Consider the following 114,873-nt stretch of genomic DNA (forward strand, 5'->3'; position numbering starts at 1 on the left):
TTCGCCGTCGCGCAGGGCGACGTGCCGGGTAGGACGGCTCGGAATAATTCCTGCGAAAACTCTTAGGCCGCGGTTCTTCAACCGTGTCCGCGATGTGGGCGGACGGCCCGGATGTTCGGTGGGTGTGTCGTCCTGGGGATCGACGAGCGCGAGAGTGACGTATGATCTGGCTTAGCCATGATCAACTCCTGAGGTTGTTGATGGTTAGCGGGCCAGGGGTGGTGAGACACCCTTGGTCCGCGCTTCTCACAGCATTGCTGCCATGGTTACCCGCGAGGCGTCGAAAACATTCCGCGGGTAACGAGAATCACGCTATCAGAGCAACTGAAAGTTGTCTGTAGGGCGATTCCGATTTGTACTTCATCGATGTAGGTTGGGGTGAGCCAGCGGCGAACCCCAACATCGGCATATCGATGCGCATCGCATGGTTGGGGTTCGCCGTTGGCTCACCCCAACCTACGCCGTTCGGATGGCTCAGTGGCGATACGCGGCCTCGCGCGCCTGCTGCAACTGCTCGCGCAGATACGCGTCGCGGCTCTCGCCGCCAGGGATGACCGGCATCGCCATCACCGCTTCGACAATGCGCCGCTCATCCTGCTTGTAACGCTGAAACTGCGGATCAGAGGCAAGCTGCTGCAGCCAGGCCTGATTCGCCTGCTCAGCGTCCGTATGGAACTGCGCACCCAACGCAGCGAGCGCATCGGCCTGCGCTTGTGGGTCATCCACCGTCACACGCACCAAGGCGATCTGCAGATTCATCGACTCGCCGGCGCTGATCGATCGATCGGCCTCGCGTCGCCGAAGCTCCTCGCGCAAGGCATCGGCCTGGCGTTGGCGGGTGAGCGGGTCCAGCGTTCGTGCGCGCGCGAAGAAATCATGCACGTCCTGGCCGAAACGCTCGCGCTGCTGATAATCGCGAACTGCCGCGCTATCCACCGTCGCCGCAACGCGTGGCACCGCTACGGCGGTCGCGCCGGTGCGCACAGGCACCGGCGCGGGTGGTCTCGGCCAGGCGAGCCAAAGCCCGCCCAGGCCGAGACCGGATGCCGCCAGGATCACCACCGCGCGATTCATTGCGCGCCTCACAGCCCGTTGCTGAGCAACTGGTCGACCAGGATGTACAACGGATTCGCCGGCTTCGCGCGATCCGCCGCATCGCTGGCTTCCGACGCATGGATCACGCGCCCCTGCCCATCCAGCACGTTATTGATGAAGTCGATCAGCTCCAGATGCTGATCCTGGATATCGCCATTGCGCAGATCGACGATGGTGGTGCAGTGGCTTTCATTGAGCGCGCGGTACTGCGGGAAATAACCGCCGAAGTTATTCAGGCCGTCGGTGGTCTGGCGCAGGCGATTGGTGTCGATCGCCCATAGCTGATGGATCAGCCTTTCCTTGGTGGCTTGGTCCGGCGCATTGGCAATCTCCGGATAGAAGCGCTCATACGAATAGCTGGAGTAATTGAGGTCCTGCCAGAAATGCGTATGGCCGAGGCGATCGTTGGGAAACTCCGCGGACAGCGCGGGATAGATGCTGCCCATATCGCTGCGGTCGAAGCCGGGCAGGTAATGCTGCAGTGTGTTCAAGGGGCCGTTCGCTTCATCCAGGCCCCAGGCCTGGCGGATCTGTGCGAACAGCGGCTCGGACGGATAGTCCGCCGGCTTGCCGCCCGTGGGTGCCGAGAAAATCGGCCCGGAATCGTCGAGCAGGAAGGAGCGCGGCGAACCCATGTCCTTACGCCGCGCCGCATAGTTGGTCAGGCTGCCGGTGCCACCGGCACTGCAACCGGTCGACAGCATCTGGCCCGGTCGCGGCAGATGGTCCTTGAGCCACGCCAGCATCGCGCGCTCGTTGCGCAGGCCGTTGTGGTGCCAGATCAGCGGCTCGTGCTGGCCACTGGGGTCGGGATAAACCGCAACGCGATCGCCCGAATAAATATCGCCGGTGCAATACGGCGCATAGACGATATTCCACTGCTGCGTCTTCAACGGCTGCAATTGCGGCAACTCGCCATTGAGCAGATTCACCAGGTCCAGCAGGTTGAGCCGGCCCACGAAGGGGCTGACCAGCAGCGCCCCCGGATTGCTGATGGTCATGTAATTGTCGGGAATGCCATTGGGATTGCGCGCGCCGCGAATACCCGACTGGCCCGTGCAACTGCCGTAATCCCAGCACGCGCCGCCGCCTTCCATATAAACCACCGTGTTGGTGGTCTGCGCACTGCGCAGCAGGAAGAACTTGTACGGCGAGCCATTACCGCAGATCGCGCCGGTTTCCGGGGCGAGCTGGATGGTCTGCCACTGATCGTAGGCGCCGGGTTTGAAACCGTCGGCAAAACCGGCCGGATTGCTCAATAACGGATACGGCCCCAGTCGCTGATCGGGTGTGACCGGATGATCCGCTCGCGGTGGACTGATCAAATTGAGCAGCACCTGCAGCGGTGTGTAATCGCCTTCCTCGGCGTGCAGGACAGGCGCGGCATTGCAAAGCAGAAAGCCGCCCAGCAGGGCAGCCAAGGATGTGCGGCGCAGGGACATGTGGGTTCCTCCGAATCCAATCGGCACGAGATGCGTGGGTCACGATCGCGTAATGCCCGGTGGTTCACCGGTACGGGCCATGCTCCCCTGGCCCGATCGACGGAGCAGACGCCTTGCGGCTGCACGCCACAAGCAAGATTGCGTGAAAATCGAGCAAGTCGGCTGGATTGCCCCCCGCACTTGTCCGGCTTGCCCCCCGCGAAGCTAGTCGCCGGCGTGGCGAGCGTTCTGCGGCGGCATGCCGGTCCAGCGTTTAAACGCGCGCCTGAATTCGCGCGGATCGCTGAAGCCGATTTCGGAGCCGATTTCCGCCACGCTCAGTTGGCCGGCGCGCAGCAATTCCAGCGCGCGTTCGGCGCGCACGCGGTCGTGGATCTCGCGGAAGATGCGGCCGCTCTCGGCCAGCTTGCGGCGCAGCGAGCGCTCGCTGAGGTTGAGCGTGCGCGCCACGTCCAGCAGCCGCGGCTGCTGGCGCAGGCGGCTGCGCAGCAGGCGTTCCACCGCGGCGACGATCTCCTGGTGCGGCTCGCCGCCATCGGGCGTCATCTGCTGCGCGCACAACGCCAGCGCCTGCTTCGCAGTGAGCGGGTTATGCCCAGGCAGCGGGCGCGCCAACCACGGCGTGCCGATCAGCAGGCGGCATTGCGGCGTGCCGAAGCGCACTTCGCATTGGAACAGTTCTTCGTACGCACGCGCATACGACGGACGCGGATAGCCGAATTCCACGCGCACCGGGCGCAGCTCCGGGCCGACCAGTTCGCGCGCGATCATGAAACAGCTGGCGAACAGTTCCTCGCAGAAGAACGGCAGCAGTTCGGTATCGCCGAAGCGCGGCCACGCCACCAGGGCCACTTCGCGTTCGCTCAGCGGCTCCAGGTTGAGTTCCAGCAGGCAGCCGCAGATCTTGTGGTGGGCAACGCCGGCCAGCATGGCCTCGCCGAGCGTGCGCGAGGTCATCATGGCCAGGCCGAGCAGGCCGAAGCCGCCGATGGTGCCTTCGCGGCCGATGCGCAGGCCGGCGTCCGGCACGTCCAGCGCCTGCAAGGCGCGGCGCGCGAACAGGCTGGCCTGGCGATAGGACACGCGCAGCGCGGGGTCGGCGATCTGGGTGCGGCTCAAGGCGAGGCCGGCGAACCAGTTGCGGCTGTCCACGCCCAGCGCGTCGGCCATCTGCGCCAGGTACAGCAGTTTGTTCGGCGGGAACTCGGCAGCCGTATAACGCGGATCGTCCGCCAGCAGCGGATGCGCCGCGGGCGGCGCCAGGCCGGCCAGGGTGGCGGGACGTGCCATCGTGCCTCGTGCTCCCCACGGGTGCCGGCGAGGGCCGGCGCGAAAGGCGTTTCTATAGCACGCACGGCAGGCCGGTGTTTGCGCGATGCACAAACCATTGAGCCGCCTGCCTATTGTGACGAGGCGCGAACGGCAGTGTGATGCGGGTCGGTCCCTGCGGGAGCCGGATGTGCGCCAATCCTGTGCTGGCGAGGCGGGAGGAGCTGGCGGGGTTACGCTCCCCGGGTACGCCGGTGGATAGTGGGCAGCGTGTGGCGGAGCGGGCGCTGGTCGAGCGGGCGCCTTACCAGTCAGGGGGCAGCATGGGCAGAGTCAAAGGGAACGGCCGCGGCAACCAGCTTTCGCCGATGAAGCAGGGTGGGCGGGGCAGCGGATCGACGTCGACGAAAAAGGCCACCGGCGGCGGCCCCCAGCTCTCGCCGATGAAGCCCGCGCCCAAGCGCGCGACCGCGACCAAGATCGCGGATATTCCGGCCGAGAGCACCGGCGGCCGCTACCGCAGCGCGTTTGCGCGCGACGACAAGCGGGCGAGTTCCGGCAAGCTCGGCAAGTCCACGCACAAGTTCGAGAACACGGCGCGCGAGGCGCGCAAGCAGTGGCGGGGTGGCGCCACCACCGGCGTGTCGGTGACGACGCCGTTCGGGCCGGTCAACCTGTCCAAGTTTCCGACCAAGGACCCGGCGCCGAAGATCACCACCGTCAAGAAGGACTACTCGAACGCCTCGGTGGGCCACAAGTACAGCGAGATCACCGATGCCCTGATCAGTCCCCGGCTCACCGGCAGCAAGCGCAAGGAGCGCGAACAGGAAGTAGCGACCGAGCTGTTGAGCTCGATCGAAACCGGCCAGCGGCCGAAGAAGAACCCGCGCATCGCCAGCGGCGAGGAGTCCAACGCCGCCGCCAAGCTGCTGGCGATCAGCCATGTATCGGAACCGGAGCGCGTGCGGGGCTCGAGCAAGGACATGCGCGCGAAACTGCGTGGCATCAAGAAGGGCACCACGTCGTTCAATGACGCGTTCGTGGGCGGGGACAAGGACACTCCGCCGGAATTCCTGATGGCGCGCAATCCGGCGACGGCGCGCCGCGCGCTTGGCAAGGGGAGTTACAAGAACGCGTTTCCGCCGAATAGCTTTCGCAAGAAAGATCCGGATTACTCGGACAGCAGCGATGACGATGGTTGATGCGCCGCGCCCGGCGTAGGTTGGGGTGAGCCATAGGCGAACCCCAACGTTGTGAAGCGCGTGAAGGGTGCGATGTTGGGGTTCGCCTGTGGCTCACCCCAACCTACGCCGGCGTTGTTTACTCGCCGATCGTCAGCAGCGACGCATTGCCACCCGCGGCCGTCGTATTGATGGTGAGCGTGCGCTCGCCCGCAAAGCGGAACAAGTAGTGCGGGCCGCCGGCCTTGGGGCCGGTGCCGGACAGGCCTTCGCCGCCGAACGGCTGCACGCCGACCACCGCGCCGATCTGGTTGCGGTTGACGTAGCAGTTGCCGACGCGGGCGCGGCTCTGGATGAACTCCACGGTGTCGTCGATGCGGCTGTGGATGCCCAGGGTGAGGCCGTAGCCGGTGGCGTTGATCTGCTCGACCACCTTGTCCAGCTCGCTGCCCTTCCAGCGGATCACGTGCAGCACCGGGCCGAAGATCTCGCGGGTCAGCGTGGCCAGGCCGGGGATCTCGTAGGCGCGCGGGGCGAAGAAGGTGCCGTTGCCGGTGGTGGCCGCGTCGAGCACGACTTCGCCGATCTTCTTCGCTTCCTGGTCCATGCGCGCGGCGTGGTCGACCAGGATTTTCTTCGCGTCCTCGTCGATCACCGGGCCCACGTCAGTGGACAGCTGGGCGGGGTCGCCCACCTTCAGCTCGGCCATGGCGCCGGCCAGCATGGCGCAGACCTTGTCGGCGATGTCTTCCTGCACGAACAGCACGCGTGCGGCGGAGCAGCGCTGGCCGGCGGACTGGAAGGCGGAGGAGATGGCGTCCTTGACGATCTGCTCGGGCAGGGCGGAGGAGTCGGCGATCATCGCGTTCTGGCCGCCGGTCTCGGCGATCAGCGCGGCGATCGGCGCGTTGCGCGCGGCCAGCGCGCGGTTGATCGCCCAGGCGGTTTCGGTGGAGCCGGTGAAGGCCACGCCGGCCACGCGCGGGTCGCGGGTGAGCGCGGCGCCGACGGTGGCACCGTCGCCCGGCAGGTACTGCAGCACGTCGGCCGGCACGCCGGCTTCGTGCAGCAGCTGCACGGCGGCATGGCCGATCAGGCTGGTCTGCTCGGCCGGCTTGGCGATCACGCTATTGCCGGCGGCCAGCGCCGCGGCGACCTGGCCCAGGAAGATCGCCAGCGGGAAGTTCCACGGGCTGATGCAGACGAACACGCCGCGGCCGTTCAAGAACAGCTGGTTGCTCTCGCCGGTCGGGCCGGGGAGCTGTTCTGGCTGGCCGAAGTAGCGGCGCGCCATGGTGGCGTAGTAGCGCAGGAAGTCGGCGGCCTCGCGGATCTCGGCGATGGCGTCGGGCAGGCCCTTGCCGGCTTCGCGCACGCACAGGGCGATGAACTCGCCGCGGCGCGCTTCGAGCTGGTCGGCGGCGTGCTCCAGGATGGCGGCGCGGCTGGCGGCCGGCAGGCGGTCCCAGCCGTATTGCGCGGCGACGGCATTGGCCAGGGCCTGCTCGACCGTGGCGCTGTCGGCGCTGACGTAGCTGCCCACCACCTGGCGGCGGTCGGCCGGGTTGGTGACCTGCACGGTGGCGCCGGCGCTGTTCGCGCCCGGCACCAGCGGAGCGGCCGTCCACGGGCCCGACTTGGCGTTGACCGTCTCGGCGAGGGCCTTCAGTTCGTTGTCGTTGGAGAAATTGACGCCCATGGAATTCTTCCTAAATACATGATTTGAATTCTGCGCAAGCGCAGAATTCTCACCGTAAAGATTCACCGGCAGCGGAATGCGCGGGTGAGGAATGGATGCGAACGAGCGCACCGTTTCGCACGGATCGGCGACCAGCTCGCGCACCGGCAGGCTTTCGTCCACCACGCGGTTGACGAAGCTGGTGTTGGCGCCGTTTTCCAGCAGGCGGCGGACCAGGTAGGGCAGCAAGTCCTCGTGGGTGCCGACCGGCGCGTAGACGCGGCAGGGCACGTTGAGGTTCTGTGCGCCGATCACTTCGGCATACAGGTCGGTGCCCATGCCGTGCAGGCGCTGGTATTCGTACGGGCGGCCCTTGGACAGGTGATGTATGGAGGCGATGCTGTGCGCGTTGTGCGTGGCGAACTGCGGGTAGATCAGTTCCACGCCGGCATCGAACAGCTTGCGTGCGCAGGCCAGGTACGAAACATCCGTATTCGGCTTGCGCGTATACACGGGGTAGCCCGGCAAGCCGTTCTCCTGCGCGCGCTTGACCTCGGCGTCCCAGTACGCGCCCTTGACCAGGCGCACGTACCAGCGGCGGCCGGAGCCGCGGGCGGTCTCGATCAGCCAGTCGATCACGAACGGGGTGCGCTTGGCGTAGGCCTGCACCACGATGCCGAGGCCGTTCCAGCCGGCCAGCGAGGGATGCGCGAAGACCTCGCCCAGGATATCCAGCGACAGTTCCAGGCGGTCCGCTTCCTCGGCGTCCACCGACAGCGCGATGCCGTACTTCATGGCCAGCTGCGAGAGTTCCAGCAGCTTGGCGCTCAGCTCGCGGCGGGCCAGCTCGCGCTTGGCCACTTCGTAGCGCGGGTGCAGCGCGGAGAGCTTGACCGAGATCGAGGGCGCGTCGGTGTGGTTGGCAAACGGCCCGCGCGCGCCGATGGCGGCGATGGCGTTGCGGTAGTCCTGCTGGTAGCGCTCGGCGGTCTCGCTGGTGAGCGCCGATTCGCCAAGCATGTCGTAGGAATAGCGGTAGACCGCGTATTCCTTCTGCGCGCAGCGGTCCAGCGCCTCGTTGATGGTGCGGCCCATCACGAACTGGTGGCCCATGACGCGCATGGCCTGGCGCACGGCCAGGCGGATCGCCGGCTCGCCCGCGCGACCGACCAGGCGGCGCAGGGCGCCGGCGAAGTCGTGGCGGGTGTCCTCGGCCAGGTTGACCAGCTTGCCGGTGAGCATCAGGCCCCAGGTGGAGGCGTTGACGAACAGCGATTCGCTCTGGCCCAGGTGCTTCTTCCAGTTGGCGTCGCCGAGCTTGTCGCGGATCAGCTTGTCGGCGGTGACCTTGTCGGGGATGCGCAGCAAGGCCTCGGCCACGCACATCAGCAGCACGCCTTCCTCGCTCGAGAGGTCGTACTGGCGCATGAAGGATTCGACCGCGCTCTGGTCCTTGGCGCGGGCGCGCACGCGGCTCACCAGGTCGGCGGCCAGGTCGATCACCTTTTCGCGCTCGGTGGGCGGCAGGCTGGCCTGCACCAGCAGGTCGTTGACCGCTTCGGTCTCGTCGCGCAGCCAGGCGGCGGTGATGCGCGCGCGGGCCGGTTCGGCGCCGGTGGGGAGTTCGGGGCTGAGGATGGGCTGGGTCACGGGATGTCGATGGCCGGGGAAGCGCAAGGGAATTCTGTGATTGTACGTGTTGAGGGGGAACGGACGCATCCGTATGCCCTCGGGATTCAAGGTGGAGTCCTTCTCCCGCTGGGAGAAGGTGGCGGCAGCCGGATGAGGGTACGGCCGGAGTCGTGCACATCATTCTTGCGCTCCGCCCGAACCCTCACCCCAACCCCTCTCCCGATGGGAGAGGGGCTTCATTTCGGCGCACCGCATCCCGAAGCCCACGTCAAGCCCCTGCGTCATTCTTGCCCGTGCGGACGCCGCGGCCTATGATTCGCGGGTTCCAGGCACGCCGGTTACTCCATGATCGTGCTTCGACCAGCTGTCGCCGGCCTGCCGTGCGCGACGATTTGGCTCAAGCCTAATCGCGCCCTCAGCCGGCGTGATCTGCGTCGATGGATGGGGGTACTGGCGGCTTTGGCGCTGACGACGGCCGGACTGGGCGCGTGGCAGGGCAATGTATTCGCTCCGCTGTTCGCGCTGGTCGAGTCCTCCGCGGTGGTTCTCGCCCTGGGCGTGGCCTGGCGGGCCGGCGACCGCAGCGAGCGCATCACCCTCGACGCCACGTCGCTGGAGGTGCAATCCCTGCCAGGCCGGCGCAGTGCGCGCTTCCAGTCCTACTGGGTGCGCGTGCGGCTGGGGCAAGGTGCGGGACGCCATCGTCTGCTGCTGACGTCGCATGGGCGCGAGTTGGAGATCGGGGCGTTTCTCGCCGACGAGGAACGTGTCGAGCTGTCGAGGAAACTCATGGTGCTGCTGGCGGACCTTCATCCGCAGCCGCGCAGGTAGGTTCAACAAGGGTGCAAGACATGACATCTGGCGGCATCAGGATCAAGGCATGGGTGGCAACGATCTGCGCGCTGTTTGCTGGCGCGGCGTGGTCCAACCCGGAACCCGGTCAGCTGAACATGACGCGCGGCGTGACCGAATGGTCGTCCGAGCCGTACTTCCTCAATAACGTCGCCCTGGGTGTCTGCGTCGTCATCGGCATCGTGGTGTTCGGCGCGATGTTCGTGGCGATGTTCCGCTTCCGCAAATCGCGCGGCGCGGTGGCCGAGAAGTGGTCGCACAACACCACCCTCGAGATCATCTGGACCACCATCCCGGTGATCATCCTGATCGTGCTGGCCTACCTGGCCACCGGCGGCCTGAAGACCTTCGCCGACACCACCGGCTCGCAGATGACGGTGAAGATCACCGGCTTCCAGTGGAAGTGGCGCTACGACTACGTGGAATACCAGGGCAAGCCGGTCGACAAGGTCGGCTTCATCTCCAAGCTGGACCGCGAGAGCGACGAGACCCGCCAGCTGAAGTCCGGCCTGGACCCGAACGCGGTCAAGGTGGACGGCTACAACACCTATCTGATCAATGTCGACGAGCCGCTGGTGGTGCCGGTCGGCACCAAGATCCGCTTCGTGATCACCGCCGGCGACGTCATCCACTCCTGGTGGGTGCCGGCGCTGGGCTGGAAGATCGACGCCATCCCCGGCATCGTCAACGCGGCCTGGACCAACATCAAGGAACCGGGCGTGTACCGCGGCCAGTGCGCCGAGCTGTGCGGCCAGGACCACGGCTTCATGCCGATCGTGGTGAAGGCGGTGCCCAAGGCCGAGTTCGAGCAGTGGCTGGCGCAGAAGCAGCAGGCGGCCCAGCCGCCGGCGCCCGCGCAGCCGGCTGCTCCGGCTCCGGCCGCCAGCGCCGCCGCGCCGAAGACCGCGCAGGCCGCCGCTCCGGCGACCAGCCACCAGGGTTGATCCTTCGGCCACACGCCGTCCCACAGCATTCCGTTTAGGTAGAGGTGCAAGGCCATGGCCCACGCAGCCACCCACGATCACCATGACGACCATCACGGCGCGCCGAAGAATTTCTTCGTGCGCTGGTGCATGTCCACCAACCACAAGGACATCGGTACCCTGTACCTGGTGTTCTCGCTGCTGATGTTCTTCATCGGCGGCAGCTTCGCGATGGTGATCCGCGCCGAGCTGTTCAAGCCCGGCATGCAGCTGGTGCAGCCGTACTTCTTCAATGAAATGACCACGATGCATGCGCTGGTCATGATCTTCGGCGCGGTGATGCCGGCCTTCGTGGGCCTGGGCAACTGGATGATCCCGCTGATGATCGGTGCGCCGGACATGGCGTTGCCGCGCATGAACAACCTGTCGTTCTGGATCCTGCCGTTCGCCTTCGCGCTGCTGCTGTCCACGCTGTTCATGGCGGGCGGTGGCCCGGCCGGCGGCTGGACCATGTACCCGCCGCTGTCGCTGCAGACCGACTCGCTGGCCTACGTGGTGTTCGCGGTCCACCTGATGGGCATCAGCTCGATCATGGGCGCGATCAACATCATCGCGACCATCCTCAACATGCGCGCCCCGGGCATGGACCTGCTGAAAATGCCGGTGTTCGTGTGGAGCTGGCTGATCACGGCGTTCCTGCTGATCGCGGTGATGCCGGTGCTGGCGGGTGCGGTGACCATGCTGCTCACCGACAAGTACTTCGGCACCAGCTTCTTCAATGCGGCCGGCGGCGGCGACCCGGTGCTGTTCCAGCACATCTTCTGGTTCTTCGGGCACCCCGAGGTGTACATCATGATCCTGCCGGCGTTCGGGATCATCTCGGAGATCGTGCCGACCTTCTCGCGCAAGCCGATCTTCGGCTACAAGGCGATGGTGTTCGCGATCGCCTCGATCGCCTTCCTGTCGTTCATCGTGTGGGCCCACCACATGTTCGCGGTCGGCCTGCCGCTGGGCGCCGAGATCTTCTTCATGTACGCGACGATGCTGATCGCGGTGCCGACCGGCGTGAAGGTGTTCAACTGGGTCAGCACCATGTGGGGCGGCTCGATGACCTTCGAGACCCCGATGCTGTTCGCGATCGCCTTCGTGATCCTGTTCACCATCGGCGGCTTCTCCGGCCTGATGCTGGCGCTGGTGCCGGCGGACTTCCAGTACCACGACTCCTACTTCGTGGTGGCCCACTTCCACTATGTGCTGGTGACCGGCGCGATCTTCGCGATCATCGCGGCCGCGTACTACTGGCTGCCGAAGTGGACCGGCCACATGTACAGCGAGTTCTGGGGCAAGGTGCATTTCTGGAACAGCGTGATCTGGGTGAACGTGCTGTTCTTCCCGCAGCACTTCCTGGGCCTGGCCGGCATGCCGCGCCGTATCCCGGACTACAACGTCGCGTTCGCCAACTTCAACATGATCAGCTCGATCGGCGGTTTCCTGTTCGGCGCCTCGCAGCTGATCTTCCTGGGCGTGATCGCGCATGCGGTGTGGTTCTCGAAGAAGAAGGCCACCGACCGCGTGTGGGAAGGCGCCAAGGGCCTGGAATGGACGCTGCCGTCGCCGGCGCCGTACCACACCTTCGAGTTGCCGCCGGTGATCCACGACGACGAGCTCGCCCACGGGCACGTCGAAGACTGAAGATGAAAGGTGCTTGCCGCCGCGAGGCGGCAGGCGCCGGTAGCGCTTACCAGTGAACCAGCAGCAGACAGACATCGAGCAGGCAGGGGCGCGCCGCAAGCGCGCCAGGCGCACCGCCCTGGTGGTGGCGACGATCGCGGTGGCGGTCTTCGTGTTCTCGATCCTGCAGATGCTGTGGATCTCGAAGTAGGCGGCACGGTAAAGCAACACAGGTTTCGCAACCCCGCGCATTCCGGCGGGTGGAAGTAACAAAGAAATCCACGGGAAACTCACCATGGGTCAGCAGCAAGGCGCTTATTTCGTACCCTCCAAGAGCTCGTGGCCGATCGTGGCCGCAGTCGTCATGTTCGTCACCGTGCTCGGTGCCGCGCATTGGCTGAACGCGCAGCCCGGTGAGGCCAGCTTCGGCAAGACGCTGCTGACGATCGGTTTCGTCGGCATCCTGGCCATGTTCTTCGGCTGGTTCCGCTCGGTGATCCGCGAGTCGCTGGCGGGCAACTACAACGCCCAGGTGGACACCTCGTTCCGCATGGGCATGATGTGGTTCATCTTCTCCGAGGTGATGTTCTTCGGCGCCTTCTTCGGCGCGCTGTTCTATGCCCGCATGTTTTCGGTGCCGTGGCTGGGCGGCGATGGCCACGGCGTGCTGACCCACCAGTTCCTGTGGGGCGACTATGCAGCCGCATGGGGCGCCAACGGCGGCGGCGGTCCGGCCCGCATCGGCGGCGACTTCCAGACCGTGGCGGCGTGGGGCCTGCCGCTGCTGAATACGCTGATCCTGCTGACCTCCAGCGTCACCGTCACCATCGCGCACCATGCGTTGAAGGCCGGCCATCGCGGCAAGCTGCTGGTGTTCCTGGCCTTCACCGTGCTGCTGGGTGCGACCTTCCTGTACTTCCAGGCGCACGAGTACATCGAGGCCTACAAGGAGCTCAACCTGACGCTGCAGAGCGGCGTGTACGGCTCCACCTTCTTCATGCTCACCGGCTTCCACGGCATGCACGTGACGCTGGGCACGATCATGCTGGCGGTGATCTGGTTCCGCTGCGCCAAGGGCCACTTCAGCAAGGACCACCACTTCGCTTTCGAAGCCGTGGCCTGGTACTGGCACTTCGTGGACGTGGTGTGGCTGGGGCTGTTCATGTTCGTCTACATCCTCTGATACCCAGGTCTCTGAGGCGCTCGCCGCCCGGAAACGAAAAAGCCCGCCGGAAGGCGGGCTTTTTCTTTGGCTGGCTGGCGTCAGGTCTGGCCCGGCCGGTTCTACACAAGATGGGGGCGGACCGGAATGTCGCGGGAAGCGGCGCGTTTCCCGGCGGACCGCTACAATTGCTCCTTTAAAATCAGCGACCCACGCCGTGCGGATGCAGCCAGCCCATCCAGATGCCCAGCACGACCATCAGGATGAGCAGCACCGAGAGCCCGATGCGGCGCGTCAACGCCCACACCGTGCGCTTGCTGCCGTCCTTGTCGGTCATCATGAAATACAGCGCCTGGCCGAGGTTGAACAGCACCACCAGCAGCAGGATCACCAGCGCATATTTGTAGACGGTTTCCACGTGATTGGCCCGAAGGACGATGACATCCGCAGTATAGCCTCGCCCCGCGGCGGCTCCGTATGAGCCTGCTGCGGCGTCCGCGTTGGTGGGCCGTGCTGCTGACCGTGGCCGGAGTGCTGCTTTTCCTGCGCCTGGGCGAATGGCAGCTGCATCGCGCCGACGAGAAGGAAGCACTTCTGCGGCGCTATGCCGCAGCGGCGCAGCAGCCTGTGCGCGAATTTGCCGCGGTGGCCGCAACGCCGCCCGCCGACGCGTTTCCGCGCGTGCACCTGCGCGGCGAATACCTGCCGGGCCGCGAGTACCTGCTGGACAACCCCAAGCACGACCAGCGCGGCGGCGTGGAGGTGTATGCGCCATTCCGCCCGCAAGGAAAGGACGAGCTGCTGCTGGTGGACCTGGGCTTCCTGCCCGGCAACGGCACCGACCAGGCGCCGCAGCTGCCGCCCTTGCCCAACGGCGCGGTCGAACTGAGCGGTTTCTATCAGCCCCCGCCCGGCGTGGGTTTCGAGATGGGCGGCGATGCGCTGGCGCAGCAGCAGGCCTGGCCGAAGACCACCATTTATCTGGACCTGGGCCAGGTCGCGCAGGACCTGCGCGCCACCGTCTATCCGCGCGTGCTCGCGCTGGAAACGGAGCCGGCCTCGATCTACGTGCGCGAGCACACGCCCGACTTCAGCGCGATGCCGCCGGCGCGTCATCGCGCCTATGCCTTCCAGTGGTTCACCTTCGCCGTGGTGGCGGTGGTGATGTTCCTGTTCCTGCACCGCAAGCGCAAAGCCAAACAAGGGGACTTGCGATGAATCAAGCCGCACCGCCGCCGGCCCAGCGCGCCGGCCGTCTGAAACTCCTGCTGATCATGGCGATCTTCGCCGCGCCGATCATCGCCGCGGGCCTGCTCACCGTCGGCGGCTACCAGCCCAGCGGCAAGGGCAATGGTTTGCCGATCACGCCGCAGCGCAACTTTGCCGAGGAAGCGCTGCGCGTGCAGTTGCCGGACGGCACGCCGTGGGCATGGCGCGCCGCGGAGCCGCAGCTCACCCTGGTGGCGCTGCCCGGCGCGGATTGCGCTGCCGCCTGTGTCGAAACGCTCAACAAGATCGCCGCCGCACGCATCACCTTGAACCGCAACGCGCCGCGCCTGCGCCTGCTGCTGCTTGCCGCGGCACCGGCGGTGGGCAAGGTGGAGCACGGCATCTGGCAGCCGGACGCCAACGCCGATTTCCGCTGGCAGCTGGGCAGCGATGTGGACGGCAAGCTGGCCGGATGGCGCGCCCCCACGCCGGGCGCGGTCGCTGCGCTGCTGGTCGAATCCAACGGCACGGCGCTGGCGCACTATCCGGAAGGCTTCGATCCGACCGGCCTGCGCAAGGATCTGCAGAAGGTGATCCGCTGATGTCCTCGCGTTCCATCAAGCTTCTGCGCGGCCTGGCCTTGCTGGCCGCGGTGTTCGCCTTCGGCGTGGTGATGTTCGGCGCCTTCGTGCGGCTGTCCAACGCCGGCTTGTCTTGCCCGGACTGGCCGACCTGCTACGGCCAGGCCACCTGGCCGGAACACCAGCACGAGATCGCGCAGGCCAACCAGGCCTTCCCCGATCGCCCCTACGAAACGCACAAGGCCTGGCGCGAGCAGGTGCATCGCTTCCTGGCCGGCACGCTCGGCCTGCTGGTGCTGGCGCTGGCGTTGATCGCGAGCTGGCGGCGGCCGTGGGCGCGCTATGCGGTGATCGTGTCGGCGATCCTCGCGGCGGTCGGCGTCACCATGTACATGCGCGGCGAGCACAGCATTTCCTCGATCGTCTCGGCCTTCGCCATCGGCCTGCCGTTGCTCGCCGCGGCAGCGCTCGATCGGCCCGGCGCGTGGCGCATCAGCGTGCTCGCCTTTGGCGTGATCATCTTCCAGGCCATGCTGGGCATGTGGACGGTGACCCTGCTGCTCAAGCCCATCGTGGTGATGGGCCATCTGCTCGGCGGCATCGCCACCTTCGCGCTGCTGGCGTATGCGGCGCTGCGTTTCGCCGGCGTCGGTGCGCGCGACAACAGCTACGGCGCACTGCGCCGGCTGGTGGTGCTGGGCATCGTGCTGCTGCTCGCGCAGATCGCGCTGGGCGGCTGGACGTCCGCCAACTACGCGGCGCTCGCCTGCGGCACGGATTTCCCCAAGTGCCTGGGCCAGTGGACGCCGCCGACCGATTTCGAGCAGGGTTTCGTGCTGTGGCGCGGCGTCGGCGTCAACTACGAGGGCGGCGTGCTGGACATGGCCGCGCGCAGCGCGATCCAGCTCGCTCATCGTCTCGGCGCGCTGGTGGTGTTCTGCTACCTGGCCTGGCTGGCGCTGCGCGCCACCCGCCGCGGCCTGCGCGGGCACGGCCTGGCGATTGCGGTGGTGCTGGTGGCGCAGGTGCTGCTGGGCATCAGCAATGTGCATTTCGGCCTGCCGCTGCCGGTGGCCACGCTGCACAACGGCGTGGCGGCGCTGCTGCTGTTCGTGTTGCTGGCGACACTGGCGCGCACGCAGCGCCGGCATGACGATGGCCTCTTCCAGAGGCTGGGATGAGCCGATGAGTCCGATCCTATGAAGCGTGCCAACGAATATTTGGAACTGACCAAGCCGCGCGTCGTCGCGCTGCTGGTGTTCTGCGCGGTGATCGGCATGTTCCTGGCCGTGCCCGGCGTGCCGCCGTGGCGCGCGCTGGTGTTCGGTACGCTGGGCATCTGGCTGGCGTCGGCATCGGCCGCCGCGTTCAATCACCTGATCGACCAGCGCATCGACAAGCTGATGGCGCGCACCGCGCATCGCCCGCTCGCCACCGGCCAGCTCACCCCGCGCCAGGTGGCGGTGTTCGCGCTGTCGCTGGGCGTGCTGTCGATGCTGGTGCTGGTGCTGCTGGTCAATCCGCTGACGGCGCTGCTCACCTTCGGCGGCCTGATCGGCTATGCGGTGGTCTATACGGCGTACCTCAAGCGCGCCACGCCGCAGAACATCGTGATCGGCGGGCTGGCCGGGGCGATCCCGCCGGTGCTGGGCTGGACCGCGGTCACCGGCGAGCTGCATGCGTTCGCGCTGCAGCTGTGCCTGATCATCTTCGTGTGGACGCCGCCGCATTTCTGGGCGCTGGCGATCTTCCGCCGCGACGACTACTCGCGCGCCCAGGTGCCGATGCTGCCGGTGACGCACGGCGTGGTGTACACGCGCTGGCACGTGCTGTTCTACACGGTGCTGCTGTTCCTGGTGACCCTGCTGCCGTCGCTGACCGGCTACAGCGGGCTGGTCTACCTGGGCGGCGCGGTGGTGCTGGGCGCGGGCTTCCTCTATTACGCGGTCCGGTTGCTCAATCCGCCGGATGAATTGTTCGCGATGAAGGTGTTCAACTACTCCATCGTCTACCTGATGGCGCTGTTCGCCTTCCTGCTGGCCGACCATTGGCTGGTGGAGCCCCTGCTGCAGCAGGGGCAGGGTTTCGTACTTCAACGTGCGGCGTAGCTACGCGCTGGAGACCTGTTGGGGTTCGCTGCGCTCACCCCAACCTGCCCGAGCGCAGCGCGTAAAAACTTTCGCCCCTCGATTCAGCCAATTAAGGTTGACACTTGCGCAGCGCAGCAAGACAATTCGCGCGCCTTCCGGCGCGCTGCGCCCGAAGACATCCCTGTCCGACCAACCAAGGCATATGGACGTTTACCCTAGTCGCAACGTCGACATCCGCGAGCATCGGGTGCCGGCGTCGCATAACAAGCTGATGATCTGCGGCGACCGCCTGCGGTCGGCTGGCGCTTTCCTCGACTAGGGAAGACCAGCCCACTCCTGACGGCCGCCCCAGGCCGTAACGAGGAGATGGGCTATGAAGCTCCTTCGCGATTTTTTCCGTTTGCCCGCCGCGGGCCGTTCCCTGCTGGGCCGCCGCGCCGTTCGCCGTACCTGGATCGTCACCGTGCCTGCGCCGCAGGCCGTCGCCGTGCGTGAACCGGTGACCGTGGCCATGCATCGCAAACCCGAGTCCGCGCTTACCCGTCCGGCTGCGCGCCGCACGGCGTACGCCGCATCGAAAGGACTCGGTCATCTTCAGCTGGTATCTCAGCGCTGAGGGCTTGAGGACATGAAGCGCACCGTGCTCCGCAAAGGCTGGCCTCCGCCAGGCGGCGGGCGCTGGCCGCTGCCGCGGCCCTGGCGCGGGCATTCAGTGCAACGCGGATAGCCATCCGCCGAACTCGCTGATCCGCCCTGATTCCACGTATTTCCCGGAAGCGAGTCATGATCAAGCATTCCACCCAGACCGTCGCCGGCAAGGCGTCCGGCAAGGGCGCCGGCGTGCGCGTCGCCGTCGCGCTCGAAGCGTTCCGCCATAACGAAGCGCTGTTCGCCGCGCTGGATACGAACGCGGCCGGCCTGGACGCCGAGCAGATCGCCGAGCGGCTCGACCGCGACGGCGTCAACGAGGTCTCGCACGAGAAGCCGCCGCACTGGTCGCACCAGCTGCTGCGCGCGTTCAAGAACCCCTTCATCATCGTGCTGCTGGTGCTGGCGGTGGTGCAGCTGGCGACCGACGGCGACGACCTGGCCGGGCCGATCATCATCGCGGTGATGGTGGGCATCAGCGTGCTGCTGAGCTTCACCCAGGAATTCCGCTCGTCCAAGGCGGCCGAGAAGCTGAAGGCAATGGTGCGCAACACCGCCACCGTGACGCGGCGCGCCGAGGACGGCCACAGCGAGCGCATCGAAGTGCCGGTGGGCGAACTGGTCGCCGGCGACATCGTGCACCTGGCCGCGGGCGACATGGTGCCGGCGGACCTGCGCCTGTTCAGCGCGAAAGACCTGTTCATCAGCCAGGCCATCCTTACCGGCGAATCGCTGCCGGTGGAGAAGTCTGCGCCGACTCCGGCGCAGGTTTCCGAAGACGGTACGCATGGCGCGCTGGATAACCCGCTGGACCTGCCCACCGTCTGCTACATGGGCACCAATGTGGTCAGCGGCACCGCCAGCGCGGTGGTGGTGGCGACCGGTTCGCGCACGTATCTGGGTTCGCTCGCACACACCATCGTCGGGCAGCGCGTGCGCACCAGCTTCGATCGCGGCGTGAACAGCGTGAGCTGGCTGCTGATCCGCTTCATGGCGGTGATGGTGCCGATCGTGTTTCTGATCAACGGCCTGGACAAGCACGACTGGCTGCAGGCGTTCCTGTTCGCGCTCTCGGTCGCGGTGGGCCTGACCCCGGAAATGCTGCCGCTGATCGTCACCGCCAACCTGGGCAAGGGCGCGCTGGCGATGTCCAAGCGCAAGGTAGTGGTGAAGCGCCTGAACGCGATCCAGAACTTCGGCGCGATGGACGTGCTGTGCACCGACAAGACCGGCACGCTGACCTTGGACAAGATCGTGCTGGAGCGCCATCTCGATCTGTACGGCGAGGAGTCGGACGAGGCGCTGGAATACGGCTATCTCAACAGCCGCTTCCAGACCGGCCTGAAGAACCTGATGGACAAGGCGGTGCTGGAGCACCGCGACCTGGAGACGGTGGCGCAGCAGTACCGCATCGTCGACGAGATCCCGTTCGACTTCCAGCGCCGCCGCATGTCGGTGGTGGTGCGCCACGGCGAAGGCGACGAGCTGCTGGTGTGCAAGGGCGCGGTGGAGGAGATGCTGTCGATCTGCGCCTACGCCAAGGCGGGCGACGAGATCCTGCCGGTGACCGACGAGATGCGCGCGGACATCAAGGCGATGACCCGCGGCCTCAACGAGGACGGCCTGCGCGTGCTGGTGGTGGCGGTGAAGCACCAGCCGCCGGCGGGCCGCGCCTATGGCGTGGCGGACGAGTCCGGCCTCACCGCGGTGGGCTGCCTGGCCTTCCTCGATCCGCCGAAGGATTCGGCCGCCACCGCCATCGCCGCGCTGCATCACCACGGCGTGGAAGTGAAGGTCATCACGGGCGACAACGAGGCGGTGACGCGCAAGATCTGCCGCGAGGTGGGCCTGGATGTGCAGCACTCGGCGCAGGGCAAGCACATCGAGCCGCTCAACGACGACGAGCTGGACGCGCTGGTCAAGCGCACCACCGTGTTCGCCAAGATGTCGCCGCTGCAGAAGGCGCGCGTGGTGAAGTCGCTGCAGCGCCAGGGCCACACCGTGGGCTTCCTCGGTGACGGCATCAACGACGCGCCGGCGCTGCGCGAAGCGGACGTGGGCATCTCGGTGGATACCGCCACCGATATCGCGAAGGAGTCGGCCGACATCATCCTGCTGGAAAAGAACCTGATGGTGCTGGAGGAGGGCGTGATCGAAGGACGCATCACCTTCGGCAACATCATCAAGTACATCAAGATGACCGCCAGCTCCAACTTCGGCAACATGTTCTCGGTGCTGGTGGCGAGCGCGTTCCTGCCGTTCCTGCCGATGCTGCCGCTGCAGATCCTGGTGCTGAACCTGCTGTACGACATCTCGCAGCTGTCGATCCCGTTCGACCGCATGGACGACGACTACCTGCGCAAGCCGCGCAAGTGGGACGCCAGCGACATCGGCCGCTTCATGGTGTGGATCGGGCCGGTCAGCTCGATCTTCGACATCACCACCTTCCTGCTGCTGTGGTACCTGTTCGGCGCCAACAGCGCGGCACACCAGTCGTTCTTCCAGTCCGGCTGGTTCGTGGAAAGCCTGCTGACGCAGACGCTGATCGTGCACATGATCCGCACCAAGCGCATCCCGTTCCTGCAAAGCGTCGCCGCGGCGCCGGTGCTGGGCCTGACCACGGCGATCATCGCGATCGGCCTGCTGGTGCCGTATAGCAGCCTGGGCCCGAAGATCGGCATGGTGCCGCTGCCGCCGATCTACTTCGCCTGGATCGCGTTGACGGTGCTGACCTACTGCGTGCTGACGCAGCTGGTGAAGCTGCTGTACATCCGGCGCTACGGTCGCTGGCTCTAAAAAAAATCGGGGACAGGGAGCGCGGAACGGGGCGCTTCCCGTTCTCCGCTCGCTGATTCCCGTTCCCTGACGAAGGAGGATCCCGCCATGAAAGGCACCTTCGCACTGCTCGATATCGCCGGCTTCGTCGCCCTGCTGCTGTGGGGCACGCATATGGTTACCAGTGGCGTGTTGCGCGGCTACGGCAGCGCGCTGCGGCGCTGGCTCGGCCGTTATCTCGGCCACCGGCCGACCGCGTTCGCGTTCGGCATCTGCATCACCGCGCTGCTGCAGAGCAGTACCGCGGCCGGCTTGATGGCGACCTCGTTCGCCGCGAACGGCTTCCTCGGCCTGGCGCCGGGGCTGGCGGTAATGCTTGGCGCCAATGTGGGTACGACGCTGATCGTGCAGGTGATGTCGTTCGACATCTCGCTGATCGCGCCGGTGCTGGTATTGGTGGGCTTCACCATCCATCGCCGCAGCGACGATGCGCGCTACGAGAACCTCGGCCGCGTCTGCATCGGCTTAGGTCTCATGCTGCTGTCGCTGCATCTGCTGGTGCTGTCGCTGGCGCCGGTGGAGAACGCGCAGGCGCTGCACGCGGTGCTGCAGAGCCTGTCCAGCGAGCCGGTGCTGGCGGTGCTGGTGGCGGCGCTGATGACCTGGCTGTTCCATTCCAGCGTGGCGATGGTGCTGCTGATCGCTTCGCTGGCCAATGCCGGCGTGGTCGATGCCCCCGGCGCGCTGGCCCTGGTGCTGGGCGCGAACCTGGGCGGCACCTTGCCGGCCCTGCTGGAAGCGCATACGCCGGTGGCGCGCCGCCTGCCGCTGGGCAATCTGCTGGTGCGCGCGTTCGGCTGCCTGGTCTGCCTGCCGCTGCTGCATCCGCTGGCCGCGTGGCTGGCGCCGCTGGGCGAGGCGCCGGCGCGGCTCGCGGTGAACTTCCATACCGCGTTCAATCTCGGCCTGGCGGTGCTGTTCATCCTGCCGGTGGAGCGCCTGGCGCAGTGGCTGGTGCGGCTGCTGCCGGATCCGCCGCGGCCGGACGATCCGGGCGTGCCGCAGTACCTGGACGAAGGCGCGCTGGATTCGGCCAACGTGGCGCTGGCCAATGCGGCGCGTGAATCGATGCGCATGGCCGACATGGTCGAAGGCATGCTCAAGGGCCTGGTCGAAGTGTTCGGCAAGGACGACAACGTGCGCGCCGCCGCGATCAGCCGCATGGACCCGTGGCTGGACCGGCTGGGCGTGGCGATCCGCGAATACCTGGCCGATCTCGGCGGCGAAGCGCTGAACGAGGAAGACGGCGAACGCAGCCAGGAGATCCTCGCCTTCGTCATCAATATCGAGCACATCGGCGACATCACCGCCAACAACCTGATGGAGTTCGCCGCCAAGAAAGCCCAGCGCGGCCAGGACTTCAGCGCCGACGACATCCTGGACCTGGCCGCGATGCACGCGCAGGTGATGGAAAGCCTGCGGCTGGGGCTGGCGGTGTTCATGCGCGGCGACCTGCGCGCGGCGCAGCAGCTGGTGTCGCGCAAGGAAGCGATCTGGCGTTTGGAGAACGAAGCCTCCGAGCGCCACATCCGCGCACTGCGCGAGCGGCGTGATGGTGGCGGCGGTGGCGATGTGTACCTGCGCATCCTGCGCGACCTCAAGCGCATCCATTCGCATCTGGCGGCGCTGGCCTATCTGCCGCTGGAACGCGCCGGGCTGCTGCAGGGCAGGCTGGTGAGCGAGCCCCTGTCGAAAGCGCAAGCGTAGGTTGGGGTGAGCCGCAGGCGAACCCCAACATGATCACCTTCAAACGCGTCGCATGTTGATAGATCAAGCCCCTCTCCCATCGGGAGAGGGGTTGGGGTGAGGGTACGGGCGGAGTGGTGCGCCCCGCTCTGCCCGTACCCTCATCCGGCTGCCGCCACCTTCTCCCGGAAGGAGAAGGATTCGACTTTGGAAACAGACACACACCGGAGACCTCCGCACTTGGACCCAGACCCGTCTAGCCACTTAGCCGCACACCCGCCGCACTGACGCCGTCTCCCGTCCACGCCTGAACGCGTGGCCCGGGCGCGGCGGACGGTGCTCCGATCGCGACCGGGCCACGGCAGCGCCACGCGCTGCCCGTTTCCCGCCGCCAGCTTGTCGTCTTGGTCGCTTCGGCCAGGACGGCGCATGCCCATGCCTCGGGAAAATCCATGTCGTTCCGCATCAAGCACTCTTCCGTCGTTCTGCTGTTCGCGCTCGCCGCCTGTTCGCGCACGGAGCAGGCGCCAGCTCCCGCGCCTGCCGTCGTCAATGACGCCGGCGTCCTGCGCATCCCCGCCAACTCGCCGTTGCGCCAGCGCCTGAAAGTGCGCGCGGTGGAGCAGCGCGCGCTGCCGCATGCGCTGGTAGCGCCGGCGCTGATCGAGGCCGATCCCAGCCATACCGTCAACGTGCTCGCTCCCGTCACCGGTCGGGTGATCGAGTTGCGCGTGAAGCTGGGCGACCGCGTGACGCGCGGCCAGGTGCTGGCGCTGATCGCCTCGGGCGACCACGCGCAGGCGGTGGCCGACCAGCGCAAGGCAGCCGATGCCACGGCCCTGGCGAAGCAGGCGCTGGACCGCGCCGAAGCCGTGCAGCAGGCCGGCGGCTCCGCGCAGAAGGACCTGGAAGCTGCGCGCAGCGGCTACGTGCAGGCGCAGGCCGAAGCAGCCCGCACGCAGGCGCGGCTCGCGGCGATGGGTGCAGCGGGCGAGCGCGATACGCGCGGCGTGGCGGTGCGTTCGCCGGCCGACGGCAGCATCACCGCGCTGTCCGCCGCGGTGGGCGCGTTCGCCAACGATGCCAATGCGCCGCTGATGACGATTACCGATCTCGGCCACGTCTGGGTCACCGCCAACGTGGCGGAGAACGAGGCCGCGCAGGTGGCGCCGGGCGAGTCCGCCGAGGTGGTGCTGCCGGCGTGGCCGGGCCGGCGCTTCGAGGGCGTGGTGCAGTCGGTCAGCGACGTGCTCGATGCCGATTCGCGCCGGGTCAAGGCACGCATCGTGGTGGCCAATGCGGACGGCGCGCTGAAGGCCAACATGTTCGCCACCGCCACCTTCCGCGTGCCGCAGCCCAAGGCGCTGCTGGTGCCGCAGTCGGCGCTGCTGATGAACAACGACAGCGTCACCGTGTTCGTCGAAGTGTCGCCGTGGGCATTCGTGCGCCGCACGCTGGAGCTGGGCCAGGACGAAGGCGACGCCGCGCGCGTGCTCAAGGGCCTCGCGCCCGGCGATCGCGTGGTGGTGGCGGGCGGAGTGCTGATCAATGATTGACAAGATCATCGCCTGGTGCCTGCACAAGCGCGGGCTGGTGTTCGGCATCGCCGTGCTGCTGGCGATCTACGGCCACTACGCCTGGACGCGATTGGCGGTGGAGGCGTATCCGGAACTGAGCGACGTCACCGTGCAGGTGACCACCCAGGTGCCCGGCCTCGCCGCCGAGGAAATCGAACAGCAGATCACCACGCCGCTGGAGCGCGCGCTGGCCGGTACGCCGGGCCTGACCTCGATGCGTTCGAGCAGCACCTTCGGCCTGTCGCTGATCACCCTGGTGTTCCGCGACGGCGCGGAAATCTACTGGTCGCGCCAGCGCGTCACCGAGCGCATGGCCGGCGTGAGCTTGCCGCAGGGTGTGACGCCCGGGCTGGATCCGGTATCCGGGCCGGCCGGCGAAATCTATCGCTACACGCTGGAATCGGACACGCGCAACCTGATGGAGCTGTCGGAGCTGCAGCGCTGGAAGGTGATTCCCGCCTTGCAGCAGGTGCCCGGCGTGGCCAACGTGGACAACTTCGGCGGCTTCACCAAGGAATTCCAGCTCGAAGTGGACCCGCAGCGGCTGCTGCAGTTCGGCGTGGGCATGAACGACGTGATCGCCGCGCTGAGCGCCAACAACACCAATGCCGGTGGCGGCCGCGTCACGCGCGGCGAGCAGTCCTATGTGATCCGCGGCGAAGGCCTGATGCGCTCGCTCAAGGACATGGGCGACATCGTGGTGATCCAGCACGGCGGCAATCCGGTGCGCATCCGCGACCTGGGCAAGCTGCAGTACGGGCACCAGATCCGCGAAGGCATCCTGGGCAAGGACGGCAACCCCGATACCATCGAGGGCATCGTCGACCTGCTGCTGGGCGAGAACCCGTCCAAGGTGCTGCAAGGCATCCACGCAAAGGTCGAGGAGCTCAATCGCCAGCTAGCGCCGATGGACGTGCGCATCGTGCCCTTCCTCGACCGCGACGACCTGGTGCAGGCCACCGTGAGCAAGGTCGGGCATACCGTGCTGGAAGGCGTGGCGCTGGTCTGCGTGGTGCTGATCCTGTTCCTGGGCAGTCCGCGCAGCGCGCTGGTGGCGGCGGTGGCGATTCCGTTCGCGCTGGTGACGACGTTTATCGTGATGCACCTCACCGGCATGCCGGCCAATCTGTTCTCGCTGGGCGCGATCGACTTCGGGGTGATCGTGGACGGCGCGATCGTGGTGACCGAGGCGATCCTGCGCAAGCGCGAGGCACGGCCGGACGCCTACCTGCACGAAGCCGACGTGCTCGGCGCCACCAAGCAGGTGGCGCGGCCGATCTTCTTCGCCACCTTGATCATCATCACCGCCTACGCGCCGCTGCTGGCGTTCGAACGCGCCGAGGGCAAGCTGTTCGCACCGATGGCACACACCGTGGGCTACGCCCTGCTCGGTGCGCTGCTGTGTGCGATCACCGTGGTGCCCGCGCTGGCCTGGCTGGCCTTGCGCAAGCCGCGCAAGATGTTCCACAACCAGCCGCTGGAGCGTTTGCAGAGCGGTTATCGCAGCCTGCTGGAGCGGCTGCTGCGCCGTCCGCGCATCGCCTATGCGATCGCCGGCGCCGCGCTGGTCGCGGTGCTCGCGCTGGGCGCCAGCATCGGGCGCGAATTCCTGCCCGATCTGGACGAAGGCTCGCTGTGGGTGCAGGTGCAGCTGCCCAGCGGCCTGTCGCTGGAGCAGGCCAGCGAGATGGCCAGCGAATACCGCCGCGCGGTGGGCGAGTTTCCGCAGGTCAGCTACGTGGTCACCCAGCTCGGCCGCAACGACACCGGCAGCGATCCGTGGACGCCTTCGCATATCGAATCCGGGGTGGGGCTGAAGCCGTATGCGCAATGGCCGGACGGCGAGACCAAGGCGCAGTTCATCCGCCGCCTCAATGCGCGCCTGCAGCAGATTCCCGGGATCAGCGTGGGCATCAGCCAGCCGATCATCGATGGCGAGAACGATATGGTCGGCGGTGCGCACAGTCCGCTGGTGCTGCGCATCTACGGCGACGACTTCAGGGAGCTGCGCCGCATCGGCGGCGAGATCGTGGACGTGCTCAAAGCGGTGCCCGGCACCGCCGATGCGTCGATCTTCCAGGAGCCACCGATCCCGCAGCTGACGGTGACGGTGGACCGCGATGCCGCGGCGCGCTACGGCATCAACGTGGCCGACATCAATACGCTGATCCAGACCGGCGTCGGCGGCGCGGCGATCACCCAGGCCTATGTGGGCGACCGCGTCTACAACGTCACCGCGCGCGTGCCGCACCAGGTCGCGGCCAGCCCGGCGGCACTCGGCGGGCTGGTGCTGACCGCGCCGTCCGGCGCGCGCGTGCCGCTGGCGATGGTGACCCGCATCGTGCAGCAGACCGGCGAAAGCACCATCGCCCACGAAGGCACCGAGCGCCAGCTCACCGTGCGCATCGACAACCGCGATCGCGCGCTGTCGGACTACCTGGCCGAAGCGCAGGCGCGGATCGGCGACAAGGTGAAATTCGATGCGCAGCACTACCGCCTGGAATGGGCCGGCCAGTTCGAGAACCAGCAGCGTGCGCAGGCGCGCCTGGTGGTCGTGCTGCTGCTGGTGCTGGCGGTGATGGCGGTGCTGCTGTTCGCCGAGTTCGGCAATCTGCGCCAGGCCCTGCTGGTGCTGGCGGTGGTGCCGCTGGCGACGCTGGGCGGCTTGATCTCGCTGCATGTGAAGGGCGAGACCTTGAACATCGCCACCGCGGTGGGCTTTATCGCGCTGTTCGGCGTGGCGGTGCAGAACGGCATCATCATGGTGGCCAACTTCAACCGCATGCGGCGCGAAGGCCACGGCGTGCGCGACGCCGTGCTGCTGGGCGCGACCGAGCGCTTCCGCCCCGTGCTGATGACCGCCACGGTGGCCAGCGTGGGCATGCTGCCGGCCGCACTGGCGACCGGCATCGGCACCGACGTGCAGCGCGGCCTGGCCACGGTGGTGGTCGGCGGCCTGGTCATCGCCACCTTGCTCACCCTGTTCATCCTGCCCGCGTTCTACGACGCGCTCGAACGTTTCGTCGAGCGCCGCCAGCGGCGCGCGCATCCGGCGAAGGAGATCTGACCATGCGGCACTTCATCTTCAAGCACGCGCGCCGCCTGCTCGCGGCAAGCCTCGCCGTGGCGCTGGCCGGCTGCGCGGTCGGGCCCGATTTTCATCGGCCCGACGCGCCCACGGCCACGCGCTATACGCCAGAGACCACGATGGACACCACGCTCGCCACACCGCTGCATGGCGGCGAGGCCCAGCGGCTGGTGGCCTCGATGGATATCCCGGGCCAGTGGTGGACGTTGTTCCACTGCGCGCCGCTGGACGCGCTGATCGCCGATGCGCTGCGCCACAACGCCGACGTGGAAGCCGCGCATGCGGCACTGCAGGCGGCGTGGGAGAACGTCTACGCGCAGCGCGGCGCCTACTTCCCGCAGGCGAATGCCGGCTACAACCCGACCCGGCAGGACATCGCCAAGGTGCTGGCCAGCCCGGCGCAATCGGGCGCCAGCCTGTACAGCCTGACCACGGCGCAGGTCAGCGTGTCCTATGCGCCGGATCTGTGGGGCGGTACGCGGCGGCAGGTCGAGTCGCTGGTGGCGACTGCCGATGCGCAGCGCTTCCAGCTCGAGGCGACCTATCTCACCCTGACTACCAACCTGGTGAATGCGGCGATCACTGAAGCATCGCTGCGTGCGCAGATCCAGGCCATCCGGGAAATCGTCGATGCGCAGTCGAAGATCCTCGCCACGCTGCAGCGCCAGCAGGCGCTCGGCGACGTGTCGGAAGCCGCGGTGGCGGCGCAGCGGGCCACGCTGGAGCAGAGCCGTGCCGGCCTGCCGCCGCTGGAGAAGCAGCTTGCGCAGCAGCGCGACCTGCTGGCGGCGCTGAGCGGGCGGACGCCGGAGCAGGGCATCGACGCGCAGTTCAGCCTGGACAGCCTGCAGCTACCGGCCGAACTGCCGTTGAGCCTGCCGGCGCAACTGGTGGAACAGCGCCCCGACGTGCGTGCGGCGGAGAAGCAGCTGCATGCCGCCAGCGCGAGTGTCGGCGTGGCCATCGCCGCGCGCCTGCCCAATGTGCAGATCAATGCGAGCTTCGGCCGTGCGGCGGGTAAGGCCGGTAGCTTGTTCGATGCCGGCAATGGCTTCTGGAACCTCGGCGCCAGCATCACCGAACCGCTGTTCGACGGCGGTGCGCTCAAGCACAAGCAGCGCGCGGCGCAGGCTGCTTATCGGCAGGCGGCGGCGGAGTATCGCGGCACGGTAATCGCCGCGATGCAGAACGTCGCCGACGTACTGCACGCGGTGGAGGCCGACGCCAGGGCGCTGCAGGCCAGCCAGGGCGCCGAGCAGGCGGCGGCGCGCAGCCTGGCGATCGCACGGCGCCAGCTCGCGCTGGGCGATATCAGCGAAAGCGCCCTGCTCAATGCGCAGCTGGCCTGGCAGCAGGCGCGCATCGCCCTGGTGCAGGCCCAGGCCGGCCGCTATGCGGATACGGTGGCGCTGTTCCAGGCGGTGGGCGGTGGCTGGTGGCATCGCGACGACGTCAAGGAGGAAGTCGGTGCGCGCTGAAGGTCGTGAGTAGCGACGCATCCATATGGACGTCCATACGTCCATATGGGTGATGCTTTCGCCTGGCTTACGCAATAACTTTCGATAGCACGGGCCTTGTTCTGTGCACTGTGTCACTCGCAACCATGCCATCGGTCATACCCTTGTCGCCTGGGACTGGATGATGTCCCGGCAGGGGAATCTCACTAACCAAAGAGGGTGGGTAGACATGGAGTGGAAGAAGTTGCTCACTGGCAGTCTGATGACTGCCGGCATGGTGTTCGCGTTGCCTGTACTGGCCGGCACCCTGCCTGATCACGAGGAATTCGAAACCGGCCTGTATGTGCCCTTCCAGGGGACGGGCGCGCGTACCGCCTTGCTGCATTTCTCTTATCCGGGCGCCGTGCAGGGCACGCCGGTGGCGTGGGCGGTGGACCTGCTCGACGCGCAGGGCCGCGTGCTGCGCAACTGGCAGGGCCAGAGCGCACTGCGCGCCGGTGGCACCCAGGCGAAGCTGAGCTGGGATGGCCTGGGCGCCGCGGGTGCGACGCTGAGCCCGGGTTTCTATACGGTGCGCCTGCGTGCGATCGCGCTGGACAACGACACCGTGCAGCGCATCGGCACCGGCCTGCCGTCCAGCGCGCTGGCCGCGGCCAGCGCCAAGGCGCCGCAGCTGGTCGATGAACAGCGCTACGACGTGCTGGTCGGCAGCGTGGCCAAGCCGCAGATGCCGGCCTTCAACGCGTTGCGCCACATCACGCGCAACAGCACGGCGGCGACGATGTCCGCTGCCACCGTGCAGCCGCAGTCGGTGGGCGCCACCGGCAGCCTGCCGTACACCATCTACTACGGCAATCTGCACAGCCAGACCAACCACAGCGACGGCGGCGGCGACGTCTCCACCTGCGTGGATGCGCAGAATCCGCAGAGCGCACCCTACGGCCCGGCCGATGCCTACCAGTACGCGCTGAACGACGGCCTGGACATCCTGATGACGTCCGAGCACAACCACATGTACGACGGCTCGACCGGCACCAATGCGTCAGCCAGCCCGACCACCGCGCACAACCTGTATCAGTCCGGCCTGCAGGCCGCGAGCACGTTCAATGCGGCGCACAGCAACTTCCTCGCCATCTACGGCCTGGAATGGGGCGTGATCAGCAACGGCGGCCACCTCAACATCTTCAACTCGCCCAGCCTGCTGGAGTGGGAATACAACAGCTCGAACCAGCTGATCGGCGACGTGTTCACCGCCAAGAGCGACTACGCTTCGCTGTACACGCAGATGAAGACCAATGGCTGGGTCGGCCAGTTCAACCATCCGTCCACCAGCGGGCAGTTCAATGCCGGCGGGCAGGACCTGGGCTACACCGCCGACGGCGACCAGGTAATGGTGCTGGCCGAGGTGCTCAACAGCTCGGCGTTCTCGCACAACACCACCGAGACCGAGACCAGCCACACCAGCTACGAGGGCGCGTTCAACATTTTCCTGGAGCGCGGCTACCACGTGGCGCCCAGCTCCGACCAGGACAACCACTGCGCCAACTGGGGCGCCAGCTACACCAACCGTACCGGTGTGCTGATTCCCAATGGCACGGCGCTGAGCCTCAATGCCTTCCTCGACGCGCTCCGCGCGCGCCACGTGTTTGCCACCGAGGACAAGACCGGCCAGATCGTGCTCACCGCGAACGGCCATCTGATGGGCGATCGCTTCAGCAACAGCGGTGCGCTGACGCTGACCGTCAACTACGCCAGCAGCGCCGGCCACACTGTGCAGCGCGTGCAGGTGTTCGAGGGCGTGCCCGGCAGCAACGGCACGGTGGCCACCACCTCCAGCACCGCCACCACCACCATCACGCCTGCCAACGGCGATCACTTCTACTACGCCAAGATCACCCAGGACGACGGCAAGCAGCTGTGGTCGGCGCCGGTATGGGTGACCCAGGGTGCGGGCAGCGGCGACACCACGCCGCCGACGGTGAGTGCCAGCGAGAGCGGCAGCGCAGGCAACATCACGCTGTCGGCCACGGCCAGCGACAACGTGGGTGTGAGCAAGGTGGAGTTCTATGTCGACGGCGCGCTCAAGGCCACCGCCACCGCCACCCCGTACAGCGCCACGGTCGACTCCACCACGCTGAGCAACGGCTCGCACAGCCTGGTGGCGAAGGCGTATGACGCGGCCGGCAATGTCGGCACCAGCAGCACGGTGAGCTTCAGCGTGTCCAACAGCACCGGTGGCGATACCACGCCGCCGACGGTGAGCGCCTCCGAAAGCGGCACCTCGGGCAGCATCACGCTGTCGGCGACCGCCAGCGACAACGTGGGCGTGAGCAAGGTCGAGTTCTATGTCGACGGCACGCTCAAGGCCACGGACACCGCGTCGCCGTACACCGCTTCGCTGGATTCGACCACGCTGGCCAACGGCAGCCACAGCCTGGTGGCGAAGGCCTACGACGCGGCCGGCAACGTCGGCACCAGCAGCACGGTGAGCTTCAGCGTGTCCAACAGCGGCGGCACCGCCACCGAGCTGGTGAAGAACGGCGGCTTCGAGAGCGGCGCCACCTCATGGACGCAGACCAGCGGCGTGATCAACACCACCAGCGGCGAAGCGGCCCACAGCGGCAGCTACAAAGCGTGGCTGGATGGCTATGGCTCCGCACATACCGACTATGTGCGCCAGTCCATTACCATCCCCGCTACCGCCAGCAAGGCCACGCTCGATTTCTTCATGCATATCGACACGGCCGAGACCGGCAGCACCGCCTATGACACGTTGAGCGCGCAGGTGATCACTTCCGCTGGCAAGTACGTGACGCTGGCGACCTGGTCGAACGTGAATGCCGCCACGGGTTACCAGGAACACACGGTGGACCTGTCGGCCTATATCGGCCAGACCATCCAGATCAACTTCTACGGGGTCGAGGACAGCTCGAGCCAGACCTCGTTCGTGATCGACGATGTGAGCGTGAAGTCGCAGTAAGCATTTAGTCCGTCATCCCGGCCTGCGCCGGGATGACGGCTTTGCAGGTCGTGCTAGAGGTGCTGGCCGTACCAGGCCAATTGGCGCTGCAGCACCTGTTCGAAGTGCGTGCCCTCATATGCGTCGTAATGCTGGGCGCCTTCCTGCACGTGCAGCTGCTTAGTGACTGCGCCGACCGCGTCGAACAGCGCGGTGCCCTGCGCGGGCGGATTGACGCCGTCGTCGCCGGCCACCACCACCAGGGTCGGGCAGGCCACGTTCGCCGCGGCCAGCGCCGGCTTGTAGTGGAACATCTCCTTTACCGTCAGCATCGGGATCTTGATGCCCAGGTCGGGGTAGCTGTCCTTGTGCTTCTCGAAGAAAGCCTTGGATTGCGGGTCGCCCAGCACGCGCGTGACCGGCACGAACATTTCCTTGCCGGCCTGCTTGCGATCTTCCATCTTCGCCAGCGTGGCGAGGAAGGCTTCCTTCTCGTCCGGCGACATGGCGCCGGCGATGATCTCTTCGCCATCGGCGAAAGCGAGCTGGCTGACTACGCAGCGCACGTCGCCGTCGCGCGCGGCCGCACCCAGCACATGGCCGCCGCCGAGCGAGGTGCCCCACAGGCCGACGCGCTGCGCGTCCACCTGTTCGTGCTCTTTCAGCCAGGCCAGCACGGCGAGGATGTCGTCGATCTGCATCGACGGCACCAGCCGCCCGCGCTCGCCACCGCTTTCGCCGAAGCCGCGGTAGTCGAAGGTGATGGCGAGATAGCCGGCCCGGGCGAATGCTTCGGCGAAGGCGGGCAACAGCAGTGGCTGGGTGCCGCAGAAGCCGTGGCACAGCAGCACGGCAGCGTGCGGGCCGGCCCGGTCGGGGAAATGCAGGGTGGCGGCGATGGGGGTGTCGCCGATGCGGTGAGTTTGCTTTTGCATAGGGGAGTTCCGTGGGGCGTAGGTTGGGGTGAGCGCAGCGAACCCCAACGTGGCGATCGTGGTGCGAGGTCCGTTGGGGTTCGCTGCGCTCACCCCAACCTACGCTGCGGTTTTTGCGCTGAACAACGCCACCACACCGTGCTGGCGCACGCTCACCTGCGCAAAGTGCTGCTGCAGCGAAGCCTGCAACTGCGCGAGCGTGTCGCCGGCATTGCCGAAGATGCCGCGGCGGTTATACACCTCCATCAGGCGGCGGCCGAGCGGGTTGTGGCCGGCGTCGTCGCCGAGGATGGTGGCGCCGTACAGCACGCCATCGGGGGCGAGATACGGCTTGAGATGCGCGAACACACGCGCCTTCTCGGCCATGCTGCCCGGCAGGCAGTGCAGCAGATAGAACAGCGCGATGGAGTCGAACACCGGCGCATCGGCAAGCGCGAGCGGCTGCATCACGTCGGTGGCGTACAGGCCCTGGTGCGGGCGCCCCATGCGCTGCGCCGCGGTGCGCAGGCTGGTCGGGTTGAGATCGAGCAGCGACACCTGCTGTTCCGCCGCGAAGCCGGCATGGGCGAGGTAGTAACCGGTGCCGACGCCGACATCGAGATGCCGCTGACCCAGATGCTCGCGATAGAACGGCAGCAGCACGCTGCCGGTGGGGCAGCGCCAGGCGCAGCGGTTGGAAAAGCCGAGCACCCAGGCGTCGTAGAGCTTGAGCACGAACGGCGAATACACGGCGGCGCCGGCGTGGGTGTCGAGCGGATCGGTGGCGGACATGCGGGGGAGCTCGCGTTGGCGATCGGGGTAGGTTGCTGTGAGCATAGCGAACCCCGACATCGCGACCGTGCTGTCCGTCCCGTTGGGGTTCGCTGCGCTCACCCCAACCTACGCGACAGGCATGCGCTCAATCGATGCGCGTATCGGCCGACACCGCTTCCCAGGTATCGAGATCGACCAGCAGGCGTTGCGCATGTCCGCGGATCGCATCGACCGCATCGCGGCCGAGCGCGAGGCGCAGCGGGGTTTCGTCGGCTTCCAGTGCCTTGGCGATCGCGGCGGCGGCCTTGAGCGGATCGCCTTCCTGGGTCTGGTGCATGTCGTGCGCGAAGCGGCGCGTGGCGCCGACGGTCTCGGCGTACGCGGGCAGCTCCGGCATATGGCGCATGCCGCCGCCAGCGAGATTGGTGCGGAATTGCCCGGGTTCTACGATCAGCACCTTGATGCCGAACGGCGCGACTTCGGCGGCCAGTGCTTCGGACAAGCCTTCGAGCGCGAACTTGCTGGCCGAGTAGGCGCTGAAGCCGGCGAACGAGAGCTGCCCGCCGAGGCTGGTGATATTGACGATGGCGCCGCTGCGCTGCGCGCGCAGGATCGGCAGCACGGCGCGGATCACGCCGGCGGCGCCGAAGAAATTGGTGTCCAGCAGCGCGCGCAGTTCGGCGTCGGGGGTTTCTTCCACGGCGCCGACCACGCCGTAGCCGGCGTTGTTGATCACGATATCCAGCCGTCCGAAACGCTCCACGCCGGCCATCACCGCGGGCTCGGCTTCGTCGGGCTGGGCCACGTCCAGGCGCTGCGCCAGCACGCGGTCCGGCGCCAGCTTCACCAGCGGGGCCAGCCGCGCGGTATCGCGCGCGGTGGCGACGACGCGGTCGCCGCGGCTCAGCGCGTAGCGCGCGAAGGCATCGCCGAAACCGCTCGATGCGCCGGTGATGAACCAGACCTTGCCTGCCATGGAAGCCCCCGTAATCACGGTAAAAGAACGCACTCCGCGTTCCGGAGCGGCGATGCTAGCGGATCGCCGCGCGGCTTGTCGGGATGCCTTGTGGCACGTGAAGCGCGCGTCAGTGCGACAGCGCGCGCTCGATCGCCTTCTCCGCCAGCGGCGCCATGCGCGCATAGCCGGCGGGCGTGGGATGCACGCCGTCGCTGGCCAGCTCGGCGTCGAGGCCGCCGTCCTGGTTGGCCATGGCGGCGTAGTAGTCGAGATAGACGGCGCCATTGGCGGCGGCGTACTGCTTGATCCACGCATTCAACGCGCGAATCTTGCCGGCCGGCTCCAGGCCGCGGCGCCACGGATAGTCGCTGACCGGCAGGATCGAAGCGAGGATCACGCGGACATGGTGGGCGCGCGCCAGCTCGGCCATCGAGCGCAGGTTGTCTTCGATCATGCTCGGCGTGGCCACGCCGGTATTGCCGGCGATGTCGTTGGTGCCAGCCAGGATCAGCACGGCCGCCGGCTTGAGTTCGAGCACGTCCTGGCGGAAGCGCAGCAGCATCTGCGGCGTGGTCTGGCCGGCGATGCCGCGATTCACATAGGGCTTGCCGGGAAAGAAGCTGGTGTCCTGCTGGCGGCCCCAGTTGTCGGTGATGGAGTCGCCGTAGAACACCACGCGCCGCTCGCCGGCCTTGGGCGCGTCCAGGTGCGCGTTGTCCTCGCGATAGCGCGAGAGCTGCGGCCAGTCGGCGAGGCGCTGCTGCAGCGAGGCGACGTCCTCCGGCGAGAGCGTGGAGGGCGCGGCGGTGTAGAGCGGGTCGATCGCTTCGGGCCTGATGTGATCAGGTGCGGGGTGATCAGGTGCGGTGTGATCAGGTGCGGGTTGATCGGGAGTGGCCTGGTCTTGAGCCGAGGCGAGCGGTGCGATCAGCAGGAGTGCGAGCAGAAGGGTGCGGAGGGCTGGCACGGCGGGGTTCCGTTTGGACGTCCGAACGACGAGGACGTCACTTGTAACCGGTTCACCGCGCCGATGCGAGCCTGAGCGCGGCGCGCTCAAGCTCGTGCCCTCAGGGGCGCGTCTTCAGGGTTCCGGGTTCTGCTCGAACTTGCCCAGCACCTGCCACAGGCTGGCCAGCTCGCGCGCCACGTCGGCACGGTCGCCGTCGCTGATATTGGTGATCAGCACGCGGCCGGTGCCGGTGGTGGGATTGAACGACATCTGCACGGTGACGCCGGCGTCGCCGCCGTTATGGCCCAGCTCGCCGCTGACGGTGCGCTGCCAGAACAGGCCCTGGTCCAGGCCGTCGCCGACGCGCACGCCCTTGGGTTCCTGGCCCTTGGTCCAGGCCGGGGCGAACATGGTCTTGTACGAGGCCGCGCTCAGCAGGCCGGTACGGCCGCCGTAGCCGCTGATCATCTCGGCCAGGAACTTGCCCACGTCGTTGCACGAGGAATACAGGCCGCTGGCCGCGTACGCGGGGAAGCTGTAGGGCGCGAGCGGCTTCTTGTTCTTGTCGTACAGCGTGGCCTGCGGGCCCTGCGTCTCGGACGGCGCCCAGCCGGTGGCGTTCATGCCGAGCTTCTGGAAGATGCGTTCGCGCGTGACCATGCGGTACGGGCTGCCCGCCTTGTACTCCACCGCCAGCGCGACCACGGCCGAGCCGAGGTTGCTGTAGCGGTAGGTGCTGCCGGGGCTGGTCTTGCTGTAGTTGGCCTCGTTGTAGCTGGCGCCCTGCGGTTCCAGGTAGGCCTTGAGCAGGCTGCGCGTATCGAACGAGGAGGGCGCGCCCTTGCCGTAGCTCTGCGTGTAGAACGGCTCGCGATCGACGATGCCGGAACTGTGCGTGGCGAGCTGGCGCAGGGTGATCGCCGACTGCGCGTAATGCGGGTTGTGCACGTCGAACGGCAACTGGCGGCTGACGTCGGTATCCAGCGACAGCGCGCCGATCTGCACCTGCTGCATCAGCGCCACCGCCAGGACGGGCTTGGCGATCGAGGCGACCGGCTGCACCGTGTCCGGCGTATACGGCCGCTTGCTGGCCAGGTCGGCGTAGCCGAAACCCTTGGCGTAGCGCACGCCCGCGCGGTCGACCACCGCCACGCAATAGCCCGGCAGCACCGAACGCGCCTGCAGTTCTTCCAGTGCGCGTCCCAGCGTGGACGGCGTCGTGGCGGCGGCGGTGCGCGGCAAGGCCTGCGCGGGCAGGCCGGCGGCCAGGCTGAGCGCGGCGGCGAGCGCGAATGCAGTAGTGCGGGCCAGCGCCTGGCTTGCGCTGCGACCTGGTGGGGCCGGCGGCATGGTCTGAGCGTGCATGGGTTCCCTGTTCTTCCTGAAGCGAAGGGGCTCCTGGGTCGGCTATTTTAGCCCGGGCGGGCGCCCTGGTGGGGCAAATTTCGTGCGGTGCAGCACGAAAGCAGAGTTGCCGCAGGATGTTGCGGGATGCCGGGTGCTCAGAACAGCTTGCGGTAGACCACGAAGCCGGAATGCTCGGCCACGTCGTCGTATAGGCGCATGGCCGTGGCGTTGGTGTGATGGGTCTGCCAGTACACGCGCGGCGAGCCGGCCTGGCGCGCGGCCTCGTACACCGCCTGGATCAGCGCGCGGCCGACGCCGCGGCCGCGGGCGGCTTCGACGGTGAACAGGTCCTGCAGATAGCAATTCAGGCCGATCGCGGTCGTGCTGCGGTGAAACAGGTAATGCACCAGGCCCAGCAGCTCGCCTGCGCTTTCCGCCACTAAGGCATGCACGGGTTCGTCGGCGTCGAAAAAGCGCGCCCAGGTGGTGCGGGTGATCTCCTCCGGCAGCGCGGTGGGGCCGGAGCGGCCGTAGAACGCGTTATAGCGGTCCCATAGCGGTTTCCACGCGGCCAGGTCGCCGGTGCGGAGGGGGCGGACGATGACGGGCTCGGACATGGGGATCCTTATTCGCTCAGTTCGATCGCGACGCCGCGGGCCGGGCTTGTCAGGACCCGGCGCTCTCGCGCGCTACGCGGCGCCGATGCCGCCACCACAGCACCAGCACCACGGCGAGCAGGATGCCGCCCAGCGCCCACAGGCTGCTCTGGCCGCGGCGGATCCACATCACCAGCCACTCGTGGTTGTTGGCGCCGAAATAGCCCAGGTAGACCCAGATCGGCACGCTGATCAGCGCGGCCAGGCCGTCCAGCATGAAGAAGCGCATGAACGACACGCGATGGGTGGTGCCGGCGGTGATGTACACCGCGGTGCGCATGCCGGGCAGGAAGCGGGCGATGAACATCAGGCGGTTGCCGTAGCGCTCGAATTTCTCCTGCACCTTGGCGTAGCGCTCCGGCGTGAGCACGCGCGCGACCACCCGCCATTGCAGGATGCGCGCGCCGTAGTGGTGGCCGAGCAGGAACATGCCCGCGTCGCCCAGCAGCACGCCGACCATCGACACCGCGAACATGATGTGCACGTTGCCGTAGCCCAGGCCGGTGATGACACCGCCGGCGACCAGGGTGATGTCTTCCGGCAGCGGCGCGCCGGCACCGCACAGCAACAGTGCGATGAAGACGGAGGCGTAGCCGTTCTCGGCGAACAGCATGACAAGTCGTTCAAGCAGGTCCATCGACGTCCTTGCCTGGTCGAGCCCCGGCGGAAAGCGAAGGGCGATGATCCCACAGGCGGGCCAATCCATGGGCGCCGTCCGGCGGGGGCGAAACGGGGGAGGATAACCGCATGTGCGCTCAACCAGCGAAGGATGGGGGCTTGTTGGCCAGCAGGTCGCGCAGCTCGGCTTTCTCCGCGCTATCGAGCGGGCCTTGGCGTTGCTTGGCAAGCAGAAGTTCACGGCGCTGGGCTATGGCTTCCTGCTCCATGCGCTGCAGCGCATCGAAGAACTCCACGCGTTGCAGCTCGGGCTCGCCGACCACCGTGGCGGCCATCAGTTTTTGCAGTGCGGGATACTCCGGACGCTCGGCGAAGTGCTCCACCAGCACCACCGGATTGATGCCGGGCCGTGCGCGCGCCAGGTCGATCAGTTCGGCGAGCAGCTCGATGCCGGGTTTGTCCAGGCGCAGGAAGCCGTAGGGACGTTCCACCTGGTCGGCCATGCCGGGCTGGGTCAGCAGCAGGGCGATCGCGCTGCGCACCAGGCTGCGCTGCACCGCGACCGGACGCTGCGCCGGGCGGCGCGGCGCGGCATCGGGCTGCAGCACGGCGCGGGCGCCGGTGCGGCGTTCCAGCTCCTGCGCCATCAGGTCGCGGAAGGCGCCGTCGGGCAGCCGGGCGATCAGCGGGCGGGCGCGTTCGGCCAGGCGGGCGCGGCCGTCGAGGCTGCCGATGTCCACTTCGTGCGCGAGTTCGCCGAAGAAATATTCCGACAGCGGCGTGGCGTTCTTCAGGCACTGCTCGAAGCCCTGCTTGCCTTCCTTGCGGATCAAGGTGTCCGGGTCCTCGCCGTCGGGCAGGAACAGGAAATACGCCTGGCGGCCATCGCGCAGGCGCGGCAGCGCGGCTTCCAGCGCCTTCCACGCGGCGGCGCGGCCGGCGCGGTCGCCGTCGAAGCAGAACACCACGTCGGGCGCGGCGCGGAACAGCACTTCGGTGTGGTCCGGCGTGGTCGCCGTGCCCAGCGTGGCCACCGCGATCGGCAGGCCGGCCTGGTGCATGGCGATCACGTCCATATAGCCCTCGACCACCACGATGCGCGCGAGGTTGCTGTTGGCCTGCTTCACCTGCCACAGCGCGAACAGCTCGCGGCCCTTGTGGAACAGCGCGGTCTCGGGCGAGTTGAGGTATTTCGGGCCCTGCTCGGACTGCAGCACCCGGCCGCCGAAGGCGATCACGCGGCCGCGGCGGTCGAGGATCGGGAACATCAGGCGTTCGCGGAAACGGTCGTATTTGTTGCCGCGTTCGTTGCTGGCGACCATGCCGGCGTCGTTGAGCAGCTGCATGCGCTTGGCGTCGCTGCCCAGCGCCTTCAGCACGCCGTCGAAGCCGGCCGGCGCCCAGCCGATGCGGAAGCGCGCGATGGTGTCGGCGTCGAGGCCGCGCTTCTTGCAATAGGCCTGTGCCTCGGGGTTGCCCGGCAGCTGGCCTTCGTACCAGCGCGCGGCGCTGTCGAGCAGGCTGTAGAGGTCGGTCTTGTCTTCGCGCGGAGCGTTGTCGCGGCCGCCTTCGAACGGCACTTTCAGGCCGACCGACTGCGCCAGTTCTTCCACCGCGTCGGGGAATTCCAGGCGGTCGTAGTCCATCAGGAACTTGATCGCGCTGCCGTGGGCGCCGCAGCCGAAGCAGTGGAAGAACTGCTTGGCCGGGCTGACGTAGAACGAGGGCGAGCGCTCGTTGTGAAACGGGCAGCAGGCGGTCCATTCGCGCCCGGCCTTCTTCAACGGCACGCGCCGCTCGATCACGTCGACGATGTCGACGCGGGAGAGCAGTTCGTCGATGAAGCTGTCGGGGATACGGCCGCGCATAAGCTCCTTAGTGTACGGGTGCGGTCAAGGGCCGGGGCGGGCTTATGCTTGGAGGTTCATGGTCGGGGGAGGCGGGGCATGGCGGCAAGTGCGCAGGTGCGTTTCAGGCCCGCGGCGGCGGGGGATGTGCTGACGGCGGTACCGTTGATCCATAGCTCCGGGCCGGCGGCGTTCGAATATGTGTTCGCGGTGCCGGGGCGCAGCGATGCGCAGGCGTTCCTGCGCTACGCCTTCGCCGACGGGGCCGGCGAGTTCGGCTGGCGCAACCACTGTGTGGGGGAGCTGGACGGGCGCGTGGTGGCGGTCGGCGCTGGCTATGGGGCTTCGACGCATTGGGCATTCACCCTGGCGGCGGCGCGACAGATTCTGGGTTTCTTCGGCTGGCGGCACGCGGCCGGGGTGATCGCGCGAGGGTTGCGGGTGGAAGGGGTGATCGCGCCGCCGTCCGGCGAGATGCATTACCTGGCGCATCTGGGAGTGGAGCCGGGCTTGCGCGGGCGAGGTATCGGGCAGGCGCTGATCCGGCATCTGGCCGCGCAGGCAAGCGCCTTGGGGCGCGCGCCGCTGGCGCTGGACGTGGCGGCGACCAATCCGCGGGCGCAGGCGCTGTACCAGCGCTGCGGCTTCGCGGTGACCGGGGAGCGGCCCTCCACCCTGGCCGATGCGCGGGGACAGGTGCCCCCGCATCGGCGCATGGAGCGGTGGTCCTAGACGATATGGAACAAGCCGATCGTGGCCAGCACGGCGATCAGGAACAGGATCAGGAAGATGGCGAACAGGACCTTGGCGATGGTGCCGGTGACGCCGGCGACCGAGTAAAAGCCCAGCCAGCCGGTGACCAGCGAAACGATGGCGAAAATGATGGCCCACTTGAGCATGCATCTCTCCTTCTCGTCGGCCGCGATGACGGCGTCCACGAGGGTGGGCGTGCCGGTGTGAAGGAGTTGGCTGGATAATGGCTGGGCGGCGTCATGCTGCGCCGCGGCTTTCACGCTGCGTTGGAAGCGGTTTAGTTCGGAGATACGCCATGTTGACGGCGATGATGATGCGCGCACAGCGCGCGATCGTGCGGCGCTTCGAGGAAGCGGGCGCGACGAGTATGGAATCGGCGCGCGGCGTCGAGGAACTGAAGCTCACCCCGGGCATTGCCTGGTACCAGCTGCTGGAGCGCGGCGTGCTGCGCTGTCCGGGCGAGGGACGCTATTTCGTCGACCTGGCGCGCTGGGAGCAGCTGAGCGGCCAGCGCCGCCACCACACATGGGTGATGGTGGTGGCGGTCGTGGCCCTGGTGCTGCTGCTGTTCTGGCTGCGTACGGCCGGTGGCCTGGGCCACCACGTGCCTTAGGCCAGGCGGGCTTTCACGCGGGCCGAGACCACGGCCATGTCGGCGCGGCCGGCGGCCTGTTCCTTCACCGCGGCGACCACCTTGCCCATGTCGCGCATGGAGCTGGCGCCGGTGGCGGCGATCGCGGCGGCGACCAGTTCGTCGATCTCCGCCTCGCCGAGCTTGGCCGGCAGGTAGGCCTCGATCACGCTGACTTCGGCGCGCTCGACGTCGGCCAGGTCCTGGCGCTGGGCCGCGTCGTACTGGGTGATGGAGTCGCGGCGCTGCTTGAGCATCTTCTCCAGCACTTCCAGGGTCTGCAGGTCGTCCAGCTCGATGCGCTCGTCCACCTCGCGCTGCTTGACCGCGGCCAGCATCAGGCGGATCACCGCCAGGCGCGCCTTGTCGCCGCCGCGCATGGCGGTCTTCATGTCTTCGGTGAGCTGCTGCTTGAGGGACATGTCACTCTCCGGGGGAGGGGCCGTTGGCGTTAAGGAAACGCATAAAGCCGGCGTTGCCTGAGGCAACGCCGGCCGATGCTGGAGCGATAAGGCAGCGGCTGCGGATGCACGCGCCGGCTGCCATGGCCTCGAAGGTCAAGGCGGCGCCGCGGGCGCCTGGCCTGGACCTTCAGCGTCCGCCGGAGGGCGGACGGCAGGCTCAGTACAGGCGCGTACGACGCGAGGTATCGCGCGACAGGCGGCGCAGGTGGCGCTTCACCGCGGCGGCACGCTTGCGCTTGCGCTCCTGGGTCGGCTTTTCATAGAACTCGCGCTTGCGGGTCTCGGCCAGGACGCCGGCCTTCTCACAAGTACGCTTGAAGCGACGCAGGGCAAGCTCGAACGGCTCGTTCTCGCGGACTTTTACGCTGGGCATGGAAACTCCGAGTGGTAAACTTGCCCTTCTGATCGGGCGAGCCGCGAAGTATAGCGTGGACACGAAGCAATTTTCAAAGCCCGTGCTGGGCGTCGAAACCTCCTGCGACGAGACCGGGGTGGCCCTGCTGCGCTGGGAGCCCGCCGCGCCGGGCCGCGGCCTGCTGTCGCACGCCCTGTACAGCCAGATCAAGCTGCATGCCGACTACGGCGGCGTGGTGCCTGAGCTCGCCAGCCGCGACCACGTGCGCAAGCTGCTGCCGCTGGTGCGCGAGGCCCTGGCCGAGGCCGGCCTGACCCCGCAGGACCTGGGCGGGGTGGCCTATACCGCCGGGCCCGGCCTGGTCGGCGCCCTGCTGGTGGGCGCCTCGGCGGCCCGGGCCATGGCCTGGGCGCTCGGTGTCCCGGCCATCGGCGTGCACCACATGGAAGGCCACCTGCTGGCGCCGCTGCTGGAAGAAGACCCGCCGGAGCCGCCGTTCGTGGCCCTGCTGGTCTCCGGCGGGCATTCCATGCTGGTGGAGGTGCAGGGCATCGGCCGCTACAGGATTCTGGGCGACACCCTGGACGACGCCGCCGGCGAGGCCTTCGACAAGACCGCCAAGCTGATGGGCCTGCCATACCCCGGCGGTCCGGCGCTGGCGGCGCTGGCGCAGCAGGGGCGGGCGGGCGTGTTCCGTTTTTCGCGGCCGATGACCGACCGGCCCGGCCTGGATTTCAGCTTTTCGGGGCTGAAGACCCAGGTGCTGCTGGCCTGGCAGCAGTCCGACCGCTCCGAACAGACCCGCGCCGACGTCGCCCGCGCCTTCGAGGAGGCCATCGTCGACACCCTGGCGATCAAATGCCGCCGCGCGCTGCAGGCCACCGGCGCCAGGCGCCTGGTGATCGCCGGCGGCGTGGGCGCGAACAAGCGCCTGCGCACGGAGCTTGCCGAGGCCGGCGCGAAGGAAGGCTTCCGCGTGTATTTCCCGCGGCTGGCGTTCTGCACCGACAACGGCGCGATGATCGCCCTGGCCGGCGCGATCCGCCTGGCCGCCGGGCAGCACCAGGACGCCAGCGTGCAGGTGTTCCCGCGCTGGGACCTGGAAACCCTGCCGGCGGTGTGACGACGCGTTAGGCTTGTCGTCTTTCTCCATTCCGGCACGGCCATGGACATCGTTTTCATCGAAGACCTGCGCATCGACACCGTCATCGGCATCTACGACTGGGAGCGCCGGGTGCGCCAGACGCTGTCGTTCGATCTCGAAATGGCCTTCGACAACACCCGGCCGGCGGCCAGCGACGACATCGCCGACACGCTCAACTACAAGGACGTGTCCAAGCGCCTGATCGAATACGTGCAGGCGTCCAGCTTCGGCCTGGTCGAAACCCTGGCCGAGCGCTGCACGGCGATCGTGCGCGAGGAATTCGGCGTGGCCTGGGTGCGGCTGAAGCTGTCCAAGCCCGGTGCGGTGCGCGGGGCCCGGTCGGTCGGCGTGCGCATCGAGCGCGGCGTGCGGCCCGGCTGAGCGGCGCCATGGCCCGTGTTTACCTGAGCCTCGGCTCCAATCAGCAGCCGCAACAGTATCTGCGCGCCGCGCTGGACGAACTGCGCGCGCGCTTCGGCGCCATCGATATTTCGCCGGCTTACCGCAGCAAGTCGGTGGGCTTCGACGGGCCGGACTTCGTCAACCTGGCGGTGGGCCTGGATACCGAGCTGGCGCCGGAAGCGCTCAACGACTGGCTGCATGCGCTGGAGGACCGCCACGGGCGCCGCCGCGACGTGCCGCGTTATTCCGACCGCACGCTGGACGTGGACATCGTGCTGTACGGCGACCTGGTGCGGCAGGGCGACGGGCATCTGGATATTCCGCGCAAGGAACTGAAACACGCCTTCGTGTTGCGGCCGGTGGCCGATATCGCGCCGGGCTTGCGCCACCCTGTCGACGGCCGAAGCATGGCCGAGCTGTGGGCGGCGTTTCCCGCCGCGAGCGAGCCGCTGACGGTCGAGCCACTGTAAGGACGCACTGTTGTGCTTGCCGCGTAGATGCTAGAAATCGCGGCGCAATAAACAACCAAGGAGCGAGGTAGGGGATATGGCGGGCAAGTTTGCACGTAGCTGGAATCTGATGAAGGCGAGCGCGGCGGTGCTGCGTTCGGACAAGGCATTGATGATGTTCCCGCTGATGTCGGGACTGTGCTGCCTGCTGGTGGCGGCGAGCTTCATCATCCCGATTGCCATCGCGGCGGCGGGGATGGAGCACGTCACTCGCGACAAGCTGCCGCTCGGCTGGTACGTGGCGACGTTCGCGTTCTATCTGGTGCAGTACTTCGTGATCATCTTCTTCAATACGGCGCTGGCGGGTGCGGCGCTGCAGCGGCTGCGCGGTGAGGAGACCAGCCTGTCGGCCGGTTTCGCCATCGCCAGGTCGCGCGTCGGCGCGATCTTCGGCTATGCGTTGATCGCCGCTACCGTGGGCTTGTTCCTGCGCGCCTTGCAGGAGCGGCTGGGTTTCGTCGGCCGCATCGTGGCCGGCCTGCTCGGCCTGGCCTGGACGGTGGCCACCTTCCTGGTGGTGCCGGTGCTGGCCAGCGAGGAGATCGGTCCGATGGAGGCGGTGAAGCGCAGCGTGGAGCTGCTCAAGCGCACCTGGGGCGAGAACCTGATCGGCAATGCCGGTATCGGCGTGGTGTTCGGGCTGCTGACCTTCGTGGCGATCGTGGTCGTGGGCGCGCTGGTGGTGGGTGCGTTGAGCACCGAGTCGCTGCCGCTGATCGTCGCGGCCATCGCGGTGGCGGTGGTGAGCCTCACCCTGCTGGGCCTGATGCAGGCTTCGCTGCAGGGCATCTATTCGGCGGCGCTGTATCAGTACGCCGAAGAGGGCAAGGTCGGCGGCGGTTTCGACCAGGCGCTGCTGGAGCAGGCGTTCCGCACCAAGAACTGATGCGCGGTGCCATGCACGTAAGACAAGGGCGGCAGCGATGCCGCCCTTTTTATTTCAGATCGACAGCGAGCGCCCGCCGTCGATGCGGATGATCTGCCCGGTGACGAACGGCGCGTCGCGCAGCAGCCACAGCACGGCGCCGGCCACGTCCTGCGGCGAGCCGGCGCGCTGCAGCGGCGTGCGCGCGAGCATGGCCTGCTGGTCGTCGTAGGGCTTGCCGTCGCTGGGCCACATCACCGCGCCGGGGGCGATGCCGTTGACGCGGATCGCGGGGCCAAGATCCAGCGCGAGCGAGCGCGTCATCGCCGCCAGTGCGGCTTTCGCCATGCAGTAGATGGGATGGTTGGCGAGCGGGCGTTCGGCGTAGACGTCGACCAGGTTGACGATCGCACCGCGCGTTTCGCGCAGCGCCGGCACCGCCGCTTGCGCAAGGAAGAACGGCGCCTGCGCGTTGGAGGCGAACAGTTCGTTCCATTGCGCGGTGGTCGCGCTGCCGATCGGCGTGGGATAGAAGGCGGAGGCGTTGTTGATCAGGGCGTCGAGGCGGCCGTAGCGCTCCAGCGTCGAGTCGATCATGGCGGGCAGCTTGTCGAGAGAGGCCAGGTCTCCCTGTATCGCCATCGTGCTGCCCGGCCGTTGGTTTTCCAGTTCGGCGGTCAATGCTGCGACAGCGTCGACCGAACTGCGGAAATGCACGGCGAGGTCGTAGCCGGCCGCATGCAGCGTGCGTGCGATCTGCGCGCCCACGCGCTTGGCGCCGCCGGTGATCAAGGCGACCGGACGTTCCTGGCGAGGCGGCATGCGCGGCTCCTGCGGACGAAACAGCCGGCAGCTTGCCGGAAAGCGCGCGGGAGGTCATCCCGCGACGCAGTGCTTTACTTCGTCGGCGGGCGCTTCTCGCTGCGCGAACGCGCCACGCGCGCCATCACGCGTGCGGCGCCGGTGGCGGTTTTTTCCACCACCGCATTGCGTGCGCGCTGCACGGCACCGGGTGGGCGCTCGGTGATCGAGCGGGCGTCGCCGCCGCCTTCGAAATCGAAGTCGCCGCCGAACATGGAAATCGCGGTGCTCGCGACCTGTCCGGTGTCGTAATACGCATAAGCGCCGACGCCGAGCGCGCCGACCACCGGCAGCCAGCGCGACAAACCCTTGCCGACCGTGCGCTGGGTGATCTTCACGCCGACGCGCTTGGCCACGCGCTCAGCCACCGCGTACGACATGCGCCGGAACAGCAGGCGGTCGCCCATGCGGATCACCAGGTCGCGGAACGCCTGCGCGGCGGTGTGGCGGAACAGGCACCACAGCATCTGCTCGCGGCCCAGTTCCGCATGGCGGCCGTAAGCGGAGGCGATGTCGCTGACCATCTGCGCCTGGATCTTCCAGATCATCATCAATTCGGGCAGCACGGTCAGCCAGCCGAGCGGTCCCGGCGGCAGCGCCAGCGAGCCGGCGGTGAGCGCGGCGCGTTGCGCGGCGCGGTTGGCGATGCGGCGCGCCTCGGTCTCCGGCTCGCCGCTGGGGCCGACCTTGCTGCCCGGGATGTCGCTGACGAAATCCAGGATCGCCTTGGTCACGCGGCTGTGGTCTTCCGCGGTGATCACGGCGGGGAGTTGCTTGCGGTCGTCGCTCATGCGGGCCTCGTACCTGGGGTTCGTAAGTCGCGGGTGCCTGGTCGCGGGTGGAGTCTAGGCTTTGTCGATGAAGCCGTTGCGAACGGGCCGGGCGGGGTGTCCGCCGGGGCCCTGCAAGCGATTGTTCTCGCAAAATATTGCGCTGGGAGGCATGACTTTCGGGGCAGGTAAATGAAAGGTGGGAATGGCAACGTTATAACGTATCGAAACACCCGCCCCCACCTCCATCCCGAGTAACCCGATGAAGCACACCTTGCTCGCCATCAGCCTTGCCGCCGCGCTGTTCGCCGCCGGCGCCCAGGCCGCCGACACCGACACCACCAGCAACGGCACGGACACCAATGCCAACGGCGCCACGCGCAACAAGCCGCCGGTCAAGGTGCAGCAGCTCGGTGCGATCGATGTCAGCGCCGCGCTGGATGTCTCGCGCAACGCGCTGTCGCCGGATACCGGCAGCAGCCAGTACGTGATCGACCAGAAGGCCATCGCGCAGTTGCCGCTGGGCGACAGCACGCCGGTGAACCAGGTGCTGTTGCAGGCGCCGGGCGTGGTGCAGGACTCCTATGGCGGCCTGCACGTGCGCGGCGACCACGCCAACCTGCAGTACCGCATCGACGGCGTGATCATCCCGGAATCGATCTCCGGCTTCGGCCAGACCCTCGACACCCGCACCATCAAGAACGTGAAGCTGCTCGACGGCGCGCTGCCGGCGCAATACGGCCTGCGCACCGCCGCGGTGGTCGACATCAGCACCAAGAGCGGCCACGACCTGGGCAACGGCGGCAGCGTCGGCATCACCGGCGGCTCGTTCGGCACGCTCAATCCGAATGCTTCGCTGTGGGGCAGCAACGATCGCTGGAGCTACTTCCTCACCGCGAATTACCTGGAAAGCGACGTCGGCATCGAGAACCCCACCGCCAGCCGCAAGCCGATCCACGACCACACGAACCAGGTGAAGGCATTCGGCGACATCTCCTACCTGATCGACAGCCAGACCCGCCTGAGCTTTTTGTTCGGCATGGCCAACAGCCGCTTCCAGATCCCGAACCGGCCGGGCCAGACGCCGAGCTTCGGCTATCTCGACCAGACTGATTTCGACTCGGCCAAGCTCGACGATCGCCAGCGCGAGAACACCCGCTTCGGCGTGCTCGCCCTGCAGGGCAAGCTCGGCGCCACCGACTACCAGGTGTCGATCGGCCAGCGCTATTCCAGTCTTGCCTACAGCCCGGACTCGATCGGCGACCTGATGTTCAACGGCGTCGCGTCCAGCATCAACCGCAGCAACCGTTCCAGCACGCTGCAGGCCGACTTCGCCACGCCGCTGGGCGATGCGCACACCTTGCGCTACGGCATCTACGGCAGCTTCGAGCGCGCGCCGAGCAGCAACAACTCCTGGGTTTTCCCGGTCGATGCCACCGGTGCGCAGTCCAGCACCACGCCGATCAATATCCTCGACGGCAACCGCATCACCGCCAAGACCTGGTCCGCCTACGTGCAGGACGAATGGAGCATCGGCGACAAGCTGACGGTGAACTACGGCCTGCGCGGCGACGAGTACAAGGCCTTCCGCACCGAAAGCCAGCTCAGCCCGCGCCTGGGCCTGGTCTACCAGGCCAGCGACGACACCACCCTGCACGCCGGCTATTCGCGCTACTTCACGCCGCCGGCCAGCGAGGCGATCACCACCACCAACATCCAGAAGTTCGCCGGCACCACCAATGCGCTGCCGGACAACGGCAGCAACACGCCGCTGGCTGAGCGCAGCGATTATTTCGACGCCGGCATCCAGCAGCGCGTCGGCTCCTCGCTGACCCTGGGCCTGGACGCCTACTACCGCAAGGTGCGCCGCCTGCAGGACGAAGGTCAGTTCGGTACCGCTCTGGTGTATTCCACTTTCAATTACGCCAAGGGCCGCATCCGCGGCGTGGAATTCACCGCGGACTACGACAACGGTCCGTGGTCGGCCTACTTCAACGTCGCCGTGTCGCAGGCGATGGGCGAGCGCGTGATCACCAGCCAGTACAACTTCGCCGCGGACGACCTGGCCTACGTGGCCAACCACTACATCCACCTGGACCACGACCAGAAGATCGCCTCCTCCGGCGGCCTCAGCTACGCGATCGACCCGGCCACCCGCGTCGGCGCCAACTACCTGTTCGGCAGCGGCTTGCGCCGCGACGGCAGCGTGCCGAACGGCGCGTCGATGCCGGCTTACTTCCAGCTCAACCTCAGCCTGTCGCACGACTTCGAGTTCCAGAGCACCGGCAAGCTGCACACCCAGCTGGCGGTGATCAACGCGCTGGACCGCACCTACCAGCTGCGCGACGGCACCGGCATCGGCGTGGGCGCGCCGCAGTTCGGCCCGCGCCGCGGACTGTTCGCCACGGTGCAGAAGGACTTCTAAACCGGCTCGAACCAGGCAACGCCGCGCCCGCATGGGCGCGGCGTTGTCGCGGCTGCCGTGGGCGCTTGGGCTATCCTTGCCCGATGAATCCCAGCTTTTCCCGCCTTCCCGAGCCCGGCGCCGACGAGCGCGCCCATTCCGACCGTCTGCTGGCGCGCCTGCGCGAACACATCGCCGCGCACGGCCCGATCTCGTTCGCCGACTACATGGGCCGCTGCCTGTACGAACCGGGCCTGGGCTACTACAGCGCCGGCGCCACCAAGTTCGGTGCGGCCGGCGACTTCATCACCGCACCGGAACTGGGCGACCTGTTCGCGCGCTGCGTGGCGCAAGTGATCGGGCCGGTGCTGGCGCTGCTTGGCGACGAAGCCGACGTGCTCGAACTCGGCGGCGGCAGCGGCTCCTTCGCCGAATCCGCGCTGCTGGCGCTGCACGCCAACGGACACCTGCCGCGCCGCTACCTGATCCTGGAACCGAGCGCGGACCTGCGCGAACGCCAGCACGAACGCCTGGCCAAGGCGCTGTCGCCCGAACTGTTCGCCCGCGTGCAATGGCTCGACCGCCCGCCGGAACAAGAATGGCGCGGCGCGCTGTTCGCCAACGAAGTGATCGACGCCCTGCCCACCACGCGCTTCACCCTGCGCGCCGGCGAGGTCTACGAGGAATACGTCGCGCTCGACGGCGAAGGCCGCCTGTTGCGCGTCGACCGCCCGGCGGACAGCCTGGTCTCCGGCGCGGTGCGCCATCTCGAACGCGATCTGGAAAACTCCTTCGCCGACGGCTACCGCTCCGAAGTGCTGCCGCAGCTGCCGTACTGGATGCAGGCGATCGCCGGCTCGCTCGCCGCTGGCGTGATGCTGTTCGTCGACTACGGCTATGTGCGCCGCGAGTACTACCAGCCCGGCCGCAGCGACGGCACGCTGATGGCGCACTACCGCCACCATGCGCACGCCGATCCGCTGTTCCTGCCCGGTCTCAACGACCTCACCGCCTCGGTCGACTTCACCGCGCTGGCCGAGGCCGGCAACCAGTCCGGCTTCGGCGTCGCGGCGTATCTGCCGCAGGCGCAGTTCCTGATCGCCGCCGGCCTGCAGCAGGCCTTCGAAGCGGCCTACGCCGACGCGCCGGACGAAGCCGCGCGCTATCGACTCGCGCAGCAGGTGAAGAAGCTCACCTTGCCGGACCAGATGGGCGAGCGCTTCCAGGCGATGCTGCTGGCGCGCGGCATGGATGTGGTGCCGCTGCCCGCCGAGCTGCTCGAAGCCGATCAGGGTGATCGGCTGTAAGGGCACGCATGCCTGCCCATCCGATGACAGGCAAAAGACCGGCGTAGGTTGGGGTGAGCCACAGGCGAACCCCAACATGGCCGTTTCCAAGCGCGGCGCATCGTTGGGGTTCGCCTGTGGCTCACCCCAACCTGCGCGAAGCGGCAGCGCATCAATGCAGGGCGGGCGCCTCGCCCGAGCCCTGCCCGGCCTGCAGCGGTTTGACCGGCGTGTTGTCCTCCGGCCGCTTGCCGAGCTGGCGCTGTTTGTACAGATCCGCCGCCACCTGGTAGTACGCCGTCGCCTCGTCCACCTTGGCGCGATCCACCGGATGCAGGGGCACGCCGTCGCCGGTGTCGTAGTCCGGCCGCATCTGTTCCAGCTTGCGCTGCGGTTCCAGCACGGTCAGCACGTCGTCGCGCAGATAACCCAGCTTCTCGTAAGTGGCGGGGAACGCGCGCTCGCGGCCGGGTTCCAGCTGAAACACGTCGTAGCCGAAGAAGCGGCTGCGGTAGCTGAAATTCAGCATGCCCAGCACGGTGGGCATGATGTCGATCTGCCCCATCAGGCGATGCACGCGCTGCGGCGGGATGTGCTTGGGCGCATAGATCCAAAGCGGAATGTGGTAGCGGTTGATCGGCACGCTGGTGCGGCCGGCGCTGGACGCGCAATGGTCCGCGGTGATCACGAAGATGGTGTCGTCGAAATACGGCTTGCTGGCGGCGCGCTTGAGGAAGTCGGCGATCGACCAGTCCGTATAGGCCACCGCCGCCTCGCGCGTGCCGTTCTTCTCCTTCACGCGGCCGGCCGGCACGGTGAAGGGGCGGTGGTTGGAGGTGGTCATGATGTGCAGGAAGAAGGGCTTGCCTTCGGCATGGATGCTGTCCATCTGGCGCATCGCCAGCGTGTACAGGTCTTCGTCGGCCACGCCCCACACGTTCTCGTGGTGGATCGGGTCATCCTTGGAGATATCGTTGCGGTCCACCGCGCGATAGCCGTTGTGGTTGAAGAAGTAATTCATGTTGTCGAAGTAGCCGTAGCCGCCGTAGACGAAGTCCGACTGATAGCCGCGCGCATTGAACACGTTGGCCACCGAGAACAGGTCTTCGTTGTTGTGCGCCTTGATCAGCGAATCGCCCGGCGTCGGCGGAATGGCCAGCGACAGCGCCTCCAGGCCACGCACGGTACGCGTGCCGTTGGCATAGAGGTTGTCGAAGAACAGGCTCTTGTCGATCAGCGCGTCGAGGTTGGGCGTCATGCCGCGGTCGTCGCCGAAGGTCTGCATGAAATCGGCCGAGAAGCTCTCGATGCTGATCAGCACCACGTTCAGGTGTTTTTCCGGCCCTTCGTGGCGGATCTCGCGGGTGAGGTCGCGCGGATCGTTGCTGACATAGGTCGCCTCGGGCGTCTTCAGCATGGTGCGCACGTCACGGAAGGCCTGGTCTTCCGGCAGCGTGGTGTAGAAGCGCGAGTACTCCAGGTGGCTGCTGCGGAAGGCGGCGAAGAATTCGTAGATGCCGTTGCCGGACAGCTCGTTGACGAAGTTGTTGTCGGTGCGGTCCTTCAGCGTGCCCTTGAACGCGGCCACCGTCACCACGGTCAGCACCAGCCACGCCAGCACCACCTTGGCGCGCTGCCAGAAGCGCGTGCCGCCGTCGCGCGTGCGCAGGCCGCGGCGGCTGATCCATAGCGCGATGAGCACGGTCAGCGCCAGCAGGCTCAGCCAGCGGCCCAGCGGGTACGACTCGCGGATATTGCCGATCACCTCGGTGGTGTAGACCAGGTAATCCACCGCGATGAAGTTGAAGCGCGTGCCGAACTCGTTCCAGAACACCAGCTCCGACGCACCGACGAACATCAGCCAGTACAGCGTCACCGCGGCCAGCAGGTATAGCGCCCACTGGCCGCTGCGCGACACATAGGCGCGGCGCGGCATCAGCCACAGGAACAGCACCAGCGGCCAGGCGATGTAGACGTAGGTGATCAGGTCGTACAGCAAACCCACGCCGAAGGCGTAGGCCCAGTACAGCGGGTTATGCGGCACGCCCTGGCCCGACATCACGAGCAGGGCCACGCGGGTGATCGCGCCGATCGCCACATAGGCGAAGGCCAGCCACCACAGGGGGCGGAAACGCTGGCGCAGGGGCGAGGCGGAGGAATCGGCGGCTGACAAGGGGCGGCTCCAGAAATCGTGTGAAATACCCGTCGTTGCAGGACGGTGACGGGCATCCCTGGCGTTATACAACGGAATCGCTTAGCCGGAGCTTCCACGCAGGGCCGCGATGGCCGCCATACGGGCCTTTTCCATCGCCGCGCCCACCGCCGGACCCTGCAGCCCCTGCGCCACGAAGGCGCCGGCGCCGATGGCGGCGGCAGCGGCGCGTGCGGCGCGCAGATACGCGGCCTGCGGGTAATCGCTGTGTTCCAGGCCCAGGCGGCCGCGCTTGTCGGCCTCGCAGGCGCTGAGGAAGACCTCCAGGCGCTCCGGGCGGCGCAGCGCGTCCAGCGCCACCAGCAGGCGCAGCACGGTCGAGGCCTTCAGCTCGAACGCGCGATGCGCGTTCAGATGCTCGCGGCAGACCTGCTCGGCCAGCGCGGCGTATTCGGTCGGCACGCGCAGGCGCGCGCAGAGCTGGCGCAGCGGCTCCACGCCGGCCAGCTCGTGGCCGAGATGGCGCGGCAGCACGTCGGCCGGCGTCAGTGCCTTGCCCAGGTCGTGGGTGAGCGCGCAGAAGCCGACCAGGTCGTTGCCGGGAGCGATGCGCGCGGCCATGTCCAGCACCAGCTCCAGATGGATGCCGGTATCGATCTCCGGATGGTATTCGGCGCGCTGCGGCACGCCGTACAGCGCATCCAGCTCCGGAAACAGCACGGCCAGCGCACCACTCGCGCGCAACACCTGCAGGAACGCCGACGGACGCGGCTCGCCCAGCGCGCGGCGCGTTTCCTGCCACACGCGCTCGGGCACCAGATGGTCCACCTCGCCCGCACGCACCATGCGCTGCATCAGCTGCATGGTCTCCTCGGCCACGCTGAAGCCCAGCGGCGCGAAGCGCGCGGCAAAGCGCGCCACGCGCAGCAGGCGCACCGGGTCTTCGACGAAGGCGGGCGAGACATGGCGCAGCACGCGCTGCTCGATGTCGCGCACACCGCCGAACGGATCGACCAGGCCGCCGGCCTCGTCCATCGCGATCGCATTGATGGTGAGGTCGCGGCGCTCCAGGTCCTGCTCCAGCGTCACTGCCGGGTCCGCATGCACCGCGAAGCCGTGATAGCCGGGCCCGGTCTTGCGCTCGGTGCGCGCCAGCGCGTATTCCTCGGCGCTGTCCGGATGCAGGAATACCGGGAAATCCTTGCCCACCGGCTTGTAGCCCAGGGCCAGCAGCTCGTCCGGCGTCGCGCCGACCACCACGTGGTCGTGGTCGCTGACGGGACGTTGCAGCAGTCGATCGCGGACGGCGCCGCCGACAAGATAGGTACGCATGGCGCGATTCTGCCACGCGCCGGCGCCGGCCTCAGCGCATGGCGCGGTAACGGTCCAGCCGCCGCTGGCGCAGCGAGCCGTGCAACAGCACCGGCAGCCACGGCGTCAGCGGCTCGGGCCGGATGCCCAGCGCCGCATAGCCGTCCTGCTTGCCGACCGAATCGGTGCGCAGGGTGAGGAAGTTGTCGTACGAGAACGGCCTGCCCGGCAGCAGTTCGGCGCAGCGCGCCTGGATGCGGCCCAGCGCATCGGGCAGCGGCAGGATGCGCGTGCGCAGGCCGAGCGTGTCGCGGATGCCGCGCACGATCTCGCCCAGGCTCAGCACCTGCGGGCCGTACAGCTCGAACGTGCGGTCGAAGCCGAGCTGGTCGTCCGCCACGCAGCGTGCGAACGCCTCGGCCACGTCGCCGGCATAGGTCGGCGCCAGGCGCGAATCCGCGCGCGCCAGCGGCAGCACCGGCAGCAGGCGCAGCAGCGCGGCGAAGCGGGAGAGCAGGCCATCGTTGGCGCCGAACATCACGCTGGGCTGGTAGATGGTCCAGTCCAGCCCGGACTGGCGCACCACCGCCTCGGCTTCGCCGCGCGTCTTCAGATAACGCGACAGGCCCTGGCCGGCCTTCAGTGCGCTCATCAGGTGCAGCCGTCCGACGCCGGCCGCCTGGCAGGCCGCCGTCACGCGGCGCGCCAGTTCGACGTGGATTTCCTGCAGCGTGCGCCCGCCGGCCGGATGCAGCGAGCCGATCATGTGGATCACCGCATCGGCGCCTTCGAACTGCCGGCGCAGCGCGTTGCCGTCGTAGACGTCGGTGCTGCGGATCTCCACCCCGGGCACCACGGACAGCTCGCGGCGCCGCTCGCGGTTGCGCGACAGCAGCACGATGCGGTGCCCGTCCATGGCCAGCCGCGGCACCAGATAACTGCCGACGAAACCGGTACCACCCAGGATGACCAGACGCTTGGCGTTCATGACGGCATGCCTCCGTGAAGCATCACTGCGGCGAACTGTTCGGTGCGTCGCCCGGCGGCGGCGCGGCGACGGTGGCGGCGTCGGCCGGCGTCACCACCGCGGCGGTGGCCGGGCAGGTCACCGGGCGGCGCGGCGTGTTGCGGTCGGGCAATTGATAGGTCTGGCCGATCGCGGTCAGGCGCGTGGCCAACGGCGTGGCGGTGCCGTTGAGGCGCCAGTCGTAGATCACCGCGAAGGACATCACGCGCGCCACGTATTCGCGCGTTTCTTTGAACGGCATACTGGCCACGAACAGATCCGGCGGCAGCGTGCCGCGCGCGGCCAGCCACTGGTCCACGCGGCCGGGGCCGGCGTTGTAGGCAGCGCTGGCCAGCCACGGCGCGCCGTTGAAGCGTTCGGCCATCTGCGCCAGGTAACGCGTGCCGAGCACGATATTGGTGATCGGGTCGTACAGCGATTCCGCACCGCCCCAGTTCAAGCCGTTGCGCCGCGCCACCAGCGCCGCGGTATCGGGCAGCAGCTGCATCAGCCCGCGCGCGTTGGCGCCGGAGCGCGCATCGCTCATCCACGCACTTTCCGCGCGCAGGATCGCGTAGGCCCAGGATGGATCGATGCCGGCCTCCGCCGCCTGCGGCACCAGGCCGTCCTGGCTGGCCAGGGGGAAGCGCTGCTCGTAGTAGCGCAGCGCGTCGCCCTTGTTGAAGGCGTACACCGAGCGGTCGTACCAGCCACGGCGATAGGCCAGGTCCGCGGCGAGTTTCTGCGTGGCCGGGTCGGCGCCATCCAGCGCCTGCACCCACTCGCGCCGCGCCTGTCGCGGCATGCCGACGGCGTACAGCTCGAACGCGCGCTGCAGGCCCGCATTGGCCAGCAGGGCCTGTTCGCGCGGCGGGTCCGGCGGCAGCGTCAGCGGGCAGATCGAGTAGGGCGCGTCGAGCTTGTCGGCGGCCATGAAGCCGAAGAAGGTCGGTTCCGCGGATAGCGAGGTCAGCAGCTTGCGTGTTTCGCCCTCGCGGCCCAGCGCGCCAAGCGCGCGGGCGCGGAACCAGCGCCATTCGCCGTCCTGCTGCTGTTCCGCCGGCATCGCGTCGATCGCGCCGAGCACGGCCTGCCAGTTCTGCTGCGCCAGCGCCACGCGCACCCGCCACTCGCGCGTGGCGTCGGTCTGCGCCTGCAGCGGCAGCGCGGCGAGGCGTTGCAGTGCGTCGTCGTTGAAGTCGGTGGCGTGGAACAGCGCGAGCGCGGAGAGGATGCGTCGCTGCTGTTCCTGGGTGAACTTGAAGTGGCCGCGCAGTTGTTCCCAGCTGCTGTCGGCCACGCCGGACTGCCGCCGCGCCAGCCGTTCCAGCGCCAGCATCGCGGCTTGCCGGTTGCGCGAGGTATCGGGCCAGCTGCCGGCCTTGGCCACTGCGCCGCCCGGATCGCGCAGCGCCAGCGCGATGCGCTGGCCGGTCTGCGCTTCCTCGCCCGGCAGCCACGCGGCGAGCACCGCCACGGTGCCGGGCTGGTTGGCGTCGGCGGCGCGGTCGATGCGGTCCCACAGGCGCTGCGTGGTGAGCAGGCCCTGCTCGCGCGCCGCGGCGATCACCGGATCGCAGGCATTGGGCAGGTTCGGCTTGTTCCACAGCGTGGCGAGGTCGCGCTGGAAATCCAGCGTGGCGCCTGGCGTGGATGCGGCCGGCGTAGGCGACGTCTGCGCCAGCCGTGCCTGCAATGCGTCGCAAGTCAGCGCATCGCCCAGGCCCGGCTGGTACAGCGACTGGAACGTTGCCCAGTCCTTGCGCCGTGCCAGTTCCAGCAGATAGTCGCGGCGCAGGTCGGTGGCGGGAATCAGGTCCGGATAGCGCTTGAGGTAGGCGTCGACCGGCGCGCGGTCGAGCTGGCGCAGGTCGTGGGTGAGCGCGGCGGCTTCCAGGTACGGATACAGCGGATAGCTGGCCAGGTTCTGCGCCTGCGCGTGCCAGCCGTCGCCGCCTTGCTGCGCGGTGGCGTAGGCCTGCCTGAAGGCGGCGCGTTGCGCGTCGGTGGGTTCGGCGCTGTGCGCGATGCCGGCCAGCAGCAAGCTCGCGACGAGGGTGAAGAGCTGCTGAGCGAGACGCCGCGGCGCTGCGTGAAGAGGCATGGAAACTCCTTGTGCTGCGGCCTGGATGCGCTGGCCCATCTCATGGGCACGGCCGTTCGATAACGCAGTGTAGGCCGGACGATTCCTTACTGCGGCGTCCGACTAGCCCGGCAGCATGTCAAAACTCGGCTGAGTCCTACGTTAAAGCCGGCCTTCACGCCGCCGGGCCCGCGCATGCCCCTGTTAGACTTGCCCGCTTCCAAGGCGCCATGGCCGGCGCGATTCCACAGGTAGCGCATGTCGTCCACGCCGTCGCTTTCGTCCCGCGCGCGTCTCTTGCTCTGGCTGGTGCTGGCGTGCTGCGCCGGCGGCGGTGCGTTGTGGTGGTGGCTGCTGGGCCGGCCGGTGGCGCTGCCCGACGCGCCTTCCGCGCGCATCGCCTGCGTGTCCTACGCACCGTTTCGCGAACCGGGCGAAACCCCGTACGACCTCAAGGCCTTCATCAGCCCCGAACGCATCGACGCGGATCTGCGCGCGCTATCGCAGCGCTTCGACTGCGTGCGCACTTATTCGCAGGGCCAGGGCCTGAGCGCGGTGCCGGAGATTGCCGGACGCTACGGCATGAAAGTGATCATGGGCATCTGGCTGGGCCGCGATCCCGTCGCCAATGCAAAGCAGGTCGAGCTGGGCATCGCCGAGGCGAAGGCGCATCCGCAGGTACTGCGCGGCGTGGTGGTCGGCAACGAAGTGCTGCTGCGCGGCGAGCAGTCGCCCAAGGCGCTGGCCGAATACGCGCGGCAGGTGCGCGCGGCGATTCCCGCCTCGGTGCCGGTGACCTATGCGGATGTGTGGGAGTTCTGGCTGCGCTATCCGGAGCTGGCCACGTCGGTGGACTACCTGACCATCCACATCCTGCCGTACTGGGAAGACGACCCGGTGCCGCCGGAGCACGCGGTGCGCCACGTGGCCGAGGTCTACCAGCGCGTGAAGCATGCCTTCCCCGGGCGCGAGGTGATGATCGGCGAGACCGGCTGGCCCAGCGCCGGCAAGCCGCGCCGCGCGGCGCGTGCGAGCGTGGTGAACGAGGCGCGCTATCTGCGCGAGTTCCTCGACTACGCCGGCAGCGTGGCGATGCCGTACAACGTGATCGAAGCTTTCGACCAGCCGTGGAAGCGTGCGCAGGAAGGCACCACGGGCGGCTACTGGGGCATCTACGACGTCCACGCGCGGCCGAAATTCTCGATGCAGGGGCCGGTGATCGAAGAGCCGCGCTGGTGGCTGGGCTGGCTGGCCGGCGCCGCGGGCGCATGGTTGTTCGTGTTCGCCGGCGCGCCGCGCCGCGCCTGGCGCGGCATGGCGGGCTGGGGTGTGCTCCTCCTCGCCGGCTTCGCCACGGGTACTGCGCTGGCATGGCAGTACCGGCAGATGCTGTACGCCTGCCGCGACTTGCTGGAATGGGTGCTGTCGTGGACCGCGTGTATGGGCGGACTGGTCACCGCGATCGTGCTGGCCCGCTGGCTGGCCGCGCGCATCGGCGGCGTGGCGTCCGCGCGATTGCCCGGCGCCTGGTTGCGCTTCGCCTGGCTGTTCCTGCTTGCGCTGGAAGGTTTGCTGCTGGTGTTCGACGGGCGCTACCGCGACTTCCCGCTGGGCCTCGCGCTGCTGCCTTGCGTCGGTTACGCGCTCGCCGGCTGGCTGAGCGGCTGGGCGCAGACCGCGGGCCTGCGCCTGGAAGAACGTTGCCTCGCCGTGCTGGTGCCGCTGCTGGCGGCCGCGGTAGTCGCGCAGGACCTCGGCCTCAACCCGGTGAGCTGGCTATGGCTGGGCCTGAACCTGGCGCTGGCCGTGCCCGTCCTCATCGGCTGGCGCCGCATCGGCCTGCAGCCGGACGAGGCGTAGGCAACCCACCAGCAGCGCGAACGCGCCGGCTTCGAAGCAATACAGCTGCAGCGCCAGCACGCCGGCGGCCGCGGCCAGCCAGGCGCTGGCCGGATGCTTCCACAGCAGCGCCAGCGCGGCGCAGGCCAACGCGGCCCAGCCGTAGCCATAACTGAGAAACCCGAGCACCAGCAGCTGCCGCCCCTGGCACCAGGCCGGCGCGGTGGCGGCGGCTTCGCACAGGTGGCCGACGGCGGCCGGTTCGATCAGGCCGTAGCGGATCCACGCCGCCAGCGCGGCGATCAGGGCCAGCAGCAGCCAGGGCAGGGACAGGCGCAGGAGAGCAGTCATCGGCGGAGTCGGTGGGGTCGCGGCGCGACATGCTGGGGCAGGCGGATTTCCGCCGCAACCGGCAAATGATCCGAAAACGCCTGCGGCAGCGCCCACAGCTTTTCCAGGCGCAGCGCTTCGGAAGTGAGGATATGGTCCAGCGCCTTGCGCGGCCGCCAGCTCGGAAAGGTCGGCGTGGCCTGCGCCGGCGGCACCAGGCTGGACTTGGCGAACAGGTGGCGCATTTCCGCGCTGTTGGCGTCGGTGTTGAGATCGCCCATCAGTACGGCGTGCGGAAAGTCCTGCAGCACCTCGGCGATAAAGCCGAGCTGGCGCGCGCGCGCGGTGGCGCTCAGCGACAGGTGGGCGATCATCACCGCCAGCGCATCCTGGCCCTCGCCGAAGCGCGCCAGCAGCGCGCCGCGGCCGGGGATGCGGCTGGGCAGCTGGTAATCGAGCACGCTGTGCGGTTCCAGCCGGCTGATCAGGCCGTTGGCGGTATGCGCCAGCCGCGCCATCGGGCGGTTCGGCTGGTGGCTCCAGAACGGCATGCCGGAGGTCTCGGCCAGGTAGCGCGTCTGGTTGAGAAAGCCCGAGCGCAGGCTGCCGGCGTCGGCTTCCTGCAGGCCGATCACGTCGAACTGCGGCAGCACCTCGGCGAGGCGGTCGAGATTGTCCAGCTTGCTGCGGCCGGGCAGCACGGCGTTGAGGCTGCGCGTGAAGTATTCGCTGTAGCGCTGCACGCTGGCGCCGGCGAGGATGTTGCAGCTCAGCAGCCGCAGGCGGCGTTCGGCAACAGCGGGGGCGGGCGCGGCGGAAGTCATCGTGACGAAATGGGGACGGCGGATCGGGAAAGCCCGGCAAGCATGGCCGCCCGGACGTGAACGCGGAGCCGCCGGGCGCGGATCGCCTGCATGTAGCTGCGGAGCCGCGGGGCGGCTCCGCGCAAGCCCATCACTTGGCGCCGGACAGCTCGCGCTGGGCCAGCCACTGGGCCAGGGCCGAGAGCTGGTCGAGGGTCTTGATCTCGTTGCTGCGGTACTTGCCGTCGACCACGATGGTCGGGGTACCGTCCACGCCCCACTTCTGCACCAGCTCCAGGTCCTTCTTGATCTGCTGGGTCACCTCGGGCGAGGTGGCGATGGCCAGGAACTTGGCGCGGTCCACGCCCTGGGTGGCGTAGTAGTCGGCCAGCTCGTCCAGGGTGGAGATCGGGTACTGCTGCTCGAACTTCTTCTGGAACAGGTCCAGGTGGGTCTTCTCGACCACGCCCAGCTTCTCCGCCGCGTAGTAGGCGCGGGCGTAGGGCAGCCAGGCGTCGCTGAAGGCGGCCGGCAGCAGCTTGAACTTCACGTTCGGCGGCAGCAGCTTGCGCAACTCCTCGGCCTTCGGCGCGAAATGCGCGCAGTGGACGCAGCCGTAGGAGAACACCTCGACCACTTCCACCTTGCCGTCCGCGCTGTAGCGCTGGGCGGGGCCGGCCAGGGTCACGTATTCCTTGCCCTCGGTGTACGGAGCGGTGCCGCTGGAATTGGACGCCGTGCAGGCCGAGGTCAGGACCAGGCCGGCCAGCAGGGCGGCGACGCGCAGATGGGCAAAACGCTTGAACATGGGTTCTCTCCGCGAAACCGGCGGCCGTGGCCGCCGTGATGAATCGTGATGGCGGGCCTTTGTACCCGACCTTTGTAGCGCGCTTTTGTGACGGGCCTTACTTGCCCGCCGCTTCCTTGGCGACCAGCCACTTGGCCAGTTCGATCGACTGCGCGTAGCCGCCGGCGCTCTGGGCCGTGAAGCGGTACTTGCCGTCGATCACCATGGTCGGCGTGGAATCGACGCCATAAGTGCGCACAAGTTCATCGGCGCGCTTGATCTTGGTGTTGATGCTGAAGGAACTGGCCACCGCGGCGAACTCCTTCGGATCGACGCCGTACTTGGCGTAGACCTTGGCGGCGTCGTCGATGGTCGGCAGCTCGCTGCTCGGACGCAGGCCGCTGCCGCTGGCGTTGTAGGAGGTCAGCTCGCGGGTGTCCCACACCGCGTTGAAGATCGCCTCGTGCGCCTTCTCGGCCACGCCCAGTGCTTCGGCGGCGTAGTAGGCGCGCTGGAACATGGGGAAGTTCTCGGCCGGATTGAACGACACCGGCAGGTAGGCCACCTGGGTGCCGGCCGGCAGTTCCTGCGCCAGCTGCTTCATGGTCGGACGGAACTGGTTGCAGGCGGGGCAACCGTAGGAGAACACCTCGGTCACTTCGATCTTGTCGGTATTGCTGACCTTCGGCTGTGCCGGCTCGATGCGGAAGTACTGCTTGCCTTCCACCCACTTGCCGTCGTCGACGAAGGCCTGGGCTGGGCCCGAGGGCACCGGCGCCGCCGGGGCGGGCGTTTCGGTCTTGGTGCTGTCGCTGGCCGCGGCGGTGCTGGCGGCTGCAGGGGCGGCGGCCGTGGCCGGCGCGGCGGGCGCCGCCGGCTGCGCGGGTGCGCTGGCGGCCGGCGTCGGTGCGGCGGGCTGCTGGGCGGCGCTGCCGTTATCGCTGCCCTGGCTGCAGGCGGCCATCGCCAGCATCGAAACGAACAGGAACGGCAGGCGCTTCAGCATGGGGAAACCTCGAGGTCGGGGCGTAACGGGGAGGGGAAAACAAGAACGCCGGCCAGTGGCCGGCGTTGTCGATCACGTCACGGCGTGGCGGGCTTGCTCGCCGCGCCGTCGGCGGCATGCAGGCCTTCGACGTAGCTGGCCAGTGCGGCGATGTCCTTCTCGTCGAGCTTCTGCGCGATGCTCGGCATGATCTTGGCGTGGGCGTCGTCGCCCCAGCTGGTGCCGTCGTGCATGGCCTTCAGCGTGGCCTGGATGTACTGCGCGTGCTGGCTGGTGAGCTGCGGATACATCGCGCCCGGATTGCCGCGGCCGTCGATGCTGTGGCAAGCCATGCAGGCCGGCACGCCCTTGGCGGCGTCGCCCTGGCGGTAGAGCTGCTCGCCGCGCTGGACCAGGGCCTGGTCGGCCACGCCCGGCAGCGCGCTCTTGCCGGCGAAATAAGCGCCGATGTCGTGCATGTCCTGCTCGGACAGGGCCGCGGCCATGCCCATCATGATCGGGTTCTGGCGCTTGCCGGACTTGAAGTTGCTGAGCTGCTGGGCGATGTACTGCTCGCTCTGGCCGGCCAGCTTGGGGTACTGCGCATCGCTGGAGTTGCCGTCCATGCCATGGCAGGCACCGCAGGCAGCGGCCTTGCCCTGGCCAGCGGTGGCGTCGCCGAGCTTGACCCCGCTATGGGCCGCTTCAGCGGCCGCGGCCGCTGGCTTTTCAGCCGTCGCCGCAGCGGAGGCGGCGGCCGCCGGCTGGGCCGACGTCGCAGCGGCGGGCTTGGCATCCTGTGCCGCAGCGACGCTGGCGGACAGTGCGAAGACGAGGGCTATGGCATATCCGAGTACAGCAGGCCGGGAACCAGCGGGCCGAAAACTCATACACTTGTCTCCAGAAGAACTGCTATGGCTGCACGGCGCGCAAACGATCACGCTCCGTAACTGGCAGAAACCTTGGAATTATCCCTGCCCCACCGGGGGCGGTCAAACCATCAGAATCGCTCATGCCCATCGCCCCCAATCCGCTCCAGGGCGCCAGCTTCGTGCTGGCCGCTCACCGTATCGACCAATTGCCCGCCGACGCCGGTGCCGAGGTCGCCTTTGCCGGCCGCTCCAACGCCGGCAAATCCAGCGCGCTCAACAAGCTCACAGGCCACCATGGCCTGGCGCGCACCTCCAAGACGCCGGGCCGCACCCAGCAGATGGTGTCCTTCTCGCTGCCGCCGCTGGCGCGGGGCGAGGGGCTGGCGCCGCTGGACGCGCGCCTGATCGACCTGCCGGGCTACGGCTACGCCAAGGTGCCCGAGCCGCTGCGCGAGCACTGGAAGCGCGAGATCGACGCTTACCTGCACCAGCGCCGCAGCCTGCGCGGCGTGATCCTGATCGTGGACATCCGCCATCCGCTGAAGGAATTCGACCGGATGATGCTGGCCTTCTGCCAGGACACCGCGCTGCCTTGCCACGTGCTGCTGACCAAGGCCGACAAGCTCTCGCGCAACCAGGCCGCGCAGGCGCTGGCGGCGATGCGCAAGCAGTTCGAGGCCGAAGGGTTGCAGGCCGCCACGGCACAGGTGTTTTCTTCCTCGGAAGGCACCGGCGTGGACGAGGGACGGGCCGCGGTGATGGAGCTGCTGCGCCGCGAGCGCAACAACCCGCTCAGCGCGTAGGCGCTCAACGCGCGGCGCTGTCCACCGCTTCCATGAAGACCGCGCACAGCGCCTCCATGCCGGCGCGGTCGTCGTCGTCGAAGCGCGCGACCAGGGGGCTGTCCACGTCCCACACGCCGAGCAGGCTGCCGTCCTTGCGCACCAGCGGCACCACGATTTCCGAATTCGACGCCGCATCGCAGGCGATATGCCCGGCGAATTCGTGCACGTCGCGCACCAGCTGGGTTTCACGCGTCTGCGCCGCGGTGCCGCACACGCCGCGGCCGATCGCGATGCGGATGCACGCCGGCTTGCCCTGGAACGGACCGACCACCAGCTCGTTGCCGTCGTACAGATAGAAGCCGGCCCAGTTGAAGTCCGGCAGGCTGTGGAAGACCAGCGCGGAGAAATTCGCCGCATTCGCGATCAGGTCCGGTTCGCCGGCCAGCATGCCGCGCATCTGTTCGCACAGTTCCGCATAGTGTTCCTGCTTGCTGGCGTAGGCGGCGGTGGCGACTTCGAACATGGCGGCGGATCCGGCGGCAAAGCCCGTATTATGCGCCCACTTCCTGTGCGGAGCGCCGCCGATGCGCCAGAGCCCTTCCTCGTCGTGCCGGAGCGCGGCATGAGCATGCCCGCCGTGTTTATCGCCGGCACCGACACCGGCATCGGCAAGACCCACGCCGCCTGCGCACTGCTGCATGCGCTGCGCCAGGCGGGCGAATCGGCCTGCGGCATGAAGCCGGTGGCGAGCGGTTGTGTAGATACGCCGGACGGCCGCCGTAACGAAGATGCCCTGGCCCTGCTCGCCGCGGGCAGCGTGCCGCTGCCGTACGAGCTGGTGAATCCGATCGCGCTGCGCGAGCCGCTGTCGCCGCACCTGGCGGCCGCGCACGAAGGCGTCACCATCGCCTTGCCGCCGCTGCGCGAAGCGTTCGAGGCGCTGCAGGCCAGCCACGACCGCGTGGTGGTGGAAGGCGTCGGCGGCTGGCTGGTGCCGCTGGCGCCGGGACTGTTCGCTTCGGATCTGGCCAAGGCCTGGGAGTTGCCGGTGATCCTGGTGGTCGGCCTGCGCCTGGGTTGTCTCAGCCATGCGCTGCTGACCGCGCGCGCGATTGCCGCGGACGGTTGCCGGCTGATCGGCTGGATCGCCAACCGCATCGATCCGGCGATGGAAGCCGCTGACGAAAACCTGGCGACATTGCGCACCCTGCTGCCCGCGCCGTGCCTGGGCGTGCTGCCGCACGGCGAAGTGGAGCCCGCGCTCGCCGCGCGCCACGTGAACGTGAAGTCGATCATTGCTTGACGGGCGCTGGGGCATGCTTGCCCCACTCCGTACAGACAAGTCCCGCACCAGGAGCTCCGCATGGCCAGCCGCAGCCACTTCTATCTTTCCATCGACGATCTCGCGCATGCCCGCGGGCCCGAGCCCAGCCTCAGCTATGCCGGCGCCGGTCCCAACGATTTCGCTGCGGCGCTGCAGCAGGCGCTGCGCGAGCCCGCGCTGTTCGAACGCTGGCGCGCGCTGCAGGAGGAGCCGGACGAAGTCGATGCCGCGCTTGGCAAGACCGACCCCGCGGCGCAAGTTAATGCGCAGGTCGCCGACCTGCATATCGAAGTGGACCTGGTCACCGACCTGCCGATGAGCATCGTGCGGCATCGTCTGAATCTGTTGATCGGTCCGAGCTGGAAGCTGCGCGATATGCGCGCGGCGTAGCTGTCTGATGCGCCGCAGCGCAGCGGCGCCGCTGACTTCCGGCCCTTGGACGCGTGCGCAGGCTGTGGTTACAGTCGAGTTTTTTACGCACCAAGGGAAACCTCATGCCGCCTCTCCGCGCCCTGGCGATCGCCACCTCGCTCGCCCTCGCCGCCTGCTCGCAGTCGTCCAACGAAGCGGCCAAGTCCGCCGAACATCCGGCGGCCGCCGCCAGCGCGCCAGCCACGGCGGAAGCGCAGGCGGCCAATCCGTTCTTCGCCGCCAGCACGCTGCCGTTCCAGGCGCCGCCGTTCGACAAGGTCAAGGAAGGCGATTACCAGCCGGCGATCGAAGAGGGCATCAAGCAGCACCTCGCCGAGATCGAGCAGATCGCTAACAATCCCGAAGCGCCGAGCTTCGACAACACCTATGTGGCGATGGAGAAGGCCGGCGCGCTGCTCACCCGCGTCAACCATGCTTTCGACGCCGTCACCGGCGCCAACACCACCGACGCGCTGCAGAAGGTGCAGGAAGAGGAAGCGCCCAAGCTGGCCGCGCACCAGGACGCGATCTACCTCAACGACAAGCTGTTCAAGCGCGTCGAGGCGGTGTACCAGCAGCGCGAATCGCTCAAGCTCGATGCCGAATCGCTGCGCCTGGTCGAGGTGGTCTACAAGAACTTCGTGCACCACGGCGCCAGGCTGTCCGAAGCGGACAAGGCCAAGCTGAAGGAACTCAATAAAGAAGAGTCCACCCTCAGCACCCAGTTCACCAACAAGCTGCTCGCCGCGACCAAGGCCAGCGCGCTGGTGGTGGACGACAAGGCCAAGCTCGCCGGCCTTTCCGATGGCGACATCGCCGCCGCCGCGCAGGACGCCAAGGAGCGCAAGCTCGACGGCAAGTGGGTGCTGCCGCTGCAGAACACCACGCAGCAGCCGCAGCTGCAGAGCCTGAGCGACCGTGCCACGCGCGAAGCGCTGTTCAAGGCCTCGTGGGACCGCGCCGAACACGGCGACGACAACGACACCCGCGGCCAGATCGAGCGCATCGCGCAACTGCGCGCCGAGCAGGCCAAGCTGCTGGGCTTCCCGAACTACGCCGCGTGGCAGCTCGAAGACCAGATGGCCAAGACGCCGGATGCGGCGCTCAGCTTCATGCACAACCTGGTGCAGCCGGCCACCGCGCGCGCGCAGACGGAAGCCAAGGACATCCAGGCCGTGATCGACCAGCAGAACGGCGGCTTCAAGCTCGAAGCCTGGGACTGGAGCCGTTACGCCGAGCAGGTGCGCAAGGCCAGGTACGACCTCGACGAGAGCCAGATCAAACCGTACTTCGAACTGGACAACGTGCTGCAGAACGGCGTGTTCTACGCCGCCAACCAGCTCTACGGCCTGACCTTCAAGGAGCGCAAGGACATCCCGGTGTACCAGCCGGACGTGCGCGTGTTCGAAGTGTTCGACAAGGACGGCAGCTCGATGGCGCTGTTCTATTGCGATTACTTCAAGCGCGACAACAAGGGCGGCGGCGCCTGGATGAGCAACTTCGTCGACCAGTCCCGGCTGCTCGGCGCCAAGCCGGTGGTCTACAACGTCGCCAACTTCACCAAGCCCGCGCCGGGCCAGCCGGCCCTGCTGTCGTTCGACGACGTCACCACCATGTTCCACGAGTTCGGCCACGCGCTGCACGGCATGTTCGCCGACTCGCAGTACCCGACGCTGTCGGGCGCCAACACCGCGCGCGACTTCGTCGAGTTTCCCTCGCAGTTCAACGAGCACTGGGGCACCGATCCGAAGATCTTCGCCCACTACGCCAAGCACTATCAGACCGGCGAACCGATGCCGCAGGCCCTGGTCGACAAGATCAAGAAGGCCGGCAACTTCAACAAGGGCTACGACATGACCGAGCTGGTGGCCGCGGCCCTGCTCGACATGAACTGGCACAGCCTGGGCGCCGATGCGCCCAGGCAGGACGCCGACAAGTTCGAGGCCGCGGCGCTGAAGAAGGACAAGATCGACCTCAGCTACGTGCCGCCGCGCTACCGCTCCAGCTATTTCCAGCACATCTGGGGCAATGGCTACGCCGCCGGCTACTACGCCTACCTGTGGACGCAGATGCTGGCCGACGACGGCTTCGAATGGTTCAAGGAACACGGCGGCCTGACCCGCGAGAACGGCGACCGCTTCCGCGCCATGATCCTGTCGCGCGGCAATACGGTGGAGCTGGGCAAGCTCTACCGCGACTGGCGCGGCAAGGATCCGAGCGTGGAGCCGATGCTGCTCGATCGCGGCCTGAAGGCCGCGCCGGCTGCGAAGAAATAACCCCGGTGTCGTGGCCTGGCGGTGCATCGGACGATGCGCCGCCAGGCCGGACGGCGTCCTGCCGGAAAGACAGGGCGCGTTGCTGCAATGGTTGTACGGAAAGAACGTTTTTCGCATTCACTTACGGAGAAGGTCATGCAAAAACTGTCGTCCATGCTTGCATCCATCGTTCTGTCGGCCGCCTTCGGCCTGTTCGCCGCCGCGCCTTCGGCGCATGCGCAATCCACCGGCGTGGCGTTGTCGTGCGGCGTCAATGTCTGCGATGCCACTGCGACCAGCCCAGGTTCGCCCACGCCGTTCGTCTACAACTGGTCGTTCACCGGCACCGCGCACCTGTCCGCGCCGTTCCACTGCAACAACAGCGGGCTGCTGGGCCACAAGGCCCAATGCACGTTCCAGTGCCTGCAGCCGTACAACGACCACATCATCATGAAGGTCACGGTGCAGGACGCGACCGGTGCCTATATCGGAGATGCTTCGTCGGGTGCGGTCTGCAACGGCACGGCCGGCGACATCTGAGCCGGCGAAGGTTTTCGATCAGAAAGGGCCGGCCTATGCCGGTCCTTTTTTTCATGCCGCCAGCGCGTCCGCGCGCACCGCGCCCGGACTGATGCCGCTGACCCGCTTGAACAGGCGGCGGAAGGCGGCCTCGCTGGCGTAGCCGAGGCGTTCGGCGATCGAGGCGACGGATAGCTGGCGTTCGCGCAGCAGTTTCTCCGCCACGCTGACGCGCCACTGGGTGACGTACTGCATCGGCGGCATATGCATGAGCTGGGTGAAGCGTTCGGCGAAGGCCGAGCGCGACATGCACGCCAGCGCCGCCATCGATGGCATCGTCCACGGCTCACCGGGTTTTTCGTGCACGGCGTGCAGCACCTTGCAGATGCGCGCATCGGCCAGCGCGGCGAACAGGCCCTGGCGTTCGACGTTGCGGCTGGCGTAGTCGCACACCGCCAGCGCGAACAGCGTGTCGGCCAGCTTGTTGAGCAGCACCTGGCGGCCGGGCTGCCGCGACTGCGAGACCTGCACCATCATGTTGGCGAGCTGGCCGAACATGTCGCCGGCCTCGCTGGAGCGCACCGTGAAGCAGGGCGGCAGGGCATGGCTCAGCGGATGCCGTGCATGCGCCGGAAAGTGCAGTTCGCCGCAGATCAGGCTGGTGGCATCGTCCTCGTGGGTGGTGGCGCGCAGCCGGTGCGGGTCGCCGTGCGGCAGCACGACCAGGTCGCCCGCCGCCAATTCCATGCGCAGCCCGATGGCCTTGCTTTCCACCTGGCAGTTGCCGGTGCCGACCAGATGGAACAGGCCGCAGTGATAGCGCGGCTCCTCCAGGAACCAGGAGCCGCAGTACTGCAGCTCGGCGACGATATCGACGCGCAGGTTCGACTGCAGCAGCAGGGCCTCCAGTGCGGGGGATACCGCACAGGGCTGGCCCGGGATGGAGCTGGGCAGGGCGGACATGGGCGTTCTCCCTCGATGGTTCGCCCTAGGGATTCGGCCGCGGTGGCCTGCGGGTTACCTAGGACGAATCAAGTCAGGATGATCGGGGAGCCGACCCGGCTGGCCGGAGACTATCCGTCCGTGGGGCGCAGCTCCCGGATCAGGCCGGCATCGATCCAGCCGTGCAGCATGGTCGCCAGGCGGGCAAGGGCTTGCTGCGGTGCACGCTGGGTCTGCGCCAGTTCGCACAGCCTGGAGAAGGGTTCGTCGCGCGTGGCCGCCCACAGCAGCTGGCACTCGTCCAGGCCCAGTGGCCGGTAGCGGACGGTGTGCGCCTGGCGCCACACGATCAGCCGCCGCGGCTGCGCGCGCCGGCGCAGGTGCGGGCGCGGCGCGCCGGCGTCCACGGCAGTGCGGAAGGCGTCCACATTGGTGACCAGGGCCAGCCACTGCAGATGCTGTTGCGGCACCAGGTGCAGGCCGGCCCAGTCCTGCGGCGCGATGGCGGCCAGCGCGTCCGCGCCGAGCGCCGGTTCGTCCGCCGCGTCGAAGCAGGTGGAGATCGCCCAGTCCAGTTCGGCCGCCTCGGCGAACGCCGGCCGATCGCGCCAGGGCAGCGCGTAGCGCAGGAAGGCGGCGAGCCCGGCGCCGTGCCAGCGCAGGTTGTAGTGCTCCGACGGGCAGGCGTCGATATAGCGGTCGAGCAAGGCCGTAAAGCGTCGCCCGGCCAGGCTGGCGACGGTGGGGAATTCGTTGGACAGCGCTTCGCGCAGGCGTGCGCGGTAGCCGTGGCGGTAGATCGCCAGCCGGCTCCTGGCGTCGGCGATGCCGTCGCCGACCAGCTCGGGCAGGGGCATCGCGGAAGCGCCCATCACGGCCCGCTGCAGGCGCAGTTGCAGCGCTTGCAGGTCGCTCATGCGGCGGCCCTCGCCAAGGGCTCGGCCAGCCGGCGCGCGTGTTCCAGCTCGGCCAGCAGTTCGCTCAGCGGCGGGATGTGGTCGTCGCGCTCGATCATGGTCGAGACCGCGCCGAAGCGGCGCACCGCCGCCTCGTACAGCGCCCACACCGGCGAAGGCACGGGGGCGTCATGCGTATCCACCAGCAGCGCCGCGCCGTGTTCGTGCCCGGCCAGGTGGAACTGCTGCACGCGCTCGACCGGCACGCCGTCGATGTAGCGCATCGGATCGAAGCCGTGATTGCAGGCGCTGACGTAGATGTTGTTGATGTCCAGCAGGATCAGGCAGTCCGCGCGCCGCGCCACTTCGGCCAGGAATTCCCATTCCTCCAGCTGCGCCTGCGCGAATCGGATATAGCTGGAGACGTTCTCCAGCAGGATGCGCCGCTGCAGCCGGTCCTGCACCTGGCGTACGCGCGCGACGACGTGCTCCAGCGCTTCTTCGGTATACGGCAGCGGCATCAGGTCGTGCAGGTTGACGCCTTGCACGCCGGTCCAGCACAGATGGTCGGACACCCAGGCCGGCTCGATGCGCCGGGCCAGCGCGTCGAGGCGCGCGAGGTAGCCCTCGTCCAGCGGATCGGTGCCGCCGATCGACAGCGAGACCCCGTGCATCGCCAGCGGAAAGCGCGCGCGGAAGCGTTCCAGCCACACCAGCGGCAGGCCGCCGGGGACCAGGTAGTTCTCGGAGATGATTTCCAGCCAGTCGACCCCTTGCGGGTGGTCGAGCAGCGACTGGTAGTGCTCCACGCGCAGGCCGAGGCCGTAGCCGAGGTAGGGCGGGCGATTTTTATCGATAGCGCTCATCGCAAGTCATCTCCTCAGTCCCCAAAGGCGAACCCTTCTCCCTCTGGGAGAAGGTGCCGGCAGGCGGATGAGGGTTCGGGCGGAGTAGTGCGCACCACTCCGCCCGAACCCTCACCCCAACCCCTCTCCCGACGGGAGAGGGGCTCAACCGCATCAGGCCTTGTTCTCGGCCTGCGCCTTATCGCAGTCCGCCTGGTTCTTCTGCATGGTGAAACCCTGGCCCTTGCACGCGTTCTGGCCTTTACAGGCATTGCTCGCCTGCTTGCACGCGCCGTGGCCCTTGCAGGCCGAGGAGTTCATGCACTTGACCGACGCCGTCGCGCCCTGCGCCTTGTCGCCCTTGGCATTGTCGGCCATCGCGGCGGAGGCCGCGGTGATCGCGAACAGGCCGGCGACCATGGCCGCCATCGCACCGCTCTGCAAAGTCTTCTTCATGGCTTTAGTCCCTCTCAAGTGTGGGTGCCGCCCGGGGCGGCGGTTACGTCCAGTCCGTGCGCCGGTGGCGCGGGTCGGTCTCGACGCCGGGCATTCTGCGCGGCCTGGGGGAAGCGCGAATGTGCCCTGGTATCCGTGGTTCATGCCCGATCGTCCGGTAGCGCGAAACTTTCGTGATGCCGGACCGCGGGCAAGAAAGCGTGGACGCCCGGGCATGGCGGCGCCGGCAGGCGGGGCCGAAGATGCCGCCCACTTTCCTCGATGGGATAACTCCGATGCGGACCTTGATTGCCACCCGGGCCTCGCGCCTGCTGGACCTGCTGCATGCCGGCCGCTGGCTGGGGCCGCTGGTCATGCGCCTGGGCTTTGGCTACTTCTGGCTGGAAACGGGCATCGCCAAGGTGCAGCACGTGGCGGGGTTCGCCGAGCGCTTCGCCAGCTGGGGCATTCCGTTTCCGCTGCTCAGCGCCACCGTCTCCGCCTGGACCGACCTGATCGGCGGAGCGCTGCTGATGCTGGGCCTGTTCACCCGCCTGATCAGCGTGCCGATGCTGATCAATATGGTCATCGCGCTGGTGCTGGTGGTGTCGCGCGATATCTCGGGCCTGGACGAGTACGTCGAGAGCTCCGAGCTGACCTACATCCTGATCCTGTTCTGGCTGCTGATCGCCGGCCCCGGCAAGGTCAGCCTGGATACGCTGCTGGCGCGCTGGCTCGGCATCCGCACGCGCGACTGAAACGAACGAGGCGCGGTGGATGCCGCGCCTCGTCGTTGCCGATACGGTGGGCGATGCTCAGTAGGCGAACTCGCCGAACACCGGATCCACGCTGCCGTTCCAGGCCCCGTTGAACAGTTCGAGCTTGCGCTCGGCCGGCGTCTGGTTGGCTTCGACGATTTCCAGCAGCGGCTCCAGGAAGATGCTTTCGTCGGCGCCGTGGTGATTGAGCCGGGCGCGGCGCTTGAGGCCATGCGCGGCGATCTTCAGCGTCTCGGCCGCCAGTTCGCGCACCGAGTGGCCGCGGAACGGCAGCTTCAAGGCATGCTTGGGCACGCCATCACGCAGCGCGTGGCGTTCCGCGCGGCTGAAGTCCTTGACCAGGTCCCAGGCGGCGCTCAGCGCCTCGTCGTCGTACAGCAGGCCGACCCACAGCGCGGGCAGCGCGCACAGCCGGTTCCACGGGCCGCCGTCGGCGCCGCGCATTTCCAGGTACTGCTTCAGGCGCACTTCCGGGAAGGCGGTGGTGAGATGGTCGGCCCAGTCCTTCATGGTGGCGTGCGTGCCGGGCACGGCCGGCAGTTCGCCGCGCATGAAGCGCTTGAAGTCCTGCCCGGCCAGGTCGATGTAGCGGCCGTCCTGGTAGCTGAAGTACATCGGCACGTCGAGGATGTAGTCGACGTAGCGCTCGTAGCCGAAGCCGTCCTCGAACACGAAGTCCAGCATGCCGGTGCGATGCGGGTCGGTATCCGTCCACACTTGCGAGCGGAACGACTGATAGCCGTTCGGACGGCCATCGGTAAACGGCGAATCGGCGAACAGCGCGGTGGCGATCGGCTGCAGCGCGAGGCTGGTGCGGAACTTGCGCACCATGTCCGCTTCGGTTTCGAAGTCCAGGTTGACCTGCACGGTGCAGGTGCGCGTCATCATGTCCAGGCCGAGCGAGCCGACCTTGGGCATGTACTCGCGCATGATCTTGTAGCGGCCCTTGGGCATCCACGGCATTTCGTCGCGGCGCCACTTCGGCTGGAAGCCCATGCCGAGGAAGCCGATGCCGAGGTCGTCGGCGATCGAGCGCACTTCTTTCAAGTGCGTGTTCACTTCGCGGCAGGTCTCGTGGATGTTCTCCAGCGGCGCGCCGGACAGTTCGAGCTGGCCGGCCGGCTCCAGCGTCACCGAGGCCTTGTCGCGCGACAGCGCCACGGGGATGTCGCCTTCGCGGGCGATGTCCCAGCCATAGCGTTCGGCCAGGCGCTCAAGCAGGACGCGGATGCCGCGCTCGCCTTCGAACGGCGGCGGGCGCAGGTCGTCGGTGAGAAAACCGAATTTCTCGTGCTCGGTGCCGATGCGCCAGTCTTCACGGGGCTTCTCGCCGGCGGCGAGGTAGTCGACCAGCTGCTGGCGGTCGCCAATGGGCGTGCTCTTGACGGCACTGGGTATGGACACGATCGGCTCCTTCGCGGGAATCGCAGCACTGTGGGGGTGGTTGGGGGATTTTCAAAGTGCCGCATTACATAAAGCCCCTCGCGCTGGCGAGGAGTTGCACCGCGCAGATCGGGTTCAGCCGCCCGGCGACGGCCGCCCGGCGTCCGGGGCGCGGAGCGGGAAGTCGATGCGCATCCGCACGCCACGGCCGCAGCGGCCGTCCAGGATGCTGAAGCTGGCGCCGTGCGCGCGCGCCGATTCCTCGACGATGGCCAGGCCCAGGCCGCAGCTGTCGCCGTCGCTGTTGAGGCCGCGGTAGAAGCGCTCCTTCACTTTCTCGCGTTCGGCCGGCGGAATGCCGCTGCCGGTGTCGTCCACTTCCAGGAACGGCCGCCTGTCCTGCACGCCACAGCGCAGCGTGACATGGCCGCCGGCCGGCGTGTGGCGGATGGCGTTGTCCACCAGGTTCATCAGCAGCTCGTGCAGCACCCAGTACACGCCGGCCACGCGGGCCGGCTGGCAGTCGGCGCCGAGGTCGATGTCGCGGGCCAGGGCGCGGTCCAGCGAGGAGCTGATCACCTGGGCGATCAGCTTGCTCAGGTCCACCGGCAGGAAGCGGCTGGAACCGTGCGCCGATGGCTCGGCACGAGCCAGCGCCAGCAGCTGGTTGGCGGTGTGCGCCAGGCGGTCGACGCCGCCGTGCAGCAGCGCGATGCGCTCGTGCAGCGCGGTGCCGGCGGTGTCGCGGGCCAGCACTTCGAGTTGGGCCTTGACGCCGGTGAGCGGCGTGCGCAGCTGATGCGCCGCGTTGGCGAGGAAGTGCTGCTGCGACAGCGCGGAATCGCGCACGGTGGCCAGCAGCGTATTGAGCGATTCGACCAGGGGCAGCACTTCGCTGGGCACGTTGTCGGTGGGCAGCGAGGTGAGGTTGTGCGAGGGGCGGTGGGCGAGCTGGTCGCGCAGGCGCTGCAGCGGACGCAGCGCCACGCTGATGCCGAACAGGGCGATGCCGAACACCAGCAGCATCTGGATGCTGTCGTTCACGCCGAACGACACGTCCATGCGCTGCACCGCCAAGTCGCGGCGATGCGGCGTCTCGCCTACGGTGATCACCAGCGGCTCGCCGCCTTCGACCACGCGGTAACTGAGCAGGCGCAGCTGCAGGCCCTGGTAGGTGGCGTCCGCGTAGGCGAACTCGTCGTCCTTCTCCGGCGGCACGATCGGCAAGTCTTCCGAGCCGGCGTAGGTCGAGCCTTGCGCATTGCTGACGCGATAGAAGAAGCGCTCTTCCGGCAGCGCGCGCAGCGGCGGCGGCGGATGGTCGGGCAGCATGATGTCGAACTGCCCGCCGGGCTGGCGATGGATCTGCGCGGCGATCGCCAGCACGGCGCGCGACAGCGAACGATCGAACGAGGCGTAGATCGGCGCGACGATCGAGTGATGGTCGACCACCACCCCGATCACCAGCATCGCCGTCAGCGGGGCCAGCAGATAGCCGAGCAGGCGGCGTCGGACGCTGGGGCGTCGCGGCTTGATTTCAGCCGTCCTCGAGCCGGTAGCCGAGGCCGCGGATGCCGCGGATCGAGGCCGAATCGCCCAGCTTGCTGCGCAGGCGCGACACGTGCACTTCGATGGCGTTGCCCGAGATGTCCTCGCTCCAGCCGGCGATGGCCTGGGTCAGGCGCTCCTTGCTCACCACCTTGCCGCTGTGGTGGGCCAGGCATTCGAGGATCGACCATTCGCGCCGGGTCAGCTCCAGCGCCTCGCCGGCGGCGTTGATCGCGCGGCGGCCGGCCAGGTCGATGCGCAGGCGGCCGACGGTGAGCTCGTTGGCGCTGGCGGCGCTGGCCCGGCGGATCAGGGCGCGGCAGCGCGCGGCCAGCTCCGGCAGGGCGAAGGGCTTGACCAGGTAGTCGTCGGCGCCCAGGTCCAGCGTGCTGACGCGGTCGTCCAGGCCATCGCGGGCGGTGACGATCAGCAGCGGCAGGCCCTGGCCGGAGCGGCGCAGGCGGCGCACCAGGCTCAGGCCGTCCTCGCCGGGCAGGCCTAAGTCGATGATGGCCAGGTCGTAGTGGGCGCTGTCCATCATGCCGGAGACCGGCTCGGCGTTGCCCACGTGGTCGACCACATAGCCCTCGCCGGTAAGGCCACGGACGATGCCATCGGCCACCAGCGGATCGTCTTCGACTAGCAGTATGCGCATAAGAGGCACGGTGAACGGAGTGCCCGGCATGCTAGCAGGCGGATGCCCGGAGGAAATAGCTGGCAAGGCTAAGAAAAAACTAAGGTCGCCGCGCGCCGGCGGGTCGATACGCCGCCATCACGCCCTGGCATTTCCCACCGCGCGCCTTGCGATCGGACAGCGGGATGCGTGCGAGGAAGTACCCGGATAGCGCTGCAGATTCGTACAAATACTGGATCGCGCGGGATGCGCTCTGAATCTCGCGTCCAAACCACGCCCTACCCACGAGGCGTCGGCAAAGATGATCGCCACGGAGACGCCCGCAGCGCGGCCCGGAACGGGCGATCGACCTTTCCGGCATGACGGCTGCAGCTCCGTGTTCACTCCGCTTCGGGACCGAAGCGCCATGGATCATCAATCAGGCGAGGGTTTGCCATGTCATACATTTCGATTGGAAACGAAGATTCCCGCTACGAAACCCTGAAGAAGGGCTTCAACCAGCGCTGGCCGTCCCCCGGCCAGGACGCCGGCGCGATCTATGTCTGCCGCACCGTGGAAGATGCCGAACGCGCCCTGCAGAACGCCGTGAACCAGGGCTTGCGCCCCACCGTCCGCAGCGGCGGGCATTGCTACGAAGGATTCGTATCCAACAATTCCGGCGGCGTCATCATCGATATCGGCCAGCTGACCGAGCTGAGCGTCGACGACAGCACCTACCGCGTCGGCGCCGGTACGCAGAACTGGGACGGCTACGTCAACCTGTTCAAGCTCACCGGCAGCCTGCCTCCGGGCGGCTCGTGCTATTCGGTCGGCGTGGGCGGCCATGTGGTGGCCGGCGGTTACGGATTGATGTCGCGCATGCACGGCCTGACCGTGGACTGGCTGAAGGCGGTCGAGATCCTGACCGTGGGCAAGAACAGCGCGGTGGAGCGCCGGCTCGTCGACGCCAGGAACGATCCGGATCTGTTCAAGCTCTGTCGCGGAGGTGGCGGCGGCAACGTCGGCATCATCACCAGCTATCACTTCGATCCGCTGCCCAAGGCACCCGCCAAGGTGGCGCTGCTGGTGAAGCAGTATCCGTGGGCGCAGTTCGCGAACGACAAGCCGAGGTTCAAGGCTTTCCTGCAGGCCTATGCCAACTACATGAAGCGGGCCGACGGCGATCCCCGCACCTATGGCCTGTTTACCCTGTTCAAGCTGACGCACGTCAGCGCGGGAAACATCGGCCTGGTGGTGCAGTACACGGACCAGAACGGACAGCTGGAAGATACCCAGCCGCTGCTCGACCTGATCAAGGCTATGGATTCGGTCGCGGAAGGCGCGCTGCACACCGCTTATATGCCGGGCACGGGGCCGCTTCCTTTCGCGCGGCATCCCGTCTCGCGTCAGGCCGCCGGCGAGCTGCCGGAAGGCTCCATCGTGTACGACTGGCTGTATGCGACGCAGACGGTCAATGGTTCGGGCAACAACCAGCGCGGCAAGTACAAGTCCTCGTACATGAAGGACGTCTTCACCGACCACGAAATGGACGCGCTCTTCAAGTATCTGGTGCAGGAAGGCGATGGCGACTTCTCGCAATCGCTGGTGCAGGTCGATTCGTATGGCGGCGCCATCAACCGCAAGTCTGCAGGAAATAATGGTTTCGATCCGACCGCGAATCGGACGGCGGTGTTCCAGCGCAATTCGATCATGAAGCTGCAGTACCAGACCTACTGGACGGACAGCGCCAATGACGAGAAGCACATCCAGTGGCTGCGCGATTTCTATTACGACGTGCACCGCTTCGACGGCTATAACGGCACGCCGTATCCGAAGTCGCTGGCGTTGCCGGCGTCCCGCTACGAAGGTTGCTACATCGGTTATCCGGACATCGACATGCTGACCGGCGAGGACTCGTCCAAGCCCTACTACAACTGGGGCGAGCTCTATTACGGGCCTTTGTACAAGGAACTGGTCGCCACCAAGAACAAGTACGATCCAGGTAGGCAATTCCGCTTCTCGATGTCGTTGGGAGCTCCGGCGCCGCCCGCGCATGGCTTCTAAGGATTGAAGCCACGTCGGCATGTGGGTTTGCTTCATGGACGCTTCGAAGCATTCGGTCCGACAGCTGTGGCCTTGAGGCCGATCCGGGAGTCGCCGTACTCCCGGATCACTCAAGCCGTAAATCAGTTCGCTCCCGGTCAATTCGCTTAGCCAACGACCGCGGCCAGGCCCAGGGTAAGCAGTAGAGCGACGACGGAGATCAGCGTCTCCATCACGGTCCAGGTCTTGAGCGTCTGCGTCACCGTCATGTTGAAGTACTGCTTGACGATCCAGAAGCCGCCATCGTTGACGTGGGACAGGATCAGCGAGCCGGCGCCGGTGGCCAGCACCATCAGTTCCGGATGCACCGCCTTGCTCGCCGCCGCGGCGATCGGGGCGACGATGCCGCAGGCCGTGCCCATGGCCACGGTGGCGGAGCCGGTGGCGATGCGCAGCAGGGCGGCGATCAGCCAGCCCAGCAGCAACGGGGAAATCTGCGAAGCCTGGGTGGCCGCGATGATGGCGTGGGACACGCCCGAATCGAGCAGGATCCGACCGAAGCCGCCGCCGGCACCCACCACCAGGATGACGGTCGCCGTCGGCGCGAGGCAGTCGTTGGTGAAGCCCAGAATGGTTTCGCGGCTGAAACCGCGCCGCTTGCCGAAGGTGTAGAAGCTCAGCAGCACCGCGATCAGCAAGGCCGCGACCGGATTGCCGACAAAGCCGAGCACGTCGTTGAGGCGGGTGCCCGGCGTCGACAGCTGGTCGGCCCAGGTGCCGACCAGCATCAGCAGCACCGGCAGCAGCAGGGTGATCAGGGCGATGCCGAAACTGGGCAGCTGGCGCGACCCGTCCATCTCCACGAATTCCTTCTCGAGCGGGTTGTCCCCTTCGACGGTGACGTAGCGCGTGATCCAGCGGGCGAACAGGGGGCCCGCGATGATCGCCGTGGGCAAGCCGACCAGGATCGCGTACAGGATGGTCTTGCCGATATCCGCCTTGTACGCGGTCACCGCCAGCAAGGCTGCAGGGTGTGGTGGCACCAGTCCATGCACCACCGAGAGGCCCGCGGCCATGGACAGGCCGATCAGCAGCAGCGGCATGCCCGCACGCTTGGCGATATGGAAGGCGACCGGGATCAGCAGCACGAAGCCCACGTCGAAGAATACCGGCAGGCCCACGATGAAGGCCACGAACATCATGGCCCAATGCGCGCGCCGCTCGCCGAACGCGGCGATCAGCGTGTGCGCGATGCGTTCGGTGCCGCCGGACTCGGCCATCATCTTGCCGAGCATGGTGCCCAGCGCGATCAGCAGCGCGATATGCCCCAGGGTGCCGCCGGCGCCGGTTTCGAACGCCTTGACGATGCCCTTCATCGGCATGCCGACCGCGGCGCCCAGGCCCAGCGAGACGGCGAGCAGGGCGACGAAGGGATTGAGCTTCAATGCCGCGATCAGATAGATCAGGACGATCACGGCCAAGGTGGCCGCGAGCAGCAAGGCATCGCCTTGCAACAGGAAGTTGGTTTGTATGGGATTCATTGCCTCACCGGTGTGCGATGGATACGGGACACCGGCTCAACATGCCTTACAAAACGCTCATATCAGTTGGCAATCGGCTTTGCGCGACGTGTTTTCAGCAGACTCCTATGGGTGCCCGGCGCCGTGCTACGAAAGCTCCTATCTGGTGGGTCGATTGGCCACGTATCGATGCGTTGAAGCCACACATCGATACCGTCCCGATCAGGCGCGCTACGGCTTTTTGTAAGCCACGCAATCGACCTCCACCTTGCAGTCGACCACCATGCTGGACACCACGCAGGCGCGCGCCGGTGGATGCGCGCCGAAGTACTGCTTGAACACGCGGTTGAAGCTAGGGAAGTCGCGTGCATCGTCCAGCCATACGCCGCAACGCACGACGTGCTCGGCGCCATAGCCGGCCTCGGCCAGGATCGCGATCAGGTTGCGGATGGTCTGGTGCGATTGCTCGATGATGCCGCCGTGGATCACCTCGCCATCGACCATCGGCGTCTGTCCGGAAACGAACAGCCAGCCATCGGCGCCGGCGGCGCGGGCGAACGGCAGATGCTGGCCACCGGTGCCGGAGCCGCCTTCGACGCCGAATCGAACGATGGGATCAGTCATGGAACATTCCTTAAGGTTTGCGGGTGACGAAGCTCAGCCAGCGACGGCGACCACGGACGCCGTCGCATGGCGGGGAAGATAGCGGCCGGCACGCAGCGGCTGCGCACTGCCCAGGTGGTAGGACAGCACGCCATTGACCCACACCGCCGCGATGCCCGCCGCCTGCTGTCGCGGCTGCTCGAACGTGGCGGTGTCGCGCACGGTGTCCGGATCGAACAGCACCAGGTCGGCCCAGTAGCCCTCGCGTACGAAGCCGCGTTCGAGCAGGCCGAAGCGTTCGGCCGACTGGCCGGTCATCTTGCGCACGGCGGTGGCCAGGCTGAACAGGCCGCGCTCGCGGCTGTAATAGCCCAGCACGCGCGGGAACGCGCCCCACAGCCGCGGGTGCGGATGGGTGTCGTGCGGCAGGCCGTCGGAGCCGATGGTGGTCGCCGGGTGGGCCAGGATGCCCGCGACATCGGCATCGGACATGTTGTGATAGACCGCGTTCGCCGGCTGCAGGCGGCGCGCGGCGTCGAGCAGGCCGGTGCCCCAGTGTCCGGCGATCTGCTTGAGCGTGCGCCCGGCCAGCTCGGGATGCGGCGACGAGGCGGTGATATCGATCTCGAACTCGTCGGTGACCTGCTTGAGATCGAGCGTGGACGAGCTGGCGATATAGGGGTAGGCATCGCAACCCACGGCTTGCTCGCCCTGCGCCGTCTCGATCGCGCGCAGCACTTCGCCGGCGCGGCCCCAATTGGCTGAGCCGGCACATTTCAGATGCGAGATCACCACCGGCGCGTGCGCATGCCGGCCGATGCGGCAGGCCTCGTCCATCGCATCGAGAATGCCGGCGAACTCGGTGCGCAGATGCGTCGCGTACATGGCACCCGCCGCGGCCAGCGGTTCGGCCAGCGCCATCACTTCCTCCGTAGTGGCGGCAAAGGCATTGCCGTAGGCCAGTCCGGTGGACAGGCCCAGCGCACCGTGTTCCAGCGCTTCGCGCAACTGCTGGCGCATGGCGTCGATCTCTTCCGCGCTGGCGCAGCGGTCGAGCTGGTCGAGATGGTTTTGGCGCAGCGCCGTATGCCCGACCAGGGCGGCGACGTTCACCGCCGGTTGCGCATCGGCGATGGCCTGGACGTAGGCGGCGAAGGTGGGATACGCAAACGCATCGGCCGGGCCGAGCAGATTCATCGGATCGGGCGGCTCGCCATGCAGCGTGACCGGCGCCGCGCTGATGCCGCAGTTGCCCACCACCACCGTGGTCACGCCCTGCGACAGCTTGGGCAGCATGTCGGGCGCGCGGATCACCTGCAGATCGTCGTGCGTGTGCACGTCGATGAAGCCCGGGGCCAGCGCATGGCCTTCGCCGTCGAACTCGTCGCCGCCCTGCCAGTCACCGCTGCCGGCGCGGACGATCGCGGCGATGCGGCCGTCGTGAAGGGCCACGTCAAAGCGGCTGTCATCGGTTTCCGCGCCGCTGCCATCGATGATGCGAACGCGGCGGATGACGGTGGAGAAATACTGCATGGCGATCCTCGGTTGGAAGGAGCTGAAGCCTGGCGTCCGGCGGCCATCGGGAGCCGTCGCAGTGGAATGATCTGACGGGTAAATCTGAAATTTCGATGCGTGCCATGGAGTCGGCGTTTGCATGCGTTCAAGATCGATGACCGATCGCCTATGATCAAATTTTTCCGTGGCATCCCCTCGCATTTAGGACAATTCCCTATGCTTGATCGAAAGTCGCCGAGTGGCGTGACGCCTTCCTTCGTTCATCCGCTCGACAAGGGCATCGGTGCGCTGGACGCGCCCTGCGTTCCGGAAGACGTCGCCGCGCGTGGCTGGAATCTGTACGACGAAGACCTGAGCCTGCCCACGGCCGTGCTGTCGCAATCGCGGCTCGAGCACAACCTGGCATGGATGCAACGCTTCGCCAGCGAATACGGCGCCAGGCTCGCGCCGCACGGCAAGACCACCATGGCGCCGCGCCTGTTCGCGCGGCAGCTCGAAGCCGGTGCATGGGGCATCACCTTGGCGACGGCGCAGCAGACGCGTGTGGCTTATGCGCATGGCGTGCGGCGCGTGCTGCTGGCCAACCAGCTGGTCGGGCGGCGCAATATGGCCATGGTGGCCGAACTGCTGGCCGATCCCTCGTTCGAGTTCTTCTGCCTGGTCGATGGTGTGGACCAGGTGCGGCAGCTGGCGGCGTTCTTCGGTGCCTTCGGGCAGAGCGTTCAAGTGTTGCTCGAACTGGGTACGCAAGGCGGACGCACCGGCGTGCGCGACGATGCGCAAGCGCAGGCTGTGCTCGATGCGCTGGCGCAGACGCAAGGCGTGGTGCGGCTGGCCGGCGTGGAGGTCTACGAGGGCGTGTTGAAGGACGAGGCGGTGATCCGCGCCTTCCTGCAGCGCGCCGTCCGCACGCTGCAGGCGCTGGCGCAATCCGGTCGTTTGCAGCGCACGCCGGCGGTGCTGAGCGGCGCGGGCTCGGCGTGGTACGACGTCGTGGCGGAGGAGTTCGCCAAGGCCGAGATCGGCATGCTGCTCGAGGTGGTGCTGCGTCCGGGTTGTTATCTCACCCACGACGTCGGCGCGTATCGCGCCGCGCAGGCGCGCATCCGGACCAGCAACCCGATCGCGCAACGCATGCAGTCGAACCTGCTGCCGGCGCTGCAGGTGTGGGCCTACGTGCAATCCGTGCCGGAGCCGGAGCTGGCGATCGTGGCGCTGGGCAAGCGCGATGCCGCGTTCGATGCGGGCTTCCCGACGCCGGCTGCACAGTTCCGCCCCGGCGGGGTCTCGCCTTCGGCGGTGCCGGAGCACTGGGCGATCACCGGCATGATGGACCAGCACGCCTATCTGAAGATCGCCGCCGGCGACGATCTTCGCGTGGGCGACATGCTCGCCTTCGATATCTCGCACCCCTGCCTGACCTTCGACAAGTGGCGGCAGCTTCCGGTGATCGACGATGCCGGGCAGGTGGTCGACATCGTGCAGACCTATTTCTGAGACGGCAGGACTCAAGCACATGGCGCAGATCCTGGCCTTCGGCGAGCCGCTCGCCGAGTTCAACCAGACCCGGCCGGGCAACGCCGAATGGCGGCTCGGCTACGGCGGCGATACTTCCAATTTCTGCATCGCGGCGGCGCGACAAGGCGCGCGTGCCGGCTATATCAGCGCGGTAGGAGAAGACCGCTTCGGCGCGGGCCTGCGCGAGCTGTGGCAGGCGGAGCAGGTCGATCACACCCATGTGCTGAGCGATGCGCAGGCGCCTACCGGCCTGTACTTCGTCTCGCACGATGGGTCCGGACACCACTTCGATTATCTGCGGGCGGGCTCCGCCGCAAGCCGCTATGCCGCGGTGCAACTGCCGCGGCCGGCGATCGCTGCGGCGCACGCCCTGCATCTGTCGGGCATCAGCCTGGCGATCAGCCAGAGCGCCTGCGATGCCGGCCTGGCCGCGATGGAACAGGCGCGCGCGGCCGGCGTGATGGTCTCGTTCGACACCAATCTGCGCTTGCGCCTGTGGCCGCTGGCGCGTGCCCGCGCGGTGATGCGCGAAGCCTTGTCGATGTGCGACTTGTGCCTGCCGAGCTGGGACGACATCACCGCCGTGCTCGATTGCCATGAGCGCGACGCCATCGTCGATACCTTGCTGTCGTGGGGGATCAAGCTGGTCGCACTGAAGATGGGTGCGCGCGGCTGCTATGTCGCCACGCCGGAGCAACGCAGCCTGGTGCCGCCGCACGCCGTCGACGCGGTCGACGCCACCGGCGCGGGGGACTGCTTTGGCGGCGCCTTCGTCGCGCGCCTGGTGGCGGGCGACGATGCGGTGACGGCGGCCCGCTATGCCAATGTGGCCGCGGCGCTGTCGACCACCGGCTACGGCGCCATCGCCTCCATTCCCCATGCCGACGTGGTGCACGCCGAGTTGAGCAGACACGCCTGCGTTTCATGAGTGGTGGAAGGCTCCGATAAGCGGCACGGGTTCCTGGCCGGCGGGATCCACCGGCCGGGAACGTCATGGCTGCCGTTCAATACGCCATATTGAAGGCGGCCCGCGGACTCACGAACGAGCGCGTGTTGTGGCCGGCCACGCTCACCTGGGCCCCGACGATCAGGCCGTACTGGCTGTTGAAGTTGTATTCGATGCCGGGCGTCACGCTGTAGACCGCGCCGTAGTTGTCCGTGCGCCGCATCGCCCACCGCTTGCCTTCCTTGCCGTGCACGTCGCCGTCCAGCCTGGCGCGGCCCTGGCGGCTGGCGCTGACGTCCAGCGCCAGCACCCAGCGCGGGTCCAGGCTGTATTCGGCGCCGACGCTGAGGCTGAGCTGCGCGCCGGGGTGATAGCGCCCGCGAAAGCCGCGCGGCGTGCTGTACACGCTGACGTCGCGCAGGCGTACCGCCGGAGGGCGCGGACTCCAGGAGAGCTGGCCGCGGATGCGCAGCGGCCGCTCGTTGGGCATCCAGAACGTCCGCTGCGCGAGCAGCGACAGCGTAGTGCGCCGCGCGCCGCTGCCCATCGCGTCGAAGGCGTGGTCGCGCAGGGAGTCGTAAGGAGCGGTAAGCAGGTTGTGCTGCACGAACACTGACACGGCCGGCCGGGTGCCGTCCTGGCTCGGTGCCTGCAGCAGGTATTGCAGGCGCACCGAGGCGTCGGTGGCGCGCATGGCGGTGGTGTGCTTGCCGTTCTCCGAGGTGCGGGCGGCGCCCAGGTTCAACTTGCCGGTCAGGCGTGGCGCGATGCCGTAGGCGATCGGCAGCAGTACCTGCCATTGCGAGGAGGAGTGCGGCAGTTTCCTGGATTGTCCCGATGCGTCGTAGCGTTCGTTGGCGTAGATGTAGATCAGATTGGGCGTGAGGATGAGCGCGCCCTGGCGCACGGTGTTCGGATTGGAAGTGACCAGCGTGCCGGTGTAGTTGATTTCGGGAGGTATGCGATCTTCCGCGAACACGGCGGGAGAGCAGGCCAGCAGGAGCAGCGGCAGGTATCGTGCAAGTCCCGGTTGTTTCGTCTTCGTTTGCAGCATGAGCGAACGCCTCTCGCGGTAGGGAGACGCTTCAATACACTCAGCTGGAAAGCCGATGAAATGCGGAAGACTCTGAATTTTGAGTGCGCTTGCCGCGCTGCGCACGCGGCAAGCCGCATGGGATATGGCGTTGTCTCGATGGGTCGGGAAAGAGTCCCAATTTTCGGTTGGCGTGCAGTGCGGCCGCTTTTCATCGATAGCGCGCAGCGCTGGCGCCGAAAAAAATAAGGCCGGCATAAAGCCGGCCTTATCGAGTGAAACGCGGATGCGCTTCAGCGCTTCATGGAGTTGAAGAACTCGTCGTTGGTCTTGGTGTTCTTCATCTTGTCCAGCATGAACTCCATCGCCGCCAGCTCGTCCATCGGATGCAGCAGCTTGCGCAGGATCCAGATCTTGGAAAGCATGTCCGGATCGATCAGCAAGTCCTCGCGGCGGGTGCCGGAGCGGTTGATGTCGATGGCCGGATACACGCGCTTCTCGGAGATGCGGCGGTTCAGGTGCACTTCCATGTTGCCGGTGCCCTTGAACTCCTCGTAGATCACCTCGTCCATCTTGCTGCCGGTGTCGGTCAGCGCGGTGGCGATGATGGTCAGCGAGCCGCCTTCCTCCACGTTGCGCGCGGCGCCGAAGAAGCGCTTGGGCCGCTGCAGCGCGTTGGCGTCCACGCCGCCGGTGAGCACCTTGCCGGAGCTGGGCACCACGGTGTTGTAGGCGCGGGCCAGGCGGGTGATCGAGTCGAGCAGGATCACCACGTCCTTCTTGTGCTCGACCAGGCGCTTGGCGCGCTCGATCACCATCTCGGCGACCTGCACGTGGCGCACGGCGGGCTCGTCGAAGGTGGAGCTGATCACTTCGGCGCGCACGGTGCGGGCGATTTCGGTCACTTCCTCCGGGCGCTCATCGATCAGCAGCATGATGAGGTGGACGTCCGGGTGGTTGTACTGGATGGCCTGCGCGACGTTCTGCAGCATCATCGTCTTACCGGACTTCGGCTGCGACACGATCAGGCCGCGCTGGCCGCGGCCGATCGGCGCCACCAGGTCCAGGATGCGGCCGGTGATGTCTTCGGTGGAGCCGTTGCCGCGCTCGAGATGGAACGCCTTGCGCGGGAACAGCGGCGTCAGGTTCTCGAACAGCATCTTGTTCTTCGACGCTTCCGGCGGGTCGCCGTTGATGTCGTCGACCTTCAGCAGCGCGAAGTAGCGCTCGCCTTCCTTCGGATGGCGCACGCGCCCGGTGATGTAGTCGCCGGTGCGCAGGTTGAAGCGGCGGATCTGGCTGGGCGAGACGTAGATGTCGTCCGGGCCGGCCAGGTAGGACTCGTCGGCCGAGCGCAGGAAGCCGAAGCCGTCCTGCAGGATTTCCAGCACGCCCTCGGCCCAGATGCCGCCGCCGGAGCGGGCGTGGGCCTTGAGGATGTTGAACACCACGTCCTGCTTGCGGGCGCGGGCGACGCCTTCCTGGATGCCCAGCGATTCGGCGAATTCCAGCAGCTGGATCGCGTTCTTGCGCTTGAGCTCGGTCAGGTTGATCAGGCGGTCGTTGCTGCCGGCGTCGGCGTACTCGTCGTCCACCGGCAAGCCATTGTTATTGCGCACATGTTGCTGGCCACCGCCCTGGTTGCCCTGGCCGCCGCCCTGGCCACCCGGGCCACGCTGCTGCTGTTGCGGCGGGTTGCCGTTGCGCTCGTGGCGGCGCCGGCGGCCGCGGTCATTGCGGTCGTTGCGACGGTCGTTGTTCGGGTTCTGGCCGCCCTGCTGCTGCGGCTGGCCACCTTCGCGAGCCTGCTGCGGCGCGCCCTCGCGGGGTGCGGCATCGCCCTGGAAGGCAGGTGCGGAGTCGACCGGCAGGCTAGCCTGCACCGGTATGGGCGGCAGCGGCGGCGGCGGCTCGAATGCGGGCTTTTCCACGCGGGACGCGCTCTCGGCGGCAGCCGCCGCAGCGGCAGCGGCGGATTTGCGTGGCGCGCGGGTACGCGGCGTTTCGGACGCAGTCTTGGATTCGGCGCTCTTGGCGTCGTTCTGGTCTTGGCTTTCGATATCAGACACGGGCAAACCTCACGGGGCGCCGTTAAGTACAGGAGGGAAGGGTGCGCGCGGGGCGCGAAGGGCGCGGGGGGACGGGAGTCCCGACAGGCCCGAGGAATCTAACACCCGCCGCGCGGCGCCGTAAAGCGGGCGGCGGGTGAAGGGGGTGGTTGCTTCAGATCGACTTGTCGATCAACTGCTTCAGCTGGCCCTTGCTGACGGCGCCGATCTGGGTGGCTTCGACCTTGCCGCCCTTGAACACCATCAGGGTGGGGATGCCGCGCACGCCGTAGTCGCGGGGCGTCTTCTGGTTGTGGTCGATATTGATCTTGACGATGCGCAGCTTGCCTTTGTATTCCTCGGCCAGTTCGTTCAGGGCCGGCGCGATCGCCTTGCAGGGGCCGCACCACTCCGCCCAGAAGTCCAGCAGGACGGGGGTATCGGACTCCAGCACTTCCTTCTGGAAGGCGTCGTCGCTTACATGGGTAATCAGGTCGCTCACCGGGGTCTCCGATTGACAGGTAGGGGAAGGTTTGACGACCGCGCGGCCAGCATCGGCTACACTGGGGCGCCCATGAAGCGCGGGTCGGACCGGAAAAAGGAAGTGATGCCGTTGCGGCAGGCCTCCATTCCAGCGTAACTCAGGGCACGATTCAAGCGATTCAAGGGCCGCCTTCGCGGCAGTTCCGGCGATATAGGGAAGCGGGCAGAGCCGCCTGTTTCCCTATGTCGGCGGAACTGCCGGTCGTCAAGGCCCGCCACCTCGGCGCCAGTCGCGAGGCGCACCGCGGTCACCCGCGAGCCCTCGCCGCTGACCGGCCAACCTGTCGCGCTGGCCGGCGCCGCACCCTTAACCCGTCCTCCAGGCTTTCCGACCGCCTCCGGGACAGGGCGAGCCGCTATGCGGCCGCCCCACCGACGACTGACATCCATGTCCCAAACTGTTCTTACCGATACCTTTTTCACCAATTTCGACCTCCATCCGCTGCTGCAGCAAGGCCTCGACGAGGCCGGGTTCACCCGCTGCACGCCGATCCAGGCCCTGACCCTGCCCATGGCGCTCACCGGCCGCGACGTCGCCGGCCAGGCCCAGACCGGCACCGGCAAGACCTGCGCCTTCCTGGTCGCCCTGATGAACCGCCTGCTGAACAGCCCGGCCGTGGCCGAGCGCAAGGACAGCGACCCGCGGGCTCTGATCATCGCGCCGACCCGCGAGCTGGCCATCCAGATCGACAAGGACGCGCGCAGCATCGGCCGCCACACCGGGCTGAAGACCGCGCTGATCTACGGCGGCGTCGACTACGACAAGCAGCGCAAGCAGTTGCAGGACGGCTGCGACATCATCATCGCCACGCCCGGCCGCCTGCTCGACTACTACAAGCAGCACGTGTTCGGCCTCAACGGCGTCGAAGTGATGGTGATCGACGAGGCCGACCGCATGTTCGACCTCGGCTTCATCAAGGACGTGCGCTTCATCTTCCGCCGCCTGCCGGCGCGCGAGCAGCGCCAGGTGCTGCTGTTCTCGGCCACGCTCAGCCACCGCGTGCTGGAGCTGGCCTACGAGCACATGCACAACGCCGAGAAGCTGGTGGTGGAGACCGAGAACGTCACCGCCGACCGCGTGCGCCAGCAGGTCTACTTCCCCTCCAAGGAAGAGAAGATGCCGCTGCTGCTGAACCTGCTCGAGCGCACCAACCCGAGCCGCAGCATCATCTTCGTCAACACCAAGATGGCCGCCGAGCGCATCACCGACCGGGTCAAGCGCCAGGGTTACCGCGTGGGCGCGCTGTCCGGCGACGTGCCGCAGCTCAAGCGCCAGAAGCTGCTGCAGCGCTTCCAGGACGGCCAGCTCGACATGCTGGTGTGCACCGACGTGGCCGCGCGCGGCCTGCACATCCCGGCGGTCAGCCACGTCTTCAACTACGACCTGCCGCAGGACGCCGAGGACTACGTGCACCGCATCGGCCGCACCGCGCGCCTGGGCGCCGAGGGCGACGCGGTCAGCTTCGCCTGCGACCTGTACGCGATGTCGCTGCCGGATATCGAGACCTATATCGGCCAGCGCATCCCGGTCGCGGCGATCGATCCCGAGATGCTGGTGATGCCCAAGCCGCGCGAGATGGACGCGCAGTTCGCCGCCGACGCGGCCGCCGACAGCGCGGCGTTCGGCGACAAGGTCGAGAACCGCGAGAAGGACGGCGGCGGACGCGGTTCACGCCGCGGCGGTCCGGGCGAACGCCGCCCCGGCGAGCGCCGCTCGGGCGAAGGTCGCTCCAGCGAAGGCCGGCCGCCGCGCGAGGCGCGCAAGCCGCGTGAAGCCGACCCGGCCGCAGTTGCTGCTGACGTGGCGCCGCAGGCACCGGTTGCCCGTCCCGAAGCCGGCAACGAAACTGCCGGCGCGGAAGCGCCGAACAAGCGCCGTCGCCGCCGTGGCGGTCGCGGTCGCCGTCGCGAAGACGCGCCGGTGGAGAACGCCGCACCGGCTGCCGCCGACGCCGCACGCGGCAACCGCGACGGGCATCGTCCCGCGCGCGAACGCGGTGGCGCGGACACCGGCCCGCGGCCGTCGCGCCAGGTGACGGCCACCGCCGCGGGGCACGCGGAAGGCGCGCCGAAGAAGCCGGGCTTCTTCCGTCGCCTCGCGCGTTTGTTCACCGGCCGCTGAACTCCTTCGCCGCCGCGCACGCCAATCGCGTCGCGGCGGCCTGCGCGGGGATCGTTTTGCTACGCGCATCCCGTATCCTTGCCGGCAGTGCGGGATCAAGGATCGAGGACACGCGGTGATCCGCTTCGACCAAGTCAGCAAACGCTACGAGGGCGGCCATGAGGCGCTCTCGCAGCTTTCATTTCAGGTGGCGACGGGCGAGATGGCCTTCGTCACCGGCCATTCGGGCGCCGGCAAGAGCACGCTGTTGAAGCTGCTCGGCCTGATCGAGCGCCCGTCGCACGGCAGCATCGCGCTCGATGGGCAGAACCTGGCCAAGATCGGGCGCGGCGGCATTCCCAAGCTGCGCCGGCGCATCGGCATGGTGTTCCAGGACCATCGACTGCTGATGGACCGCACCGTGTTCGCCAACGTGGAACTGCCGCTGGTGATCGGCGGCGTCGCCCCGGCCGAGCGCGGCCGGCGCGTGCGCGCCGCGCTGGAGAAGGTCGGCCTGCTCGCCTACGAGCGCCAGCTGCCGGCCACGCTGTCCACCGGCGAGCAGCAGCGCGTGGGCATTGCCCGCGCGATCGTGGCCAAGCCCACCTTGCTGATCGCCGACGAGCCCACCGGCAACCTCGATCCGCAGCTCGCGGTGGAGATCATGGGCCTGTTCGCCGAATTCCAGCATGTCGGCACCACCGTGCTGGTGGCCAGCCACGACCTGCCGCTGATCAAGCGCATGCGCAAGCGCGTGGTGGTGCTCGACCACGGCCGCCTGGTCGCGGATATCGCCGCGGAGGAGGTGCTGTGAGCGCGCCGCAGGATCTCGATACCCCGATCGTGGCCGAACCGAACCGGGTCGAACGCAGCCGTCCGCGTCCGGTCGCCAGCTGGCGCGACCACCACGCCTGGAGCGCGGGCGCCAGCCTGCGCCGGCTGATGTCGCGCCCGGTCGGCACCTTGCTGACGGTGGCGGTGATGGCGCTGGCGCTGGCGCTGCCGCTGACCTTCTATCTATTGCTGGGCAATGTGCAGCAGCTCGGCGCGGCGCTGGGGCAGAGCCAGGCCGTGTCGGTCTTCATGCAGCCGGGCCAGACCGGGCCGGCGGTGGAGATGATGGCGACCAAGCTGCGCGAGCGCGCGGACGTGGCCTCGGTGGCGGTGAAGAGCCCGCAGCAGGGCATGGACGAACTGGCCAAGATGCAGGGCTTTTCCGGCGCGCTGAACACGCTGGACAGCAACCCGCTGCCGTACGCCCTGGACGTGCTGCCGAAGCCTGGTGCCAATGCCGACGACGTGGCCCGCCTGGTCACCGACCTGCGCGCCATGCAGGGCGTGGACCTGGTGCAGGACAGCGGCACCTGGCGGCAGCGGCTGGATGCGCTGCTCGGGGTGGGCAACCGGGTGGTGCTGATCCTGGCCGGCCTGCTGGCGCTGGCCGTGCTGCTGGTGGTCGGCAATACCGTGCGCGTGGATATCGCCAGCCGCAGCGAGGAGATCGGCGTGCTGATGCTGATCGGCGCCAGCGGCGCCTTCGTGCGCCGTCCTTATCTGTATGCGGGCATCTGGTACGGCCTGTTCAGCGGCGTGCTCGCCGCCGGCATGGCGCTGCTGATCGAGATGGCGCTGGCCGAGCCGGTGACACGCCTCGGTCATGTCTACGAGGGCAAGCTTCAGCTCGGCATGCTGCCGCTGTGGCTGCTGGGCGCGGTGCCGGTGGCCGCGGCGGTGCTCGGCTGGCTGGGCGCACGCCTGGTCAGCGCCTGGCAATTGCGCAAGGCGGCCTAGGTCAACGACGAAAGTGACGCCGGTCGCAGGCAACTGCAGGGCCGGCAGGGCAAGATGCCCGGATGGAAGGACGCAAGGGGGCGTCCATCGATGGTTCGGCAAGGAGGCCGCTGAGCGTGGATGGATCGGTCAATGAGTGAAGGTTTCAGCAACCGCATCGTCAGCGCCGCGCCGCGCGTGCTGGTGGTGGACGGTTCGAAAGTGGTGCGGCAGCTGATCAGCCGCGTGCTCAAGGTGGAGCTGCCGGATGCCGAGGTGGTGGGCTGCGCGAGCGGTGCGGAAGCGCACCAGCTGCTCGAGGGCGGCGTGTTCGACTTCATCACCATCGCCCTGCGCCTGCCGGACATGGACGGCCTGGAGCTGGCGCGCTACGTGCGCGAATCGGCGCCGCAGATCTATGTGCCGATCGTGGTGGTGTCCGGCGACGTCGACGACCGCCTGCATCGCCGCGCGCTGGGCGAGCACGTCACCGATTACTTCGACAAATCCCTGGGCTTCCAGGCGCTGGCCGAATTCATCCGCGGCTATGTGCGCCCGGAAAGCTCGGCCGAGGGCGAGGTGCTCTACGTGGAGGACAGCCGCGTCGTCGCGCTGGCCACCCGCCGCATCCTGGAAAAGTACGGCCTGACCGTGCGCCATGTGATCAGCGCCGAAGACGCCCTGGCCTGGCTGGATACCGCGCGGGCGCAGGGCGAGGTCGGCGCCGACCTGGTGCTGACCGACGTCAGCCTGAAGGGCGAGCTCACCGGCGGCGACCTGCTCGAGCGGATCCGCCGCGACTACGCCTACGGCAAGGGCCGCCTGCCGGTGCTGGTGATGACCGGCGACGAGAACCCCGCCAACCAGGCGGCCCTGCTCCGGGCCGGCGCCAACGACCTGGTCGAGAAACCGATCGAGGAGAAGCTGTTGATCACCAAGGTGCTGTTCCAGCTGCGCGTGGCGCGGCATCTGCGCCAGCGCGACCGGGCCGCATGAACGAGGGCCGGGTCAAGCTGGAGCCGTCCTGGAAGGAGCGCATCGGCGCCTATCTGGAGCGGCCGGAGATGCAGGCGCTGGCGGCCTTCCTGCGTGCGGAGAAGCAGCAGGGCAAGGTGATCTACCCGCCGGGGCCGGAGATCTTCGCTGCTTTCGACCACACCCCGTTCGAGCGGGTCCGGGTGGTGATCCTGGGCCAGGATCCGTACCACGGCCCCGGCCAGGCGCATGGCCTGTGCTTCTCGGTGCGGCCGGGGGTGCCGACGCCGCCGTCGCTGCTGAACATCTTCAAGGAGATCCAGCGCGACCTGGCCATCGCGCCGCCGGACCACGGCTGCCTCACCCCCTGGGCCGACCGCGGCGTGCTGCTGCTCAATGCGGTGCTGACGGTGGAACGCAGCCTGGCCGCCTCCCACCAGGGCAAGGGCTGGGAGGGTTTTACCGACGCCGCCATCGATGCCCTGAACCGGGAGCGCGAGGGGCTGGTGTTCCTGCTGTGGGGTTCCTACGCCCAGCGCAAGGGCCAGTTGATCGACAGCCGCCGGCATTGCGTTCTGCGCTCGGTGCACCCATCCCCCCTCTCGGCCCATCGGGGCTTCCTGGGCTGCGGGCATTTCTCCGCCGCCAACCGCTATCTGGAAGAGCGCGGCCAGCCGCCGATCGACTGGTCGCTGCCGTCCCGGGCCGCGCTGGAAGCCGGCGAGGGCTGAGTCGGCGGGACGCGCTGGACGCGGAATTCAAATTCCTGTACGATTCAGTTCAATAAAGCAGCCGGGGACTCCCGCAGGGAACTTCCCGAGCGCTTTAGCACTCTCACCTAGGGAGTGCTAAGCTGAATTCCATACGAGGAGGATCCACACATGTCTCAAGCTTTGGTGACCGCCAACCTGCCGGTGCCCAGTGTTGTCGGCAGTCTGGATGCTTATATTTCGGCGGTACACCGCATCCCGGTGCTCAGCCAGGAAGAAGAGCAGGCGCTGTCGCGCAGCTATCTGGAAGGCGACGACCTCGCCTCCGCCCGCAAGCTGGTGATGTCCCATCTGCGCTTCGTGGTCCACGTGGCCCGCGGCTACAGCGGCTACGGCCTGCAGATCGGCGACCTGATCCAGGAAGGCAATATCGGCCTGATGAAGGCGGTCAAGCGCTTCGACCCGGACCAGGGCGTGCGCCTGGTCAGCTTCGCGGTGCATTGGATCCGCGCCGAAATGCACGAGTTCATCCTGCGCAACTGGCGCATCGTCAAGGTGGCCACCACCAAGGCGCAGCGCAAGCTGTTCTTCAACCTGCGCAAGAGCAAGAAGCGCCTGGGCTGGATGAACGCCGAGGAAGTGCGCGTGGTGGCGAAGGACCTGGGCGTGCCGGAAGCGACCGTGCGCGAGATGGAAGCCCGCCTGTCCGGCCGCGACATCGGCTTCGAGGCCCCGGCCGACGCCGACGACGATGCCAAGCCCGCACCGGCCGCGTTCCTGGTCGACGAGGGCGCCGACCCGTACGACAACATCGCCGACGCCGACCAGGCCGACAACCAGCTGGAAACGCTGACCGACGCCCTGCGCAAGCTGGACGACCGTTCCCGCGACATCATCCAGCGCCGCTGGCTGAACGAGGAAAAGGCCACCTTGCAGGACCTGGCCGACGAGTACGGCGTCTCGGCCGAGCGCATCCGCCAGGTCGAGGCCAACGCGATGAAGAAGATGCGCGGCCTGTTCGCCGCCTGATTCCCGGATAGCGCGTTACGATCGCCGACGGCCCCACCCGGGGCCGTCGGTTTTTGCGCCACCACCCCCAGACGTCCGGACGTCCACACCATGCCCAGAGTCCTGGTCATCGAAGACGACGAGGTCACCGCCCGCGAGATCGTGGCCGAGCTCAGCGTGCACGGCATGACCGCCGAATGGGTGGCCGACGGCCGCGAAGGCCTGGCCCGCGCCAGCGCCCATGCCTACGACCTGATCACGCTCGACCGCATGCTGCCCGGCATGGAAGGCATCGAGGTGGTGGAAGCGCTGCGCCGGCAGCAGATCGAGACGCCGGTGCTGATGATCAGCGCGCTCAGTGAGGTCGACGACCGCGTGCGCGGCCTGCGCGCCGGCGGCGACGACTACCTCACCAAACCGTTCGCCCCCGACGAGATGGCCGCCCGCGCCGAGGTGCTGCTGCGCCGCCGCCAGCCACAACAGCACGAGACGCGCCTGCGCGTCGGCGAGCTGGAACTGGACCTGGTGCGCCACGTCGCCTACCGCCAGGGCCAGCCGCTGACCCTGCAGCCCACCGAATACCGCCTGCTCGAATACCTGATGCGCCACAGCGGCCAGGTACTGACCCGCACCATGATCTTCGAGGCGGTGTGGGGTTTCCATTTCGACCCCGGCACCAATGTGATCGACGTGCACATCGGCCGGCTTCGGCGCAAGATCGACGGCTCCGGGCAGGCGCCGCTGATCCGCACCGTGCGCGGCACCGGCTACATGATCACCTCGGCTCCCCAGAACGCGGCAGCGCAACCATGAATCGCCCCAACGCCTGGCGCTCCACCACCTCCCGCCTGATCCTGATCTACGGCGCGCTGTTCGCGGTGTGGGGCCTGGTGCTGGTCGGCGTGATCCAGTGGGAGACCACGCGTTATCTCAACACCGTGATCGACCAGATGCTGGTACAGCGCATGCACTATCTGGCGAACACCGAGAACTCGCGCCTCGGCGCCACCGTGGACGCCGCCATCACCATCGATCCGCACGGCGTGATGTCGGTCGGCCTGTTCGACCCCGCCGGCAAGCCGCTGGCCGGCAACATCGCGCGCATGCCGGCCGAGCTGGCGCCGGACAGCAAGGTGCGCCTGCTGGCGCAGGGCCTGCCGCGCCCCGATCGCGACGGCAGCCAGCTGCGCGCCCGCGCGCTGGCCACCCGGCTCGCCGATGGCCGCGTGCTGGTCATCGCCAAGGACAACAGCACGGTCGATGGCCTCGGCGCCGTGGTCTGGCGTGCACTGCTGTGGGCGGTGTCGCTCACCGTGATTCCCGGCCTGCTCGGCGGCTTCCTGCTGCGCCGCGGCCCGGAAAAACGCATCCGCAAGCTGCAGCAGGCCACCGATCCGATCCGCCAGGGCGACCTCACCAAGCGCCTGCCGGTCAGCAGCCGCGGCGACGAAGTCGACGTGCTGGCCGCCATCGTCAACAGCATGCTCGACGAGATCGAGCGCTTGATGAACGAGGTGAAGGGCGTGTGCGACAACATCGCCCACGACTTGCGCACGCCGCTGACCCGCCTGCGCGCACGGCTGTATCGCACGCAGCAGCAGCTCGCCGAGCAGCCGGAAGCCGCGCTGGTCGAAGCGAGCATCGTGGATATCGACCAGGTGCTCGGCCGCTTCCGCGCACTGCTGCGCGTGTCCGAGCTGGAAGACGGGCGGCGCAATGCCTGCTTCGACGAAGTCGATCTCGGCAGCGTGCTGCAGCAGGTGCACGAGTTCTACGCGCCGGTGGCCGAAGACCGCGGCCAGCCGTTCGTGCTCGATATCGAGCCCACCGTGGCGGTGCGCGGCGATGCGCACCTGCTGTTCGAGGCGCTGGCCAACCTGGTCGGCAACGCCATCAAGTTCACGCCCGCCGGCGGAGAAGTGCGCCTGCGCGCGCGCATGGACAGCCGCGGCCCGCGCATCAGCATCCTCGACCAGGGCCCCGGCATCCCCGCCAACGAGCGCGACGCCGTGACGCGGCGCTTCTACCGCGGCGACAACAGCCGCACCATGCCCGGCTCCGGCCTGGGGCTGAGCATCGTCAGCGCGATCGTGCGCCTGCACGGCTTTGCGCTGGATATCGGCGAACCGAAGGAAGGGCCAGGGTCGCGCATCACGCTGTACGGCTATACGGTGAAGCCGGGGGAAGTGCCGGGCACCTGTTTGTCGCGCATGGTGGCGCCGCCGGAAACCGCGAGCGAGCGTATTCCGCCGGTGGCAACTGCTGGTTGACAGCGCCCGATCTGGAACCCTTCTCCCTCCGGGAGCACGCGGGGAGCGCACAGGGATGTGCGCGGCTTTGAGGAGCGAGGAAGGTGGCGGCAGCCGGATGAGGGTACGGGCGAAGCGCAACGCACCACTCCGCCCGTACCCTCACCCCAACCCCTCTCCCGGGGGGAGAGGGGCTAAGGCCTCGCCAGCGTCGGACATTTCAATATGAAAATATCTTCATCCACCTGACCGGCCGCCCGGCCGGGGCTCCGTGTCAAAATTTCGCGACGCAACATTCGCGCACGGAATCCCCCGCATGCTTGGCATCGTCCGGATCGCGCTTTCGCGGCCCTACACCTTTGTCGTCCTCGCCCTGCTGATCATGATCATCGGCCCGTTGTCCGCCATGCGGACGCCGACCGATATCTTCCCGGACATCAAGATCCCGGTGATCAGCGTGGTGTGGCAGTACACCGGCCTGCCGCCGGACCAGATGGCCGGGCGCATCGCCTCGCCGTTCGAGCGCGTGCTCACCACCACGGTGAACGACGTCGAACACATCGAGGCGCAGTCGATCAACGGCTTCGGCGTGATCAAGATCTTCTTCCAGCCGACGGTGGACATCCGCACCGCCAACGCGCAGGTGACCGCGGTGGCGCAGACCCTGCTGCGCCAGTTGCCGCCGGGCATCACGCCGCCGCTGATCCTCAACTACAACGCCTCGACCGTGCCGATCATCCAGCTCGCGCTGTCCGGCAAGGGCCTGAGCGAGCAGAACCTGGGCGATCTCGGCATCAACGCGGTGCGTCCGGTGCTCACCTCGGTGGCGGGCGCGTCGATCCCGTTTCCGTTCGGCGGCAAGTCGCGCCAGGCGCAGATCGACATCGATCCTGCCGCCTTGCAGGCGCGCGGACTCTCGGCACAGGAGGTGGCCAACGCGCTCGCCGCGCAGAATCTGATCGTGCCGGTGGGCACGCAGAAGATCGGCGAGTACGAATACACGCTGCAGCTCAACAACGCGCCGTCGGACATCCGCGCGCTGGGCGACCTGCCGATCAAGACGGTCAACGGCACCACGGTCTATATCCGCGACGTAGCCCAGGCGCGCGACGGCAACCCGCCGCAGAGCAATATCGTGCACGTCGACGGCGGCCGCTCAGTGCTGATGACGGTGATGAAGAACGGCTCGGCCTCGACGCTGGCGATCATCGAAGGCGTCAAGCAGAAGCTGATCGACGCCAAGGACACTTTTCCCGAGACCTTGCAGATCGCGCCGATCGGCGACCAGTCGCTGTTCGTGCGCGCCGCCATCGGCGGCGTGGCGAAGGAAGGCATCATCGCCGCGGCGCTGACCAGCCTGATGATCCTGCTGTTCCTCGGCAGCTGGCGTTCCACCGTGATCATCGCCACCTCGATCCCGCTGGCGATCCTCGGCTCGATCATCGCGCTGTCCGCGGTGGGCGAGACGCTCAACATCATGACCCTGGGCGGCCTGGCGCTGGCAGTGGGCATCCTGGTGGACGACGCCACGGTGACCATCGAGAACATCAACTGGCATCTAGAGCACGGCAAGGACGTGGAGACGTCGATCATGGACGGCGCGCGCCAGATCGTGACGCCGGCCTTCGTCTCGCTGCTGTGCATCTGCATCGTGTTCGTGCCGATGTTCTTCCTGGAAGGCGTGGCGCGCTTCCTGTTCGTGCCGATGGCCGAAGCGGTGATGTTCGCCATGATCTGCTCGTTCATCCTGTCGCGCACGCTGGTGCCGACGATGGCGAAGTACCTGCTCAAGCCCCACGCGGCGCATACCGACGAGCACGGCAGCCTTGCCGCGCTGCCGCCCTCGGGCAACCCGCTGGTGCGTTTCCAGCGCGGCTTCGAGGCGCGCTTCGAGCGCGTGCGCGCGGCCTATCGCGACCTGCTGGCGATGGCGCTGGAGCATCGCCGGGTGTTCGTCGGCGGCTTCCTCGCCTTCGTGGTCGCCTCGTTCGCGCTGGTGCCGTTCCTGGGCCGCAACTTCTTCCCCGCGGTCGATGCCGGCCAGATCCTGATGCACGTGCGCGCGCCGATCGGCACCCGCGTGGAGGAAAGCGCCACCATCTTTGCCAACGTGCAGGCAGCGGTCCGACGCATCGTGCCGCCGGAGGAACTGGGCACGGTGGTGGACAACATCGGCCAGCCGATCAGCGGCATCAACACCGCCTACAACAACACCGGCACCATCGGTTCGTGGGATGGCGACATCCAGATCGCCCTCAACGAAGGCCACCGGCCCACCGCCGGCTACGTGCGCCGCATGCGCGAGGAACTGCCGCACCAGTTCCCGGGCGTGACGTTCTCGTTCCCGCCGGCGGACATCATCAGCCAGATCCTCAACTTCGGTTCGCCCGCGCCGATCGACCTGCAGATCCGCGGCAGCAACCTGCCGCAGAACTTCGTGCTGGCCAACAAGCTGCTGCGCGAGATCCGCCGCGTGCCGGGCGTGGCCGACGCGCGCATCCAGCAGTCGCAGGCCAATCCCACCTTCGCGGTGGACGTGGACCGCACCCGCGCGCAGCTGCTGGGCGTGACCGAGCGGGACGTCACCAACAGCATGGTGGTGAATCTCGCCGGCTCCAGCCAGGTGGCGCCGACTTTCTGGCTGAACCCGCAGAACCAGATCTCCTACCCGATCGTGATGCAGACGCCGCAGTACAAGCTCGACTCGCTGTCGGCGCTGGAAAACATCCCGGTCACCGCCAGCGGCGGCGGCAGCTCGCAACTGCTCGGCGGCCTGGCCACGCTCAAGCGCGGCGCCAGCAATGCGGTGGTCAGCCAGTACAACATCCAGCCGATGGTGGAGATCTTCGCCACCACCCAGGGGCGCGACCTCGGCGCCGTGGCTGCGGATATCCAGAACATCGTCGCCGCGCACGCCAAGGAACTGCCCAAGGGTTCGTCCACCGCGCTGCTCGGCCAGGTGAAGACGATGAACAGCGCCTTCTCCGGCCTGATCTTCGGCCTGCTCGGCGCGGCGGTGTTGATCTATCTGTTGATCGTGGTGAACTTCCAGTCCTGGAGCGATCCGTTCGTGATCATCACCGCGCTGCCCGCCGCGCTGGCCGGCATCGTGTGGATGCTGTTCGCCACCGGTACCACCTTGTCGGTGCCGGCGCTTACCGGCGCGATCATGTGCATGGGCGTAGCGACGGCGAACTCGATCCTGGTGGTGAGCTTCTGCCGCGAGCGCCTGGCCGAGCACGGCGACGCGCACCTGGCGGCAATGGAAGGCGGCTTCGTGCGCTTCCGTCCCGTGCTGATGACCGCGCTGGCCATGATCATCGGCATGGCGCCGATGGCGCTGGGCCTGGGCGAGGGCGGCGAACAGAACGCGCCGCTGGGCCGCGCCGTGATCGGCGGCCTGATCTTCGCCACCATCGCCACGCTGTTCTTCGTCCCCGTCGTATTCCGCATCATTCACGCGCGGCATGGCCGCGCAGCCGACCCGGCTTCGGTTTCCGGAGAGCCCGTCCATGTCGCCTAACGCTCCTCACACCCCTCGTCCCGTGCCGGTGCATCGCCTGCGCCGTGCCGGCATCATCGGCGCCATCGTCGTCGTCGCGGTCGTCGCCACCGGCGTGGTCACCCGCGCCAACGACGCGCGCAAGCTGAAGGACTGGACCGACCAGCAGGCCGTGCCCACGGTCAGCGTGGTGCCAGTCGAGCGCAGCGCCGCCGGTGCTTCGCTCGATCTGCCGGGCCGCCTCGAAGCCTATGCGCGCGCACCGATCTACGCGCGCGTCAGCGGCTATCTGAAGTCCTGGAAGGTCGACATCGGCGCGCCGGTCAAGGCCGGCCAGCTGCTGGCGGAAATCGAAACGCCCGACCTCGACCAGCAATTGCTGCAGGCCAAGGCCGATCTGGCCAGCGCCGAAGCGAACGCCGCGCTGGCCGCCACCACCGCCAAGCGCTGGCAGGCCATGCTCGGTTCCGACTCGGTCTCGCGCCAGGAAGTGGACGAGAAGACCGGCGACTTCACCGCCAAGCAGGCCATCGCCAAGGCAGCCAAGGCGAATGTCGACCGCATCGACGCGCTGAAGGGCTTCACCCGCATCGTCGCGCCGTTCGACGGCATGGTCACCGCGCGCGAGACCGACGTCGGCGCGCTGATCAATGCCGGCAGCGGCAGCGGTCCGGAACTGTTCGTGGTATCCGACGTGCGCAAGCTGCGCGTGTACGTGCGCGTGCCGCAGAACTACGTACCGTCGATCAAGCCGGGCGCGATCGCCACGCTGGCGGTGCCGGAATATCCGGGGCGTACGTTCCAGGCACGCGTCGAGGCTTCGGCCGGCGCGGTGGCCGCGGAATCCGGCACCACCCTGATCCAGCTCGCCGTCGACAATGCCGACGGCAAGCTGATGCCCGGCAGCTTCGCCAGCGTGCGGCTGGACCGCCCCGGCGACGCCACCGCGCTGCGCGTGCCGGCCAGCGCGCTGATCTTCGACGACAAGGGCACGCGCATCGCCACGCTCGCCGCCGACAACAAGATCGCGTTCAAGCAGGTCACCATCCTGCGCGACTACGGCAAGACGGTGGAGATCGGTTCCGGCCTCGGCGCGGACGACCGCGTGATCGAGAGCCCGCCCGACGGCCTGATCGACGGCGACCGCGTGCGCACCGCCGGGAAGGACAGCACCGAGCTGGCCAAGAACCAGGGACGCGTCAATGAAAAGAAGGCCTGAGCGCGTCCTCGCCATCGCCCTGGCGACAGCGCTGGCCGGCTGCTCGCTGGCGCCGGCGTACAAGGCGCCGGAGGTGCCGGTGGCCGAGCAGTTCCAGGAGCACGGCGAGGCCTACGGCAAGAGCTGGGTGGCGGCGCAGCCGTCCGACCAGCTCCCGCGCGACGGCTGGTGGACGCTGTACGGCGATGCGCAGCTGAGCGAGCTGCAGCAGCGCCTGTTGAAGAACAACGCCGATCTCGCCGCCGCGCTGGCGCATTACCAGCAGGCGCAGGCGTTCAGTCAGCAGGCTCGTGCCGGGTTGTTTCCGCAGGTGGGCGTGAATGCGAATGCGCAGCGCGACCGGCAGTCCGATACGCGCCCGCTGCGCGGCGCCACCTCGCCGGCCAACTACGACAGCTACACGCTGGGCGCCGAGGTCGATTACGAAATCGATCTGTGGGGCCGCGTGCGCAATAGCGTCGAAGCCGGCAAGGACGATGCGCTTGCCGCGGCTGCGGATCTGGCTTCCGCACGCCTGAGCCTGCAGGCGCAGCTGGCCGACAATTATCTGGTGCTGCGTGGACTAGATCAGCAGATCCAGTTGCTGAAGGAAAGCATCGCGGCGTACCAGAAGGCATTGGAGCTGACGCAGACGCGGCACCAGGGCGGCATCGCTTCGGGCCTGGACGTGGCGCGCGCGCAGACGCAGCTGTCCTCGACCAAGTCGCAGTGGTCGCAGACGCAGGCGCAGCGTGCGCTGGTTGAACATGCGATCGCGTCGCTGGTGGGCGAGTCGGCATCGAACTTCAAGCTGACCGCCGATGTCACGGCGCTGCCGTTGCCGACGGTGCCGGTCAGCCTGCCGTCCACGCTGTTGCAGCGCCGCCCGGATGTCGCCGCCGCCGAACGCCGCGTCGCCGCGGCGAACGCGCGTATCGGCATCGCGCGCGCGGCGTACTTCCCGTCGCTGGGCTTGAGCGCGCAGGGCGGCTTCCAGAGCGATCGCTACGGTGGCCTGTTCACCGCACCGAATCAGTTCTGGGCGATCGGTCCGACCGCTTTGCTCACCTTGTTCGACGGTGGCCGCCGCAAAGCCGGCGTCGAGGCCGCCAAGGCGGCGACCGAGGAAGCCGGCGCGCGCTATCGCGGCGTGGTGCTCAATGCGTTCCAGCAGGTGGAGGACAACCTCGCCCAGCTCGATCACTACGGTTCGGCACGCAACGACCAGCAGGATGCGGCGGATGCGGCGAAGCGCTCGCTGGATATCGCGATGGACCGGTACCGGCAGGGCGCGGTGGGTTATCTCGACGTGGTGCAGGCGCAGACGGCGGCACTGGATGCGCAGCGTAGCCTGCTGGATCTGGATACGCGGCAGCTGCGCGCGAGCGTGCAGCTGGTGCGGGCGTTGGGCGGTGGTTGGACCGCCGGCGAGCTGGCGTCCGCAAAATAAACGCCCGGCGCAGGTTGGGGTGAGCCACAGGCGAACCCCAACATCGGCACATCGATACGCACCGCGTCGTTGGGGTTCGCCTGTGGCTCACCCCAACCTACGCCGAAGCGTGTCGCTTACAGCCGAGCCGCCAGCATCGCCTCGAGCTTGCGCTGGTCCGCGGCGAACTTGCGGATACCGTCGGCCAGCTTCTCCGTCGCCATCGCATCTTCGTTGTGGCCCCAGCGGAAACCCGCCTCGTCCAGCGCCGGCACGCGCGCCTCGCGCTTGCCGTCGTCCTGCAGCGCACGCGGCAGCGGCTCGCTGGTCGCTTCGAGCTTCTCCAGCAGGTCCGGGCTGATGGTCAGCCGGTCGCAACCGGCCAGCGCCTGGATCTGGCCGATATTGCGGAAGCTCGCGCCCATCACCACGGTGTCGAAGCCGTGCTGCTTGTACCAGCCGTAGATGCGGCGCACCGACTGCACGCCCGGGTCTTCCGCCGGTGCATAGGTCTTGGTCGCGGTGTTGGCCACATACCAATCCATGATGCGGCCCACGAACGGCGAGATCAGATACACGCCGGCTTCCGCGCACGCCACCGCCTGCTCGAACGAGAACAGCAGGGTGAGGTTGCACTGGATGCCGCGGCGCTCCAGCACCTCGGCCGCGCGGATACCTTCCCAGGTGGAGGCGATCTTGATCAGGATGCGCTCCGGCTTCACGCCGGCCGCCGCGTACAGGCCGATCAGGCGCTCGGCCTTGGCGATGGTGGCGTCGGTGTTGAACGACAGGCGCGCATCCACTTCGGTGGAGACGCGGCCCGGCACCAGTTCGGAAATCCTGCGGCCGGCGGCCACCGAAAGGTAATCGCCGGCGTCGATCAGCTGCTGCTCGCGCGATGCGCTCTGGGCCTTGGCCCACTGCACGGCTTCGTCGATCAGCGGGGCATAGGCCGGCAGCTCGGTCGCCTTCAGCAGCAGCGAGGGATTGGTGGTGGCATCCACCGGGCGATAGCGGGCGATCGCCTCGATGTCGCCGGTGTCGGCGACCACGGTGGTGTACTGGCGCAGCTGTTCGAGTTGGTTGGACACGTCGGGATCCGTCAGAGGGAACAAGGTATTGTCGCCGCCCGGCGGCCCCGGGCAAAGCGTGCTCAGCTTTCGTCTGTAGCGTCGGAACGCGCGGGATCCGAGCCGGTGACGATGCGCGCATGGCGCTGGTAGGTCCAGTACGACCAGCCCCAGTCCAGCAGCACCACCAGCCGGTTGCGGAAGCCGATCAGGAAGTACACGTGGGCGATCAGCCACACCCACCAGGCCAGCACGCCGGACAGCTTCACCCGCCCGAACTGCGCCACCGCGGCCATGCGGCCGATGGTGGCGAGGGTGCCGTCGTCGCGGTAGCGGAACGGCGCGGGCGCGGCGCCGCCGCGGATGCGCTGCAGGATCGCGTCCGCCGCGTAGCGGCCCATCTGCTTGGCCGCCGGGGCGATGCCGGGCACCGGCTTGCCGTCGGCCTGGCTCACGCTGGCCAGGTCGCCGGCCACGAATACTTCCGGATGCCCCGGCACGGCCAGCTCCGGCGTCACCAGCACGCGGCCGGCGCGGTCCAGCGGCACGCCGAGGTGCTGGCCCAGCGGGGAGGCGGCCACGCCGGCAGCCCACAGCACGGTGCGCGATGCCAGCGTTTCGTCACCGAGCTTGACGCTGTCGGCGCCGATCGCGGTGACCGCGGTACCGGTGCGCACCTGCACGCCCAGTTTCTCCAGCTGCTGCTGCGCCTTCGCCGACAGTTCCGGCGCGAACGCCGGCAGCACGCGCGGGCCGGCTTCGACCAGCAGGATGTTGGCCGTGCGCGGATCGCTGCGGCGGAACTCGCGCGGCAAGGTGTGGCGCGCAATCTCCGCCAGCGTGCCGGCCAGTTCCACGCCGGTGGCGCCGCCGCCGACCACCACGAAGTTCAGCCAGGCCTGGCGCCGCGCCGGATCGTCCTCGCGCTCGGCATGCTCGAAGGCCAGCAGCACGCGGCGGCGGATGGCGAAGGCGTCGTCCAGCGTCTTCAGGCCCGGCGCGTGGCGGGCCCAGTCGTCGTGGCCGAAGTAGGCGTGGGTCGCGCCGGTGGCGACGATCAGGTAGTCGTAATCGAGCGGGCCTTGCGCAAGCTGTACGCGCCGGTGGGCCAGGTCGATGCCCTGGGCTTCGTCCAGCAACACGGTGACGTTCTGCTGCTTGCGCAGGATCTGCCGCAACGGCGCGGCGATCGACGGCGCGGACAGGCCCGCGGTGGCGACCTGGTACAGCAGCGGCTGGAACAGATGATGGTTGCGGCGGTCGGCCAGGGTGACGCGCAGCGCCGCATGGTCGAGCCGGTGCGCGGCGGCCATGCCGCCGAAACCGCCGCCGAGGATGACGATGTGCGGCCGGGGATCGGGCTGGGACATCGGGGGAAGCTCGTGGGAGAGGGCGCCGGCCATTTTACGGGAGCGGCCGCTGCCGCGTTCTCTGCTCAGTACAGATCGACCGGATCCACATCCAGCGACCAGCGCACCCGCCGCGCCGACGGCAGCGCCGACAAGCCGCGCGCCCACGGCCGCAGCGCGGCGTGCAGGGTGGCGCGGCTGGCTGCTTCGACCAGCAGTTGGCCGCGGTGCCGGCCCGCGCGCAGCGGCATCGGCGCGGGCATCGGGCCGGCGATGCCCAGTTCCGTCTGCGCCGCCGGTTGCAGCGCGTCGCGCGCATCGCGCAGGAACGCATCCACGTGCTCGCGCTGGTGCGCATCGGCGCGCAGCAGCACCTGATGCATATACGGCGGCAGCTGCACCGCCTGTCGCTCGGCCAGCAGCTCCTTCGCCGCGGCGGCGTAGCCCTGCGCCAGCAGCTGGCGCAGCAGCAGGTGTTCCGGATGGTGGGTCTGCAGGATCACCCGGCCGGGCTTGCTGGCGCGGCCCGCGCGTCCGGCCACCTGCACGATCAGCTGCGCCAGGCGCTCGCTGGCGCGGAAATCCACGCTGTGCAGGCCCTCGTCGACACCGACGATGGCGACCAGGGTGAGGTTGGGCAGGTCATGGCCCTTGGCCAGCATCTGCGTGCCGACCAGGATCGCCGGGCCGTCGCCGCGCAGGCGCTCGAGCAGTTCGTCGAAGGCGTCGCGGCGGCGCGTGGTCTCGCGGTCGATGCGCAGTACCGGCGCTTCGGGGAAGCGCGCAGTCAGCGCCTCCTCCAGGCGCTCGGTGCCCTGGCCCTGCGGTTTCAGGTCCGGGGCGTCGCACGAAGGGCACTGCTCGGGCACGCGCGTGCGGTAATCGCAGTGATGGCAGATCAGCTGGCGCCGCCCGGCATGCAGGGTGAGCGGGTGTTCGCAGCGCGGGCATTCCGCATGCCAGCCGCATTGATGGCACAGCAGCACCGGCGCATAGCCGCGGCGGTTGCGGAACACCAGCGCCTGTTCGCCGCGCGCGATGGTGTCGGCCACCGCGTTCAGCAGGGTGGGCGACAGGCCGTGCTCCAGCCGCTGCGCGCGCATGTCCACGATCTGCACCTGCGGCGGGCGGATCGCGCCGGGCCGCGCGCGCAGATGCAGTGCGCGATAGCGGCCGGCGTCCACATTGGCCAGCGATTCCAGCGAAGGCGTGGCCGAGCCCAGCAGCACCGGCACGCCCAGCGCGCGGCCGCGCAGCAGGGCGAGGTCGCGCGCGTGATAGCGGAAGCCTTCCTGCTGCTTGTAGGCGCCGTCGTGTTCTTCGTCGACCACGATCAGGCCGGCGCGCGGCAACGGCGTGAACACCGCCGAGCGCGTGCCCAGGATCACCCGCGCCTCGCCGTCGCGCGCGCGCAGCCAGGCGCGCGCGCGGTCGCCCTCGGCCAGGTTCGAATGCAGCACTTCCACCGGTACGCCCAGGCGTTCGCGCACGCGGCGCACGGTCTGCGGGGCCAGGCCGATCTCCGGCACCAGCAGCAGCGCCTGCTTGCCTTCGGCGATCACGCGCTCGATCAGCGCCAGGTACACCTCGGTCTTGCCACTGCCGGTGACGCCGTCGAGCAGGAACGGCTGGAAGCGGCCCAGCTCGGCACCGACCGCTGCGACCGCCGCCTGCTGCTCGGCGCTGAGCGGGAGCGCTGCGACCACCGGCTGCGGCGTGGCATCGGCAGTGCGGCGCACGCGCTCGATCAGGCCGGCGCTGGCAAGCCGGCGCGCCGCTTCGCGCCAGTCCGGCAGGCGTTCGTGCAATTCGCCGGCGCTCAGCGGCGCCGCGGCCAGCGTTTCCAGCAGGCGCCGGCTGCCGCCCTTGCGGCTGCCGGCATCCAGTGCGCTGCGGCCGGCCACGGTGAGCGCCCACACTTCCTCGTAGGTGTCGGGCAGCGGCTTGTCTTCGCGCAGCGCCAGCGGCAGCGCGTTGGCGTAGGCCTCGCCGGGCGCGCCCAGCCAGTAGTCGGCGGCCCAGGCCAGGGTCTTCATCAGTTCCGCATCGAGCAGCGGCGCCTCGTCCAGCAGCCGCAGCGCACGCTTCAGGCGCGAGCCGCCCAGGGTCGATTCGACGCCGGTCTCCACCACCACCCCGACCGCCTTGCCGCGCCCGAACGGCACCAGCACGCGGCTGCCCGGCTGCGCCTCGCCCGCCGCGGGCGGCAGGTAGTCGAACAGGGTCGGCAGGGGGACGGGCAGGGCGACGCGAAGAACGGAGGGCATGGCGATCCTCAAGGCGGGCCAGTGTAACGACCGTTCCGCCACAACGCCGGCGCAGGTTGGGGTGAGCCGCAGGCGAACCCCAACCCTGGCACCTTCGAGCGCCTCGCCACGTTGGGGTTCGCCTGCGGCTCACCCCAACCTACGCCTTCGTTTTCGACCACCTGCTGGCCCCCCGTCGAGAAGTACCCGGTAAGTGGCTCTGTGAAGGGGGAAAATTGGCTTATCCACAAGAGCTGTGGATAAGTCTGTGGATGCGCCGGGGAAGGGTGCCCTCAAAGCCAGAAAAATCGGACTTTGCGACGTGCTGTCGAACTTTTAGCCAACTTGTAATGTATTGATAATTCAATAACTTGGCTTGAGCGCTTGGCCGATGTTCATACAACTGACATCGAGGTGGTCAATCTATTGACAGTCCTGTGATGCTGTGCAAAACCCTCGCTGGCCCGATTCTGGCTAGGCTCGATCCGTCGGCCACTGCCCGGTTCCGGTGTGATGCACATCACAGAATTCAGGCCTATTGCTTAGTGCACGACACCCAGCGCCAGGGCGCTCATCACGGCGAATCCGAGCAGCCACGTGTAGCACCAGCCGACCATCAGGAACTTCAGGACGGTCATGGGCCAGCCCTGCCGGTAGACCCGTTTCTGCATCAGCAGCAGATAGACCGGCGCCCACACCGCCAGGGCGATTTCCACCCAGCCCAGCAGGTATCCGGCCCAGGCCGCATGCGGGGTGATCCAGGACTTCAGCAGGGCCAGCAGCACCCAGAGCAGCACGCTGGCGAACAGGAAGGCGTGGCTGTGCAGCGCCACGATCAGGTGCTCCATGAACAGCCGGCGCTTAAATATGTAGAACAGCTTCAGCAGCAGGGCGAACGCCGGCATCAGCACGAACATGGTCTGCGGCAGCGCGCCGAAGATGCCGGCCTTGACGCGCTCGGTGGCCTGTTCGCGCACCCCCGGGTCCGGACTCTTCCAGCCCTTGATGTTGGCGCTCAGGTTGGCGGCGGCGTGCTCCAGCCGCGTATTCATGAACTCGGGCAGCCAGGCGATGCGCACGTGATCGCGCTGGCCCAGCATGTCTTCGAGCTCGACGTCGTCGTTCTTGGCCGGCGCTTCCGCGCTGGAGGCGACGGCGGGCGCGGAAGCGGCCGCCGCCGGTGCCGCCGCCGACCCGCTCGCTCCCGGTGCGTTGGCCGCGTCGATCTTTGCGATGCGCCGCTCCGCCTGCTTGCGCAGGGTCTTCTCGGCCTTGACCAGGCCGGCATCGGCGCCGGGCACGTTGGCCACCGTCGAGCGCGCCTGCTGCAGGTCGGCGAGCTGTTCGTCCAGCGCGTGGCGGACTTCGTCGGCGGTCTTGAGGTCGTCGAACTGGTGCCGGTCGGTGTGGACGCCGGGCGAGAAATCCTTGGCGTGCGAGACCAGCACGTCGACCGCGATATGGGTCAGGAAGAACGCCAGCAGGCACAGCACGAACATCAGCCGGAACGGCGGCACGTAGCGCTGGCGGCGCCCGGAGAAATATTCCAGGGTGAGGAAGCCCGGCTTGGTCATCAGCGGCGGCAGGGTATGCAGCACGCGGCCGTCCACGTGGAGGATCGTCTCCAGCGTGTCCTCGAACATGTGGTGCACCGGCTTGAGCACGGTGTGGATCGATTGCCCGCAGTGGTGACAGAACTCGCCCTGCATGGGCGCCGTGCAATTGGCGCAATGCACGCCGTCGTACGAGACGATGTCTTTCCCGCTCACGTTGACCCCTCCCCTTACAAGCGGACGATCTTGGCATAAGAGTCTGACCAATAGCACCGCGCATGTGCCCGTCATCCCGGCGCAGGCCGGGATCCAGTAGAGACAAGGCACGTGAGAGGAACGGAGCCAACGAGCATGGCCGCCGGAGCTCGCCGCGACAATCAAGCGATACCGCTACTGGATCCCTGCCTGCGCCGGGATGACGGATGGTGGCGCCGGCATGAATCAAGAGTCGGTGCGAGCCTGTAGAATCGCCGGCCCTGGAGTCCCGATCTATGTTCCTTTCCCCTTCCGATCGCGCCCGCGTGGCACACGAGATCGGCGCCACCCTCGCGCTCGCGGCGCCGCTGATCCTTGCCCAGCTCGCCGCGGTAGGCACCAACGTGGTCGACGCCGTGCTCGCCGGCCATTACAGCGCGCACGTGCTGGGTGCGGTGGCGGTGGGTGCGAGCATCTGGGCGCTGGCGATCGTCAGCGGCATCGGCATGATGATGGCGGTGCCGCCTTCCGTTTCGCAGCTCGATGGCGCCGGGCGCCGCGGCGAAGTCGGCGCGGTGTTCCGCCAGGCGCTGTGGCTGGCGATCGGCATGGGCGTGCTGCTGTGGTTCGGCGTGCGCCATGCCGGTCCGCTGATCGACCTGATCGGGGTCGACCCCGGCCTGCGCAACGACGTGGTGGCGTTCCTGCACGCGATCAGCTGGGGCGCACCCGCGCTGACCTGTTATTTCGCGCTGCGCGGCCTGTCCGAAGGCCTGTCGATGACCTTGCCGTCGATGTTCTTCGCCCTGGCCGGCCTGTGCGTGCTGGCGCCGCTGGGTTACGTGCTGATGTTCGGCAAGTTCGGCCTGGAGCCGCAGGGGGCGCGTGGCTGCGGGGTCGCCACGGCGCTGGTGCTGTGGATGGAGATGCTCGGGTTCGCCGTCTATATCTCGCGCCACGGCAACTACCGCGGCCTGAACCTGGGCGAGCGCTTCGACCTGCCGAACCCGCGGCGCATCCGCGAACTGCTCTCGATCGGCCTGCCGATGGCGATCACCCTGCTGGCCGAAGGCGGCCTGTTCGTGGCGGTGGCGCTGGCCCTGGGCACGCTGGGCGAAACGGTGGTGGCCAGCCACCAGGTGGCGCTGAACATCGCCTCGGTGTTCTTCATGATCCCGCTGGGCCTGGCCATGGCGATCACCGTGCGCGTGGGCAACGCGGTCGGCCGCGGCGACGCCCAGGGTGTGCGCTACGCCGGTTTCTGCGGCATCGCCCTGGCCGTGCTCACCCAGATCGTGTCGGCCAGCCTGATGCTGGGCCTGCCGCATCTGATCGCCTCGCTGTATACCCGCGACGCGGCGGTCATCGCGCTGGCCACCCAGCTGATCGTGCTGGCCGGCGTGTTCCAGTTCTCCGACGGCATCCAGGTCGCCTCCAACGGCGCGCTGCGCGGCCTGAAGGACACCCGCGCGCCGATGGCGATGACGCTGTTCGCCTACTGGGTGATCGGCATGCCGTTCGGCTGGTGGCTGGCGTTCCGCCAGGGACTGGGCGCGCGCGGCATGTGGATGGGGCTGGTGGCCGGCCTGAGCGTGGCCGCGCTGCTGCTGTTCACCCGCTTCTGGCGCAGTTCGAAGACCGAGCGCTGGCGTCGCCCGACCAGCACTTCTCCCACATGACCTGTAAGACACGACGGGGTACGCTGCCGCCGTCTTATCGAGGAACGTACGAATGACGGAGCGCGGCACCAACGGTTTCTGGGCTTTCCTGCGCGTGTTCGGGCGTGGGATCAACGTGGTCAGGCTGGTCATCATCAACCTGATCTTCTTTGTGTTCCTTGGCTTCTTCCTGCTGCTGATGCTGGGCTTCTGGGCCGGCAGCCACGGCGAGCGCGGCATCCAGAACGACAGCGTGCTGGTGCTCAAGCCGCAGGGCGAACTGGTCGAACAGTTCAGCATCGAGCCGCTGGAGCGCGCGCTGCAGGGCCTGTCCGGCAATGCGCCCAAGCAGGTGCAGGTGCGCGACCTGGTGGCGGCGATCGACGCGGCCGCCGGCGACAGCCGCATCAGCCGCATCCTGCTGCAGCCGCAGGACGTGCACGCCGGCGGCTTCGCCGCGCTGCACGAGGTGGCCGCGGCGCTGGACCGCTTCCGCGCTGCCGGCAAGCCGGTGATCGTGTGGGCGTCGAACATGGACCAGGGCCAGTACTACCTGGCCGCGCACGCCGACCGCATCCTGCTCGATCCGATGGGTGGCGTGGTGCTGACCGGCCTTGCCAACTACCGCTTGTTCTACAAGGACCTGCTCGACCGCCTGGGCGTGGACGTGCACCTGTTCCGCGTCGGCCAGTTCAAGAGCGCGGCCGAGCCGTACATCCTCGACCACGCCTCGCCGGAGTCGAAGGAAGCCGATGCGTTCTGGATGGGCGGTCTGTGGGACCGCTATCTGGACGAGGTGGCAAAGCTGCGCAAGCTCCAACCGGCCGCGCTGCGCGCCGCCGTCGACGGCCTGCCGGAGGCGATCGCCGGCACCAAGGGCGACCTCGGCCAGCTCGCCTTCAACGAACACCTGGTCGACGGGCTGGCCACGCGCGACGACCTCGAAAACATGATGCGCAAGGAAGGCGTGCCGGCCGGCGGCAAGGGCGAAGGCTTCCGCCAGGTCGACCTGCGCCGCTACCTGGCCGGCGTGTCCGGCACCAGCGCGCTGCAAGCCGGCGTGGCGGTGGTGGTGGCCGAGGGCGAGATCGTCGGCGGCAAGCAGCCGCAGGGCACCATCGGCGGCGAGTCCACCGCGGCGCTGATCCGCACCGCGCGCGAGGACCGCCGCACCAAGGCGCTGGTGCTGCGCGTCAACTCGCCGGGTGGCGAGGTGTACGCGGCCGAGCAGATCCGCCGCGAGATCGCGCTGACCAAGGAAGCCGGCATTCCGGTGGTGGTGTCGATGGGCAACGTGGCCGCCAGCGGCGGCTACTGGATCTCGATGAATGCGGACCGCATCTTCGCCGAGCCCAATACGATCACCGGTTCCATCGGCATCTTCGGCATGTACTTCACCGTGCCCGGCACGCTGGACAAGCTCGGCGTGAAGACCGACGGCGTGGGCACCGGCCCGCTGGCCGGCGCGTTCAACATTACGCGTCCGCTGGACCCGAAGGTGGGCACGCTGATCCAGGCGATCATCGACAAGGGCTACCGCGACTTCGTCGGCGGTGTGGCAAAGGCGCGCGGCAAGCCGTACGACGCCATCGACACCATCGCCCAGGGTCGCGTGTGGACCGGCCAGCAGGCGCTGGAGCGCGGCCTGGTCGACCAGCTCGGCGGCCTGCGCGAAGCGGTCGCGGATGCAGCGCAGCGCGCCAAGCTAGGCAAGAACCCCTCGCTGCACTATGTCGAGGCGCCGCTGGGCGGCTTCGAGCAGTTCATCGTCAACCTCAACGACAGCTCGGCCACCATCGCGCTGCGCGCCTACGGCGTGCACCTGCCCGAGTGGGTGGCGCAGCTGCCGATGCTGGCGCCGGAGCTGAAGCTGCTGAAGAACGCGCAGTCGGGCAAGCCGAACGTGTATGCGTATTGCTTCTGCGAGCCGCGCTGAGTCGAACGAAGGTAGTGAAAAAAAACGGCGGCCATCGGGCCGCCGTTTTTCTTTATGGCACTGCGATCAGGCCGGCACCGCGCTGAAGTAGTCGCCGTCGCGTCCGACCCGCACGCGCATGCCGAAGGCTTCGCTCAGCGCGGCATCGGTGAGCACCTGGGCCTTGTCGCCATGGCGCAGCGCCTTGCCTTCGCGCAGCAGCAGCACGCGGCCGATCTCCGGCACGATTTCCTCGATGTGGTGGGTGACCAGCAGCAAGGTGGTGCCGCTGCGCGCCAGCGTGCGCAGGCTTTCCAGGAAGTGGCGGCGGGTGGCCAGGTCCAGGCCGGCGCTGGGTTCGTCCAGCAGCAGGGCGCGCGGACGGTGCACCAGGGCGCGCGCGATCAGCACGCGGCGCGCCTCGCCGGTGGACAGCGTGGCCAGGTCGCGGCCGAGCAGATGGGCGATACCCATCTGCGCCAGCGCCGCGTGCGCGCGTTCGCGCATCGCCGGCGTGGGGCGGTGGTCCGGGCCGAGGCCGCGCGCGGCGTAGAAGCCCGACACCACCGCGTCGAACACTTCCAGCGGCGTGTCGGTGGTGTAGTCCAGCTGCAGCGCGGGCGACACGATGCCGAGCAGGCTGCGCAGCTCGGCGACGTGCCAGCGCTCGCGCCCGAACACGCGCACGCTCGGCTGGCCGTCCTCGCGCGCCAGCGGATAGAGCTGGCGCGTCACCAGCTTCACCAGGGTGGACTTGCCCGAGCCGTTGGCGCCGAGGATGGCGGTGTGCTCGCCGGCGGCGACGCGCAGGCTCAGTGCCTCCAGGATCAGGCGCTCGCCGCGCAATACGCTGGCGCGGTCCAGTTCCAGTACCGGTGCGTCGGCGGCGATCGCGGGCGTGGCGTGTTCGACGGCGGTGGATTCGCGCGCCATGCCTTTACTGTTCCGCCGCGTCGACTTGCTTGCGCTGCTGTTCGGCCTGCTGGTCGACCACCTTCTGCACGTCCTTGGCCTTCTGCTCCTGCTTCTTCAGGTCGTCGAACGGGGTGGCGACGCGCGGCGCGGGCGCGGCTTCGGCCTTGGGCGTGGGCGGCTTGCCCGAGCAGGCGCTGAGGGCGAACAGGCTGAGCGGGAGGAAGAGCCATGCTTTCATGGTGGATGCTCCGTAGGGGCCGTCCGCAGTGTCCCGCGCAGGGAATGGCGCGGCAACCTCGGGCTGGTCCCCGCGTGACGCAGGTTCTAAGCTCGCCTGCATGAACAACCGTATCGACGCCTGGCAGCTGCAGGGCCACACCGCCTTGATCACGGGCGCCAGCAAGGGCATCGGTTACGCCGCCGCGCGCGAGCTGGCCGGCCTCGGCGCGAACCTGCTGCTGGTGGCGCGCGACAGCGATTACCTCGAACAGGTGCGGGTCGAACTGGCGGATGATTTCGAGCAGATCGAAGTGCTGGCCTTCGCCGCGGACCTCGGCGTGCAGGAGGACCGGCTGGCGGTGTTCGACTGGATCGCGGATCTCGGCGCGCCGCTGTCGCTGCTGGTCAACAACGCCGGCGGCAACATGCCCGCCGCGGCGCTGGACTACAGCGAGCGCGACTACCGCTCGATCTTCGAACTGAACCTGTTCTCCGCCTTCGAGATGTGCCGTCTGGCGCATCCGCAACTGGTGCAGCACGCCAACGCGGCGATCGTGAATGTCGGCTCGGTGTCCGGCATCACCCACGTGCGCACCGGCGCGGCCTATGGCATGAGCAAGGCCGCGCTGCACCAGCTCACCCGCAACCTCGCGGTGGAATGGGCCACCGATGGCATCCGTGTCAATGCGGTGGCGCCCTGGTATATCCGCACGCAACGCTCGGAGCCCGCGCTGGCGGACGACGACTATCTGGACGAAGTGCTCGACCACACCCCGCTGCGTCGTATCGGCGAGCCCGAGGAAGTGGCCGCGGCGATCGCCTTCCTGTGCCTGCCCGCGGCCAGCTACATCACCGGGCAGGTGCTGGCGGTGGATGGCGGGTTTCTCAATTACGGGTTCTGAGCGCATGAGCGCAACGACGTCGGCGTAGGTTGGGGTGAGCCGCAGGCGAACCCCAACAGGGGCACGGGCCGGGCACATCGTTGGGGTTCGCCTGCGGCTCACCCCAACCTACGCCGGCTGCTGCGCTCAGCGGCAATTCGCCAACTGCCCGCGCAGCTCCTCGTCGCGCCGTTCCAGCGGCGGGCGGTCGCTCTTGAAGGCGCGGCGCAGCTTGCGCGCGTTGTCGTCGTAGTCGCCCTGCAGGGCGTGGCAGGTTTCGTCGAAGCTCATCGGGCGGCACTGGTCCTGCACCCACACGTAGTTGCCCGAGACCAGCCCGGCGGTGACCTTGCCGCGGTTGAGCTCAGGCGCCGAGGCGCCTGAGCCGCCGCCGCGCGCCAGCGGCGTCTGCACCATGCCGACCATGCCGAACGGCGCGAGATAGGGCTGCGGGTCGCCGTTGCGGCTGATGTAGAACTTGCCGTCGGTCGCGCGCGTGCAGGCGTACAGGCCGGGCAGGGGCGCGGCCGGCTCCGCCGGGCGGGAGGGCGGCGCAGGCGGGCTGGTATCGCGGTCGTCGCCCGCCGGCGGCTGCTGCGGCGGCGCCGGTGCGGCCGGCGTGGGATCGGCCAGCTGCACGACGTCCTGCCGCTGCGCGCGGGCGCAGGGGCGGTCCTGGAAGGTCACCCGCCCATCGGCGCCGGTGCACTTGTAGACGGTGGCGGCGCCGGCCGGCAGGGCGGCCAGCGGCGACAGCAGGAGCAGCGAGAGGATCAGGCGGCGCATCGGCAGGATTCTATGCCTGCGGATGGCCGCCCGACTCAGAACTCCGCCTCATGTTCCTCGGCGGCGAAGCCCAGCGTGATGGCGCCCTCGCCGACGTTGACCATGCCGGTGATGCTCATCGGCGCTTCCATCAGCGCCACGCCGTGCTCGGCGCAGACGGTGCGCAGGTCGGCGTAGCCGGGCAGGTTGTCCAGTTCGGCCAGGTCGCCGCCGTAGCTCACGCACATCGCCGGCACCAGCAGGCCGGCACGCACCCGCTGCACGGCGTAGCCGAACAGGGTCTGCGCGCCGTGCTCGAAGCCGCGCACCTTGCCGGCCGGCCCGGTCTCGCCGCGGAAGCAGCGCAGCAGCGGCTTGATGTCCAGCGCCGAGCCCAGCACCGCGCTGAACAGGCCGACGCTGCGGTCGCCCTTCTTCTTGGCGCGCGCGCGCAGGTAATACAGGTCGCGCGGCAGCATGTAGCCGTAGGAATGGTTGGCGATGAAGGTGGCGCGCTCGCGGATCGCCGGCGGCGTCTCGCCGGCCTTGACCAGGCGGGCGGCTTCCACGATGGCCGGCGCGGTGCCGGCGAACAGGTTGCGGGTGTCGATCACGCGCATCAGGAACTGGCCGGACAACCCGGCCCGCTCGCGCGCCGCGCGGTAGTGCTTGAGCACCGCGAAGCTGGCCTTGTTGACGTGGTCGTTGATCGGGCTGCGCGTGGCGGTGACGGTGAGGCAGAACACGCAGTCCTGCTCCAGCACGAGTTTTTCCAGGAACAGCTTCTGCACCTCTTCCACCGAGCAGGGCTCGGTTTCGGCCGAGTGGCTGCGGTCGCCCAGCTTGCGGTCGATGAAGCGGCGGACTTCGACGGCGCCGCGGTCGTCGAGGAAGGTTTCGCTGTCGACCCGCACGGTGATCGGCATCACCGTGACGCCGTGTTCCTCCAGG

General features: G+C 68.0%; 98 protein-coding genes (1 of these 98 only partly in view). 49 read left to right on the plus strand and 49 right to left on the minus strand.

The genetic code is table 11. The features are described from left to right. Positions 1-474: 474 nt before the first annotated feature. From AB4083_RS05895 to AB4083_RS05905, 3 genes are all read right to left on the minus strand, one after another. A complete protein-coding gene (locus AB4083_RS05895; protein WP_441606838.1) occupies positions 475-1,074 on the minus strand; it encodes a hypothetical protein in 600 nt (199 codons plus the stop codon). Between the two features lie 8 nt (positions 1,075-1,082). Further along, positions 1,083-2,537, minus strand: coding sequence for a pectin acetylesterase-family hydrolase (locus AB4083_RS05900; protein ID WP_441606839.1), 1,455 nt, complete (start codon positions 2,535-2,537; stop codon positions 1,083-1,085). Between the two features lie 204 nt (positions 2,538-2,741). Further along, a complete protein-coding gene (locus tag AB4083_RS05905) occupies positions 2,742-3,827 on the minus strand; it encodes an AraC family transcriptional regulator (RefSeq protein ID WP_441606840.1) in 1,086 nt (361 codons plus the stop codon). A gap of 140 nt (positions 3,828-3,967) precedes the next feature. Here AB4083_RS05905 and AB4083_RS05910 point away from each other — a divergent pair, with 140 nt between their 5' ends. Then, positions 3,968-5,008 carry a hypothetical protein gene (locus AB4083_RS05910; RefSeq protein ID WP_441606841.1) on the plus strand — a complete coding sequence of 347 codons (1,041 nt, stop codon included), beginning with the start codon at positions 3,968-3,970 and terminating at the stop codon, positions 5,006-5,008. 118 nt (positions 5,009-5,126) lie between these two features. Here the strand turns inward: AB4083_RS05910 and putA are convergent, their stop codons facing one another. Then, the gene (gene putA / locus AB4083_RS05915) at positions 5,127-8,315 is read right to left on the minus strand and encodes a bifunctional proline dehydrogenase/L-glutamate gamma-semialdehyde dehydrogenase PutA (protein WP_441606842.1); all 3,189 of its coding nucleotides are present in this window, start codon (positions 8,313-8,315) and stop codon (positions 5,127-5,129) included. A 327-nt stretch (positions 8,316-8,642) separates the two neighbouring features. On the opposite strand from putA, the gene AB4083_RS05920 reads away from it, so the two are divergent. From AB4083_RS05920 to AB4083_RS05940, 5 genes are all read left to right on the plus strand, one after another. After that, complete coding sequence (locus tag AB4083_RS05920; protein WP_441606843.1) at positions 8,643-9,128, plus strand: DUF2244 domain-containing protein; 486 nt, start codon at positions 8,643-8,645, stop codon at positions 9,126-9,128. Positions 9,129-9,148: 20 nt separating this feature from the next. Then, positions 9,149-10,093 (plus strand): cytochrome c oxidase subunit II, encoded by a 945-nt coding sequence (coxB, locus tag AB4083_RS05925; protein ID WP_441606844.1) that lies wholly within the window; start codon positions 9,149-9,151, stop codon positions 10,091-10,093. Between the two features lie 54 nt (positions 10,094-10,147). Beyond that, a complete protein-coding gene (gene ctaD / locus AB4083_RS05930; protein WP_441606845.1) occupies positions 10,148-11,764 on the plus strand; it encodes a cytochrome c oxidase subunit I in 1,617 nt (538 codons plus the stop codon). 52 nt (positions 11,765-11,816) lie between these two features. Then, positions 11,817-11,954: a hypothetical protein gene (locus AB4083_RS05935; protein ID WP_441606846.1), complete on the plus strand. Its 138-nt coding sequence runs from the start codon at positions 11,817-11,819 to the stop codon at positions 11,952-11,954. A gap of 84 nt (positions 11,955-12,038) precedes the next feature. After that, positions 12,039-12,926: a cytochrome c oxidase subunit 3 gene (locus AB4083_RS05940; protein ID WP_441606847.1), complete on the plus strand. Its 888-nt coding sequence runs from the start codon at positions 12,039-12,041 to the stop codon at positions 12,924-12,926. A gap of 181 nt (positions 12,927-13,107) precedes the next feature. On the opposite strand, the gene AB4083_RS05945 is transcribed toward AB4083_RS05940, so the two are convergent. Beyond that, on the minus strand, positions 13,108-13,323 hold the full coding sequence (locus AB4083_RS05945) for a twin transmembrane helix small protein (protein ID WP_026635495.1): 216 nt from the start codon (positions 13,321-13,323) through the stop codon (positions 13,108-13,110). A 59-nt stretch (positions 13,324-13,382) separates the two neighbouring features. Here AB4083_RS05945 and AB4083_RS05950 point away from each other — a divergent pair, with 59 nt between their 5' ends. From AB4083_RS05950 to AB4083_RS06000, 11 genes are all read left to right on the plus strand, one after another. Continuing rightward, positions 13,383-14,123 carry an SURF1 family protein gene (locus AB4083_RS05950; protein WP_441606848.1) on the plus strand — a complete coding sequence of 247 codons (741 nt, stop codon included), beginning with the start codon at positions 13,383-13,385 and terminating at the stop codon, positions 14,121-14,123. Continuing rightward, positions 14,120-14,716, plus strand: a complete 597-nt coding sequence (locus AB4083_RS05955; RefSeq protein WP_441606849.1) for a hypothetical protein — start codon at positions 14,120-14,122, stop codon at positions 14,714-14,716. The genes AB4083_RS05950 and AB4083_RS05955 overlap by 4 nt, the downstream gene beginning before the upstream one ends. After that, complete coding sequence (locus tag AB4083_RS05960) at positions 14,716-15,876, plus strand: COX15/CtaA family protein (RefSeq protein WP_441606850.1); 1,161 nt, start codon at positions 14,716-14,718, stop codon at positions 15,874-15,876. The genes AB4083_RS05955 and AB4083_RS05960 overlap by 1 nt, the downstream gene beginning before the upstream one ends. Positions 15,877-15,894: 18 nt before the next feature. Then, the gene (gene cyoE, locus AB4083_RS05965) at positions 15,895-16,803 is read left to right on the plus strand and encodes a heme o synthase (RefSeq protein ID WP_441606851.1); all 909 of its coding nucleotides are present in this window, start codon (positions 15,895-15,897) and stop codon (positions 16,801-16,803) included. 355 nt (positions 16,804-17,158) lie between these two features. Next, on the plus strand, positions 17,159-17,401 hold the full coding sequence (locus AB4083_RS05970; protein ID WP_441606852.1) for a hypothetical protein: 243 nt from the start codon (positions 17,159-17,161) through the stop codon (positions 17,399-17,401). Between the two features lie 167 nt (positions 17,402-17,568). Next, positions 17,569-20,229, plus strand: a complete 2,661-nt coding sequence (gene mgtA / locus AB4083_RS05975; protein ID WP_441606853.1) for a magnesium-translocating P-type ATPase — start codon at positions 17,569-17,571, stop codon at positions 20,227-20,229. Positions 20,230-20,316: 87 nt separating this feature from the next. Beyond that, complete coding sequence (locus AB4083_RS05980; protein WP_441606854.1) at positions 20,317-21,975, plus strand: Na/Pi cotransporter family protein; 1,659 nt, start codon at positions 20,317-20,319, stop codon at positions 21,973-21,975. A gap of 431 nt (positions 21,976-22,406) precedes the next feature. Beyond that, positions 22,407-23,510, plus strand: coding sequence for an efflux RND transporter periplasmic adaptor subunit (locus tag AB4083_RS05985; protein WP_441606855.1), 1,104 nt, complete (start codon positions 22,407-22,409; stop codon positions 23,508-23,510). Further along, on the plus strand, positions 23,503-26,598 hold the full coding sequence (locus AB4083_RS05990; RefSeq protein WP_441606856.1) for an efflux RND transporter permease subunit: 3,096 nt from the start codon (positions 23,503-23,505) through the stop codon (positions 26,596-26,598). The genes AB4083_RS05985 and AB4083_RS05990 overlap by 8 nt, the downstream gene beginning before the upstream one ends. 2 nt (positions 26,599-26,600) lie before the next feature. Continuing rightward, the gene (locus AB4083_RS05995; RefSeq protein ID WP_441606857.1) at positions 26,601-28,097 is read left to right on the plus strand and encodes an efflux transporter outer membrane subunit; all 1,497 of its coding nucleotides are present in this window, start codon (positions 26,601-26,603) and stop codon (positions 28,095-28,097) included. 208 nt (positions 28,098-28,305) lie between these two features. Further along, positions 28,306-31,056 carry an Ig-like domain-containing protein gene (locus tag AB4083_RS06000; RefSeq protein WP_441606858.1) on the plus strand — a complete coding sequence of 917 codons (2,751 nt, stop codon included), beginning with the start codon at positions 28,306-28,308 and terminating at the stop codon, positions 31,054-31,056. Between the two features lie 53 nt (positions 31,057-31,109). Here AB4083_RS06000 and uilS read toward each other — a convergent pair whose 3' ends face one another. The 8 genes from uilS to dnaG form a co-directional block, all read right to left on the minus strand. Continuing rightward, entirely contained in the window at positions 31,110-31,970 is an 861-nt protein-coding gene (gene uilS / locus AB4083_RS06005; RefSeq protein ID WP_441606859.1) for a UilS family quorum-quenching N-acyl-homoserine lactonase, read from the minus strand. A 99-nt stretch (positions 31,971-32,069) separates the two neighbouring features. After that, positions 32,070-32,741 carry a class I SAM-dependent methyltransferase gene (locus tag AB4083_RS06010; RefSeq protein WP_441606860.1) on the minus strand — a complete coding sequence of 224 codons (672 nt, stop codon included), beginning with the start codon at positions 32,739-32,741 and terminating at the stop codon, positions 32,070-32,072. 127 nt (positions 32,742-32,868) lie between these two features. Beyond that, on the minus strand, positions 32,869-33,699 hold the full coding sequence (locus AB4083_RS06015) for an oxidoreductase (RefSeq protein WP_441606861.1): 831 nt from the start codon (positions 33,697-33,699) through the stop codon (positions 32,869-32,871). Positions 33,700-33,808: 109 nt separating this feature from the next. Next, complete coding sequence (locus AB4083_RS06020) at positions 33,809-34,519, minus strand: GDSL-type esterase/lipase family protein (RefSeq protein ID WP_441607192.1); 711 nt, start codon at positions 34,517-34,519, stop codon at positions 33,809-33,811. A 243-nt stretch (positions 34,520-34,762) separates the two neighbouring features. Beyond that, positions 34,763-35,995: a serine hydrolase domain-containing protein gene (locus AB4083_RS06025; RefSeq protein ID WP_441606862.1), complete on the minus strand. Its 1,233-nt coding sequence runs from the start codon at positions 35,993-35,995 to the stop codon at positions 34,763-34,765. Between the two features lie 137 nt (positions 35,996-36,132). Further along, positions 36,133-36,594, minus strand: coding sequence for a GNAT family N-acetyltransferase (locus tag AB4083_RS06030; RefSeq protein ID WP_441606863.1), 462 nt, complete (start codon positions 36,592-36,594; stop codon positions 36,133-36,135). A 49-nt stretch (positions 36,595-36,643) separates the two neighbouring features. After that, positions 36,644-37,270 (minus strand): DedA family protein, encoded by a 627-nt coding sequence (locus tag AB4083_RS06035; RefSeq protein WP_441606864.1) that lies wholly within the window; start codon positions 37,268-37,270, stop codon positions 36,644-36,646. A 118-nt stretch (positions 37,271-37,388) separates the two neighbouring features. Continuing rightward, the gene (gene dnaG, locus AB4083_RS06040; RefSeq protein WP_441606865.1) at positions 37,389-39,119 is read right to left on the minus strand and encodes a DNA primase; all 1,731 of its coding nucleotides are present in this window, start codon (positions 39,117-39,119) and stop codon (positions 37,389-37,391) included. A gap of 78 nt (positions 39,120-39,197) precedes the next feature. On the opposite strand from dnaG, the gene AB4083_RS06045 reads away from it, so the two are divergent. Further along, positions 39,198-39,830: a GNAT family N-acetyltransferase gene (locus AB4083_RS06045; RefSeq protein WP_441606866.1), complete on the plus strand. Its 633-nt coding sequence runs from the start codon at positions 39,198-39,200 to the stop codon at positions 39,828-39,830. Here AB4083_RS06045 and AB4083_RS06050 read toward each other — a convergent pair. Further along, complete coding sequence (locus tag AB4083_RS06050) at positions 39,827-39,997, minus strand: DUF1328 domain-containing protein (protein WP_441606867.1); 171 nt, start codon at positions 39,995-39,997, stop codon at positions 39,827-39,829. The genes AB4083_RS06045 and AB4083_RS06050 overlap by 4 nt on opposite strands. Positions 39,998-40,146: 149 nt before the next feature. Between AB4083_RS06050 and AB4083_RS06055 the strand changes: the two genes are divergently transcribed. Further along, a complete protein-coding gene (locus tag AB4083_RS06055) occupies positions 40,147-40,464 on the plus strand; it encodes a hypothetical protein (protein ID WP_441606868.1) in 318 nt (105 codons plus the stop codon). Here the strand turns inward: AB4083_RS06055 and AB4083_RS06060 are convergent. Together AB4083_RS06060 and rpsU are read right to left on the minus strand one after the other, a co-directional pair. Beyond that, positions 40,461-40,904 carry a GatB/YqeY domain-containing protein gene (locus AB4083_RS06060; protein ID WP_441606869.1) on the minus strand — a complete coding sequence of 148 codons (444 nt, stop codon included), beginning with the start codon at positions 40,902-40,904 and terminating at the stop codon, positions 40,461-40,463. The two genes, AB4083_RS06055 and AB4083_RS06060, sit on opposite strands and share 4 nt — an antisense overlap. 199 nt (positions 40,905-41,103) lie before the next feature. Beyond that, entirely contained in the window at positions 41,104-41,319 is a 216-nt protein-coding gene (gene rpsU, locus AB4083_RS06065) for a 30S ribosomal protein S21 (RefSeq protein WP_014404075.1), read from the minus strand. A 55-nt stretch (positions 41,320-41,374) separates the two neighbouring features. Between rpsU and tsaD the strand changes: the two genes are divergently transcribed. The 4 genes from tsaD (at position 41,375) to AB4083_RS06085 (ending at position 44,242) form a co-directional block, all read left to right on the plus strand. Continuing rightward, positions 41,375-42,424, plus strand: a complete 1,050-nt coding sequence (tsaD, locus tag AB4083_RS06070) for a tRNA (adenosine(37)-N6)-threonylcarbamoyltransferase complex transferase subunit TsaD (RefSeq protein WP_441606870.1) — start codon at positions 41,375-41,377, stop codon at positions 42,422-42,424. A gap of 42 nt (positions 42,425-42,466) precedes the next feature. After that, complete coding sequence (gene folB, locus AB4083_RS06075) at positions 42,467-42,826, plus strand: dihydroneopterin aldolase (RefSeq protein WP_441606871.1); 360 nt, start codon at positions 42,467-42,469, stop codon at positions 42,824-42,826. Positions 42,827-42,834: 8 nt separating this feature from the next. Further along, positions 42,835-43,317: a 2-amino-4-hydroxy-6-hydroxymethyldihydropteridine diphosphokinase gene (gene folK, locus AB4083_RS06080; protein ID WP_441606872.1), complete on the plus strand. Its 483-nt coding sequence runs from the start codon at positions 42,835-42,837 to the stop codon at positions 43,315-43,317. Between the two features lie 76 nt (positions 43,318-43,393). Beyond that, positions 43,394-44,242: a DUF6159 family protein gene (locus AB4083_RS06085; RefSeq protein ID WP_441606873.1), complete on the plus strand. Its 849-nt coding sequence runs from the start codon at positions 43,394-43,396 to the stop codon at positions 44,240-44,242. Between the two features lie 54 nt (positions 44,243-44,296). Here the strand turns inward: AB4083_RS06085 and AB4083_RS06090 are convergent, their stop codons facing one another. Then, a complete protein-coding gene (locus AB4083_RS06090) occupies positions 44,297-45,043 on the minus strand; it encodes a pteridine reductase (RefSeq protein ID WP_441606874.1) in 747 nt (248 codons plus the stop codon). A 74-nt stretch (positions 45,044-45,117) separates the two neighbouring features. Next, complete coding sequence (locus tag AB4083_RS06095) at positions 45,118-45,873, minus strand: hypothetical protein (RefSeq protein ID WP_441606875.1); 756 nt, start codon at positions 45,871-45,873, stop codon at positions 45,118-45,120. A 241-nt stretch (positions 45,874-46,114) separates the two neighbouring features. On the opposite strand from AB4083_RS06095, the gene AB4083_RS06100 reads away from it, so the two are divergent. Together AB4083_RS06100 and AB4083_RS06105 are read left to right on the plus strand one after the other, a co-directional pair. After that, positions 46,115-48,277 (plus strand): TonB-dependent receptor, encoded by a 2,163-nt coding sequence (locus AB4083_RS06100; RefSeq protein WP_441606876.1) that lies wholly within the window; start codon positions 46,115-46,117, stop codon positions 48,275-48,277. Positions 48,278-48,360: 83 nt separating this feature from the next. Further along, positions 48,361-49,563 (plus strand): class I SAM-dependent methyltransferase, encoded by a 1,203-nt coding sequence (locus AB4083_RS06105; RefSeq protein WP_441606877.1) that lies wholly within the window; start codon positions 48,361-48,363, stop codon positions 49,561-49,563. A gap of 151 nt (positions 49,564-49,714) precedes the next feature. Here AB4083_RS06105 and AB4083_RS06110 read toward each other — a convergent pair whose 3' ends face one another. From AB4083_RS06110 to AB4083_RS06125, 4 genes are all read right to left on the minus strand, one after another. Continuing rightward, entirely contained in the window at positions 49,715-51,715 is a 2,001-nt protein-coding gene (locus AB4083_RS06110; RefSeq protein WP_441606878.1) for an LTA synthase family protein, read from the minus strand. 81 nt (positions 51,716-51,796) lie between these two features. Then, positions 51,797-53,026 (minus strand): multifunctional CCA addition/repair protein, encoded by a 1,230-nt coding sequence (locus tag AB4083_RS06115; RefSeq protein ID WP_441606879.1) that lies wholly within the window; start codon positions 53,024-53,026, stop codon positions 51,797-51,799. A 31-nt stretch (positions 53,027-53,057) separates the two neighbouring features. Beyond that, complete coding sequence (locus tag AB4083_RS06120; protein ID WP_441606880.1) at positions 53,058-53,993, minus strand: complex I NDUFA9 subunit family protein; 936 nt, start codon at positions 53,991-53,993, stop codon at positions 53,058-53,060. Between the two features lie 22 nt (positions 53,994-54,015). Then, the gene (locus AB4083_RS06125; protein ID WP_441606881.1) at positions 54,016-56,115 is read right to left on the minus strand and encodes a transglycosylase SLT domain-containing protein; all 2,100 of its coding nucleotides are present in this window, start codon (positions 56,113-56,115) and stop codon (positions 54,016-54,018) included. A gap of 237 nt (positions 56,116-56,352) precedes the next feature. Here AB4083_RS06125 and AB4083_RS06130 point away from each other — a divergent pair, with 237 nt between their 5' ends. Then, positions 56,353-57,954, plus strand: a complete 1,602-nt coding sequence (locus tag AB4083_RS06130; protein WP_441606882.1) for a glycoside hydrolase family 17 protein — start codon at positions 56,353-56,355, stop codon at positions 57,952-57,954. Here the strand turns inward: AB4083_RS06130 and AB4083_RS06135 are convergent. From AB4083_RS06135 to AB4083_RS06155, 5 genes are all read right to left on the minus strand, one after another. Beyond that, on the minus strand, positions 57,871-58,284 hold the full coding sequence (locus AB4083_RS06135; RefSeq protein ID WP_441606883.1) for a hypothetical protein: 414 nt from the start codon (positions 58,282-58,284) through the stop codon (positions 57,871-57,873). The two genes, AB4083_RS06130 and AB4083_RS06135, sit on opposite strands and share 84 nt — an antisense overlap. Further along, positions 58,281-59,087, minus strand: coding sequence for an endonuclease/exonuclease/phosphatase family protein (locus tag AB4083_RS06140; protein ID WP_441606884.1), 807 nt, complete (start codon positions 59,085-59,087; stop codon positions 58,281-58,283). Before AB4083_RS06140 ends, AB4083_RS06135 begins: the two co-directional genes overlap by 4 nt. Before the next feature lie 130 nt (positions 59,088-59,217). Continuing rightward, a complete protein-coding gene (locus tag AB4083_RS06145; protein ID WP_441606885.1) occupies positions 59,218-59,874 on the minus strand; it encodes a thiol:disulfide interchange protein DsbA/DsbL in 657 nt (218 codons plus the stop codon). A gap of 97 nt (positions 59,875-59,971) precedes the next feature. Continuing rightward, positions 59,972-60,859 (minus strand): thiol:disulfide interchange protein DsbA/DsbL, encoded by an 888-nt coding sequence (locus tag AB4083_RS06150; protein ID WP_441606886.1) that lies wholly within the window; start codon positions 60,857-60,859, stop codon positions 59,972-59,974. Positions 60,860-60,936: 77 nt separating this feature from the next. Continuing rightward, entirely contained in the window at positions 60,937-61,728 is a 792-nt protein-coding gene (locus AB4083_RS06155) for a c-type cytochrome (RefSeq protein WP_441606887.1), read from the minus strand. Between the two features lie 122 nt (positions 61,729-61,850). Here AB4083_RS06155 and yihA point away from each other — a divergent pair, with 122 nt between their 5' ends. Beyond that, entirely contained in the window at positions 61,851-62,513 is a 663-nt protein-coding gene (gene yihA / locus AB4083_RS06160) for a ribosome biogenesis GTP-binding protein YihA/YsxC (RefSeq protein ID WP_441606888.1), read from the plus strand. Between the two features lie 4 nt (positions 62,514-62,517). Here yihA and AB4083_RS06165 read toward each other — a convergent pair whose 3' ends face one another. Next, positions 62,518-63,018, minus strand: a complete 501-nt coding sequence (locus tag AB4083_RS06165; RefSeq protein ID WP_441606889.1) for a GAF domain-containing protein — start codon at positions 63,016-63,018, stop codon at positions 62,518-62,520. Positions 63,019-63,117: 99 nt separating this feature from the next. Here AB4083_RS06165 and bioD point away from each other — a divergent pair, with 99 nt between their 5' ends. From bioD to AB4083_RS06185, 4 genes are all read left to right on the plus strand, one after another. Continuing rightward, complete coding sequence (gene bioD / locus AB4083_RS06170; RefSeq protein ID WP_441606890.1) at positions 63,118-63,798, plus strand: dethiobiotin synthase; 681 nt, start codon at positions 63,118-63,120, stop codon at positions 63,796-63,798. 60 nt (positions 63,799-63,858) lie between these two features. After that, complete coding sequence (locus tag AB4083_RS06175; protein ID WP_441606891.1) at positions 63,859-64,209, plus strand: hypothetical protein; 351 nt, start codon at positions 63,859-63,861, stop codon at positions 64,207-64,209. 104 nt (positions 64,210-64,313) lie between these two features. Next, a complete protein-coding gene (gene dcp, locus AB4083_RS06180) occupies positions 64,314-66,506 on the plus strand; it encodes a peptidyl-dipeptidase Dcp (protein WP_441606892.1) in 2,193 nt (730 codons plus the stop codon). A gap of 135 nt (positions 66,507-66,641) precedes the next feature. Beyond that, positions 66,642-67,025, plus strand: coding sequence for a hypothetical protein (locus tag AB4083_RS06185; protein ID WP_441606893.1), 384 nt, complete (start codon positions 66,642-66,644; stop codon positions 67,023-67,025). A 51-nt stretch (positions 67,026-67,076) separates the two neighbouring features. Here AB4083_RS06185 and AB4083_RS06190 read toward each other — a convergent pair whose 3' ends face one another. From AB4083_RS06190 to bufA2, 4 genes are all read right to left on the minus strand, one after another. After that, complete coding sequence (locus AB4083_RS06190) at positions 67,077-67,967, minus strand: AraC family transcriptional regulator (RefSeq protein WP_441606894.1); 891 nt, start codon at positions 67,965-67,967, stop codon at positions 67,077-67,079. Positions 67,968-68,077: 110 nt separating this feature from the next. After that, positions 68,078-68,863, minus strand: coding sequence for an HvfC/BufC family peptide modification chaperone (locus AB4083_RS06195; RefSeq protein WP_441606895.1), 786 nt, complete (start codon positions 68,861-68,863; stop codon positions 68,078-68,080). Continuing rightward, positions 68,860-69,708, minus strand: a complete 849-nt coding sequence (gene bufB / locus AB4083_RS06200; RefSeq protein WP_441606896.1) for an MNIO family bufferin maturase — start codon at positions 69,706-69,708, stop codon at positions 68,860-68,862. The genes AB4083_RS06195 and bufB overlap by 4 nt, the downstream gene beginning before the upstream one ends. A gap of 153 nt (positions 69,709-69,861) precedes the next feature. Further along, positions 69,862-70,143, minus strand: coding sequence for a BufA2 family periplasmic bufferin-type metallophore (gene bufA2, locus AB4083_RS06205; protein WP_441606897.1), 282 nt, complete (start codon positions 70,141-70,143; stop codon positions 69,862-69,864). 275 nt (positions 70,144-70,418) lie between these two features. Here bufA2 and AB4083_RS06210 point away from each other — a divergent pair, with 275 nt between their 5' ends. Beyond that, positions 70,419-70,880: a DoxX family protein gene (locus AB4083_RS06210; RefSeq protein WP_441606898.1), complete on the plus strand. Its 462-nt coding sequence runs from the start codon at positions 70,419-70,421 to the stop codon at positions 70,878-70,880. A 57-nt stretch (positions 70,881-70,937) separates the two neighbouring features. On the opposite strand, the gene AB4083_RS06215 is transcribed toward AB4083_RS06210, so the two are convergent. The 3 genes from AB4083_RS06215 to AB4083_RS06225 form a co-directional block, all read right to left on the minus strand. Then, positions 70,938-72,305, minus strand: a complete 1,368-nt coding sequence (locus AB4083_RS06215) for a glutamate--cysteine ligase (RefSeq protein ID WP_441606899.1) — start codon at positions 72,303-72,305, stop codon at positions 70,938-70,940. A gap of 114 nt (positions 72,306-72,419) precedes the next feature. Further along, the gene (locus tag AB4083_RS06220; RefSeq protein ID WP_441606900.1) at positions 72,420-73,754 is read right to left on the minus strand and encodes a sensor histidine kinase; all 1,335 of its coding nucleotides are present in this window, start codon (positions 73,752-73,754) and stop codon (positions 72,420-72,422) included. Between the two features lie 67 nt (positions 73,755-73,821). Continuing rightward, on the minus strand, positions 73,822-74,487 hold the full coding sequence (locus tag AB4083_RS06225; protein ID WP_441606901.1) for a response regulator: 666 nt from the start codon (positions 74,485-74,487) through the stop codon (positions 73,822-73,824). A gap of 414 nt (positions 74,488-74,901) precedes the next feature. Here AB4083_RS06225 and AB4083_RS06230 point away from each other — a divergent pair, with 414 nt between their 5' ends. After that, on the plus strand, positions 74,902-76,509 hold the full coding sequence (locus tag AB4083_RS06230) for an FAD-binding protein (RefSeq protein ID WP_441606902.1): 1,608 nt from the start codon (positions 74,902-74,904) through the stop codon (positions 76,507-76,509). Positions 76,510-76,655: 146 nt separating this feature from the next. On the opposite strand, the gene AB4083_RS06235 is transcribed toward AB4083_RS06230, so the two are convergent. The 3 genes from AB4083_RS06235 to AB4083_RS06245 all read right to left on the minus strand — a co-directional run bounded on the left by AB4083_RS06235 (position 76,656) and on the right by AB4083_RS06245 (position 80,144). After that, the gene (locus tag AB4083_RS06235; RefSeq protein WP_441606903.1) at positions 76,656-78,029 is read right to left on the minus strand and encodes a GntT/GntP/DsdX family permease; all 1,374 of its coding nucleotides are present in this window, start codon (positions 78,027-78,029) and stop codon (positions 76,656-76,658) included. Positions 78,030-78,239: 210 nt separating this feature from the next. Then, the gene (locus tag AB4083_RS06240) at positions 78,240-78,632 is read right to left on the minus strand and encodes a RidA family protein (protein ID WP_441606904.1); all 393 of its coding nucleotides are present in this window, start codon (positions 78,630-78,632) and stop codon (positions 78,240-78,242) included. Positions 78,633-78,665: 33 nt separating this feature from the next. After that, positions 78,666-80,144, minus strand: a complete 1,479-nt coding sequence (locus AB4083_RS06245; RefSeq protein ID WP_441606905.1) for an N-acyl-D-amino-acid deacylase family protein — start codon at positions 80,142-80,144, stop codon at positions 78,666-78,668. A 198-nt stretch (positions 80,145-80,342) separates the two neighbouring features. Between AB4083_RS06245 and AB4083_RS06250 the strand changes: the two genes are divergently transcribed. Next, the gene (locus AB4083_RS06250; RefSeq protein WP_441606906.1) at positions 80,343-81,623 is read left to right on the plus strand and encodes an amino acid deaminase; all 1,281 of its coding nucleotides are present in this window, start codon (positions 80,343-80,345) and stop codon (positions 81,621-81,623) included. 19 nt (positions 81,624-81,642) lie between these two features. Then, the gene (locus AB4083_RS06255) at positions 81,643-82,572 is read left to right on the plus strand and encodes a sugar kinase (protein ID WP_441606907.1); all 930 of its coding nucleotides are present in this window, start codon (positions 81,643-81,645) and stop codon (positions 82,570-82,572) included. 76 nt (positions 82,573-82,648) lie between these two features. On the opposite strand, the gene AB4083_RS06260 is transcribed toward AB4083_RS06255, so the two are convergent. The 3 genes from AB4083_RS06260 to trxA all read right to left on the minus strand — a co-directional run bounded on the left by AB4083_RS06260 (position 82,649) and on the right by trxA (position 86,173). Next, entirely contained in the window at positions 82,649-83,644 is a 996-nt protein-coding gene (locus AB4083_RS06260; RefSeq protein WP_441606908.1) for a hypothetical protein, read from the minus strand. Between the two features lie 272 nt (positions 83,645-83,916). Next, positions 83,917-85,692 (minus strand): transcription termination factor Rho, encoded by a 1,776-nt coding sequence (gene rho, locus AB4083_RS06265; RefSeq protein WP_441606909.1) that lies wholly within the window; start codon positions 85,690-85,692, stop codon positions 83,917-83,919. Between the two features lie 154 nt (positions 85,693-85,846). After that, positions 85,847-86,173 (minus strand): thioredoxin TrxA, encoded by a 327-nt coding sequence (trxA, locus tag AB4083_RS06270; protein ID WP_441606910.1) that lies wholly within the window; start codon positions 86,171-86,173, stop codon positions 85,847-85,849. A gap of 429 nt (positions 86,174-86,602) precedes the next feature. On the opposite strand from trxA, the gene AB4083_RS06275 reads away from it, so the two are divergent. From AB4083_RS06275 to AB4083_RS06325, 11 genes are all read left to right on the plus strand, one after another. Then, a complete protein-coding gene (locus AB4083_RS06275) occupies positions 86,603-88,336 on the plus strand; it encodes a DEAD/DEAH box helicase (protein ID WP_441606911.1) in 1,734 nt (577 codons plus the stop codon). Between the two features lie 115 nt (positions 88,337-88,451). After that, entirely contained in the window at positions 88,452-89,129 is a 678-nt protein-coding gene (gene ftsE, locus AB4083_RS06280) for a cell division ATP-binding protein FtsE (RefSeq protein ID WP_441606912.1), read from the plus strand. Then, a complete protein-coding gene (gene ftsX, locus AB4083_RS06285; protein WP_441606913.1) occupies positions 89,126-90,106 on the plus strand; it encodes a permease-like cell division protein FtsX in 981 nt (326 codons plus the stop codon). Before ftsE ends, ftsX begins: the two co-directional genes overlap by 4 nt. A gap of 132 nt (positions 90,107-90,238) precedes the next feature. Then, positions 90,239-91,081 carry a response regulator gene (locus tag AB4083_RS06290; RefSeq protein WP_441606914.1) on the plus strand — a complete coding sequence of 281 codons (843 nt, stop codon included), beginning with the start codon at positions 90,239-90,241 and terminating at the stop codon, positions 91,079-91,081. After that, complete coding sequence (gene ung, locus AB4083_RS06295) at positions 91,078-91,791, plus strand: uracil-DNA glycosylase (protein WP_441606915.1); 714 nt, start codon at positions 91,078-91,080, stop codon at positions 91,789-91,791. Before AB4083_RS06290 ends, ung begins: the two co-directional genes overlap by 4 nt. A 150-nt stretch (positions 91,792-91,941) precedes the next feature. Then, positions 91,942-92,799: an RNA polymerase sigma factor RpoH gene (gene rpoH / locus AB4083_RS06300; RefSeq protein ID WP_441606916.1), complete on the plus strand. Its 858-nt coding sequence runs from the start codon at positions 91,942-91,944 to the stop codon at positions 92,797-92,799. Positions 92,800-92,889: 90 nt separating this feature from the next. Further along, positions 92,890-93,591, plus strand: a complete 702-nt coding sequence (locus tag AB4083_RS06305) for a response regulator transcription factor (RefSeq protein WP_441606917.1) — start codon at positions 92,890-92,892, stop codon at positions 93,589-93,591. Further along, positions 93,588-95,048, plus strand: a complete 1,461-nt coding sequence (locus AB4083_RS06310; protein ID WP_441606918.1) for a sensor histidine kinase — start codon at positions 93,588-93,590, stop codon at positions 95,046-95,048. The genes AB4083_RS06305 and AB4083_RS06310 overlap by 4 nt, the downstream gene beginning before the upstream one ends. 295 nt (positions 95,049-95,343) lie before the next feature. Continuing rightward, positions 95,344-98,550: an efflux RND transporter permease subunit gene (locus tag AB4083_RS06315; RefSeq protein WP_441606919.1), complete on the plus strand. Its 3,207-nt coding sequence runs from the start codon at positions 95,344-95,346 to the stop codon at positions 98,548-98,550. Beyond that, a complete protein-coding gene (locus tag AB4083_RS06320) occupies positions 98,540-99,748 on the plus strand; it encodes an efflux RND transporter periplasmic adaptor subunit (protein WP_441606920.1) in 1,209 nt (402 codons plus the stop codon). Before AB4083_RS06315 ends, AB4083_RS06320 begins: the two co-directional genes overlap by 11 nt. Then, positions 99,732-101,177 carry an efflux transporter outer membrane subunit gene (locus AB4083_RS06325; RefSeq protein ID WP_441606921.1) on the plus strand — a complete coding sequence of 482 codons (1,446 nt, stop codon included), beginning with the start codon at positions 99,732-99,734 and terminating at the stop codon, positions 101,175-101,177. Before AB4083_RS06320 ends, AB4083_RS06325 begins: the two co-directional genes overlap by 17 nt. 116 nt (positions 101,178-101,293) lie before the next feature. Here the strand turns inward: AB4083_RS06325 and tal are convergent, their stop codons facing one another. From tal to AB4083_RS06345, 4 genes are all read right to left on the minus strand, one after another. Continuing rightward, a complete protein-coding gene (gene tal / locus AB4083_RS06330) occupies positions 101,294-102,247 on the minus strand; it encodes a transaldolase (RefSeq protein ID WP_441606922.1) in 954 nt (317 codons plus the stop codon). A 62-nt stretch (positions 102,248-102,309) separates the two neighbouring features. Next, a complete protein-coding gene (locus AB4083_RS06335; protein ID WP_441606923.1) occupies positions 102,310-103,596 on the minus strand; it encodes an NAD(P)/FAD-dependent oxidoreductase in 1,287 nt (428 codons plus the stop codon). Between the two features lie 65 nt (positions 103,597-103,661). Further along, the gene (locus AB4083_RS06340) at positions 103,662-105,842 is read right to left on the minus strand and encodes a primosomal protein N' (protein ID WP_441606924.1); all 2,181 of its coding nucleotides are present in this window, start codon (positions 105,840-105,842) and stop codon (positions 103,662-103,664) included. Positions 105,843-106,363: 521 nt separating this feature from the next. Further along, positions 106,364-107,590 carry a DUF3667 domain-containing protein gene (locus AB4083_RS06345; protein ID WP_441606925.1) on the minus strand — a complete coding sequence of 409 codons (1,227 nt, stop codon included), beginning with the start codon at positions 107,588-107,590 and terminating at the stop codon, positions 106,364-106,366. A gap of 275 nt (positions 107,591-107,865) precedes the next feature. Here AB4083_RS06345 and AB4083_RS06350 point away from each other — a divergent pair, with 275 nt between their 5' ends. Then, a complete protein-coding gene (locus AB4083_RS06350) occupies positions 107,866-109,248 on the plus strand; it encodes an MATE family efflux transporter (RefSeq protein WP_441606926.1) in 1,383 nt (460 codons plus the stop codon). Between the two features lie 52 nt (positions 109,249-109,300). Then, positions 109,301-111,163, plus strand: a complete 1,863-nt coding sequence (gene sppA / locus AB4083_RS06355) for a signal peptide peptidase SppA (protein ID WP_441606927.1) — start codon at positions 109,301-109,303, stop codon at positions 111,161-111,163. A 66-nt stretch (positions 111,164-111,229) separates the two neighbouring features. On the opposite strand, the gene AB4083_RS06360 is transcribed toward sppA, so the two are convergent. Together AB4083_RS06360 and AB4083_RS06365 are read right to left on the minus strand one after the other, a co-directional pair. Further along, on the minus strand, positions 111,230-112,075 hold the full coding sequence (locus tag AB4083_RS06360) for an ABC transporter ATP-binding protein (protein WP_441606928.1): 846 nt from the start codon (positions 112,073-112,075) through the stop codon (positions 111,230-111,232). A gap of 4 nt (positions 112,076-112,079) precedes the next feature. Continuing rightward, entirely contained in the window at positions 112,080-112,295 is a 216-nt protein-coding gene (locus AB4083_RS06365; RefSeq protein WP_441606929.1) for a hypothetical protein, read from the minus strand. Positions 112,296-112,395: 100 nt separating this feature from the next. Here AB4083_RS06365 and AB4083_RS06370 point away from each other — a divergent pair, with 100 nt between their 5' ends. Then, positions 112,396-113,178, plus strand: a complete 783-nt coding sequence (locus AB4083_RS06370; RefSeq protein ID WP_441606930.1) for an SDR family oxidoreductase — start codon at positions 112,396-112,398, stop codon at positions 113,176-113,178. A 126-nt stretch (positions 113,179-113,304) separates the two neighbouring features. Here AB4083_RS06370 and AB4083_RS06375 read toward each other — a convergent pair whose 3' ends face one another. Continuing rightward, complete coding sequence (locus AB4083_RS06375) at positions 113,305-113,943, minus strand: DUF4124 domain-containing protein (protein ID WP_441606931.1); 639 nt, start codon at positions 113,941-113,943, stop codon at positions 113,305-113,307. Positions 113,944-113,978: 35 nt separating this feature from the next. Then, a protein-coding gene (locus AB4083_RS06380; protein ID WP_441606932.1) for a DegV family protein crosses the window boundary here: on the minus strand, positions 113,979-114,873 show its 3' portion. It continues 50 nt past the right edge of the window; only the last 895 of its 945 coding nucleotides appear in the window; its start codon lies beyond the right edge, outside the window; it ends in the stop codon at positions 113,979-113,981.

Source organism: Dyella sp. 2RAB6 (assembly GCF_052115385.1).
In the GTDB taxonomy this organism is placed as follows: domain Bacteria; phylum Pseudomonadota; class Gammaproteobacteria; order Xanthomonadales; family Rhodanobacteraceae; genus Dyella_D.

Excerpts from the sequence above, each read along its gene's own strand:
- AB4083_RS05895 (WP_441606838.1), bottom strand. The coding sequence starts at position 1,074 with ATGAATCGCGCGGTGGTGATCCTGGCGGCATCCGGTCTCGGCCTGGGC.
- AB4083_RS05900 (WP_441606839.1), bottom strand. The coding sequence starts at position 2,537 with ATGTCCCTGCGCCGCACATCCTTGGCTGCCCTGCTGGGCGGCTTTCTG.
- AB4083_RS05905 (WP_441606840.1), bottom strand. The coding sequence starts at position 3,827 with ATGGCACGTCCCGCCACCCTGGCCGGCCTGGCGCCGCCCGCGGCGCAT.
- AB4083_RS05910 (WP_441606841.1), top strand. The coding sequence starts at position 3,968 with ATGCGGGTCGGTCCCTGCGGGAGCCGGATGTGCGCCAATCCTGTGCTG.
- AB4083_RS05920 (WP_441606843.1), top strand. The coding sequence starts at position 8,643 with ATGATCGTGCTTCGACCAGCTGTCGCCGGCCTGCCGTGCGCGACGATT.
- coxB (WP_441606844.1), top strand. The coding sequence starts at position 9,149 with ATGACATCTGGCGGCATCAGGATCAAGGCATGGGTGGCAACGATCTGC.
- ctaD (WP_441606845.1), top strand. The coding sequence starts at position 10,148 with ATGGCCCACGCAGCCACCCACGATCACCATGACGACCATCACGGCGCG.
- AB4083_RS05940 (WP_441606847.1), top strand. The coding sequence starts at position 12,039 with ATGGGTCAGCAGCAAGGCGCTTATTTCGTACCCTCCAAGAGCTCGTGG.
- AB4083_RS05950 (WP_441606848.1), top strand. The coding sequence starts at position 13,383 with ATGAGCCTGCTGCGGCGTCCGCGTTGGTGGGCCGTGCTGCTGACCGTG.
- AB4083_RS05955 (WP_441606849.1), top strand. The coding sequence starts at position 14,120 with ATGAATCAAGCCGCACCGCCGCCGGCCCAGCGCGCCGGCCGTCTGAAA.
- AB4083_RS05960 (WP_441606850.1), top strand. The coding sequence starts at position 14,716 with ATGTCCTCGCGTTCCATCAAGCTTCTGCGCGGCCTGGCCTTGCTGGCC.
- cyoE (WP_441606851.1), top strand. The coding sequence starts at position 15,895 with ATGAAGCGTGCCAACGAATATTTGGAACTGACCAAGCCGCGCGTCGTC.
- AB4083_RS05970 (WP_441606852.1), top strand. The coding sequence starts at position 17,159 with ATGAAGCTCCTTCGCGATTTTTTCCGTTTGCCCGCCGCGGGCCGTTCC.
- mgtA (WP_441606853.1), top strand. The coding sequence starts at position 17,569 with ATGATCAAGCATTCCACCCAGACCGTCGCCGGCAAGGCGTCCGGCAAG.
- AB4083_RS05980 (WP_441606854.1), top strand. The coding sequence starts at position 20,317 with ATGAAAGGCACCTTCGCACTGCTCGATATCGCCGGCTTCGTCGCCCTG.
- AB4083_RS05985 (WP_441606855.1), top strand. The coding sequence starts at position 22,407 with ATGTCGTTCCGCATCAAGCACTCTTCCGTCGTTCTGCTGTTCGCGCTC.
- AB4083_RS05990 (WP_441606856.1), top strand. The coding sequence starts at position 23,503 with ATGATTGACAAGATCATCGCCTGGTGCCTGCACAAGCGCGGGCTGGTG.
- AB4083_RS05995 (WP_441606857.1), top strand. The coding sequence starts at position 26,601 with ATGCGGCACTTCATCTTCAAGCACGCGCGCCGCCTGCTCGCGGCAAGC.
- AB4083_RS06000 (WP_441606858.1), top strand. The coding sequence starts at position 28,306 with ATGGAGTGGAAGAAGTTGCTCACTGGCAGTCTGATGACTGCCGGCATG.
- uilS (WP_441606859.1), bottom strand. The coding sequence starts at position 31,970 with ATGCAAAAGCAAACTCACCGCATCGGCGACACCCCCATCGCCGCCACC.
- AB4083_RS06010 (WP_441606860.1), bottom strand. The coding sequence starts at position 32,741 with ATGTCCGCCACCGATCCGCTCGACACCCACGCCGGCGCCGCCGTGTAT.
- AB4083_RS06015 (WP_441606861.1), bottom strand. The coding sequence starts at position 33,699 with ATGGCAGGCAAGGTCTGGTTCATCACCGGCGCATCGAGCGGTTTCGGC.
- AB4083_RS06025 (WP_441606862.1), bottom strand. The coding sequence starts at position 35,995 with ATGCACGCTCAGACCATGCCGCCGGCCCCACCAGGTCGCAGCGCAAGC.
- AB4083_RS06030 (WP_441606863.1), bottom strand. The coding sequence starts at position 36,594 with ATGTCCGAGCCCGTCATCGTCCGCCCCCTCCGCACCGGCGACCTGGCC.
- AB4083_RS06035 (WP_441606864.1), bottom strand. The coding sequence starts at position 37,270 with ATGGACCTGCTTGAACGACTTGTCATGCTGTTCGCCGAGAACGGCTAC.
- dnaG (WP_441606865.1), bottom strand. The coding sequence starts at position 39,119 with ATGCGCGGCCGTATCCCCGACAGCTTCATCGACGAACTGCTCTCCCGC.
- AB4083_RS06045 (WP_441606866.1), top strand. The coding sequence starts at position 39,198 with ATGGCGGCAAGTGCGCAGGTGCGTTTCAGGCCCGCGGCGGCGGGGGAT.
- AB4083_RS06050 (WP_441606867.1), bottom strand. The coding sequence starts at position 39,997 with ATGCTCAAGTGGGCCATCATTTTCGCCATCGTTTCGCTGGTCACCGGC.
- AB4083_RS06055 (WP_441606868.1), top strand. The coding sequence starts at position 40,147 with ATGTTGACGGCGATGATGATGCGCGCACAGCGCGCGATCGTGCGGCGC.
- AB4083_RS06060 (WP_441606869.1), bottom strand. The coding sequence starts at position 40,904 with ATGTCCCTCAAGCAGCAGCTCACCGAAGACATGAAGACCGCCATGCGC.
- rpsU (WP_014404075.1), bottom strand. The coding sequence starts at position 41,319 with ATGCCCAGCGTAAAAGTCCGCGAGAACGAGCCGTTCGAGCTTGCCCTG.
- folB (WP_441606871.1), top strand. The coding sequence starts at position 42,467 with ATGGACATCGTTTTCATCGAAGACCTGCGCATCGACACCGTCATCGGC.
- folK (WP_441606872.1), top strand. The coding sequence starts at position 42,835 with ATGGCCCGTGTTTACCTGAGCCTCGGCTCCAATCAGCAGCCGCAACAG.
- AB4083_RS06085 (WP_441606873.1), top strand. The coding sequence starts at position 43,394 with ATGGCGGGCAAGTTTGCACGTAGCTGGAATCTGATGAAGGCGAGCGCG.
- AB4083_RS06090 (WP_441606874.1), bottom strand. The coding sequence starts at position 45,043 with ATGCCGCCTCGCCAGGAACGTCCGGTCGCCTTGATCACCGGCGGCGCC.
- AB4083_RS06095 (WP_441606875.1), bottom strand. The coding sequence starts at position 45,873 with ATGAGCGACGACCGCAAGCAACTCCCCGCCGTGATCACCGCGGAAGAC.
- AB4083_RS06100 (WP_441606876.1), top strand. The coding sequence starts at position 46,115 with ATGAAGCACACCTTGCTCGCCATCAGCCTTGCCGCCGCGCTGTTCGCC.
- AB4083_RS06105 (WP_441606877.1), top strand. The coding sequence starts at position 48,361 with ATGAATCCCAGCTTTTCCCGCCTTCCCGAGCCCGGCGCCGACGAGCGC.
- AB4083_RS06115 (WP_441606879.1), bottom strand. The coding sequence starts at position 53,026 with ATGCGTACCTATCTTGTCGGCGGCGCCGTCCGCGATCGACTGCTGCAA.
- AB4083_RS06120 (WP_441606880.1), bottom strand. The coding sequence starts at position 53,993 with ATGAACGCCAAGCGTCTGGTCATCCTGGGTGGTACCGGTTTCGTCGGC.
- AB4083_RS06125 (WP_441606881.1), bottom strand. The coding sequence starts at position 56,115 with ATGCCTCTTCACGCAGCGCCGCGGCGTCTCGCTCAGCAGCTCTTCACC.
- AB4083_RS06130 (WP_441606882.1), top strand. The coding sequence starts at position 56,353 with ATGTCGTCCACGCCGTCGCTTTCGTCCCGCGCGCGTCTCTTGCTCTGG.
- AB4083_RS06135 (WP_441606883.1), bottom strand. The coding sequence starts at position 58,284 with ATGACTGCTCTCCTGCGCCTGTCCCTGCCCTGGCTGCTGCTGGCCCTG.
- AB4083_RS06140 (WP_441606884.1), bottom strand. The coding sequence starts at position 59,087 with ATGACTTCCGCCGCGCCCGCCCCCGCTGTTGCCGAACGCCGCCTGCGG.
- AB4083_RS06145 (WP_441606885.1), bottom strand. The coding sequence starts at position 59,874 with ATGTTCAAGCGTTTTGCCCATCTGCGCGTCGCCGCCCTGCTGGCCGGC.
- AB4083_RS06150 (WP_441606886.1), bottom strand. The coding sequence starts at position 60,859 with ATGCTGAAGCGCCTGCCGTTCCTGTTCGTTTCGATGCTGGCGATGGCC.
- AB4083_RS06155 (WP_441606887.1), bottom strand. The coding sequence starts at position 61,728 with ATGAGTTTTCGGCCCGCTGGTTCCCGGCCTGCTGTACTCGGATATGCC.
- yihA (WP_441606888.1), top strand. The coding sequence starts at position 61,851 with ATGCCCATCGCCCCCAATCCGCTCCAGGGCGCCAGCTTCGTGCTGGCC.
- AB4083_RS06165 (WP_441606889.1), bottom strand. The coding sequence starts at position 63,018 with ATGTTCGAAGTCGCCACCGCCGCCTACGCCAGCAAGCAGGAACACTAT.
- bioD (WP_441606890.1), top strand. The coding sequence starts at position 63,118 with ATGAGCATGCCCGCCGTGTTTATCGCCGGCACCGACACCGGCATCGGC.
- AB4083_RS06175 (WP_441606891.1), top strand. The coding sequence starts at position 63,859 with ATGGCCAGCCGCAGCCACTTCTATCTTTCCATCGACGATCTCGCGCAT.
- dcp (WP_441606892.1), top strand. The coding sequence starts at position 64,314 with ATGCCGCCTCTCCGCGCCCTGGCGATCGCCACCTCGCTCGCCCTCGCC.
- AB4083_RS06185 (WP_441606893.1), top strand. The coding sequence starts at position 66,642 with ATGCAAAAACTGTCGTCCATGCTTGCATCCATCGTTCTGTCGGCCGCC.
- AB4083_RS06190 (WP_441606894.1), bottom strand. The coding sequence starts at position 67,967 with ATGTCCGCCCTGCCCAGCTCCATCCCGGGCCAGCCCTGTGCGGTATCC.
- AB4083_RS06195 (WP_441606895.1), bottom strand. The coding sequence starts at position 68,863 with ATGAGCGACCTGCAAGCGCTGCAACTGCGCCTGCAGCGGGCCGTGATG.
- bufB (WP_441606896.1), bottom strand. The coding sequence starts at position 69,708 with ATGAGCGCTATCGATAAAAATCGCCCGCCCTACCTCGGCTACGGCCTC.
- bufA2 (WP_441606897.1), bottom strand. The coding sequence starts at position 70,143 with ATGAAGAAGACTTTGCAGAGCGGTGCGATGGCGGCCATGGTCGCCGGC.
- AB4083_RS06210 (WP_441606898.1), top strand. The coding sequence starts at position 70,419 with ATGCGGACCTTGATTGCCACCCGGGCCTCGCGCCTGCTGGACCTGCTG.
- AB4083_RS06220 (WP_441606900.1), bottom strand. The coding sequence starts at position 73,754 with ATGCTGGTGATCGGGGTGGTGGTCGACCATCACTCGATCGTCGCGCCG.
- AB4083_RS06225 (WP_441606901.1), bottom strand. The coding sequence starts at position 74,487 with ATGCGCATACTGCTAGTCGAAGACGATCCGCTGGTGGCCGATGGCATC.
- AB4083_RS06230 (WP_441606902.1), top strand. The coding sequence starts at position 74,902 with ATGTCATACATTTCGATTGGAAACGAAGATTCCCGCTACGAAACCCTG.
- AB4083_RS06235 (WP_441606903.1), bottom strand. The coding sequence starts at position 78,029 with ATGAATCCCATACAAACCAACTTCCTGTTGCAAGGCGATGCCTTGCTG.
- AB4083_RS06240 (WP_441606904.1), bottom strand. The coding sequence starts at position 78,632 with ATGACTGATCCCATCGTTCGATTCGGCGTCGAAGGCGGCTCCGGCACC.
- AB4083_RS06245 (WP_441606905.1), bottom strand. The coding sequence starts at position 80,144 with ATGCAGTATTTCTCCACCGTCATCCGCCGCGTTCGCATCATCGATGGC.
- AB4083_RS06250 (WP_441606906.1), top strand. The coding sequence starts at position 80,343 with ATGCTTGATCGAAAGTCGCCGAGTGGCGTGACGCCTTCCTTCGTTCAT.
- AB4083_RS06255 (WP_441606907.1), top strand. The coding sequence starts at position 81,643 with ATGGCGCAGATCCTGGCCTTCGGCGAGCCGCTCGCCGAGTTCAACCAG.
- AB4083_RS06260 (WP_441606908.1), bottom strand. The coding sequence starts at position 83,644 with ATGCTGCAAACGAAGACGAAACAACCGGGACTTGCACGATACCTGCCG.
- AB4083_RS06275 (WP_441606911.1), top strand. The coding sequence starts at position 86,603 with ATGTCCCAAACTGTTCTTACCGATACCTTTTTCACCAATTTCGACCTC.
- AB4083_RS06290 (WP_441606914.1), top strand. The coding sequence starts at position 90,239 with ATGAGTGAAGGTTTCAGCAACCGCATCGTCAGCGCCGCGCCGCGCGTG.
- ung (WP_441606915.1), top strand. The coding sequence starts at position 91,078 with ATGAACGAGGGCCGGGTCAAGCTGGAGCCGTCCTGGAAGGAGCGCATC.
- rpoH (WP_441606916.1), top strand. The coding sequence starts at position 91,942 with ATGTCTCAAGCTTTGGTGACCGCCAACCTGCCGGTGCCCAGTGTTGTC.
- AB4083_RS06305 (WP_441606917.1), top strand. The coding sequence starts at position 92,890 with ATGCCCAGAGTCCTGGTCATCGAAGACGACGAGGTCACCGCCCGCGAG.
- AB4083_RS06310 (WP_441606918.1), top strand. The coding sequence starts at position 93,588 with ATGAATCGCCCCAACGCCTGGCGCTCCACCACCTCCCGCCTGATCCTG.
- AB4083_RS06315 (WP_441606919.1), top strand. The coding sequence starts at position 95,344 with ATGCTTGGCATCGTCCGGATCGCGCTTTCGCGGCCCTACACCTTTGTC.
- AB4083_RS06320 (WP_441606920.1), top strand. The coding sequence starts at position 98,540 with ATGTCGCCTAACGCTCCTCACACCCCTCGTCCCGTGCCGGTGCATCGC.
- AB4083_RS06325 (WP_441606921.1), top strand. The coding sequence starts at position 99,732 with ATGAAAAGAAGGCCTGAGCGCGTCCTCGCCATCGCCCTGGCGACAGCG.
- AB4083_RS06335 (WP_441606923.1), bottom strand. The coding sequence starts at position 103,596 with ATGTCCCAGCCCGATCCCCGGCCGCACATCGTCATCCTCGGCGGCGGT.
- AB4083_RS06340 (WP_441606924.1), bottom strand. The coding sequence starts at position 105,842 with ATGCCCTCCGTTCTTCGCGTCGCCCTGCCCGTCCCCCTGCCGACCCTG.
- AB4083_RS06350 (WP_441606926.1), top strand. The coding sequence starts at position 107,866 with ATGTTCCTTTCCCCTTCCGATCGCGCCCGCGTGGCACACGAGATCGGC.
- sppA (WP_441606927.1), top strand. The coding sequence starts at position 109,301 with ATGACGGAGCGCGGCACCAACGGTTTCTGGGCTTTCCTGCGCGTGTTC.
- AB4083_RS06360 (WP_441606928.1), bottom strand. The coding sequence starts at position 112,075 with ATGGCGCGCGAATCCACCGCCGTCGAACACGCCACGCCCGCGATCGCC.
- AB4083_RS06365 (WP_441606929.1), bottom strand. The coding sequence starts at position 112,295 with ATGAAAGCATGGCTCTTCCTCCCGCTCAGCCTGTTCGCCCTCAGCGCC.
- AB4083_RS06370 (WP_441606930.1), top strand. The coding sequence starts at position 112,396 with ATGAACAACCGTATCGACGCCTGGCAGCTGCAGGGCCACACCGCCTTG.
- AB4083_RS06375 (WP_441606931.1), bottom strand. The coding sequence starts at position 113,943 with ATGCGCCGCCTGATCCTCTCGCTGCTCCTGCTGTCGCCGCTGGCCGCC.